This window comes from Vibrio nomapromontoriensis (genome assembly GCF_050337205.1).
Lineage (GTDB): Bacteria > Pseudomonadota > Gammaproteobacteria > Enterobacterales > Vibrionaceae > Vibrio > Vibrio nomapromontoriensis.
In genome coordinates this window covers 57,672-173,014 of sequence record NZ_JAKJSS010000008.1, presented here as the reverse complement: position 1 = coordinate 173,014, position 115,343 = coordinate 57,672, and the positions used below count along the sequence as shown (strand labels likewise).

The 115,343-nt window shown below is 42.9% G+C and carries 95 protein-coding genes and 5 tRNA genes (1 of these 100 only partly in view); 50 read left to right on the top strand and 50 right to left on the bottom strand.

From position 1 onward, the window contains the following. Positions 1-293, bottom strand: the 5' portion of a protein-coding gene (locus L4D05_RS08625; RefSeq protein WP_428751276.1) for an arylesterase. The gene continues 316 nt to the left of window position 1, outside the view; the window shows 293 of its 609 coding nt (coding positions 1-293); the start codon lies at positions 291-293; the stop codon falls past the left edge of the window. Between L4D05_RS08625 and L4D05_RS08620 the strand changes: the two genes are divergently transcribed. The 7 genes from L4D05_RS08620 (at position 292) to L4D05_RS08590 (ending at position 9,106) form a co-directional block, all read left to right on the top strand. Then, on the top strand, positions 292-969 hold the full coding sequence (locus tag L4D05_RS08620) for an ABC transporter ATP-binding protein (RefSeq protein WP_428751275.1): 678 nt from the start codon (positions 292-294) through the stop codon (positions 967-969). The two genes, L4D05_RS08625 and L4D05_RS08620, sit on opposite strands and share 2 nt — an antisense overlap. Before the next feature lies 1 nt (position 970). Continuing rightward, complete coding sequence (locus L4D05_RS08615; protein ID WP_428793659.1) at positions 971-3,400, top strand: ABC transporter permease; 2,430 nt, start codon at positions 971-973, stop codon at positions 3,398-3,400. Positions 3,401-3,674: 274 nt separating this feature from the next. Continuing rightward, positions 3,675-5,084: an FAD-dependent oxidoreductase gene (locus L4D05_RS08610; protein ID WP_428751273.1), complete on the top strand. Its 1,410-nt coding sequence runs from the start codon at positions 3,675-3,677 to the stop codon at positions 5,082-5,084. 146 nt (positions 5,085-5,230) lie between these two features. Continuing rightward, complete coding sequence (gene galE, locus L4D05_RS08605; protein ID WP_428751272.1) at positions 5,231-6,247, top strand: UDP-glucose 4-epimerase GalE; 1,017 nt, start codon at positions 5,231-5,233, stop codon at positions 6,245-6,247. 492 nt (positions 6,248-6,739) lie between these two features. Then, complete coding sequence (gene rimK / locus L4D05_RS08600) at positions 6,740-7,645, top strand: 30S ribosomal protein S6--L-glutamate ligase (RefSeq protein WP_265673958.1); 906 nt, start codon at positions 6,740-6,742, stop codon at positions 7,643-7,645. Beyond that, complete coding sequence (locus tag L4D05_RS08595) at positions 7,646-8,665, top strand: succinylglutamate desuccinylase/aspartoacylase family protein (RefSeq protein WP_428751270.1); 1,020 nt, start codon at positions 7,646-7,648, stop codon at positions 8,663-8,665. Positions 8,666-8,668: 3 nt separating this feature from the next. Next, complete coding sequence (locus tag L4D05_RS08590; RefSeq protein ID WP_265673956.1) at positions 8,669-9,106, top strand: ATP-dependent zinc protease family protein; 438 nt, start codon at positions 8,669-8,671, stop codon at positions 9,104-9,106. Between the two features lie 314 nt (positions 9,107-9,420). On the opposite strand, the gene L4D05_RS08585 is transcribed toward L4D05_RS08590, so the two are convergent. Then, entirely contained in the window at positions 9,421-9,789 is a 369-nt protein-coding gene (locus L4D05_RS08585; protein WP_265673955.1) for a MaoP family protein, read from the bottom strand. 252 nt (positions 9,790-10,041) lie between these two features. Here L4D05_RS08585 and L4D05_RS08580 point away from each other — a divergent pair, with 252 nt between their 5' ends. Then, entirely contained in the window at positions 10,042-10,929 is an 888-nt protein-coding gene (locus L4D05_RS08580; RefSeq protein WP_428751269.1) for a LysR family transcriptional regulator, read from the top strand. 124 nt (positions 10,930-11,053) lie between these two features. Here the strand turns inward: L4D05_RS08580 and L4D05_RS08575 are convergent, their stop codons facing one another. After that, positions 11,054-12,436, bottom strand: coding sequence for an MATE family efflux transporter (locus L4D05_RS08575; protein ID WP_428793658.1), 1,383 nt, complete (start codon positions 12,434-12,436; stop codon positions 11,054-11,056). Between the two features lie 73 nt (positions 12,437-12,509). Between L4D05_RS08575 and L4D05_RS08570 the strand changes: the two genes are divergently transcribed. Next, on the top strand, positions 12,510-13,403 hold the full coding sequence (locus tag L4D05_RS08570) for a helix-turn-helix transcriptional regulator (RefSeq protein WP_428793657.1): 894 nt from the start codon (positions 12,510-12,512) through the stop codon (positions 13,401-13,403). Between the two features lie 66 nt (positions 13,404-13,469). Here L4D05_RS08570 and trxC read toward each other — a convergent pair whose 3' ends face one another. Then, on the bottom strand, positions 13,470-13,898 hold the full coding sequence (gene trxC / locus L4D05_RS08565; protein WP_428793656.1) for a thioredoxin TrxC: 429 nt from the start codon (positions 13,896-13,898) through the stop codon (positions 13,470-13,472). Between the two features lie 281 nt (positions 13,899-14,179). Between trxC and L4D05_RS08560 the strand changes: the two genes are divergently transcribed. After that, positions 14,180-15,472 (top strand): DEAD/DEAH box helicase, encoded by a 1,293-nt coding sequence (locus L4D05_RS08560; RefSeq protein ID WP_428793655.1) that lies wholly within the window; start codon positions 14,180-14,182, stop codon positions 15,470-15,472. A gap of 53 nt (positions 15,473-15,525) precedes the next feature. Here L4D05_RS08560 and L4D05_RS08555 read toward each other — a convergent pair whose 3' ends face one another. From L4D05_RS08555 to L4D05_RS08545, 3 genes are all read right to left on the bottom strand, one after another. After that, complete coding sequence (locus tag L4D05_RS08555) at positions 15,526-15,846, bottom strand: c-type cytochrome (protein WP_428793654.1); 321 nt, start codon at positions 15,844-15,846, stop codon at positions 15,526-15,528. Between the two features lie 217 nt (positions 15,847-16,063). Continuing rightward, a complete protein-coding gene (ltaE, locus tag L4D05_RS08550; protein ID WP_428793653.1) occupies positions 16,064-17,068 on the bottom strand; it encodes a low-specificity L-threonine aldolase in 1,005 nt (334 codons plus the stop codon). Positions 17,069-17,078: 10 nt separating this feature from the next. Next, a complete protein-coding gene (locus L4D05_RS08545) occupies positions 17,079-17,597 on the bottom strand; it encodes an NUDIX hydrolase (RefSeq protein ID WP_428793652.1) in 519 nt (172 codons plus the stop codon). A 271-nt stretch (positions 17,598-17,868) separates the two neighbouring features. On the opposite strand from L4D05_RS08545, the gene L4D05_RS08540 reads away from it, so the two are divergent. From L4D05_RS08540 to L4D05_RS08510, 7 genes are all read left to right on the top strand, one after another. Then, positions 17,869-19,362 carry a VWA domain-containing protein gene (locus L4D05_RS08540; protein WP_428793651.1) on the top strand — a complete coding sequence of 498 codons (1,494 nt, stop codon included), beginning with the start codon at positions 17,869-17,871 and terminating at the stop codon, positions 19,360-19,362. Between the two features lie 192 nt (positions 19,363-19,554). Then, on the top strand, positions 19,555-21,216 hold the full coding sequence (locus tag L4D05_RS08535; RefSeq protein ID WP_428793650.1) for an ATPase RavA domain-containing protein: 1,662 nt from the start codon (positions 19,555-19,557) through the stop codon (positions 21,214-21,216). 33 nt (positions 21,217-21,249) lie between these two features. Continuing rightward, entirely contained in the window at positions 21,250-22,695 is a 1,446-nt protein-coding gene (viaA, locus tag L4D05_RS08530) for an ATPase RavA stimulator ViaA (RefSeq protein ID WP_428793649.1), read from the top strand. A 215-nt stretch (positions 22,696-22,910) separates the two neighbouring features. Continuing rightward, a tRNA-Cys gene (locus L4D05_RS08525) sits at positions 22,911-22,984 on the top strand. Positions 22,985-23,019: 35 nt separating this feature from the next. Continuing rightward, positions 23,020-23,095: transfer RNA gene (locus L4D05_RS08520), tRNA-Gly, on the top strand. Positions 23,096-23,190: 95 nt separating this feature from the next. Continuing rightward, a tRNA-Leu gene (locus L4D05_RS08515) sits at positions 23,191-23,277 on the top strand. An 81-nt stretch (positions 23,278-23,358) separates the two neighbouring features. Further along, a tRNA-Cys gene (locus L4D05_RS08510) sits at positions 23,359-23,432 on the top strand. 358 nt (positions 23,433-23,790) lie between these two features. On the opposite strand, the gene L4D05_RS08505 is transcribed toward L4D05_RS08510, so the two are convergent. Both L4D05_RS08505 and L4D05_RS08500 read right to left on the bottom strand, forming a co-directional pair. Further along, positions 23,791-24,036: a YgjV family protein gene (locus tag L4D05_RS08505; RefSeq protein WP_428793648.1), complete on the bottom strand. Its 246-nt coding sequence runs from the start codon at positions 24,034-24,036 to the stop codon at positions 23,791-23,793. 310 nt (positions 24,037-24,346) lie between these two features. Continuing rightward, positions 24,347-24,664, bottom strand: coding sequence for a DUF496 family protein (locus L4D05_RS08500; protein WP_428751256.1), 318 nt, complete (start codon positions 24,662-24,664; stop codon positions 24,347-24,349). Positions 24,665-24,854: 190 nt separating this feature from the next. Here L4D05_RS08500 and L4D05_RS08495 point away from each other — a divergent pair, with 190 nt between their 5' ends. The 5 genes from L4D05_RS08495 (at position 24,855) to luxQ (ending at position 30,013) form a co-directional block, all read left to right on the top strand. Further along, positions 24,855-25,088, top strand: coding sequence for a hypothetical protein (locus tag L4D05_RS08495; protein WP_428751255.1), 234 nt, complete (start codon positions 24,855-24,857; stop codon positions 25,086-25,088). Positions 25,089-25,123: 35 nt separating this feature from the next. Then, complete coding sequence (locus L4D05_RS08490; RefSeq protein WP_428793647.1) at positions 25,124-25,789, top strand: YceH family protein; 666 nt, start codon at positions 25,124-25,126, stop codon at positions 25,787-25,789. Positions 25,790-25,975: 186 nt separating this feature from the next. Then, positions 25,976-26,257, top strand: coding sequence for a GIY-YIG nuclease family protein (locus tag L4D05_RS08485; RefSeq protein WP_428793646.1), 282 nt, complete (start codon positions 25,976-25,978; stop codon positions 26,255-26,257). A gap of 70 nt (positions 26,258-26,327) precedes the next feature. Further along, entirely contained in the window at positions 26,328-27,428 is a 1,101-nt protein-coding gene (locus L4D05_RS08480; protein WP_428793645.1) for an autoinducer 2-binding periplasmic protein LuxP, read from the top strand. Positions 27,429-27,430: 2 nt separating this feature from the next. Next, a complete protein-coding gene (gene luxQ / locus L4D05_RS08475; protein WP_428793644.1) occupies positions 27,431-30,013 on the top strand; it encodes a quorum-sensing autoinducer 2 sensor kinase/phosphatase LuxQ in 2,583 nt (860 codons plus the stop codon). Between the two features lie 186 nt (positions 30,014-30,199). Here luxQ and L4D05_RS08470 read toward each other — a convergent pair whose 3' ends face one another. The 3 genes from L4D05_RS08470 to yccS all read right to left on the bottom strand — a co-directional run bounded on the left by L4D05_RS08470 (position 30,200) and on the right by yccS (position 34,212). Beyond that, entirely contained in the window at positions 30,200-31,459 is a 1,260-nt protein-coding gene (locus L4D05_RS08470) for a hydroxymethylglutaryl-CoA reductase (protein WP_428751250.1), read from the bottom strand. A 177-nt stretch (positions 31,460-31,636) separates the two neighbouring features. Further along, complete coding sequence (locus L4D05_RS08465; RefSeq protein ID WP_428751249.1) at positions 31,637-31,849, bottom strand: hypothetical protein; 213 nt, start codon at positions 31,847-31,849, stop codon at positions 31,637-31,639. Positions 31,850-32,028: 179 nt separating this feature from the next. Beyond that, a complete protein-coding gene (gene yccS / locus L4D05_RS08460; protein ID WP_428793643.1) occupies positions 32,029-34,212 on the bottom strand; it encodes a YccS family putative transporter in 2,184 nt (727 codons plus the stop codon). Positions 34,213-34,536: 324 nt separating this feature from the next. Between yccS and helD the strand changes: the two genes are divergently transcribed. The 5 genes from helD (at position 34,537) to L4D05_RS08435 (ending at position 41,165) form a co-directional block, all read left to right on the top strand. Then, positions 34,537-36,606, top strand: coding sequence for a DNA helicase IV (helD, locus tag L4D05_RS08455; RefSeq protein WP_428793642.1), 2,070 nt, complete (start codon positions 34,537-34,539; stop codon positions 36,604-36,606). Between the two features lie 35 nt (positions 36,607-36,641). Continuing rightward, positions 36,642-37,241: a beta-phosphoglucomutase family hydrolase gene (locus L4D05_RS08450; RefSeq protein WP_428793641.1), complete on the top strand. Its 600-nt coding sequence runs from the start codon at positions 36,642-36,644 to the stop codon at positions 37,239-37,241. Positions 37,242-37,414: 173 nt separating this feature from the next. Continuing rightward, positions 37,415-38,206 (top strand): EAL domain-containing protein, encoded by a 792-nt coding sequence (locus tag L4D05_RS08445; RefSeq protein ID WP_428793640.1) that lies wholly within the window; start codon positions 37,415-37,417, stop codon positions 38,204-38,206. Positions 38,207-39,105: 899 nt separating this feature from the next. Then, positions 39,106-39,804: a response regulator transcription factor gene (locus L4D05_RS08440; protein WP_428751244.1), complete on the top strand. Its 699-nt coding sequence runs from the start codon at positions 39,106-39,108 to the stop codon at positions 39,802-39,804. Next, positions 39,801-41,165, top strand: coding sequence for a HAMP domain-containing sensor histidine kinase (locus tag L4D05_RS08435; RefSeq protein ID WP_428793639.1), 1,365 nt, complete (start codon positions 39,801-39,803; stop codon positions 41,163-41,165). Before L4D05_RS08440 ends, L4D05_RS08435 begins: the two co-directional genes overlap by 4 nt. 166 nt (positions 41,166-41,331) lie before the next feature. Here L4D05_RS08435 and L4D05_RS08430 read toward each other — a convergent pair. Then, positions 41,332-41,422, bottom strand: a tRNA-Ser gene (locus L4D05_RS08430). 329 nt (positions 41,423-41,751) lie between these two features. Between L4D05_RS08430 and L4D05_RS08425 the strand changes: the two genes are divergently transcribed. Beyond that, the gene (locus L4D05_RS08425; RefSeq protein ID WP_428751242.1) at positions 41,752-42,432 is read left to right on the top strand and encodes a MaoC family dehydratase; all 681 of its coding nucleotides are present in this window, start codon (positions 41,752-41,754) and stop codon (positions 42,430-42,432) included. A 112-nt stretch (positions 42,433-42,544) separates the two neighbouring features. Here the strand turns inward: L4D05_RS08425 and L4D05_RS08420 are convergent, their stop codons facing one another. Beyond that, positions 42,545-44,164: a VRR-NUC domain-containing protein gene (locus tag L4D05_RS08420; protein ID WP_428793638.1), complete on the bottom strand. Its 1,620-nt coding sequence runs from the start codon at positions 44,162-44,164 to the stop codon at positions 42,545-42,547. A gap of 522 nt (positions 44,165-44,686) precedes the next feature. Here L4D05_RS08420 and aroG point away from each other — a divergent pair. Continuing rightward, on the top strand, positions 44,687-45,739 hold the full coding sequence (gene aroG / locus L4D05_RS08415) for a 3-deoxy-7-phosphoheptulonate synthase AroG (protein WP_428751240.1): 1,053 nt from the start codon (positions 44,687-44,689) through the stop codon (positions 45,737-45,739). A 180-nt stretch (positions 45,740-45,919) separates the two neighbouring features. After that, on the top strand, positions 45,920-46,342 hold the full coding sequence (locus L4D05_RS08410) for a hypothetical protein (protein WP_428793637.1): 423 nt from the start codon (positions 45,920-45,922) through the stop codon (positions 46,340-46,342). Between the two features lie 190 nt (positions 46,343-46,532). Here the strand turns inward: L4D05_RS08410 and L4D05_RS08405 are convergent, their stop codons facing one another. Then, positions 46,533-47,663, bottom strand: a complete 1,131-nt coding sequence (locus tag L4D05_RS08405; protein ID WP_428793636.1) for a mechanosensitive ion channel family protein — start codon at positions 47,661-47,663, stop codon at positions 46,533-46,535. A gap of 285 nt (positions 47,664-47,948) precedes the next feature. Next, positions 47,949-49,088 (bottom strand): peptide-methionine (R)-S-oxide reductase MsrB, encoded by a 1,140-nt coding sequence (msrB, locus tag L4D05_RS08400; protein ID WP_428751237.1) that lies wholly within the window; start codon positions 49,086-49,088, stop codon positions 47,949-47,951. Positions 49,089-49,411: 323 nt separating this feature from the next. Here msrB and L4D05_RS08395 point away from each other — a divergent pair, with 323 nt between their 5' ends. The 5 genes from L4D05_RS08395 (at position 49,412) to L4D05_RS08375 (ending at position 57,275) form a co-directional block, all read left to right on the top strand. Continuing rightward, positions 49,412-49,810, top strand: a complete 399-nt coding sequence (locus L4D05_RS08395) for an OsmC family protein (protein ID WP_428751236.1) — start codon at positions 49,412-49,414, stop codon at positions 49,808-49,810. A gap of 103 nt (positions 49,811-49,913) precedes the next feature. Continuing rightward, positions 49,914-50,864 (top strand): YdcF family protein, encoded by a 951-nt coding sequence (locus L4D05_RS08390; RefSeq protein ID WP_428793635.1) that lies wholly within the window; start codon positions 49,914-49,916, stop codon positions 50,862-50,864. 187 nt (positions 50,865-51,051) lie between these two features. Next, on the top strand, positions 51,052-54,222 hold the full coding sequence (locus tag L4D05_RS08385) for a response regulator (RefSeq protein ID WP_428793634.1): 3,171 nt from the start codon (positions 51,052-51,054) through the stop codon (positions 54,220-54,222). A 385-nt stretch (positions 54,223-54,607) separates the two neighbouring features. Continuing rightward, entirely contained in the window at positions 54,608-55,537 is a 930-nt protein-coding gene (locus L4D05_RS08380; RefSeq protein ID WP_428751233.1) for an alpha/beta fold hydrolase, read from the top strand. Between the two features lie 319 nt (positions 55,538-55,856). Then, on the top strand, positions 55,857-57,275 hold the full coding sequence (locus L4D05_RS08375; protein WP_428751232.1) for a basic amino acid/polyamine antiporter: 1,419 nt from the start codon (positions 55,857-55,859) through the stop codon (positions 57,273-57,275). An 80-nt stretch (positions 57,276-57,355) separates the two neighbouring features. On the opposite strand, the gene L4D05_RS08370 is transcribed toward L4D05_RS08375, so the two are convergent. Both L4D05_RS08370 and torT read right to left on the bottom strand, forming a co-directional pair. Continuing rightward, positions 57,356-57,811: a methylglyoxal synthase gene (locus L4D05_RS08370; RefSeq protein WP_265674363.1), complete on the bottom strand. Its 456-nt coding sequence runs from the start codon at positions 57,809-57,811 to the stop codon at positions 57,356-57,358. 194 nt (positions 57,812-58,005) lie between these two features. Then, entirely contained in the window at positions 58,006-58,998 is a 993-nt protein-coding gene (gene torT, locus L4D05_RS08365) for a TMAO reductase system periplasmic protein TorT (RefSeq protein ID WP_428793633.1), read from the bottom strand. A 92-nt stretch (positions 58,999-59,090) separates the two neighbouring features. On the opposite strand from torT, the gene torS reads away from it, so the two are divergent. Then, on the top strand, positions 59,091-62,009 hold the full coding sequence (torS, locus tag L4D05_RS08360) for a TMAO reductase system sensor histidine kinase/response regulator TorS (protein WP_428793632.1): 2,919 nt from the start codon (positions 59,091-59,093) through the stop codon (positions 62,007-62,009). Between the two features lie 58 nt (positions 62,010-62,067). On the opposite strand, the gene L4D05_RS08355 is transcribed toward torS, so the two are convergent. The 3 genes from L4D05_RS08355 to L4D05_RS08345 all read right to left on the bottom strand — a co-directional run bounded on the left by L4D05_RS08355 (position 62,068) and on the right by L4D05_RS08345 (position 66,180). Beyond that, complete coding sequence (locus L4D05_RS08355; protein WP_428793992.1) at positions 62,068-62,256, bottom strand: hypothetical protein; 189 nt, start codon at positions 62,254-62,256, stop codon at positions 62,068-62,070. Between the two features lie 164 nt (positions 62,257-62,420). Beyond that, entirely contained in the window at positions 62,421-64,775 is a 2,355-nt protein-coding gene (locus tag L4D05_RS08350; RefSeq protein ID WP_428793631.1) for a fatty acid cis/trans isomerase, read from the bottom strand. 172 nt (positions 64,776-64,947) lie between these two features. Further along, the gene (locus tag L4D05_RS08345; protein WP_428751228.1) at positions 64,948-66,180 is read right to left on the bottom strand and encodes an L-lactate MFS transporter; all 1,233 of its coding nucleotides are present in this window, start codon (positions 66,178-66,180) and stop codon (positions 64,948-64,950) included. A 503-nt stretch (positions 66,181-66,683) separates the two neighbouring features. Between L4D05_RS08345 and L4D05_RS08340 the strand changes: the two genes are divergently transcribed. The 3 genes from L4D05_RS08340 to L4D05_RS08330 all read left to right on the top strand — a co-directional run bounded on the left by L4D05_RS08340 (position 66,684) and on the right by L4D05_RS08330 (position 70,435). Then, positions 66,684-67,058 (top strand): NADH:ubiquinone oxidoreductase, encoded by a 375-nt coding sequence (locus L4D05_RS08340; protein WP_265674367.1) that lies wholly within the window; start codon positions 66,684-66,686, stop codon positions 67,056-67,058. A 357-nt stretch (positions 67,059-67,415) separates the two neighbouring features. Continuing rightward, positions 67,416-69,446, top strand: a complete 2,031-nt coding sequence (locus tag L4D05_RS08335; RefSeq protein WP_428793630.1) for a TonB-dependent hemoglobin/transferrin/lactoferrin family receptor — start codon at positions 67,416-67,418, stop codon at positions 69,444-69,446. A gap of 101 nt (positions 69,447-69,547) precedes the next feature. After that, entirely contained in the window at positions 69,548-70,435 is an 888-nt protein-coding gene (locus L4D05_RS08330) for a LysR family transcriptional regulator (RefSeq protein ID WP_428793629.1), read from the top strand. A gap of 221 nt (positions 70,436-70,656) precedes the next feature. Here L4D05_RS08330 and L4D05_RS08325 read toward each other — a convergent pair whose 3' ends face one another. After that, complete coding sequence (locus L4D05_RS08325) at positions 70,657-73,413, bottom strand: bifunctional acetate--CoA ligase family protein/GNAT family N-acetyltransferase (protein WP_428793628.1); 2,757 nt, start codon at positions 73,411-73,413, stop codon at positions 70,657-70,659. Between the two features lie 409 nt (positions 73,414-73,822). On the opposite strand from L4D05_RS08325, the gene L4D05_RS08320 reads away from it, so the two are divergent. Beyond that, on the top strand, positions 73,823-74,434 hold the full coding sequence (locus L4D05_RS08320) for an SPOR domain-containing protein (RefSeq protein ID WP_428793627.1): 612 nt from the start codon (positions 73,823-73,825) through the stop codon (positions 74,432-74,434). Between the two features lie 197 nt (positions 74,435-74,631). Next, on the top strand, positions 74,632-75,624 hold the full coding sequence (locus L4D05_RS08315; protein WP_428793626.1) for a D-alanine--D-alanine ligase: 993 nt from the start codon (positions 74,632-74,634) through the stop codon (positions 75,622-75,624). A 46-nt stretch (positions 75,625-75,670) separates the two neighbouring features. Here L4D05_RS08315 and L4D05_RS08310 read toward each other — a convergent pair whose 3' ends face one another. Continuing rightward, positions 75,671-76,615: a tyrosine-type recombinase/integrase gene (locus L4D05_RS08310; RefSeq protein ID WP_428793625.1), complete on the bottom strand. Its 945-nt coding sequence runs from the start codon at positions 76,613-76,615 to the stop codon at positions 75,671-75,673. A gap of 96 nt (positions 76,616-76,711) precedes the next feature. On the opposite strand from L4D05_RS08310, the gene L4D05_RS08305 reads away from it, so the two are divergent. Further along, entirely contained in the window at positions 76,712-77,080 is a 369-nt protein-coding gene (locus L4D05_RS08305) for a DUF3319 domain-containing protein (RefSeq protein WP_428793624.1), read from the top strand. Position 77,081: 1 nt separating this feature from the next. Further along, positions 77,082-77,393: a stress response translation initiation inhibitor YciH gene (gene yciH / locus L4D05_RS08300; RefSeq protein ID WP_428793623.1), complete on the top strand. Its 312-nt coding sequence runs from the start codon at positions 77,082-77,084 to the stop codon at positions 77,391-77,393. Positions 77,394-78,614: 1,221 nt separating this feature from the next. Here the strand turns inward: yciH and L4D05_RS08295 are convergent. The 9 genes from L4D05_RS08295 to L4D05_RS08255 form a co-directional block, all read right to left on the bottom strand. Then, positions 78,615-79,214, bottom strand: a complete 600-nt coding sequence (locus L4D05_RS08295) for a hypothetical protein (RefSeq protein WP_428754316.1) — start codon at positions 79,212-79,214, stop codon at positions 78,615-78,617. Positions 79,215-79,645: 431 nt separating this feature from the next. Beyond that, entirely contained in the window at positions 79,646-79,798 is a 153-nt protein-coding gene (locus L4D05_RS08290) for a YoaH family protein (RefSeq protein WP_250618627.1), read from the bottom strand. 65 nt (positions 79,799-79,863) lie between these two features. Next, entirely contained in the window at positions 79,864-80,997 is a 1,134-nt protein-coding gene (locus L4D05_RS08285) for a conjugal transfer protein TraF (RefSeq protein WP_428754314.1), read from the bottom strand. A gap of 84 nt (positions 80,998-81,081) precedes the next feature. Next, a complete protein-coding gene (locus L4D05_RS08280; protein ID WP_428793622.1) occupies positions 81,082-81,960 on the bottom strand; it encodes a DUF2861 family protein in 879 nt (292 codons plus the stop codon). Next, on the bottom strand, positions 81,960-82,619 hold the full coding sequence (gene vxrB / locus L4D05_RS08275; RefSeq protein ID WP_250618624.1) for a response regulator transcription factor VxrB: 660 nt from the start codon (positions 82,617-82,619) through the stop codon (positions 81,960-81,962). The genes L4D05_RS08280 and vxrB overlap by 1 nt, the downstream gene beginning before the upstream one ends. Next, positions 82,594-84,048: a sensor histidine kinase VxrA gene (gene vxrA / locus L4D05_RS08270; protein WP_428793621.1), complete on the bottom strand. Its 1,455-nt coding sequence runs from the start codon at positions 84,046-84,048 to the stop codon at positions 82,594-82,596. The genes vxrB and vxrA overlap by 26 nt, the downstream gene beginning before the upstream one ends. Positions 84,049-84,212: 164 nt before the next feature. Beyond that, the gene (gene pntB / locus L4D05_RS08265; protein WP_428793620.1) at positions 84,213-85,607 is read right to left on the bottom strand and encodes a Re/Si-specific NAD(P)(+) transhydrogenase subunit beta; all 1,395 of its coding nucleotides are present in this window, start codon (positions 85,605-85,607) and stop codon (positions 84,213-84,215) included. An 8-nt stretch (positions 85,608-85,615) separates the two neighbouring features. Beyond that, positions 85,616-87,154: a Re/Si-specific NAD(P)(+) transhydrogenase subunit alpha gene (gene pntA, locus L4D05_RS08260; protein ID WP_428793619.1), complete on the bottom strand. Its 1,539-nt coding sequence runs from the start codon at positions 87,152-87,154 to the stop codon at positions 85,616-85,618. 321 nt (positions 87,155-87,475) lie between these two features. Next, the gene (locus tag L4D05_RS08255) at positions 87,476-87,751 is read right to left on the bottom strand and encodes an HlyU family transcriptional regulator (RefSeq protein ID WP_428754306.1); all 276 of its coding nucleotides are present in this window, start codon (positions 87,749-87,751) and stop codon (positions 87,476-87,478) included. A gap of 374 nt (positions 87,752-88,125) precedes the next feature. Here L4D05_RS08255 and L4D05_RS08250 point away from each other — a divergent pair, with 374 nt between their 5' ends. Continuing rightward, entirely contained in the window at positions 88,126-89,364 is a 1,239-nt protein-coding gene (locus tag L4D05_RS08250; RefSeq protein WP_428754304.1) for a GGDEF domain-containing protein, read from the top strand. Between the two features lie 35 nt (positions 89,365-89,399). On the opposite strand, the gene L4D05_RS08245 is transcribed toward L4D05_RS08250, so the two are convergent. Together L4D05_RS08245 and L4D05_RS08240 are read right to left on the bottom strand one after the other, a co-directional pair. Next, complete coding sequence (locus L4D05_RS08245) at positions 89,400-90,374, bottom strand: Solitary outer membrane autotransporter beta-barrel domain (protein WP_428754303.1); 975 nt, start codon at positions 90,372-90,374, stop codon at positions 89,400-89,402. An 81-nt stretch (positions 90,375-90,455) separates the two neighbouring features. Then, positions 90,456-91,439 carry a GGDEF domain-containing response regulator gene (locus tag L4D05_RS08240; RefSeq protein WP_428754301.1) on the bottom strand — a complete coding sequence of 328 codons (984 nt, stop codon included), beginning with the start codon at positions 91,437-91,439 and terminating at the stop codon, positions 90,456-90,458. Between the two features lie 213 nt (positions 91,440-91,652). Between L4D05_RS08240 and L4D05_RS08235 the strand changes: the two genes are divergently transcribed. Further along, positions 91,653-92,090 (top strand): DUF3069 domain-containing protein, encoded by a 438-nt coding sequence (locus L4D05_RS08235; RefSeq protein ID WP_250618617.1) that lies wholly within the window; start codon positions 91,653-91,655, stop codon positions 92,088-92,090. A gap of 96 nt (positions 92,091-92,186) precedes the next feature. Here L4D05_RS08235 and modC read toward each other — a convergent pair whose 3' ends face one another. From modC to L4D05_RS08215, 4 genes are all read right to left on the bottom strand, one after another. Next, positions 92,187-93,299 (bottom strand): molybdenum ABC transporter ATP-binding protein ModC, encoded by a 1,113-nt coding sequence (gene modC / locus L4D05_RS08230; protein WP_428793618.1) that lies wholly within the window; start codon positions 93,297-93,299, stop codon positions 92,187-92,189. Further along, positions 93,296-93,988: a molybdate ABC transporter permease subunit gene (modB, locus tag L4D05_RS08225; protein WP_428793617.1), complete on the bottom strand. Its 693-nt coding sequence runs from the start codon at positions 93,986-93,988 to the stop codon at positions 93,296-93,298. The genes modC and modB overlap by 4 nt, the downstream gene beginning before the upstream one ends. A 139-nt stretch (positions 93,989-94,127) precedes the next feature. Continuing rightward, positions 94,128-94,889, bottom strand: coding sequence for a molybdate ABC transporter substrate-binding protein (gene modA, locus L4D05_RS08220; protein ID WP_428793616.1), 762 nt, complete (start codon positions 94,887-94,889; stop codon positions 94,128-94,130). After that, complete coding sequence (locus L4D05_RS08215) at positions 94,886-96,358, bottom strand: cobyric acid synthase (protein WP_428793615.1); 1,473 nt, start codon at positions 96,356-96,358, stop codon at positions 94,886-94,888. The genes modA and L4D05_RS08215 overlap by 4 nt, the downstream gene beginning before the upstream one ends. A gap of 232 nt (positions 96,359-96,590) precedes the next feature. On the opposite strand from L4D05_RS08215, the gene L4D05_RS08210 reads away from it, so the two are divergent. After that, positions 96,591-96,962, top strand: a complete 372-nt coding sequence (locus tag L4D05_RS08210) for a YgiW/YdeI family stress tolerance OB fold protein (RefSeq protein ID WP_428793614.1) — start codon at positions 96,591-96,593, stop codon at positions 96,960-96,962. A gap of 109 nt (positions 96,963-97,071) precedes the next feature. Continuing rightward, positions 97,072-97,608 carry a hypothetical protein gene (locus L4D05_RS08205; RefSeq protein WP_428793613.1) on the top strand — a complete coding sequence of 179 codons (537 nt, stop codon included), beginning with the start codon at positions 97,072-97,074 and terminating at the stop codon, positions 97,606-97,608. Between the two features lie 129 nt (positions 97,609-97,737). Here the strand turns inward: L4D05_RS08205 and L4D05_RS08200 are convergent, their stop codons facing one another. From L4D05_RS08200 to nrdD, 4 genes are all read right to left on the bottom strand, one after another. Continuing rightward, positions 97,738-98,442, bottom strand: a complete 705-nt coding sequence (locus L4D05_RS08200; RefSeq protein ID WP_428793612.1) for an ATP-dependent zinc protease family protein — start codon at positions 98,440-98,442, stop codon at positions 97,738-97,740. Positions 98,443-98,572: 130 nt separating this feature from the next. Next, positions 98,573-99,754, bottom strand: a complete 1,182-nt coding sequence (locus tag L4D05_RS08195; protein ID WP_428754290.1) for an amino acid aminotransferase — start codon at positions 99,752-99,754, stop codon at positions 98,573-98,575. A 130-nt stretch (positions 99,755-99,884) separates the two neighbouring features. Continuing rightward, positions 99,885-100,355 (bottom strand): anaerobic ribonucleoside-triphosphate reductase-activating protein, encoded by a 471-nt coding sequence (gene nrdG, locus L4D05_RS08190; protein ID WP_428754289.1) that lies wholly within the window; start codon positions 100,353-100,355, stop codon positions 99,885-99,887. A 204-nt stretch (positions 100,356-100,559) separates the two neighbouring features. After that, the gene (gene nrdD / locus L4D05_RS08185; RefSeq protein ID WP_428754287.1) at positions 100,560-102,680 is read right to left on the bottom strand and encodes an anaerobic ribonucleoside-triphosphate reductase; all 2,121 of its coding nucleotides are present in this window, start codon (positions 102,678-102,680) and stop codon (positions 100,560-100,562) included. A gap of 318 nt (positions 102,681-102,998) precedes the next feature. Between nrdD and L4D05_RS08180 the strand changes: the two genes are divergently transcribed. Beyond that, complete coding sequence (locus L4D05_RS08180) at positions 102,999-103,865, top strand: endonuclease/exonuclease/phosphatase family protein (protein WP_428793991.1); 867 nt, start codon at positions 102,999-103,001, stop codon at positions 103,863-103,865. 177 nt (positions 103,866-104,042) lie between these two features. On the opposite strand, the gene L4D05_RS08175 is transcribed toward L4D05_RS08180, so the two are convergent. From L4D05_RS08175 to L4D05_RS08165, 3 genes are all read right to left on the bottom strand, one after another. Then, positions 104,043-104,471: a DUF6691 family protein gene (locus tag L4D05_RS08175; RefSeq protein ID WP_428793611.1), complete on the bottom strand. Its 429-nt coding sequence runs from the start codon at positions 104,469-104,471 to the stop codon at positions 104,043-104,045. Positions 104,472-104,477: 6 nt separating this feature from the next. After that, complete coding sequence (locus L4D05_RS08170; RefSeq protein WP_428793610.1) at positions 104,478-104,894, bottom strand: YeeE/YedE family protein; 417 nt, start codon at positions 104,892-104,894, stop codon at positions 104,478-104,480. 85 nt (positions 104,895-104,979) lie between these two features. After that, positions 104,980-105,258, bottom strand: a complete 279-nt coding sequence (locus L4D05_RS08165; protein WP_428754283.1) for an ArsR/SmtB family transcription factor — start codon at positions 105,256-105,258, stop codon at positions 104,980-104,982. 221 nt (positions 105,259-105,479) lie between these two features. Here L4D05_RS08165 and L4D05_RS08160 point away from each other — a divergent pair, with 221 nt between their 5' ends. Next, positions 105,480-107,183, top strand: coding sequence for an FAD-dependent oxidoreductase (locus tag L4D05_RS08160; RefSeq protein WP_428793609.1), 1,704 nt, complete (start codon positions 105,480-105,482; stop codon positions 107,181-107,183). Between the two features lie 90 nt (positions 107,184-107,273). Here the strand turns inward: L4D05_RS08160 and L4D05_RS08155 are convergent, their stop codons facing one another. After that, positions 107,274-108,362, bottom strand: a complete 1,089-nt coding sequence (locus L4D05_RS08155) for a ketoacyl-ACP synthase III (RefSeq protein WP_428793608.1) — start codon at positions 108,360-108,362, stop codon at positions 107,274-107,276. Positions 108,363-108,661: 299 nt separating this feature from the next. Continuing rightward, positions 108,662-109,261 (bottom strand): acyl carrier protein phosphodiesterase, encoded by a 600-nt coding sequence (locus L4D05_RS08150; RefSeq protein ID WP_428793607.1) that lies wholly within the window; start codon positions 109,259-109,261, stop codon positions 108,662-108,664. Positions 109,262-109,593: 332 nt separating this feature from the next. Between L4D05_RS08150 and L4D05_RS08145 the strand changes: the two genes are divergently transcribed. After that, on the top strand, positions 109,594-110,211 hold the full coding sequence (locus tag L4D05_RS08145) for a DUF6198 family protein (RefSeq protein ID WP_428793606.1): 618 nt from the start codon (positions 109,594-109,596) through the stop codon (positions 110,209-110,211). A gap of 201 nt (positions 110,212-110,412) precedes the next feature. Here L4D05_RS08145 and lhgO read toward each other — a convergent pair whose 3' ends face one another. From lhgO to L4D05_RS08130, 3 genes are all read right to left on the bottom strand, one after another. Further along, positions 110,413-111,639 (bottom strand): L-2-hydroxyglutarate oxidase, encoded by a 1,227-nt coding sequence (lhgO, locus tag L4D05_RS08140; protein ID WP_428754277.1) that lies wholly within the window; start codon positions 111,637-111,639, stop codon positions 110,413-110,415. A gap of 8 nt (positions 111,640-111,647) precedes the next feature. Next, the gene (locus L4D05_RS08135; RefSeq protein ID WP_428793605.1) at positions 111,648-113,834 is read right to left on the bottom strand and encodes a TRAP transporter permease; all 2,187 of its coding nucleotides are present in this window, start codon (positions 113,832-113,834) and stop codon (positions 111,648-111,650) included. Positions 113,835-114,027: 193 nt separating this feature from the next. Beyond that, positions 114,028-115,041 carry a TAXI family TRAP transporter solute-binding subunit gene (locus L4D05_RS08130; protein WP_428754274.1) on the bottom strand — a complete coding sequence of 338 codons (1,014 nt, stop codon included), beginning with the start codon at positions 115,039-115,041 and terminating at the stop codon, positions 114,028-114,030. Positions 115,042-115,343 lie beyond the last annotated feature (302 nt).

Below are 115,343 nucleotides of genomic sequence, written 5' to 3'. Positions count from 1 at the left end.
TCGTTAGCGCCAAGCTCGATAAGGACATAATCTGGTTGATGGCTGTCTAGTAAAGAGGGTAATTTGGCTAAGCCATTTCCCGTTGTGTCTCCAGATACACTGCCGTTCACTACGGAGACGGGGCGATCAGCCGTTGACAGTAAGTTTGGTAGCAATGTGGGCCAACTCTCTTCGGCTTTCATATTGTAACCGGCACTAAGGCTGTCACCGAGAATCAGTATTGAGGTGGCTTTAGCATGGAATGATGCTAGGGATAAAATAAATAAAACTATAAAGGAACGTTGCCAAATCATGAGTTCTTCCATCATAAAAGCCGAATCGGTATCAAAAGTAGTGTCTACGAAAACCGAGCAATTAACAATCCTAGCAAACGTAAATCTTGTCATAGATCGTGGCGAGTCGATTGCTATTGTTGGCTCATCTGGAGCCGGAAAATCGACGTTAATGACGCTACTTGCTGGCCTGGATGTGCCAAGTACCGGCGATATTGAGTTATTAGGGAAAAAAATATCAACACTCGATGATGAGGCGCGAGCAGAGTTAAGGAGCCAACATTTAGGGTTTGTTTTCCAAAGCTTCTTATTGATTCCAAGTTTAAGTGCACTAGGGAATGTGACTTTACCGTGTCTATTAAGAGGGGAAGCCGAGGACGTTGAAAAAGCAACGGCTTTGTTGGAGTCGGTTGGCTTAGGTCACAGGCTCGATCATCTTCCTTCTCAACTATCCGGAGGTGAGCAGCAACGAGTCGCTATTGCGAGGGCGTTTATGACCAACCCTAAAATTCTATTTGCTGATGAACCAACAGGTAATCTTGACCAAAATACCGCCCATAAAATAGTGGAGCTGTTGTTTAATTTGAACCAAGAACACGGTACGACACTTGTTCTAGTGACGCATGACCTCTCTTTAGCCAAACGATGCGATCGAGTGTTCCTTATGAACGCGGGTCAATTAACTGAGGATCACTAATATGTCTTCCTCTGTGAATAAGCGTTTATTGCTGTGGAGCGTTGATGAAATAAAGCAAGGTCAACTTTGGCCGATTGCGCTTTCATTGACGATGATTATTGCCTGTATTTTTGGTTTGGCGGCGCTCGCAGAACGCATGGAGCAGGTGATCGTAAAACAGGGTAAAGACGCGTTGTCTGCGGACACTATATATATTTCCGACAATCCTATTTTAGACGCTAATCTTGAATTATTTGCCAACAGCGACGTAGAGGCCTCTTTCTATACTCGTTTTGCTACGATGTCTTTTAGTGACTCAGGCATGCAATTGATTACGGTTAAGGCGGTTGATGACGCCTTTCCGTTACGCGGTACGCTTACTTTAGCATCAGATGAGCATCAACAACATCATGTTGGTCAAGATGAGCTGTGGTTAGATGAAAGAATTGCCGATCAACTTAATGTTAAACAGGGGGATATAGTTGCGGTAGGAGACGCTGAGTTAGCGGTGAGCGGTTTGATCGTTGAAGAACCAGGTATTAGCTTTAACCCGTTTCAACAAATGCCAACCGCTTATATTCATCAAAACTCCGTCGAAGAAACAGGGGCGATTCAATTAGGGAGTCGCGTACAGTTTAGAGCATACCTAACCGGAAGTGACGACGTCCTTGCTGAACTGAAACAAAACGTGACTCTGTCTCCGAGTGATCGCTGGCGGGATAAAGATTCAGCAAGCCGCAGTAATGATATTTTTGAGCGAACCACTCAATATTTGTCTCTGACCGTAGCCATCATTATTATTATGGCAGCGACAACGCTCGTGCTAACCTGCCAGAACTATGTTCAAAGCCGTCGAAAAACCGTTGCGATGTTAAAAAGCCTTGGAGCGAGCAAACGCTGGGTAGTGCGTTGGCTAGCAATACAGGCCGGTTTATTGGTAACGATGGCTATTGTGGTCGGCTTGCTGCTTGGGGTTGGCTTAGAATACTTGTTACGTATTCCATTGACAGAGTTGTTGCCTAGTCCTTTACCAAGTTATGGCGTGCTACCAGCTGTGATTTCTGTTGCGTCAAGCTTACTGATTGGTATTCCTGCTCTAGGTATTCCGTTGTATAAACTGGTATCGGTTTCATCGGTTGAAGTTCTGCAAAGTGCCGATGAAAAACGCTTCGGATGGATTTATTTACTGCTTGCTGTGCCCCTTATTCCGCTGGTGGTTGTTTATCAAAACAACACGCTCATTTGGATTCTACTGGCTGGGATAGCTGGCTTATTCGGTGTTCTAGGTGCGGTAAGTGTCCTATGTACTTGGTTACTGGGACGAATCTCATTGCCGGTTTCCCTGAAATTAGCAATTAGTCGCATTAATCGCAGTAAACGACACACTGCGCTTCAGTATGGGGCGTTGGGGCTGTCACTGATGTTACTTACAACCATTTGGTTGGTTCGAACCGATTTGTTGAGCGATTGGCAAAGAACGTTGCCAGCCGATGCCCCTAATGCATTTGCTCTTAATATTGCCGAACATGAAATAGAGCCTTATCTCCAGATCCTCGATGAGAATTCGGTTAAACGTTCTCAAGCGTTCCCTATTTCACGTGGTCGCTTAACTTTAATCAATGGCGAGGATGCGCAACTTGCTCAACAAAAAGGTGAGGAAGGCACTGATGCGCTTAGCCGAGAGTTAAACTTCACGTACGCAACAGCTATTCCAGACTATAACGACGTTATTACGGGCGCTTGGAGCACGACAAATGGTGTTTCGGTGGAGCAACAAGTTGCTGAGAGCCTAAATATCGAAATTGGTGATGAACTCGGTTTTACAATTAACGGCCAGGAAGTCACGGCCAAGGTGAATTCGATTCGCTTTGTTGAATGGCGTGATATGAAGCCGAACTTCTATTTCATTTTCACTCCCGATGTCATGGAGTCGATCCCAAGTGCTTGGTTAGTGAGCTTTAGAATCGAGCAGCAAGACAATGCGTTGATCACATCATTGTCTAGGCAGTATTCGACCGTTAGCCTCATGGATATTCGTATCATGGGTGAAAAGATACAGTCATTACTGTCACAAATTGTATGGTCAATTACGGTACTCGCTGCGCTTGGTGTGCTGGCTGGGATATTGCTCATCTTTACTTTGTTGCGCTTAAGTCTTGCGCAGCGTCAAGATGAGCTACGTTTATATAGAACACTTGGAGCCAGTCGTCAGCGTATTATTCGAACCATTTGGTCTGAATATGGCGTCATGGCGTTAATCGCAGGTCTTGTTGCCACATTAGGGGCTGAAATTGTCGTTGGCTTAATTATGAAGTTGGGCTTTGAACTGCCGTGGGTCTGGCACTTGTCCACTTGGTTCATAGTACCGATTCTTGCTTTTGTCACATTAGCCGCCGTATTGTTTTCTTTGATTCGACAAATGCTTAGTATCAATAATAATGGGATATCATAAGGTTTAATCACGCTGTTTTTGAGTTATCCACAAAAACGGTGGATAACATTTGGGATAACTCAAAAGTAAGAATCCTGACATAAAAGCATAACCATTGATGTATCGGTGATGGCGCGAAACTTTAGGTGTGGAATGTGTTTTCAACAGTTATTCAGTGAAATTATGTCAAGAAAAACATTATGAAAAATGTGATTTTTTTTAATAGCCTATCACGATAAAATAATGCTTCTATATAACGATAAAAACTAAACGAATTAACGATAAAAACGAATCAATGAACTCAGTTAATGCTCAGGTAACCAGCGGTAAAAGTGTTGCCATTATTGGAGGTGGAGTTGCGGGCGCTACTGTCGCACTCTACTTAGCAAAGCAAGGTGTTGAGGTGACATTATTTGAGAAGAACGTTGGTTTAGTTAGCGGTCCACCGATCTGCCATCTTCATGCTGGTGGGAATTTGTATCGAGAGCTGTCCGTCCAAGATTGTATTGCTTTACTAAAACAATCTATCGCCTTTGTTCGCTTCTTCCCTCATACCGTTAACCGTCGTCCGACTGTGATTGCGATACCGCAGAGCGATAAAGGGGATCCTGACGCCTTACTTCCACGACTGGAGTTGCTTAAAAACACTTACCAACAGCTAGTCGAAATGGATCCGCATAACAAAGTACTCGGTCATCCAGAGCAGTATTATCAGCGTGTTGAACGCGAAGAGCTGGAAGCGCTAATTGGTAAGCAAGGTGGGTCTTCGCCAGAAACAATCTATGATTGGTTAACCCCATTTGCTAATCATACCGATCTCGATAGTCTCAAATATCCTATTTATGTCGTGCAGGAGTATGGTCTTAGCCTGTTTAGGGTGGCTGCCACAATTGAATTAGCGGCCGAGCAACTGCCAAATTTAACGATACGCACAGGTGTTAAGGTTGATCATGTCGCACCATGTGATAATGGGATGACGATAACGAGTGATGATCTTTCACTTGAACATTATGCTTATGTTATCAATGCCTGTGGGTTTCGTACTGGCATTATTGATGACCAAATGCATTACCGTCGACAGCGCATGGTGGAGTTTAAAGCCGCTTACGTCACTCATTGGGAAACCCCAAACAACGAAAAGTGGCCAGAGGTTATTTTTCATGGTGAGCGAGGTACGCCCCGTGGCATGGCACAACTGACGCCTTATCCAGATGGTTACTTTCAACTTCACGGTATGACGGGAGACATCACCTTGTTTAAAGATGGGCTGGCACACTCGAGCTTAACTAGTGCACAGCCTTGTTTGCCTCACTATCTTATAAGTAAAGTAGAGAAAGGATGGTCATTTGATGTGCAAAACCAGCGTTCGCTGAGTGCTATTGCCCACCTGAGTCAATATGTTCCCAGTTTCGCAACAGCACTTCCTGCGGGGAAACCATTATATGGTGCACAGCAAATACCGGGCACCAATCCAAGCTTAAGAACCGCCGATGTCAGTTTTGAAGGCGAAAACTACGCTAGACTAGAGATAGTGAAAGCCTCTTCAGCGTTAGAAGCGGCGAAGAAAATTACCGAAAGGTGGTTTGATGTCAGAAATATAGCGTCTTCGCTGAGTAACGACTTTACTTTAGATGTGGTGGAGCAAAGAGGCAAAGCCTTAGCTCTTTCACGTGGTTACCCTGAATCGTTGGCAAAAGCTTATTAGAGCGTATCGCCATACGTGAATATCACTATATGTGAATATAGGCGATAGGGACGTATTAAGATCAATTGCTTTCTACGGGCGGAAAAATTGCGATGTATAAGCTGGTTACGCTATACTTTCCGACATAAAAAACAAGGAGTTGGCTAATGAATATCCTAGTAACAGGCGGAGCAGGCTATATTGGTAGCCACACGTGTGTTCAACTTATCAATGCAGGTATGACGCCTGTCATTTTTGATAATCTCTATAACAGTAAGTTGGCCGTTCTCGATCGCATCGAAAATGTTTCGGGTACACGCCCGATATTTGTTGAAGCGGATGTGAGAGATAAGGCTGCATTGGTTAGTGCACTCAAGCAATATAGTATTGATGCTGTGATTCATTTTGCCGGTTTAAAAGCGGTCGGTGAGTCAGTTGAGAAACCGTTAGAGTATTACGACAACAACGTGAATGGTACGTTGGTTTTGGTTGATGCGATGCGAGACGCTGGCGTCAAACATATTGTTTTTAGCTCATCGGCTACTGTGTATGGTGATCCTGCGTCTGTACCTATCACAGAAACGTTCCCTTTAAGCGCAACCAACCCTTATGGGCGTAGCAAGTTAATGGTGGAGGAGTGTTTAACTGATTTCCAAAAGGCAAATCCAGATTGGACCATTACGTTACTGCGCTATTTTAATCCTGTTGGTTCGCATCCAAGCGGCGAAATGGGGGAAGATCCTCAGGGTATCCCTAATAACTTAATGCCATTTGTGTCACAAGTTGCTGTTGGCCGCCGTGAGTTCCTATCGGTATTCGGTAACGATTATCCAACAAAGGATGGTACTGGCGTTCGTGACTATATTCATGTGATGGATCTGGCGGACGGGCATATTGCGGCATTACAAACGTTAAAGCAGAACAAAGGGCTGCATATCTACAATTTAGGTACTGGAAATGGTTACAGTGTACTTGATATGGTAGAAGCCTTTAGCCAAGCGTCGGGCAAAGATGTTCCATATAAAGTGGTTGATCGCCGACCTGGTGATATTGCTGAATGCTGGGCAGACCCGAGCAAAGCAAACCGTGATCTAGGCTGGAAAGCCGTACGAACACTTAAAGATATGTCTGAAGACGGATGGAAGTGGCAATCAATGAACCCAAATGGTTACCCTAGCGAATAACGTGAATAGCCAACAATTTAGTGAAATGTGACTTAGAAAGGCGTGTAATGCGCCTTTTTTTGATCCACATCGTGTTGTTTAGTGATTAAAAAGTGTCATGTTGTTATTTTTTTGATAAAATGGTCTCGCAACTTAATAATAAGTGCGAAATTTCTTTTGAATTGTAGGGGAACTCCATGGAGTTAGCGCTCATCATTGCTTTTGTCGTTACCTCAGCGGTAATGGTTAAAAAAGAAATGGCTAAAAAATAACATCATTCATACCTTTTAGTTACATATTTTTAAGTGAATGAATTATTGAACGAAAACCGGCTTAGGCCGGTTTTTTTGTGTCTCAAATTCGACATTTCCAACAAAAAATATTTGTCGTAACGGATAAAAATTATCGTTTTATTTTTAACTGCTAAACTCTTAAGGTGCACGCTCTTTCCGGTCATTCGTATACCGGCGTTTCACAATCCAAACAACAAACTATATCTAAGAGGATACTGCCATGCGCATTGCGATTCTATCTCGCAACGAAAACTTGTACTCAACTCGTCGCCTTAAAGAAGCAGGTGAAGCGAGGGGACATCAAGTGGATATCATTGATACCCTGCATTGCTATATGGATATTACGAGTAGTAGCTCGAAAGTTCGTTATATGGGTGAGGAATTGCCACAGTACGACGCTGTTATCCCACGTATAGGTTCTTCTATTACCTTTTATGGAACGGCAGTGGTTCGTCAATTCGAAATGATGGGAACATTTTGTGTTAATGAATCGGTAGCAATTAGTCGCTCACGCGATAAGTTACGCTCGCTTCAATTGCTTTCTCGTAAAGGTATTGGCTTGCCAAGAACTGGGTTTGCTAGCAAGCCAGACAATATTCAAGATCTTATTAAGAATGTTGGCGGTGCGCCACTAGTGATCAAGCTGTTGGAAGGCACTCAAGGTATCGGTGTGGTATTGGCGGAAACAACTAAGGCTGCAGAAAGCGTCATCGAGGCGTTTATGGGGCTTAAAGCCAACATACTGGTTCAAGAGTTTATTGAAGAAGCAAACGGTGCAGATATTCGTTGTTTTGTTGTCGGCGGTAAAGTGATCGCTGCAATGAAACGCCAAGCCGCAGAAGGTGAGTTCCGCTCAAACCTTCACCGTGGTGGCAGCGCTCAACTTGTTAAACTTTCAAAAGAAGAGCGTGCGACAGCAGTAAATGCAGCTAAAGCGATGGGCCTTAACCTTTGTGGTGTTGATATTCTTCAGTCTAAAAATGGACCGGTAGTCATGGAAGTGAATTCTTCTCCTGGCTTAGAGGGTATTGAAAAAGCAACCGGCAAAGATGTGGGTGACTTAATCTTCGATTTCATTGAAAAAAACGCAAAGCCAAACAAAAATAAAACCATAGGACGTGGCTAAATGGCAAAAGAGCTTGTTATTGCGGGCGTAGAAATACGCCCTGGTGAAAGAAAAGAAATCAATATTCCCGTAGCAAAATTGTATACCGATGCTGAGGTTTCCATACCGATTCAGGTTATACGCTCTAAGAAGGAAGGGCCGACAGTTTTTGTCAGTGCGGCTGTACATGGTGATGAGTTAAACGGCATTGAAATTATTAGCCGACTTATCGCTGAAAATTTAAAATTACAAAACGGTACGCTTATTTTCGTTCCAATGGTGAATGTTTATGGCGTACTGAACCAAAGCCGTTACATGCCGGATAGGCGCGATCTCAATCGTTGTTTTCCGGGTTCAAAGAAAGGCTCGTTGGCAGGAAGGTTAGCGTATACGTTTCTAAATAGTATCGTTGCTCACTGTGACTACGGTATTGATTTGCATACAGGGGCAATTCATCGCTCTAATTTACCGCAGATCCGAGCTAACTTAGACGACCCAGAAACAAAGCTACTTGCGGAGGCATTCGCAGTACCTGTTCTATTGAATGCAAACATACGCGATGGTTCACTGCGAGAAGCTGCAGTCAATAACGGCGCTCGCGTACTGCTTTATGAAGCAGGGGAAGCATTGCGTTTTGATGAACTGTCGATTCAAACAGGCGTGAAAGGCGTAATTCGCGTCCTTAAAGCGTTAGGTATGATCCGTAAACGAATTAAAGCGGCGAATACTGAACCGTTTATTGCAAACCGAAGCGATTGGACGCGTGCCGATGCGAGTGGGTTTGTTAAAGAGTATGTCGCCTTAGGCTCTAAGGTAGAGAAAGGAGACATACTGGCTGATATCAATGGACCGTTAGGTAATAATATTAGCCAAGTTACGTCAAATAGAGCTGGCATCATTATTGGCAAGCAAAACATTCCGCTTGTGCAAGAAGGTGAAGCTATGTATCACATCGCGTATTTTGGAGATTGCGCTGAAGAGGTATTTGAACACATCGAAATCATGCAAGATTCGATTGTTCCTGTAGAACCGAGCATTTAAATTATGCCAAACACATATAACGATCGAATGATCATTGGTAACTTAGAGCTGTGTAGCCTTCCTGAGTTTGGGATCACTGACCTAGAAGTTCGCATAGATACTGGCGCTAAAACGTCGTCTCTGCACGTTGATAATCTTACTCGTGTTAAGCGCGAGGGGCGTCTGTACGTTCAATATGATTTGCACCCAGATATTTATCATCTAGAGCAAATTGTACATTGCGAATCTTTGGTTATCGATTCACGACGCATTAAGTCGTCTAATGGTGATACAGAGCAGCGTTGCGTTATCCAAACCTTGTTTCGCTTAGGCGACAGAGAGTGGCCGATTGAAGTGACGTTAACCAATCGTCAAGATATGTCTTATATGATGTTGTTAGGGCGTGAAGCGATGATAGACAAAGTTTATGTTGATCCGGGTAAAGCATTTCTAATTGATTAGCGCTTGCTATGGATGTGAAAACATTGTTGATTTTAGCTTGAAAGAGTAAGTCATTCGCTTGTTTCTCCTTTTAGCATGTTCAACTACTAGTCTCTTGACCTATTAGTATGTTGACCTATTAGTATGTTGACCTATTAGTATGTTGAACTAGGCTAAAAGGGGATTATCGAGACCGCCTGTAGGCGGTTTTTTCGTTATTGAGCGTTGTCAAAGCCTAAATGATTCACTTTGCCGCTGGTGTTATAACTCGCGACATAAAAAAAGTAGAGCATTTGTGGGCTCTACTTTGACTAGGAGGAAGGGGAAGAAACGCGTTACGCTGGCTCTAATTCGTTATCACTTTCCATATCGTAGTCGTAATCTTTTGATGCTTCACGATATTTTGATTTACTGTTAAGTGTATGGAACGCTTTTCGACCACGAGCAAGTCTTACATACTTAAGCCAAGTGTGTTCAAGTTTACTTTTTGCTTTACTTGGGTTGTCGATGACTTTTAGGAAGTGTTTTTCATCAACGTTTTCTGGCGAAATGGCACCTAGCTCAAGCGCTAACATGGTTTCACCAAAAGTTACCAAGATGTCTTCTTCTAGAAGCGTAAAATCACCGGACTTAGCAAACCCACGAGGGAATTTTGCGGCGTCATAAAAACGTTTTTTACCGTGGCGAAATTGAGTATCAGTCATAGCGTTCTCAATGAAAAATAGAGTGTATAGCAATGTGGTTAATTGGATTTGTTGTTGAACCTAGAGGTTGAGTAGCAACAAATTCCGGTGTTATTTCAACGCTGAAAATAGAGCGAAACCGAGAAGAAAGGAAGTGAATTGTTTTTGTCGAAATCATAAAAACTATTTATGATTTACGCGATGTTAATCGGTAGAATGATGAGTGAATTATTAAAGAAGCTCAGTGAGTTAGAAACTGTTTGAGAGTGGGTTATGGATGTAAAAGTATTTCAAACTTTCCTTGAAGTCGCAAAGGAAAAGCACTTTGGACGCGCGTCTGAGAACTTGTATATTACACAAGCTGCGGTGAGTGCGAGGATCAAGCAATTGGAAGAGCATTTTGATACCCGTTTGTTTACGCGGCACAGAAATAATATCCAGTTGACCTCTGCCGGAGAGCGTTTAGTGGGTTACGCTGAAGTTATGGTGTCGACCCTTAAACAGGCGACGTTTGACCTATCGTTAGAGAGCAATAAAGCGCTGCAATTAACGATCGGTGGTACACCCAACATATGGGATGCCTATTTACAAAATTGTTTGAGTGTTGTGACCGATTCTCTAAGCGGTTATGGCTTTGTTGCTGAGTCTTTGGGGCGAGAGCAATTAAACCGTAAGCTGTTAGAGCGTACCTTAGATCTCGCGTTCTCGTTTGACCCATTTAAACTTGAAGAGTTTAAGAGTCATCAGATTTCGGAGCTTCCCTTAGTGCTGGTTTCAACACAGCCGCATCTTCTAGAGGAAGTCTTTAATGATAAGTACGTCTATGTGGATTGGGGAACGCAATTTAGTTTTGAGCACGCAGAGCGCCATCCTAACATTCCAGCGCCTTATTTAAGGACTTCGACTGGACGTATTGCATTGGACTTTATTTTAGAGAAAGGTGGCTGTGCTTATCTGCCGTTAATGCTAGTAGAGCCGTTTATTGAGTCTGAACAGTTGTATGTTGTGTCGGATTCGGAAGCATGGTCGCGCCCTCTATTTGTCAGTTATCGTAAAAACAGCACAGCGATTGAGGCAATTTTACAAGTGGAAAGCCTAATCAACACCATTGAGCAGTCGCCGTCGTTTTTAATGCAACAAGCAAGTGACTCACCAGAGTAGATTGGTCATATTAACTTATTATCATTGGTGAATAAAAATACCCGCTAGTTTAAGCGGGTATTTTTTTGTTAGTCTTAAACGACGTCTTTCTATGAAAATGGTTGTGGCAATTAGTAGACGCAGGTTATGCCGCTGCCAGGGTGAGGTTGTTCATCCAGTGACGCTTAAGGTAGCGATGGAAGCATAAGCCTAATTTCACCACTTCTTCCATAAGCATACACGCGTAAACGATTGGAAATTCAAAGCCAAAGACAAAAGCACCAATAGCAGTTAGCGGCAATCCGACCGTCCACATAGAGATAAAATCCATACGTAAGCAGAACTTGTTATCCCCGCCGGCTCTTAAAATCCCATTAATGATGATCAAATTCAGCATGCGTAGCCAGATAGCGCAGCACATAATGACCATCACAGGGGAAGCGAGTGGATAGAGTGCCTCATCTGTTAGGTTTAACCATCCGAGAATGGTATCTCGGCTAGTAAGTAATAAGCCTCCCACCACAATGCCGAAAACAAACACAGCTTTAATGAAGAACTTTGACATACTAAATGCATGTTCAAACTCGTCTCTGCCTAAAGATTGGCCAAGCAAAATTGAGCAAGCCACAGAAATACCAAAAAACAGCGAATAGCAAAGAGACTCGAACGGCCCAATCATACTAAATACGGCAAGTTCCGTTGTACCCATATGGCCGAAAATGACTTGATACATAAGTGTGCCCATTGCCCATAGCACGGCATTAATTGTCGTCGGAACCGCCAGTTTCTTATACGAGTCCCATAATCGGGTATGGGAGTCGAGTTGTTTCACCTGTAGTAACCAATGTTGGCGATAGTGAAGGCAACCCCAGATTAATGCCACTTGTAATAAGCGCGAAATTGACGTCGCGAGTGCTGCGCCAGCGACACCCATAGCAGGCACACCAAAGCCGCCTTTAATAAGCCAGAAATTCAAAGCAATGTTGACGATAATCGTCACGCCGCCCAATAATAAAGGCGTGACAGCGTCACCGGATGAGCGCATGGCAGATTCGGCAACAATCACCAAGTGAGTAAGAATTAATACCGGAAAGGCATACCATAAGTAGGTCGAACCTAATTCGATAACTGACATATCACTGGTTTGCAGCATCATGATAAAGCTTGAAAAGACGGTAATCACGAGCGTGACAGGGATGAGAAGTTTGGCACCCACAATCATTGAAAGCTGTGTTATTGTCTTTGCAGAACGTTTGTCGTTACGTCCCCAATATTGAGCAACAAGGACACCGTTCGCAGAGGCCATTCCAGCCATAATCATGATCGCAACGAAGTGCCATTTAGAGGCAATACCAACGGCAGCTGTCGCTTCATGACCAAAATCGCTGACCATAAGCACGTCAGCCATTGCTAAAATCGCAACCAGTGCGCTTTGAATAGCAACAGGAAAACCAAGCTTCACGACAGTGGCAAGCATTTGGTTTTGAGTAGCATTCTTAGATGACAGAGAGTGAGTGTGGGTTGTCATAGCTGCTCCTTAAACAGTGTGATTAGCGTCAAGAATTTTGCGTGTAATATAAGGAAATCCCTCGGGTATAACCATGTTCAAAAATAAACAAAACCTGTGCAAATCAATCATTGGACAATTCTCCATCAAATCGACATGGGGAGATGAAGTGTATCTATCCGACGAGTGCGAAGAGCGATTTTTAGCGGAAAGTGATATACCCGAGTTCAAATCCGAAGATATCTTTATGGCTGGCATGGCTAACTTGGTGGATGGCTATCATGTGGAGCGTAAAGGCGTCGATGTACACACTTTGTTATTTACCATAGAGGGTGGCGGGGTGTTAACGACGGAAACCTCAGTGGAAGCGATTGAACCTTACTCTATTGTCGTATTGCCTGCGCATCAGCCGTATCGTTTTGAACTCAACCCGCAATACAAGCATTGGCGTATGATTTGGTTTTTACCCAAGGAAACGACGCGTTGGCAGCCTGTTGCTGAACTCGGGCAAAAAGTGCTGCCTTTTCATGATTGTGAGCGTATGTGGGCGTTGATGACGTTGCTCTACCACGATATTGGCAAACGATCGAGTTATCGTAAGCTTTTGGTCAGCGAAGTGTGTCGTTTGATCACGGGCTTTGAAACGCCCACATCAGACTCTACCGTTCGCGTTCAAGCGTTGTTTAATTTGATCGAAAGTCAGTTACACTTGCCATGGACAGTACAAGCGATGGCAGAGCGTACGTTTTTAAGTGAAGTCCAGCTCGGACGTATCTGTAAACAACTCTATGGTATGTCGCCTAGAAGTCGGCTGATTAACTTAAGAATGGATAAAGCGTGCGATTTGCTCCGCAATAATGACTGGACCATTGGCATGATTGCAGAGCGACTAGGGTACAAAGACCCTTTTAACTTCACCCATCGTTTTTCTAAGCATGTGGGTTGTTCACCCTCGGAGTTTAGAAAAAGAGTCATCGATACGCTTTAAATAGGAATCGATGACGGTAGATACGGAAATTGGATGAGCAGTTAACGACGATTTTAGTTTAATGGCTTAGATAAATTGTTTTAGCCACTGTTCAAACTGAGATTTGGGTAATGCACCGTTTAACTGTTCCACCTTTTGACCGTTCTTAAAGACCATAATGGTTGGGATGCTGCGAATTTGATAGCGAGCTGCGAGCTGTTGCTGTGCTTCCGTATCAATTTTAACAAATCTGACATTGCCGCTGTGTTCCGACGCGGTTTGCTCAAACACCGGAGCAAAACCGACGCATGGGTTACACCAAGGGGCCCAGAAATCGACAATGACCGGTTGATGGCTGTTTAGTATGGTATCGAAATTATCGGCAGTCCCTTCAATAGGAGCGCCATCTAGTAGAGGACTCTTGCATCGCCCACAATTAGGGGATTCAATGATGCGTTCAGATGGAATGCGGTTAACGCCCTTACAGGAAGGGCAACGGGTATTGACGGTTGACATGAGCTTTCCTAACTTTGTTTTTATGTGTTATGGCGGTTTGACATTGAAGAATCACAATAGAGCAATATGGATTACTGCAAAAATAATCGCCATGTCCTTTTGACAATAAGAATATCGAAGACAAAAAGACTTCACAACTGGTCTTCGCAATGCCCTCTCGAAACGCATATTCAGAATTAAAGCAAATATGAAAAATTATCACTTCAAGATTGATGCTATGTAGGGTTCTGATAGACTTTCTGTTACACTCGCGTCCCTTTATTTTTCTTGTTGGCGAATTTATGTCAGACACTACCCAATCTTCGACCCAAACCGTAGAGTCGAGCTTTGCTCAGTTTTCACTTAGTGAAATAATTAACAATAACTTAGACAGCTTAGGATACCGTTCGCCAACGCCAATTCAAGCACAAGCCATTCCCCATGTATTAGCTGGCAAAGATGTGTTAGCAGGGGCGCAAACCGGAACCGGAAAAACGGCTGCGTTTGGTGTCCCAGTGATTCAACAATTAATGGATAGGTCAGGGACGCCAAGACGCGCGCACAACGCGATACGCTCGCTTATTCTGACGCCAACTCGTGAGCTAGCGCAGCAAGTCTTTGACAATCTGGTCCCATTAGCGCAAGAAACAGGTATCAAAATTGTTGTCGCGTATGGCGGTACTAGCATGGGGGTGCAAACAAAGAACTTAAAAGGTGGTGCCGATATACTCGTTGCGACACCGGGTCGTTTGCTTGATCATCAACATGTCCGCAATATCACGTTAGCTGAGTGCGAATACCTCGTTCTAGACGAAGCAGATCGAATGCTTGATATGGGTTTCATGCCTGATCTAAATCGCATTCTTAGACGCTTACCAAAGGCACGTCAAACCATGATGTTTTCTGCCACCTTCGAACAACGAATCAAAGCGTTGGCGCATCGAATTATGTCTACTCCGGTTGAAGTACAAGTCACACCAGAAAATACGACCGCTGATACCGTGACACAAATGGTGTATCCGGTAGATAAAAGCCGAAAACATGAACTGTTAGCGTATTTAATTGGCTCAAAAAACTGGCAGCAAGTATTGGTGTTTACCAAAACCAAACAAGGCAGTGATGCGTTAGCAAAAGAGCTAAAATTAGATGGAATTAAAGCGGCGTCAATTAATGGTGATAAGAGCCAAGGCGCTCGCCAGAAAGCGTTAGATGACTTTAAGTCTGGGCAAGTAAGAGCGCTTATTGCAACCGATGTCGCAGCGCGTGGTCTTGATATTCAACAGTTAGCGCAAGTGGTTAACTTTGATTTACCATACAAAGCGGAAGACTATATACACCGCATTGGTCGTACGGGCCGTGCTGGGCAAACGGGCTTGGCTGTGTCGCTGATGAGTCATGATGAGCAGTACTTGCTAGAAGCCATCGAAAGGCTACTAGATACTCGCCTACCACAAGAATGGTTAGCTGGATTTGAACCAAAGCCACTGAGTGAAATTGAAAGCGACAAACCAATTAAAGGACGCAGCCGCTCTTCAGACAAACGTCGCATGAAGGCAAAAATGAAAATCCACGCCAATCGCGGTAAAAAGCGTTAGTTATACTTTATCGTTAACTGTACTTTATCGTTAATTATACTTTATCGTTTATTCTAGTTTGCACGAGTAGCATAGAAGGCGGCCACATCTCTTAGGTCGTCTTCGTTTAGGTTTTGTAATTGCACCTTCATCATGTCAGACAATGCTCCGCTTCTCTCACCCAATTTATACGCCTTCATCGCATTAAATAAATACAATGGATCTTGCCCATTTAGGTTGGGGTAGTTAGCTTGTGTCGGCGCGCCATTTGGATTATGGCAAAACACACAGCTCGGGGATTTTTGCTCACCTAAATTGGCATCACCAAACCCACTAGCCGAAACAGTAAAACTCACTAAATACGTCGAAAAAACAACAGCAAAAAGACGAAGCATAAGTATCCGATAGAAGTATGAACAAGACGTATAGTGTAAACCTTTCCCTTAGGGTAGGCTCAAGGGGTTTTTGAAGCTTGATTGGACTGAATCAATAAACGTTGAGTGACTTTGAAACGTGCTCTAGGTTGGATATAAAACGGTAGCTTTGATAGAGATACCGTTTTATTACTAAGCAACAAATGATTTGTCGTAAAGAGAAATATTCCTGAGTGGATTACAACAACGTCTTCAATGCTTGGATAAACACATCAATGTCTTCGGACGAAACATCCTTATGTGTGACAAAGCGAATAGGGTTGCTGGGGGTAATGGTAATGCCATCTTTTGCTAGTTGTTGAGCGATGGCGTCGATATCAACCGACTCATCAAGCTTGGCAAAGACAATATTCGTTTCTACGAAATCTGCGTTGACGCTAAAGCCATCAAGTGCGTTCAGTTCTATTGCCAATTTTTTTGCGTTAGCGTGATCAATTTTTAATTGCCCAACTTGCTCCGTAAGCGCAAGCTTTCCCGCCACTGCAAGTATACCGGCTTGGCGCATGCCACCACCTACCATTTTGCGCAGTCGTCTGGCTCTTTCAATGAAAGCACGGTCGCCGAGTAACAGTGAACCAATTGGGGCGGCTAGTCCTTTTGAGAGACAAATAGTCATTGAATCAAAGTGTTTGGCAATCTCTTTGACATCGATATCAAGCGCCGCTGCCGCGTTGTAAACACGAGCGCCGTCAAGGTGCAGTTTTAAGCCGTGTTCATCAACGAATTGCCTTGCTTGCGCCAAGTAAGACATGGGTAGAACTTTACCGTTAATGGTATTTTCTAAGCTTAACAGGGTGGTGCGCGCAAAGTGACTATCGTCTGGTTTTATCGCAGCTCTTAGTTTTTGGAAGTCCAACGTCCCATCAGGGTTGTTTTCAATCGGCTGTGGCTGAATTGATCCAAGCACAGCTGCACCGCCAGCTTCGTATTTGTAGTTGTGAGCTTGCTGACCACACAGGTATTCATCACCACGTTGGCAGTGTGCCATTAATCCAAGTAAGTTTGCTTGTGTGCCAGAGGTGGTAAACAAAGCCGCTTCGAACCCATGACGCTCTGCGGCCCATGATTCTAGGGCATTGACTGTTGGGTCATCGCCATAGACATCATCACCTACAGGGGCATTTGCCATCGCTTCACGCATTGCTTGCGTTGGTTGTGTAACGGTATCTGAACGAAAATCCATTGAAACTCTCCTAAATATATTCACACAGCGTTGCTTTACTTAGACACGCTATCGTTTTGGCGTCAGTGATGCAACCATCAATTATCTTCTGTTGCAGTTGTTTAAGTGACATTGTCACGACTTCGATAACCTCATCATCATCGCACGTATGGGAACGGTTTGGGGTAAGCCGTTTGGCTATGAATAGGTGTTGTATTTCATCGCAAAATCCCGCGAGTGGCGTGACTTGCCCAAGGGATGTCATCACACCAGCTTGAAAGCCCGTTTCTTCAATAAGCTCTCGGTGCGCGCAACTCATTGCATCTTCGCCTTCTTCAATCGTCCCTGCGGGGATTTCGAGTAACCATTTGTTTAAAGAAGGTCGATATTGATTGATCAACACGATGTCACCGTTTTCGGTGAGGGGGAGAATAACGGCCGCACCGGGATGTTTTATCGTGGTGTGAGTTACGGTATTCGAGTTAGGCAGTGTGATGTCTTCTTCGACCAACGAAATAGACTTCCATTGGTGAATAATGCGGTTTGCCATAAGTTCATCCATTGAAGCTCTGTGTTTTACAACGTTACCGGTTGTCTGCTTTGTTAGTGGCAGTGAACAGACTTGTCATGTTGTATTTAGAGCAGTAGTAAGCGTAAATGTAATATGAGCACAACACGGCAAAAAAGTCGATGGGTGAGAAGGTTAACGTTGTGTCATTATCGGATCGAAAATGGAAACTAGGGTTACCTGTCTGTCTCGTTGTTAAAAAACTCTGTATATCAGGAAGTCTGTGATTTTATGATGTTTTAATAGGTGTTGCATGCTTGGAGCAGATAGTCTCAATTTAGCGATGATGGTCGCTGAATCTGGAATCATTGATTCTGCGGTGCGGGATATTGTTCAACAAACCGACCTGCTTGCAATGGGGAGTGATGAAGGGGTTAAACAGAGCTTTACTGCTTCAATGGCCAAGTGGACAAAGAGCGTCAAGCGTAAACTTATTAAAGATAATGGAACGGATGAATTACAAGTTGAGCTGACGCTCTATCAACATGTTGTGTATTTGTCCGAGCGAGAGTTTCAAGAAGAACTAACCCACGTGGTTTCTCAAATTCCTCAGCAGTCGCCATTTTATGAAAACGCGCAGCGACTATCATCAAATCCTCATTCATTACCTGAGTCTCTATTCGCTCGTCAGTTTTGTAAATACTGGTACGAAAGCCTTGTATCTGCGGTTGAAGATAAACAGCGTGAAACGCTTGATGAGCAAAAATCGAAGTATCTTAAACAGTTGTATCAGAAAATTGAGACAATAAAGGATATGGATAACCTCCATAAAGAAGGCAGTGGCCACACACTGGGTCGTTTATGGGATTTAGCCGGGTCAGAGCTAACCAAACAAGATTGGAAACACATTGAGCGAGCCGCCGAGTACCTTGAAAAAAACGCTGAGTTGAAAAAAATTGCTGATCAGCTTGGGAGGATGGCGCAAGATGTTGATGCTCCGGAGCTTAACAAGGCTGAATGCGTTGATAACGTGGTGGTTGAGGAGAAATGTGACTTCGCAACCGATGACATTGTCGGCATTCATGAAAGTAATGACATTAACAAAATGCTACCTAATGAAGCCATGTATTTGGCGGACCCTGCATTGGAAACAGTATTCTATCAACATCTTGTCGAAAAACGTCTTCTGACATATAAAGCGCAAGGTAAGCAGCGAACCGTAAGACAATGGCAAACACCTACGCAGGCTAATGGCCATGCCGATAAAGAAAAAGGACCTATGGTTATCGCGGTTGACGCTTCTGGCTCAATGCATGGAGCACCAGAAAAGTCAGCCAAAGCGATGGCATATTCATTAATGAAAATGGCCTCGGAACAAAAGCGCGAATGCCACGTAATTCTATTTTCATCAACTTTTATTACCTATGACTTAACCGCAGCAAATGGCTTGAAAGAGGCGTCTGATTTTCTTTCTTATAGTTTTAAAGGTGGGACCGATTTAAGCAAAGTATTGCGCTATGCCGTTGACGTGATGCAGGGGGATCAATACAAAAATGCAGATCTGCTCGTTATTTCGGATTTTATTACCCCAAAACAAGACAGTGAAACAATAACAAAGGTCTTGTCTCTTAAAGGTAGATACAATCGCTTTCACTCTTTATGCTTATCGAAATATGGCAACCCCGATGTGCTGGATTTATTCGATAATCAGTGGCGCTATCACCCAAGCCTAGTGGGGCAGTTTATTAAGAATACTTCACTGAAGCTACATCGAGAAACTCCAAGGTTCGCAAGTACCATGGGGTAATCTCTCATACTTTAGGCTAAGAGATAAACTGCTATAGCGGTGCAGAAGCAGCCAAAGTAACGTAAAATCAAATGGATAGGTCCATGTCTAATGTTATGTGCAACGTTAGACATGATGAAAAATCTTGTAACATAATGTCAACAAATGTATAAATTTACTTATGCATTCAAATTTATGCTCAGAGGTATAGGCATGATCAAACCCACTATCGTTTCCCATGCTGACAGAGCTTTAAGGTCAGAGAGAATTACCAAGCTAGCGGCTGCGCTATCTGACGGCGTTTACGAGCGAGAAGAAACCATAAAATTATGTCTGCTTGCCGCCTTAGCTGGGGAGAGTGTTTTCTTACTTGGGCCTCCGGGTATTGCAAAAAGTCTGATTGCTAAACGCCTTATTCAAGCGTTTGATAACAGTAGTTATTTTGAGTATCTGATGACGCGCTTTTCGACACCAGAAGAAGTGTTTGGTCCATTAAGTATTCAAGAGCTTAAGGATAACGGTCGCTACTTGCGCCTGACTAAAGGCTATTTACCAACGGCTCAAGTCGTATTTTTAGATGAAATTTGGAAAGCGGGGCCTGCGATTCTTAATACGCTGCTTACGGTCGTGAATGAAAAAACATTCAAAAATGGCAGTGATATTGAACGCGTACCTATGCGCCTGTTGGTTTCGGCGTCGAATGAGTTACCTGATGAAGACAGTGGTTTGGATGCCTTATATGACCGCATGTTGGTACGCATCTTTGTCAACCGTATACAAAACAAGCAAAACTTCAAATCAATGTTAACTGTGGGAACGCCGCAAGAGGCTAAGATTCCGGATGGGCTGGCCATTACGGATGAAGAATACCACCAGTGGCAGCAAGATCTTGAAACGGTAGAACTCAGTGATGATGTTTTTGAGAAGCTATATCAGCTAAAGCAGTTGCTAGAAACTGCATCAGATGAAAATAAATCGCGCTTATCTGAGTCGGATCTGTATGTTTCGGATAGACGATGGAAGAAGGCCGTTAAACTATTAAAGGCAAGCGCATTTTTTAATGGTAGAGACAGTGTTAACCCGTTAGATCTATTGCTACTACAAGACTGTTTGTGGAATAGCCCTGAGTCACGAGAAATCGTAAACAACGTGGTGCATGACTTTGCCTTAAATTACGCGTTTGATCAGCAAGAAGTGTTTCAACAAATTGAAGACGGTAAAGAGAAGCTAGCCGAACTGCAAGAAGAGATTGAAGCTGAATATGCGATGCCACTTTCAATGGAAAGCACAACTGGGCTACTAAGAAAGGACGTTTACCAATATGACACCAGTATTGCCAAATCCTACAAAGTGGGGCCGGCAACAGATTTGATCAAATTGGTATTGCTGCGCAGTAACTTGTCGGTATCTGAAAGTGAAAAAGGCGACAGTCGCTGGGTGTACATCCCTCGTGATGAACTAAACCGGACGATTAAGGAAGGTGGCGGGGATGTGTATGGTTATGTGAACCAGAATACTCATTTATGTCGCTTAAAAATCGATTTGGATGCCGCTAATAATTTGGTGATAAAGGATATTGCCAATCGCTCTGTGTTAACAACGTTGGTGACTAAGTCGGGTATTGATGAGGACTTACATCTAGAGTGGGAAACTCAAGCTCAGCAAGTTTTAGCGCAACTTCATCATGCGGAGCATCATTTGCGCTCCGTCCGTTCTAAGTTCCATGGTGCGTTGCCGCATAACTTCATTGATCCTATGATCCCAACGGAAATGGAAGTAAGTCTTCAAACGGTGACAAAAACGCTAGAGAGTACCAGTTCAGAAAGTGAAAAAGTCATACAGAGAGTGAAAGGGTTACGATCATTTTTTGAGTAAATCGGTCAGCACATACTAGAACAGGGAGTGGGCATGTTAGGAGCAGATGGATTAAATTTAGCGTTAATGATTGCAGACTCTGGCATCGTTGATAGCGCCGTTAACGATTTAATGGCTCGCTCCCAAGTTGCCGCGTTGACAGAAAATCGCGGTGTAAGACGTTCTGTAAAAGGGCACTTGTTGAAATGGCGAGGCTCAGTAAAAAAGCGAATGACCAGAGTTTGTGAAACGGAACGCTTTCAACATGAACTCGCTTTGTACCAAGAAGTGATTCATTGGGACGAGGCTACGTTTTTCACTCAAATTAATGACGTTGTCAAAAAACTCGAGTGGCACTCAGCGTTTTATCTTCAAGCGCGACGTTTGCTCGATAAAAATAGTCAACACCATAATCCGATGTTTCCGCGCTATTTTTGTGACCTTTGGTACAAGAGCCTCGCAGATGCCATTAAACAAGCTGAACTGTCTGAGCTAGAAGCGAGTAAAGAGAAGTTTCTGACTGATCTCTATCAGCGTATGGAAACCATGAAGAATATGGATACCGTTGCGGAGCAGGGGGACGAGACCGCTGTTGGTCGCTTGTGGGATATGGCCGCTGCCAAGCTAACCAAAACTGACCTTAAGGTCATGTATAACCATGCTGAGTTTTTAAAAAAGAATAAGGGTTTGCAAGACATTGCTGAACAGCTTGGTCGGATGGCAAATGACCAAGATGACCCTGATCTAAATAAGTCGCCTACTGAAGCGCCAGAAATGGTTGAAGAGCTAAGTGATGAAGCGACGGACGACATTGTGGGCATTCATGAGTCCGATGACCTGAATAAATTGCTGCCCAATGAAACTATGTTTCTTGCTTACCCAGAACTTGAAGTGGTGTTTTATAAGCATTTGGCTGATAAGCGGCTGATGAACTATAAGACTCAGGGTAAAACAAGGACGTTAAAAAAGGTTCGCACTACGCAACCAGACAACAGCCAAATTGAGGTAGATAAAGGCCCGTTTATTGTTTGTGTAGACGCATCAGGCTCAATGAGCGGCTTCCCAGAGCAGTGTGCAAAGGCAATGGCTTATGCATTGATGCAAATTGCTTTAGCCGAGTCCAGAGAGTGTTACGTTATTTTATTTTCAACCCAACACATCACGTACGAGCTAACTAAACAAGATGGGCTGCGTGAAGCTGCAGATTTCTTAAGTTATTCCTTTCATGGCGGAACGGACTTAGAGCCAGTGTTAACGCAATCAATAGAATTGATGTTATCAGATACCTACAAAAATGCTGACTTGGTTGTTATTTCTGATTTTATCGCGCCAGAGCAGTCACAAGAGCTGGTGGGTAAGATTAACGAGCTTAAAAACAACAAAAACCGTTTCCATGCGATTAACTTATCCAAGTACGGCAATCCGTCTCTGATGAATATGTTTGATCATTGTTGGTCTTATCACCCTAACCTTGTGGGGCGGATAATGAAAAAGTGGTGAGGATAGGTATTTATCTAAATTGAGTAGTTTATAGAGGGGAACTTGGCTGGAACTCTCGATTGAATATTGCCCACATTGGCGCATAGCTAAGCGTATTGCGCGTTTACCAAGCATACAAACCATCTTTCTACTATTTTTGTTTGACTAATCTTGCCCAATCCGTAAAGTATGCATCTCACACGGAGACAGTGTCTCGATAACGTGTTGATATTAAAGGCGCCTTGGCAGAGTGGCTATGCAGCGGATTGCAAATCCGTGGACCTCGGTTCGACTCCGGGAGGCGCCTCCATTCTCTTAATGAGAAATGGCTATGTAAGAAAAATTGCGATACTAGCTCAGTTGGTAGAGCGCAACCTTGCCAAGGTTGAGGTCATCGGTTCGAACCCGATGTATCGCTCCAAATTAAAATCTTATGGCGTAAGCGATGAGATACAGATGGTGTTTAACCACTCTTATTAAAGAGTACATTGGTTGGCGCATCGCAAAATATTGCGTGCCCTGGTGGTGGAATTGGTAGACACAAGGGATTTAAAATCCCTCGACGTTCGCGTTGTGCCGGTTCAAGTCCGGCCCGGGGCACCATCTATTATAGGTAGTATTTCTCCAAGTACTATTTACTAAGTATTGCTACCATAGGCAGTACTTAGTTCAGCAATACAATATGGCGCCTTGGCAGAGTGGCTATGCAGCGGATTGCAAATCCGTGGACCTCGGTTCGACTCCGGGAGGCGCCTCCATTTTATCTCTATTTTTACATCCCCTAATGAAATACTACGAACGTTTAGCGAAGTTAGTCTTGGCTGGCGAGTGAGCTCCTTACTAACTTGATATAAGTGCTATGTACTGGGTATTCGTTTCGTTAGTTAAAACACTTGCGTCGTAAAATAGCCCTCGTTAGACTACCTAAAACACCATTGGAGCAACCATGTTTATTGTCTATAAATTGATTAAACTCGCGCTGATTACAGCAGTTTTCTTGTCTATCTTTGACTTGATTTCTTACGGAGAAGTGAATTGGTATAGCCGATTGTTGGGGATTTGATTCTGGGTGAGGGAGCGTCTATGAGCGGTGATGGCTTATAGACGCATTGACTATTAAGCTGCCGATTTAACAGTTTTTTTCTCTTGTACCATTTTCGCTAAAAAATAGACATTTACACAGGCGATAAAGCCATTAGTGATCACCACTGGCATTGAATCAATTGCTAGCCCATATGCGGTGAATAACGCACAACCAATGAAATTCAGCACTCTTAGTTTAACAATGTCTTTCATCGTTAATGAGATCGCCACCATAATTGATGCTGCGTAGCCAAGAATTTCCACCATATTTGCGTCCATATTTTGCTCCTCTAAATCTTGCCAGATTAACTGGTACCAATTCTTCTCATCTTGAGATTACCGAGGAAGCTCCTTGCCTCGAATGGTGTAAGTTGTGTATGGGACAAATACTAACAAGGCTAGAACTGTGATTAAACCCATACTTTCGCTATTGGAGAGGGTTAGCGATTACGCAAACGTTTCTTCGAGGTGTTGTTGCTGAGATAACTCAATATGTTGAATTGGAGATGATAGGGGAAATTGAGGCTGAATATGAAACCGCCCGCTATGATAGCGGGCGGTTATTGTTGTTAGGTCAGAAAAAAGTTAATTATTTCTTGCCTTGAACAAGCTGCTTGTCTTCTTCTGTCAATTCACGGATACGACGGCTGATGTCGCGACGTGCTTTTGAGATCTCTGCGCTTTTGATGATGTGATCATCAACACGATCTTCGTAATCTGCTTTCATGTTTTTGATGATTGTTAAAATTTCATCATGTGACATGTCTGGCTTAATGTAGTCCAGTAGGTTTTCAAGAAGGTCGACGCGCTTACGGTTATCACGAACTTTTTTCTCGTTATCTAGCAGTTCACGTTTTAGTTTGTTCTTACGACGTGCTTGAGACACGATTTCGAATACACTACTCATAAAATCCTTTCCTAAATTATTCGTCAAAATCTAGTTTGATTAAAACACAACAATCGACTGTAGAACAGTCCTTAGATCAATGCTGGACGATTGTTGATTATAATCTAAACACTTAGCTAATAACCAATTGAGTTAAAGGGGCAGTTAGCGCTATGATTTCGGTAATTGAGCGATTACAGTGTGATAAGTCATGTTGCCGAGTCCTAAGCGATACCCTAAAGAGAGTTGTGAGATCGATGTTAGTGAAGAGCATTGCTCATCCCTAACTACTTGCAAAAGTGGTGTAGCACCTAAACTCAAGCAAGCCTATATCGACGAGCGAGTAAAGTTAGAGCTTACCGAAGTCGAATTAAATCGTTCACGTGTTGTGATAATGGATCAGCATGGACATGTTATTAAAGTGCCATTTTTGGTAGAGCATTGAGCAAGAATATCAGCCAGAAAGATAAAAGGATTCATATGAGCATTGAACTTTCCCCGTTAGAAGCAAGAGTTATCGGTTGTCTTATCGAAAAAGAAGTAACCACACCTGATCATTACCCGCTGACCCTAAACAGCCTAACTTCGGCATGTAATCAAAAAAGTAATCGTGAGCCAGTATTGGCACTGAGCGAGGCTGAAGTTCAAGATACACTCGAAGGGTTGACTAATCGCAGGTTAGTCAGTGATGAGAGTGCATTTAATAGTCGCGTATCTAAATACCAACATCGTTTTTGTAACACGGAGTTTGGTGACTTACAGCTAACGCCTCAGGAAAAGGGGATAGTTTGCTGCATGCTACTAAGAGGCGCGCAGACCCCTGGCGAGCTAAGAACCCGTACCAATCGCTTATGCAATTTTAATGATGTTAAAGAAGTAGAAGCGACGCTAGATGCTATGGCATCTCGTGAGCATGGTGCACTTGTGATTAAACTTCCGCGTGAAGCGGGTAAGCGAGAGTCACGATATGCACACTTGCTTAGTGGCGAAGTCGATGTGGCAGCATTGGCTGAGGCTTCAGCGGCTGCCGTAATTGTGAATACGAGTAATAGTGACGGTCGCCTTGAAGCTCTGGAGCTTAAAGTTGAGTCACTGGAGTCAGAGTTAGCAGAACTAAAGGCATTGGTTGTATCTTTGACTGAGTAGGGTAACTTAGACTGAGTAGTGTAACAAAGGCGGTTAATGTTAGCCGCCATTTTACTACTGTAACCTTAGTGAACTCTGTAATGCTAAGGGCTCATTAGTTGAACAGTATTCGTCTTCCATTAGATTTAGATGACTTTATCTTTTCGTTATTGCGACTGCTCGTGTTTACTAAAATGGAAATGTTTAATGACGAAAATAGCTGAACCTTGGACGGTCTACTTATTACGAACTAACGAGCAAAAGCTTTATTGTGGCATTACCAATAATATGACACGGCGATTAAAGCAGCACGAGTCGGGTAAAGGTGCAAAAGCATTAAGAGGGCGTGGACCGTTATCGTTGGTTTGGACTCAGTCAGCAGCGGACAAAAGTGATGCCCTTAAAATTGAATTCGCGATCAAAAAGTTATCCAAAGCGCAAAAAGAGCAGTTGGTGGCAAATTCGAAGCGATTTATCTTAGGCGAGTAAGTCACGTTTACTAGCTGTAGGTCGGAGTTTTGTATACAATTGTAATAAAACGCCAACATGATAATTACTAATGAAAAAGACGTTTTCTCTGTTAAGTCAAACATTGCTCATTGCTTGCTCTGCACCCGCGTGGTCGAGTGAATCTCTCCCTGGTTATTGGGAGTATCATGAATTCCTCAACGAATTTCCTCAACAAAATCTACTAACTGAATCACTATCTCAAGCTGTTAGAGCGCCAGCTGTCCCGCTTTCCATTACTCAAAAAGAGCCTGTGACCATATCAGTTGTATATCCTGGACAACAGGTATCGGACTATTGGGTCCGTAATATTAAAGCTTTTGAGTCTCGAATGGATGAGCTAGGCATTGATTATGAAATCAACCAAGTTTTTACTCGTCCTAACATTGATATACGCCAACAAAGCGTATCTTTGATGGAAGCGGTAAAAAATAAATCTGGCTATTTGATTTTTACTCTAGATACGACACGTCACCGTAAATTTATTGAACACGTATTACATTCGACCGATACGAAGCTAATTTTGCAAAATATCACAACGCCAGTGAAGGAGTGGTCGAGTACTCAGCCATTTATGTATGTGGGGTTTGACCACGTAAAAGGAAGCCATGTGTTAGCCAGCTACTTTAAGCAGACGGTATCTGAAAAGAGTGCGTATTCCGTTTTGTATTTCTCGGAAGGTTATGTGAGTGATGCAAGGGGGGGAACGTTTATTCAGGATATGTCGGCTGAAGATAGCTATCGGTTAGCCTCTTCATATTACACCAAAGCTAATAAAGAAAGCGGTTATCAAGCCGCGATTGATACCTTAACTGAGCATCCTGAGATTAAGTTTATTTATGCTTGTGCAACCGATGTTGCGCTAGGGGCAGCTGAAGCTATTAAAGAGCTTAAGCGAGATGATGTTGTCATTAATGGGTGGGGTGGAGGCTCTGCTGAACTAGACGCCATAAAGAAAGGAGACCTAGACGTCACTGTAATGCGGATGAACGACGATACAGGTGTTGCGATGGCAGAGGCGATTAAATGGGATTTGGAAAGTAAACCTGTTCCAACGGTCTTTTCAGGCGACTTTGAGCTAGTTACTAGTGACGACTCAGCGACAAAAATTGAGCGACTCAAAGCGCAAGCCTTCCGCTATTCCGATAACTAACGATGCCACTAACGGATTTTAATAGTCGTAAGACACTCGCCACCCTGATTACTCGTATTGTAGTTTGGGTGATTGGTCTGTTTACTATAGGTATGCTATTGCAAAGTTGGCACCTGAGTCGTGACTTAGTTAGGGAAGAAGTACAACGCACGTCACGTCAGACAAGCAGTTTGGTTAGAAATTACTTCGATTATCGTTTAGCTTCATTAAAAGTACTTCAGGATAGCAACGCCAAAAGTGATACGGTTGAGCAGTTTTTTGACAATTATGACAGTCGTTCACTTGACTACTTTTTTCTAAGAGAAGACAACTTAGAGCCTGTGCATTCGCCGGATTTTCGTTTTATTACGCACCTAACTGATATTATCTGGGACGACGGTAATGCTCTCTTTTATGGTTTGGAGGATCACAGCCTACAAGACATACTTCTTCAAGTGGGTGCCCACAGTAATTGGAATACGGTTCGAGTGGACTCTCAACTAGGTGAGCTATTTATTCTTGTTCGTCGTACCCCCGTTATTAATAGCGAGTCTGGAGAAGTGCTTGGTTATGTATTTGTCGGCATTGTTTTAAATGACAACGCTGGTCTACTATCTAGCATAATGAGTGGCAGTAATAGTGATGACGTGCTTTTAAAGTTTGATGATCGCTTTGTTGCGTCAACCATTTCTGAAGAAGATAACTATACTCACCTATCTATTCTAGAAATGATCCAAAATGGTAAGAAGGATTTTGGAAAGTTATTAATATCTGAGACAAACCTTTCAGTAGGTCTTAATAAGCACGTGCTTAAGGTGTATTCAATTCAGCGTAACCCTAGTGTGCTGGTGCTACGTAACAGCTACTTGGTTTGGATTGCTCTTTCATTGGCTGTGATTGTTTCGGTGTCATTTGTCACTCGCAAGTGGTTGAATAAAAAAGTGAGCATAGAGCTAGCTAAGCTCATGTCATATACCAAAGTGGCGGGAAATGAGGGTGATTTTAAGAAGTTCACGGGTTCTTCTATCTACGAGTTTAACCACATAGGACTTACATTAAGCGACACGTTTGATCGATTGTCCGAGCAGAAAAAACTCTTTCAGGATCTATTCAATTTCTCATTGTCACCGATAATTGTATGGTCTGATACTTCTACTATCATGCGCATTAATCCGGCGGGTAAAAAAGCACTTGGTTTGTCGATGGATTCGGATAGTAGTGGTAGTGAAACCTATTTAGCATTTGTTCAATTGATGCAAACGCATGTGCAAAAAGCAAACCTAGGCGCCACTCTTACGGGAATAAACGTACCGATTGGTGACAAAGTGTATCGTTGGAATTTATCCGCGATACAGCCGAATGGTATTAAAACGTTGGTACTTGCCCAAGGGCAGGACATTACGGTTTTGATTGAAGCTGAACGACAAAGTAAAAAAGCCCGTAAAGAAGCAGAATCTGCAGCAAAGGCTCGCACCGATTTCTTGGCTAAAATGAGTCATGAAATACGAACGCCACTCAATGGAATATTGGGTATTTCACAGCTGCTTAAGCAGGGGAGCGTTGAAAGTAATTATCAAGAACAAATTGGCGTGCTATGTCAAAGTGGTGAACATTTACTGGCCGTTCTCAATGACGTTCTTGATTTTGCAAAAATAGAAAATGGAAGTTTTCATGTAGAAAAACATACCTTTAAGTTCAGTGAGATTACTACAGCGTTGAATGGTATCTATAGTCCTTTGTGCACTGAAAAAGGCGTGGATTTTGTTATCAATAATCAACTCCCTAAAGACGTAATACTTAACACGGACCAAGTAAGATTAAACCAGATTCTCTTTAATTTAGTTAGTAATGCCATCAAGTTTACCCACAAGGGCCTTGTTAAGGTTTCTTTCTTTTTAGACCCTACGTTACAGCGCTCAAGTGATGTATTACGTATTATCGTTGAAGATACGGGGATAGGCATATCTGAAGATCAGATGTCTCAAATCTTTGATCCTTTCGTTCAATCTGAAGCGACATCCATTCGCGAGTATGGAGGCAGTGGCTTAGGGTTAGCGATTGTGAAACATTTAGTACATTTATTTGATGGTGATGTTTTACTAGAAAGCCGCCTTGGCAAAGGGACGCGTTTTACTATTGAGCTGCCTGTTGAATTTATCGTGGAAAAGACAGCTGAGCAGCGAGCCATAGAACCTGAGTTGGATTTTAACTTATTCAATAGAGCGCTCGCGGTTCTTTTAGTTGAAGATAACCACACTAACGCCTTTATTGCTAAAGCATTTTGTGAAAAATATGGCATGCATGTTTATTGGGCAAGGGACGGGCATGAGGCATTTGAGCTTTTGAATAGTATGCCGTTTGATTTGATTTTAATGGATAACCAATTACCCTCGATCTCCGGCATACAAATCACTCAAGAAGTGAAACTTAACGATGAGATCAACACACCAATTTACGCTTGTACTGCGGATAATTTGGAAGCCACAAGGGACGCATTTATGGCTGCTGGTGCTGACTACGTCATAGTCAAACCGATCAAAGAGAAATCACTCAATCAAGCGTTAAAGTATTTTAAGCATCACCACTATGTTGATGATAGAGCGTAAATATTGTCGATGAAATAGCGTAACTATCGAATATTCGGAAGGTTTTGTTTATAGGCGTTCTAAATATAGAGATACCTGTAACCTATAAATTAGTTATGTCTTACATACCTTGCCTATCATGGCTAGACCGTTGATAGGTAAGGTACTGTTAGACAAGGCATTGATAGGCTGACGTAAACGAATAGGTTAGCGAGCTAACTTGTGGTGCGCTTGAGAAAAATGACCGGCACAAAAGGCGCCAACAATCGACAGCTCCCCAGCAAGACAAAGTACGGCAGTGACTTCTGCGAGCGCTTGAGATTTTCCAGTACCGTGTAAACCAAGTAGGTCTAGACAGGCTTTTTGACTTGGTAGATTTGTTCCGCCCCCGACTGTGCCGACCATGATGTTGGGTAAGGTCACACTGGCATAGAGGTCACCATCTTTGGTTAACTCCATCCTAGTCATCCCAATGGCAGATTCGGCGACGCACGCCGCATCTTGCCCACAAGCGATGTAAAGTGCTGCTAAGGCGTTAGCATAGTGAGCGTTGATTCCTATCGTGCCGCTTAATGCACCGCCTACGGTGGTCATTTGCGCAAATTCAGTCATTTTCTTCGGTGTAGTATGAAGGAATTTTTTAATAAGCTCTGCCGGTATGGTTACTTCGGCAGTCACTTTTTTACCACGAACACTTCTTAAGGATTGAGAGTTTGCTTTTTTGTCACCAGAAAGGTTTGCGTCAAGAAAGGCGAATTCAGGTTCGATAGGAGAGTGCTTAAGAATAAATTCAAATACACAGTTTGTGGCAATGGTGACCATATTTTGGCCAGAGGCATCTCCGGTTAGATATTCAAACACCAGATACACGTGGTTGCCTTCGATATTAACATTAATATCGATGAGCTTTCCGTGTGAGGTTGTTGATTCTGCCAGAAGTTTGAAGTCGTCGAATTGCGTGACGACCCAAGCGACAAACTGACCTGCTTCAATAAGCGAACGAAATGCAAAACCCGGCGTGCGAGTTACACCTTCGTTAAGCAACATTGCACTGGCCCCACCGCTTGCCGTGATTAGGTTGGCGCCACGGTTGTATGATGCCACCAATGCTGCTTCTGTCGTAGCGAGTGGGACCTGATAGTCCCCTTGGGCAAACAAACCATTAACCCGCATTGGACCTGCAGTACCTATTGGCATTTTTAGGGTGCCAATAAAAAATTCGATATTTTTACCGTACTCATCCATTTGAATTTGAGTATGAGAATCGAGAATCTGCGCTTTCGCTGACTCGTTATTTAGCTGCTTCCAACGGTAATCAACCTGACGCTGAGTCAAGTTTGGGCTGCGGTTGATACGTCGATTTGAAGCGTGCATCTTGGGTGCGAGCTTGCTTTGTAATTCAGTCAGAGCGTCATCTTGAGTAATATTGTCAAGATAGTCTCGTTTATGTAGGTTAATTTTGGGCATTTCAGTCGTGGTAGAACAGTTTGGGAGAATTCTACTTAGGTCAGCGTCAGATACAAGTCAATTCCGGCCACCAAGCTAAGATAGTATTGTCTTGTGCTTGATTTCCGGTTCTTTTCTCAAAAGATTGGTAATACTTGTAAACAATTTTGTCAAAATAGGCGCAGAATTAGACTGAATTTAGCGGAACAGCTGTGCAAGAGCATTCATTTCATCTTCGTTAAGTAGTGAATGCGTCGCCGGTTCCAATTGACTGGATATTTCGCTTTTAAGCGATTTTAGCTGTTGAGGAGACAGTAGCTTTAGCTGTTCTTTAAGTCGTTCAAATTGTTGATGAGTCATTGGGTCACCTGTGACAAATGTATTGAGCAAATCTGGATGAGATCCGTTCATCGGCAATTCTTATTAATTATTTAAACAGTAATTTATAGATTATGCGGTCAATATTTGTCCGAGAATTGTAAGCGTATTTTTAGCACGAGGTGAGAATTGCAACCAACGAACCCTTATGGAGAAAGGGTTCGTTGGTGATTGTTAACGTAATATTATAGTGATATCAGCAAATTAGGCTGTTATTGACCGGGTACGGCTGTCACTTTTTTAGAATCTTCTAGTGTAGAAAAGGTGTTAGCCAAAATGTGGAGTTCTGGCAGCATGCGATAGATCAAATGCAGTTGTTGTAGCACCATTCTAGCCGAACGATCATCCTCATCTCGCCACTCGGTGAGGCGTCGATGGATATCGAACTGATCAACGGTAGAAAAGACACAGTCCTCTGAGTAGGTAGCTAATTGGTGCTCCAATTGTTCAAGGTGATTGTTAATCGTTCGGTGAGCCTCTAATACCAACTGGTGAATAGACTCATCTTCCAAACGTTGGCGGTGTGCGCCTAGCGCTGAAACATAACTAAGTAACGCGTGATTTAATGTAAGGAACCTGAAGCTTTCATCTGTTGCAAGTTGATAGCGTCCAGGTTCTGCGAGCATATTGGATATGGCGTTAGTTAAGTGGGCATCAGCATTGTGCGCTTGTCGACGAGCAATTCTATAACTGAGGTCATTTTTTTTCCCAACACGATACTGCCCAATGATTTGCATCAAATATTGACGGTTACAATGGATTGCGTCGGACATCACTTTATGCAGTTTGCGTGATTCCCAGTCAGGCAAAATGAAATAGACGGCGGCAACGGCTAACCCGCAGCCAACTAGTGTATCCATTAGCCTTGGTAGAACTACGGCGTAGCCTTCACCCAACTGATGGAAACACAGCAGAACTAGCACCGTAATAAAGCCAGTCGCATAGCCGTAGTTATTGATCCGGAAAGCAAAAAACATAACGCCAGACAGTACAATCAGTAGCAGCTGGCTTTCCTGAGAGGGGAAAAGAGTTAATAGCGGAACCCCAATAAACAGCCCTACGAGTGTGCCTGCGACACGTGCAGAAAGTTTTTTCCGTGTCGCGCTGTAGTTAGGCTGACAAACAAATAGAGTGGTTAGTAAGATCCAATAACCACGTTCAATATCGAAAAATTGAATGATGCCGTAACCTAACGTCAGTGCAATGGAAAGCCGAACTGCATGTCGAAACAGAATAGACTCGGTGCTTATATTTGTTTTAATTTTTGCCCACATTGCGGACAGTGTATGAGGGTTAGTATCATCTAAGACCGTTTCATCTGCCACCCCACTGTCTGGGTTACTAACATTACTCAGCAGCTTTTCAACCGTGGCCAAATTATTAAGCAGGTAGTTTAACTGAGGCAGTGAGGAGTATTGTGCTTTTTCCTGATGCTCGTTTAAATAATCGATAGAATCTTGTAACTCAACCAGTGCTTTTACCGAGCGGTCATCGTGATCATATTGCTTACCCAATTTAATGGCTAAGGCAATGTCGCGACAGGCTTGAGCTTGAGTCTCGAGCACATGTTTGAAACGAAATAAGACATCGGTGCGCCCAAATTGTGCAGATAGTTCTTGGTATCTTGAGTGGCTAGAGCTCACGCGCTCATGGATATCTTGGGCAATGAGATAGACTCTTAGAAAGCGGTCGCTAGGTCCGTCTACATGTCCTTTACGAGAGCGATTAAGTAGTGTGGCCTTGCAAGCATTGAGAGCGTTTACCGTTTTTGCGTTGAACTTCGCTTCATCGAGGCGATACGGCTGAGGTATTAAATCGAAGGTTGGATGGAACAAGCCACGCTTGGCATCGAGGTATAGCGAAAGATCTTTGAAAACATTTGCGAGACTTTGTTGGACAGGTTGAAGCGGCCAAAAAATATTCCATATCATCGATATCAAGTAATACCACGCTGCGCCTGTTAGTAACAGAAGAGGTTGGAACCATAAGTTGGTACTTTCGTGAGCACCAAGCATGGCGTAGATAGCGATGAGAAGTGACCCAAAGGCAATACTTGCATATCTAGCCCCTAACGCGCCTAGCATGATGAATAAAAACGTCGAACAAAACAGGCCAATGGCGAATGCCCATGGCGTCTTGAACAAAAACTCAATTGAAAACGCAGCAATGGCGAAGCAAATAAAGGTTAAGGTGATGGCTTTAAGGCGACCGACAAAACTATCATCGCTTTCTGCAAGAGCGGCAGCAATGACGCCAAGAATTAAAGGGGTAACCCAAGAATTCTTGTCTAAGTACCAGGCTGGTATAACCACGCCTAAGAGGGTGATTAGCATTAAAATGCTGTAGTTAAAGGTTTTATTAGCCCACTGAAGACGAAGTTGACGGAATATACTCACGAGAACGGCTACATTAAATCAAAACGCCATTCTATCAGAAAGTCACTTCTCTGTTATACCCTAAGTCAATGAAGTGACGAGTGATTGAACTTACTCTCCTTGGGGCGAGCGTTAAGTTGTTCCATCTTTTTGCTGACGGGGCACTGAGGCGAAGTAGGTGGAACGTAATGTGGTTAAGGTTTCGCAATGCCGATTTCCAAACTGTCGATCTCGACGATGGTTAGTTGAATTGCTTTTCACATTTATGACAGAAACTTAGATGGCATTCACCGATTGATGGAGTAGACTAATGGCAGATTTATTTGTTAACGAATTATGAGTCACATGCATTTAACCGCGTCGCCAACGGCTGAAATTTTTACTCAACATGAATTTCGCTCTATTGAACTTGATGAGCATAGCCTTACACTGCATTCGGCACGAGCCGAGGTGAGGATTCCATTTAGTGAATGGTCAGGGAAGCTAAGCGTCAAGCGCGGCGTATTCTGGTCATCAATAACCGTTTTTGCTCATGAAAGTGACGCTCGCCAATTATGCTGGGTCGTCCAGGGGCTACCTTGGCTCAAAGCTCAAGACTTTGCTAAATATGCCGTTTCCTGTTATCAACACTGGCATGAAAATCAGTGTCAATTATTGAATGAGCAGCTACCAAAGTGGGAAGATGAGTTAAGACGGCTTAATGCGTTACCAAGGTTTTTACCTTATTCAAGTGTAGAACAATGGAAACAAGCCGTGAATACTCAGTTTCTTGATATGAATATGTCATTGAGTGAAGCTATTCGGAGAATGCCGAAAAGAGTTAACGCACTGTTACCGTGGCTTGATAATACCAGTGAGACATTACAGCATAGAAACCAGACTTGGCTAGAGAATGAGTGCGAAAATTGGCAAGTGTTGTTCGCGCAGTCAGAATCCTCGCCTCTTAATCATTCACAGCAGTTAGCGGTTCTGCACAATAATGACCACAATTTAGTCCTAGCTGGAGCCGGGTCTGGTAAAACGAGCGTAATTATGGCTCGCGTCAGCTACTTACTGCAAAGTCACCTTGCGCAACCAGAACAGATATTACTGGTGGCTTTTGGTCGTGATGCGGCGAATGAAATGAAGCAGCGACTCGTCGCCAAATTAGGACAAACGGCAGATAGTATCTCGGTTCTCACGTTTCATCAGCTAGGACTCAAGCTCCTTAAGCAATCCGAAAAAGTATCGGCTTCACTCACGCCATTGGCGACCGAAAAAGCGCAGAAGAATGCGTGGTGCGTTGATTGGTTGAAGAAACATTGGATGACACCGACTAATTACAAGCGGTGGCAAAAACACCTTTCACGCTGGCCCATCGCTTATCTAAAAGGTGATGAAGAGCTCGGCAGTCAATCAGAAAACCCTAAACTTATTGCTTGGTTGGAGCAGCAGCTTGATCAGCTGGTGTCATCGGGCTTAACTAAAAAAGCGATTCAGGAACAAATTGTCGACAACGAAGAATACTCACGCCTTAATAGTGAGCTGATGCTTTGTTGGCCATGTTATCAAGCATGGCAAAAGATGCTGAAGGAGAATGGTCAGATAGATTTCACATCAATGATTACGCAGGCAACGAAACTGGTAGAGAGCAAACAGTTCTCATCGGCTTGGAAATATATCATGGTGGACGAATATCAGGATATTTCGCCAGATCGTTTAGCATTAATTCAAGGCTTGTGTGAACAGTCGTTGGGTGAAGATGACCAAGCAACGTTATTTGCGGTGGGCGATGACTGGCAATCTATCTATCAATTTACCGGTGCTGATGTTGATCTAACAACAGGATTCTCTCGACGGTTTCCTAATGCTTCGGTTCATCAACTCGATACTACGTATCGTTTTAACAATATGCTCGGTAGCGTTGCAAATCGTTTTATACAAGAGAACCCTAATCAATTAGAAAAGTCGTTGAATAGCCATAGGGTGGTCAAACAAAAATCGGTCGTTATAGAAAGTGCGAGCCGTATAGAAAAAATATTGGATGACTTGAATAGCAAAGTTAAATCTAATGCATCAGTTCTGTTGTTAGGGCGAAATCACTACCACTGCCCAGAGTTGTTCGCGGATTGGCAAAAACAATTTGCAAAGCTGTCTCTCGAGTTTATGACGTGCCATAGCAGTAAAGGTAAAGAAGCGGATTACGTTATACTGGTTAATGTGGATGAAGGGCAGTTTCCTGCTAAGCGCAAGTACATTCATCTAAATAATGCTTTGACAGCAACAACAGATACCTTTCCCCATGCCGAAGAGCGAAGGCTATTTTATGTGGCTTTGACACGCGCAAAGAAGAAAGTATGGGTGACCTATCAGTCATCACCGTCTTCGTTCGTAAAAGAAATTGCTGAATACGACCAAGTTATAATGAAGAAATAAGATATTGTGAAGAAATAACAACTAGAGGATACCAAGTGTTAAATCTCGAACATTACCAAGCGATCATCTTTGATATGGATGGCACGTTACTTGATACCATGCCTACCCATTTGGAAGCATGGAAACAAACCGTTGAACACTTTGGATTACCGTTTGATAAGCAATGGGTTCATTCGATGGGCGGGATGCCTAGCGTGAAAATAGCGGCGGTATTGCTTAAAGAGGCAGAGAGCACTATCGAACCAAAAGAAGTGGCTAGCTTCAAATTAAAAACGTTCGCAGAGATGCCAATAAGAGCAGAGCCGATTGCACATACCCTGAACGTAATGAATACCTATTTAGGTGATAAGCCGATGGCAATAGGAACGGGAAGCATGCGAGAGTCGGCGCATCGACTACTCAAGCACGCTGAGTTATTTGAACACTTTGAGTGTGTTGTCTCATCCGATGATGTTGAACGCCACAAACCCAATCCCGATACGTTTTTACGTGCCGCTCAATTAATGCAAGCCGAAGCGAGGCATTGTATTGTATTTGAAGATACAATGCTGGGCTTACAAGCTGCTCATGCTGGTGGAATGGATTGTTATTTAGTCACACCAGACGGCTTTGAATTTTATCCTTTTAAAGGGTGATAATTAGAATTTAACCATTGACCAATACCACGCTAATGGTTGTTTTAATACATGATATAGACATAATAGGATTTACTTACACAACGTTACTTAAGTAAATAGGTGAGTATTGATAATATACCTGCATATCTATATATAATTTAGCAATTTCATTACGCCAAGGAAGGAACAGTATGAATACCGCAGGTATATATTCTAATAAAAATGATATAATACAAGATTTAATAACTAAATCTGATAGCGGTGCCGTATCTGCTGTTTATAATGGGCTGCATTTTAATAGTGTCTTTCAACCCATCTATGACCGTAGTCAGCGACTTTACGCCTTTGAAGGCTTAGTCCGGATTCATGACGAACACGCAAACATTATTGACCCTTCTTTGTTTTTTTCTAAAGTTGAATGTGATGTAACAAACAATATCGTGCACACACTGCTATGCGGAAAAATTCATCTGGCAAATTTTTTGCAATCTAAATTCAGCCATTTGAAGCTATTTATCAATGCATCACCTTCAGTCTTTAAATCGTTAGCAAACACACCAGAAGCAGTAGAACACTTTGTACAAAGAAATTATGAGCTTGGCAGTAAACCATCGCAGGTTGTGTTTGAAATTACAGAGTTTGTAGAATCAGATTTGAATGCCATAGTGAAAGGGAAAGAGTGCCTGACGCAATATGGAATTCAAACAGCATTGGATGATTTTGGGACATCTCATTCAACGCCTAAACGAGCAATGAAGATTAAAGCGCCATATCTAAAGCTTGATAAGAGTATTGTTAATGATAAAAGTCGAGTGATTGCTGCGGTAAAGTTGGCAAAAAAAATCAACGCTATTACTATTGCTGAAGGCATTGAGGACTTCTCAATAGCTAAGATGTGTATGAATTCCGGGGTTGATCTTTTTCAGGGGTATTATTTCTGCAGGCCGCTATCAATATTAGAATTAGAAAACCAGCTGCGTTGACACTTGCGACTTGGTTACGCGTTACTTTTGCCTGTTAATAATGGAAATTAAACTAGCGGTAATTGGTTAACATTACTATCTATCACGTGTGCGATGGTTCTAGAACGGCCTTTTTGAATTCGAAATTTTAACAAAAGTGACTTTGTCATACTCTCGATTGTTTGTTGTAGGCTTGTTTTTGCACTCAAAGAACCTTTCGTTTTTTCTTCTTGGACAGGGCGTTTTAGACTTGTCTGGCTGCTATTTTGTATCAAGCTTTGGTTATTAAGTTGAGAAAATGCATCACTTTCACTACTTATTAATGAGTTAGACACCTTGATCACGGAAGTTTTCTTAATGGCTGAGGTCAATTTAGAATGATCAAGACTAGAGACCTCCATTATGATATTAGAGATATTGCTACAACCTGACATAGCTAGTATTAGAAAAGAAGTGAATATACAAAATTTACTCAGCATACGACCTCTTGGCGGTAAGTAATTAAAAACAATAATCATATAGGTGTACTTTTGCATAGCCTAGTATCATATACAGCGCAAAAGAACTGTCGCTGGCTACATAATAAAAAAGTAAAGCGAGATGTCTAGATGTACAGTAGTTAATACAGTGCTCTTTTTGGTGGCATGTAAGCATATTCACAAGTGATAATTGTTAACAAACTATATTTTTTTGTAATATTTAGTCGTATTTTATCAGTTTAGAATGATTTAGAGCGATTTTCTCACTAACGAATTGCTTTATACAGTGTGCTGTTTTGTTTAATTTCTATTTGTAAGCGTAAGTAAGCAATGAGGTGTAATAAACTTCTTACTCCCTATTGCTAATAACTTTTCCGCTATTGTTGAGTGTCAAAGATAAATCAATATACTCCTTCGCGACGCGTACTATGAGGGAAGGAAATGAGCTGCAAGATTTTACTGGTAGAGGATGATACTGAGATAGCACAGCTGACAAAAATGTATCTAGAGGCTGAGGGTTATCACGTCACCGCGATCGACAACGGTTCAGACGCTTTACCCACAATCCAAAAAATGCAACCTGATTTAGTTATTCTGGATTTAATGCTACCGGAAAAATCTGGTATTGATATTTGCCGTGAAGCGCGTGAGTTTTATTCGGGCATGATCATAATTTTGACAGCAGCAGAGGATGAAATGAGTGAAGTTTCATTGCTTAAGCTTGGTGCCGATGATTATCTAATGAAACCAGTGAGAGGGCACATTCTAGTCGCCAGAATTGAGGCACTGAAGCGTCGCTGCCAACCAGAAGTCAAGGTAGATAAGCACACTTCGCTTCATGACGCATTTGGTATCGTCATCAACAGTGATCGCCAAACTGCATATTACCAACAAAAACCGCTTAATCTGACTAACTCTGAATTTGAAATACTTCAAGTGTTGGTTGAACACTCAGGTACCACTGTATCGAGAGATCATTGTTGCCGTCTTGCTCGTGGAATTGAATACTGCTCATCGAATCGCTCTATAGATATGAGGGTGTCGGGACTGCGTAAAAAGTTGATTCAAGCCGAGGTGTATTCAGTCACGATAAAGACGATAAGGAATCAAGGCTATCGACTAGTAGGGAGTCATACATGACGGTGTATACTCGCCCAAAGTCCATGTTCTCTTGCTTGTACCTAGAAAGTTTGGTTGGCCTTGTGATCACCTTTTTAGTTTTTCTGCATTTAACCGAGGACTACGTAAGAGGCTCAGATGCGGAAACGTTTGTTGATAGCGGGGTAAGACACGTAAAAAATTACCTAGATAGTCAATTTGAGCGAGATGGATTATATGGTCGTTTAAATAATGCCAAAGCGTTGACGTTTTATGATTACAAATTGCGAGTGGTGAGCGCGTACAATGTCAATCAAGACCGTTGTGAAGGTTGTCAATTCTTCACCATAACCCATGGTATAAGCGTTTTTATCGATAGTGATGATTTGTTTTACGCGGCGTTTCCTATCCCACACTCAGAACGCTATTTGTTGTTTAGAGAATTAGAAGACCCATTTTCGTCAACGACACCTTGGTACCACGATCGAGATAATCACTTTTTTGTTTTGTTGTTTATTACCATGGCGTTAGCGCTTGCTGCATTACTCTATTTACCCATTAGAAGAGTGAACAAACGGATCAACAAGCTGTTGAGAGCCCAAGCAGCGTTTGGGCAAGGAAATTTGTCAACACGCTCTGAAGCCTTTCATATTTCGCCTGTTAAAGAGTTTGCGGAAAGTTTTAATGAAATGGCGTCGGACATTGAGTCACGAGTCAAAGAGTCGATGATATTCGCTCAGGCTATCCCACATGAAATTAGGACACCATTAAGCCGAATACAAATGGCAAGCGACTTACTAAGGCGAGAAGATACGAAAGACAGAGAAAGGCTGTTCAATGATATTGATGACTATATACAAGATATCTCTTCGTTAACCACCGACATTTTACAACTATCACGTTTAGGAAATGGACGCTGCAGTACCGTTAACGCACGCCCTGAACGTTTTTGCTTGAGTGAGTTCTGTAGGGACAGAATTAAGATGGTTGTGGGAGACGGGGGCGTTCGCCTAGTTGAAGACAAGTCTGAGTTTAGCGAAGAGTATGTTGGGGTTCAGTGTTTCGCTAAGTTGGTCATCGATAATTTATTGAAAAATGCAGATCGTTACAGCTGTGGCGAAGTTGTGGTCTCTGTTCGTAGTTTTGACCCCTGCTGGACCATCGATATAGAAGACAATGGGCCTGGAATTCCCATAGAAAAGCGAGATGAAATTTTCTTAGCGTTTTCTCGTCTCGAAAAACATAGAAACCAAAATCAAGGCGGCTTTGGGTTAGGCTTGGCTATTGCTAATCAGGCGGCGAAAAACTTAGGTTGGTCAATATCCGTTGATGAAAGCCACTTAGGTGGCGCTAGATTTACGGTCGTTATTCCGAAACACCGCTTGGACATTGCGAAGATGTAAAGTGTCGCCGATGTGACGCAGCTAGTGATGATGGTCGGTAGATGGAGCACTTAGTAGGAATGGTTTTTATGTGGTGTTGATAATTCTACGTCAGAATTACCGTTTCTGTTTTATATGAAAGTAAAACGCAAAAGAGCCGCTAATTATTAGCGGCTCTTTTAGAATGTGGCGGAGAGATAGGGATTTGAACCCTAGAAGGGCTATTAACCCTTGCCGGTTTTCAAGACCGGTGCTTTCGACCACTCAGCCATCTCTCCGTTGTTGGCGCTAATACTATTAGTAACAGCTAACCCTGTAAAGAATAAATTTTCGTTGAGTGAACTGTTTGCTTAAATCCTGCCCATTTTGGTTTTAGAGTAACCAAAAGTAAGATTTTAAAGAGTGTTGATGAAAGTCGCTATCGTTATCAAAGTGATTTGATAACGTTTACAAATTAATAAAATATTGTTTTTTATGCGTAACTATATGATTATTTTAAATAAAACGCTGTTCAGAATACGTGTGTTAGCTCAAAAACATTTGCACGAAGTTGTGAACTGATTCAAAATATTACGGTTAGTTGAAACGACTGTAAGCTGAGGTCAATATGAAAGTGGTAAAATTGTTTAAACAAAGCGCTGATTCTATTAAGCATCAGTCTGAGCTTATGCAATGGATGTCGCCGGCAATTCGCGAGTATTGGTCTGAGTTTGTAGATAAAACCCACAACCGTAATTTTCTCGCTTGGGTTAGAGACTATCACAAGCCAGCAGTAAATGAACCCCATGTTACGGATTTGACGCCTGAGATTGTGTTAAAGCCAGAAGCACAACGCTTGTATCTAGAACTGCAAGATAAAGTGGGCACAGTCATTCATGAAGGGGATTGGTTGGCGGTTGGTCAAGACCGTATTAACCAGTTTGGTGCTGTTACTGAAGATAATCAGTGGATTCATACTGACCCTGAGCGCGCTACAACGGAATCGCCATTTAAAACGACTATCGCGCATGGTTTCCTGACTCTGTCTTTACTTCCTGCATTGACCGACAGTGTCGATCCTAATAAGCCAATGTTTCCAACAGCGAAGATGATGGTGAATATTGGTTTGAACCAAGTCCGATTCCCTTACCCAGTTAAGGCTGGAAGTAACCTTCGTGCGAAGAGCACCTTAGTTAAGGTTACGCCAATTAAAAAAGGGTTGGAGATAGAGCGAGAGATCCGAGTCGAGATAGAAGGTATCCGCCGACCAGCATGTATCGCAACATCAGTGATTCACTTGCACTTCTAATGTCCTAAAACGAATAGTTATCTACAACAAAGCCCAGTGATATCGCTGGGCTTTGTTGTATCTATCGCCGTTAACTGGGATTAAGGTTAACGGCAAAGGTGAAAAGAGTTAATTAAAGCGCTGATTCTACGTAACACACTTCATAGTTAAGCATTAGCTCGCGAAAAACCCTCATCCAACGTTTCTGATTATCTTGAAGTCTGTCTCCAGGCCCTTTCACTTCACACCAGAACCATTTATTCGCTTTGAAAGCAATAAGGTCTGGCATACCAGTTCGATAAGCTTTTAAATCTATTAGCATAGTGTCGAATAGAGCTGCAAGGGTATGGTTAGGTATGGTAGTGACCGCCAGCTCTATCCACTCGCGATCAACGAGATCCCAAGCGATGAAAGGATTTTGTAATCCGTATTTGTCCTCAATTAGTGAGATGAACTTCCAGATTCCAGATTGTCGAATCTCTGCTAATCGCGTGTCGATCATGCCTTGGCGCTTTGTTTTGAAGCTATCTCGATAAAGATCGAGGGGTTGACGTTGATAGGGATTGATAAAGGCGCCGTCGACCGGAGCAAAGATAATATCCCAAAAGGCCAGTCCAAATAGGGTATTAAGAAAGTGGTTTTCGAGATAAAAGGCCTGCCAACCCTCGTTAACCAATGAATCGCGAACCGCTAGTTCGACACGTTGAGTAGTAAGATCTAACGTTAGCTTTCGCTCTGGAATGCTGAATAGCACCGGCTTTGGTGGTGAGGTTCTAAGTTTTTTTGCGACGGTAGAGGCTAGACGAAACGCGACTTCTTGCTCAGGGACATTTTTCGGCTTTTCTATCATCGCCATGATAACGGATTGAGCCTGATGAAAATGTTCTTGTTTCATGTACATTCTGACGCAGCGTTCTCGTGCTGGTGGTAAGTCGGTTTGTTTTAATAAATGGATGGCTTGCTCAAAGTTGTTGAGACGCTCAAAATCTCGCCCGATAGCGTTAATTAGTTTTCCCGCGAGCCGACTAGAGTAGCTGCCTTTTGTAGTGGGGATGTGTAAGGAAAGTTGTGTCAGAGATGTCTCGCATGTTTTATCGATATTCTTATACTGCTCTGACAAAATGTGAAGCGCCATTGCCGTATCAACATCTTCTCTGCTATTAAACAGGCGAGTACTCGCTGAAATTTCATAGTGCTCAAAACGATGAATTCCGAGATCATTAAGTACAAATTGCGCGAACTCTTGATGCTGGTTGCCAAAAAATAGCAGACAGAACAACGCTAGCTTATCGTTATCCAGTAGTTGTACTGCTGTAAAAGGAAGATTGAGGGGCAGGCTGGCGTTAGTTGCTGCAAGCGTTTGCAGGAGTTCAGGTTTACGTAAATTTTTTGGTAGCTCAGGGAATAAATGTAAAATCTCCGCTTTAGTCAGCAATGCGGTTGCTAACGTTGTTATGTCAACGGCAACGGTATCGTTAATAAAACGCTGATTTACTAACTCAGCGATACAACTGTCAATCGAATCCAGTTCAGGGTAGTGAAGCTTGTCACTACGAAACCATTCTCCTTTCCGGGTCATTAGCCGTATGAGCAAACATTGAGCATCGTTAGTTAATTTACGAAAACGCGCCAGCCAAAGAGATTCCTCATGATTAAGAAGATCAGCATACAAATGTTCTACATGGCACAAAAGTTTGTGAAAATTAGCCAAATAGTATTTAGGAGCGAGAGTAATTTGAGATGATGCCGCCACGGGTGCCTTAACTGATATAGCTAGATGTGAGTTGACTTGCACACCATTATCTACGTGATTGAAAGATAGAATGCCAAGTTTAAAGCCATCGTAGCGCTAAACGTTGTGACTCTCAAGTTGGGCATGGTATTTAGGGCTGTCTAATTCATGTTATCAACGGCTTAACCTTTGGGTCGTTAGGTATGGCTTAGATGCGTTTTTAACGACTCTTTCATTGCGGTTAGTGTGACGCAAGGGCGATTAAATCAATGGTTAATATAAGCTTATGGTGACGTTGTAACAACACGTTCATCCATTGTTAGTCCGTAACTGGTTGATTGTTGGTCAGTTGGTGTGTACTTAAAACTTTACATGGCGTCATTAATTAAAAACAGGTGGTAAATTTGCCTTTTTTTAAAATTAATGATTGCACTATTTGCTGCAAGCAGATAAGTTACCAACAAAGAGCACGACATAAGTCACATAATGGAGTGTACATCGTGCTTGATAGTCGTAGATACAAAGAATAGGAAGAAGTAAGCAATGTTCCAAACTGATGATGTAAGAATTAATAAAGTAAAAGAACTCCTACCGCCAGTCGCGGTATTAGAGAAATTTCCAGCGACAGAAGTTGCTTCTTCGACAACCTTTAATGCACGCCAAGCGATTCATAATATTTTGTCCGGTGATGATGATCGACTCCTTGTTATCGTTGGCCCTTGTTCTATCCACGATACAGAAGCGGCAGTGGAGTACGGCAAGCGACTTAAAACGCTACGTGATGAGCTTGGCGATAAACTAGAAATCGTTATGCGTGTCTATTTTGAAAAACCACGTACGACGGTTGGTTGGAAGGGTTTGATTAACGACCCATATCTTAACGATACCTTTAAAATTAACGATGGCCTGCGAATGGCTCGTAAACTTTTGCTAGACTTGACGGATATGGGCATGCCAACGGCGAGTGAATTCCTTGATATGATCACACCTCAATATGTGGGTGATTTGATCAGCTGGGGAGCAATTGGTGCTCGTACCACAGAGTCGCAAGTTCACCGTGAATTGGCTTCTGGTATTTCTTGTCCAGTAGGTTTCAAAAATGGTACCGATGGCAACATTAAGATTGCTTCAGACGCAATTCGCTCTGCCAGTGCGTCTCACCATTTCTTGTCAGTGACTAAATATGGACACTCTGCGATCATCGAAACTGCGGGTAACAAAGATTGTCACTTGATTTTACGTGGCGGTAAAGAGCCAAACTACAGTGCTGAACACGTAGGAGCGATTAAAGAAGAGTTAACAGCTTCTGGTTTACCTCAGAAGGTGATGATCGATTTTAGTCACGCGAATAGTTCTAAACAGTTTTCTCGTCAGAAAGTTGTTTCTGAAGATGTTTCTGCGCAACTTGCTAATGGTGAAGACGCGATTTTTGGTGTGATGATTGAATCTCACCTAGAAGAAGGACGTCAAGATCTTGTTGATGGTGTTGCGGCTAAGTATGGTCAATCTATTACCGATGCGTGCATTGGTTGGGACGACACTGAAGCCGTACTTCGTCAGTTAGCAGACGCAGTCGTTGCGCGCCGTAACGCGTAGAAGTTTCTGTTATTTCGCTGATATCAGTATCAGTCATTAGTGTGTTACGTAATTAGTAGTTTAGACGCTAACTAGAACCATAATGCTAAAGCCTCCGATAGTATTGGAGGCTTTTTTATTTGATTTTAACCGTACGCCGTGCTTTAATTTTTCGAGATTGAAACATGATTAGGATAAATAATGAAAAAGCACACTCTTATTCCTGCGGCAGCATTGGCTTTTGTTTGCACATTTACAACAAGTTCAGCCATCGCCGCGCAAAGCAATGGAGTAGTCTCGTCAGAAGCGCTTTGTAAAGCAGGGTTGGCTTTGGCATTAGACAAGCAACCTCGTGGAATTAATGCAAGATCAGGGAAGCACTCTCAAGTATTACTGTCATTAAAGAATGGCAAGAATGATTGGGACTACCGCTGTAGTGTCAACCGAGGATCAAAAACACTGAAATTAGAAGCTCGAGACTTAAAACGTAATGATGCCTATCTGAAGCAAGCTATTCGATATGACGTGAACAATGGTGGTCGGTCCGTAGAAGTGAAGATGAAAAGGCGAAAAGGAGGGGTAAAGTCAGAACAATACCAAGCGGTACAACTGAAAAATAGTTAATGTTGGGACCAAATGACAGCGAGTGACATATACCGATACGTGACATTTACCGATAGCGAGCGGGGCATGATCTAAGCTCACTTGTTATCGGTAGATTGTGACCGTTCAAGAAAGGGACGTTGTAACTTCTTCTCTTGAACGGCAAACTAAGACAGACCACATGGCTTCAAAACTTGCCAGTGCAGCCCAATTATTTGCGTATGGCAGAGTTTGGAAAGGTTGGACTATCACTGATAGGTTCTGGATTATCGGCCAGCGACCTTGGATCAAATTTCAACGTTTGTGTTGGGTAGGCGATGTCAGCATCGTGCTTATGGATGATAGCCATAATCTGTAATAGTACATCTTGTTTTACTTCATGGTATCGAGCCCAGTTAACTGTTTTAGTAAAAGCATAAACAAAGAAATTGAGCGACGAGGCACCAAAAGAGTCGAAGTTAACCATTAACGTTTGCTTACTATCAATATCTCGATGGCTTTCTAGCATCGTTTTGATTTCTCCGACAATAAGGCTCACTTTATCGCCATCGTCATAGCGTAGTCCGATGGTCTCAAATATCCGGCGATTAAGCATACGAGAAGGGTTTTCAACAACAATGTTGCTAAATACAGAGTTCGGTACGTAGAGTGGTCTTTTGTCAAACGTACGGATAATGGTCATCCGCCAGCCAATTCTTTCGACCGTGCCTTCAATATTACGATCGGGAGAGCGAATCCAATCACCGACCTTAAACGGACGGTCGAAATAGATCATCATGCCACCAAAGAAGTTTGAGAGTAGGTCTTTAGCCGCAAGACCAACAATCAAACCACCCACACCACCAAATGTCAGTAGGCCAGAAAGGCTAAGGCCTAAAGACTGCATCACCGTCAAGATGCCAATGGTGATAAAGAACAGTCTAGCGACTTTAGCGATTGCTTGGACGGTGGTTTCGTCACGTTTCTTTTGGGCAAGAACGTGCGTTTCCACGTTTTGAATAAGACGGAGTGAAATCCAAATGAAGATGGCGATCACCAGCAGTAAATCGACTTGTCCAATCCACTGGCTATCAATATTAGAGTGTGCAGAAACAATTAAGCCAATAGAGATGGTCGCTGGCCATAGCCAAATTAAGGCACTAATCGGCGAGCGAACCGCTCGGATCAGGAGATCATCCCATTCTAAATGAGTGTGTTGTGCTAACGCTTCAATACGTCGATAGATCACTCGCCATGCAATCCAAGCGATAAAACTCGACACAGTGATTAATAGGACATTACTTAACCAATCATAACCAAACGATTGGATGTAGCTCTGAAGAATATCCATGGAACTGTTCATCTTGATAAGACACCTTTTGTGAATTTCGACCTTCGTTAGTTAGTGTAGAGCCTGTCGAAGGATTGTAATAGTCAGATAATACTGGATATTTGAGTGGTTTTGTATTCAGCCGCTGTATTTTATCAAGTTTGCAGTACTCAAGACGTTTCTGGATAGACCCTAGCATTTGTTGATGAGGTAATGGGAACTAGAACGAGGAGAATGCTAGAGTGTGTTGCTAAGTGTCGTGGTCAATAGAAAATGAGAACTGGCTGCATCTGTGCAGCCAGGTTTGAAGGGGTAATCTTATTGATTGAATAGAGGTAAGAACTCATCGTAGCCTAGTTGGGCGAGTTTTGACTTAGGAATAAATTTCATCGCGGCAGAATTCATGCAATAGCGCAACCCTGTCGGCTTAGGGCCATCTTTGAATACATGGCCAAGGTGTGAGTCACCAATACGGCTTCTTACTTCTGTACGTGGATAAATCAATTTGAAATCCGTTGTCGTGACGACATACTGATCACTAATTGGCTTGGTAAAGCTTGGCCATCCAGTTCCTGATTTATATTTGTCAGTCGACGAGAACAGAGGTTCTCCTGTCACGATATCAACGTAAATACCTTCTTGTTTGTTATCCCAATAAGGGTTATCAAATGGTCGCTCAGTACCGTCTTCTTGTGTCACGTAGAACTGCAGTGGTGTTAAGGTGTTTTTAATGGTTTCTTCTGACGGCTTCTCATAACGCTTGGCATTTGTACCGCCTTTTTGGTTATCGATGAGCATTCTTAATGTCATCGGCATTTCTTGGCGATTGTCGCCAAAGATTTCATCTAAATATTGATCTCTACCTGAGTTATAACGGTAGTATTTATATTTTAGGCTGCTCTTTTTGTAGTAATCCTGATGGTACTCTTCTGCGGGCCAAAATTGAGTATAAGCAATCAGCTCTGTCGCGAGTGGCTTTTTGAAAATACCTAAAGCTTCGATTTCTGACATAAAGCTTATAGCAATCTGCTTTTGTTCATCGTTGTGGTAAAAAATAGCGGGCCGATATTGAGGACCTCTGTCAACAAAGGATCCTTTGCTGTCTGTCGGGTCAATGTGTCGAAAAAATTGGTCTAGGACGTTTTCGTAACTGACGATGTCGCTATCGTATGTCACCTGAATAACTTCGATATGCCCGGACTTACCACTCGATACTTGTCTGTAGGTCGGGTTTTCAAGATCTCCTCCTGCGTAACCGGATACTACACTGATCACACCAGGCAGTTGTTCTAAGTCAGACTCCGTACACCAGAAACAACCGCCAGCTAGAGTTGCTACAGCAGTATTTTTAGCAGTCATTGTCTTTGTAGAATCAGCATTGCCGGGTTGGCTTGTCAGGAGGAACAGCAACGGAGTGGCTAATACCGCTGCGACTAATAATTTTGAAAGTGTTTTCATAAAGACCTCAATCGCTTAAACATCATATCGTTCAGTTAAGAAGACAGAGCTACGCAGTAAAAAATTTCAGCCGTTGTTAAATTAGTTTGCGGTTCTTAAGTGCTTATAGTGTTGCGTACGTAAAACCTAGACAAAAAGTACAATACTTTAAAGTCACGCCGCTTTGTTGTGGTTGTGTTTTTTCGAAATAAAGTGGGTTCGAGTAGTAATCCTAGAAGTAGGGATGGTAAAGTGGAACGATTGATGTTGGGGAGTAACGACTTAACAGGACTTCCCAATGATGGACGTAATAATATAGTAATATGAATCGCTTAGAGGCAGATATGCAAGCAAAAGTAAAATGGGTGGAAGGATTTAAGTTTTTAGCAGAGTCCCAATCTGGTCACGCCATGGTAATGGACGGCAGTGGTGGCAAAAGTGCACCTAGCCCTATGGAGATGGTTTTAATGGCAGCTGGTGGGTGCAGCTCTGTTGATGTTGTTGATGGTTTGAAAAGTGCTAGTCAGAACGTGACTGGTTGTGTTGCAAAGCTATCTAGTGTTCGACGTGACATAGCGCCAAAGATTTTTACTCAAATCAATATTCATTTTGAAGTCAGTGGCGAGCAACTTGATCCAGCTATTGTTGCTAAGGTTGCGAAAGACTCATTGGAGAAGTACTGCTCAGTATGCTTGATGCTAGGCGAGGGTGTTGAAATGACCCATAGTTGGGAAATCGTTTAGCGATCAGTAATACCGTTAATGATAGGGTGCCTCTAGTAAGTGGTGGTAAATCTTTAAGTGGCGGCAAGTGTGAATAGATGTTCTTATTGTGGACTTTAAAAATATGACCGCCACTACGCCTAGCGGTAAAGGTGTTCGAATAAATAGACTTGAAAAAGTACCTGTCAGCATGAGTGATAATTCATCTACTAGCGATACGGGGCGCACTATCTACGAGCAATTGGTCATTGTACTGGGTAAACGTTTGTACGATGATCAGTTAACCTTAGAGGGGATCTCGAGAGTAGACGCTTTGATAAAGTACGTCTTAGAAAACGACTGCTCTAAGACGATTATTGCCTTTTGTGGCGGTACAACTGGCAATCAAGTGGTTTCAGAATCGCAAGCTATGTACCAATATTTTTGTCAGCGATTACCGAAGTATGAAATGGTGAGGCTAGGCAAGGTCCTACTTGAAGACAAATCAACCAATACGATAGAAAATATTCAACACTTATCTCAAGTAGTGATTAATAGTGGGCTTATTCTACCCGGTTCTAGTATCCCGGTTAGATTGATCTCCAATGATTACCATCTTAGTCGGCTCATCGATATTCAAACTTACCTTGATGAGCAAGGATTACTGAAGTTATTAGTGACGCGGTGCCAAGTCCATGGACTGACGGTGCTGATTTCTTATGATATCAACCACCATGTTGCCGTCCCTTATCCTTACCAAACACCTCAAGGCCTTGCCTTTTTGGCGGTAGATGAGTTAACAACTTATCGAGTATATCTAGAAGGAGTGATGAACCACGCTTTTGAACGCCCACTCACAGATGTAAGAGAAATGCCGCTCAAAATAGCAAGGAAGGCGTTAAGTCATTTGAAACAGTACGGTAGACGTCATAATGACAAGCTTGTGTTGACGTCAATTGAAACCCTGAACTCCGCTATTAAGTCGACGCCTCCAGAGTGTTCGAGTCACATATTGCGAGATAATCTAGCGCAACTAGATACAGCTTTGACGATGCTAAATCGTTATCTCGACCCAGAAAATGACGTTAAGCGATAGTGCGGCTTTAACCTCGATATTTGTAATGAATAATTAGATTAAATACTCTCTTTTTTAGCTCAAAAATGGAGAGGAAATACATCTAACTTCATATAAATGCGAAAATAATTGCCAATTGAGTAGAAGCTCACCGATCCTGTTCTAAACTCACTATTAATTAAACTTTCGTTTAGCAAGTGGAATAGTGATGGTAAACTTTTGGAATAGTCTCTCGGTAAAGCGAAAAATATTCACTCTGGTAATACTGCCAGTATTACTCATCCTTTATCTCGCATCTAGGCAAGTGACGACACTAAACACTCAATTAGCCAACTTGGAAAAAGTAGAGTGTTTGGTCGTTTTTTCACAAGTCTTATCCGATCTTCAAACTAAAGCTCACTTAGCGCGATTAACCAGTGACCCTGTCGAGACGACGTCACAATATGATCGACTAATTACGCTTTCTGAATCACTATTTTCTGGCGAAGATCTACACCACCTTCAAGGGCTTATCGCTGATTATCAGGAAAGTATCACGTCTATGGTTGACGCTGCAGATGCTGAAGAGAAAAGTGAAATTGTTGAGTGGCAAGTAGATACTTATAAGCAAATCCTACTATTGCTTGAGAAGTCACCGCATAGTGGAGCGATAGCGGCGGTTGATGGACACATGACCGCTTTATCTCAGCTTGAATGGTTAATGTTCTGGGCAGAAGAGGAAAACTGGCAAATACAACAATTGATTGGTGCTCAAACTGATCAAGATCGTATTGAGACGATTAAAGATGAAATTCGCAGCCTTACTCAAAGCCAGCAACTATTTGTTGAACGATTTGTGGCAATTAATGCCGATACACAGCAGGTTGCGCTTCTTCTAGAGACCTTTTCCAATATTACTTTCCAACAAAGTAGTCAGTTTCGCGGTACGCTACTTAGTGCAGAAACACCAAATACCTTGCCTGTAGCGGACGTGAATATTGGGCTAAGTGCGCTAGCATTGCGTCTAAACTTACTACAATCCGTTGCCGATTCCATCGAAATGCAGCTTCGCAATGAAATTGGCTCGCTTGTTAAGACATTCGAGCAAACTCGTACCGTTTTCTTTGCTGGTATAGGAGTCCTTACTGCGTTAGTTATTTTTACCGGGGTGAACCTTGCTCATCGAGTTATTAAGAACCTAAATTTGGTATTGAAGTACTTAGAGGGAGATGAGAAAGAACAGCAGAGCTCATTAAGTGAACGGGTGCGTGGTAATGATGAATTGAGCCGTTTTGCTCAAGAAGTTGAACGCCTTACTCTAGAGAGGCACGAAAGCCAGAAAAGGCTTTTTGAGGCCAAAGAAGACGCAGAGCAGGCCAAAGAAGATGCGATTCAAGCCAGCAAAGCAAAAAGTAGCTTTTTAGCCAATATGTCACACGAAATTCGTACGCCCCTAAACGGAGTAATTGGCATATCTGAGGTGTTATCAGATACCGACTTAACCGCGACGCAAAAAGATTATGTCGATACGATAGAAACTTCGTCTCATTTACTACTTAGCCTGATTAACGACATTTTGGACTTCTCCAAAATTGAATCAGGAATGTTACAGATCAACCCACACTCAACATCGATACGCGAGACCATTTATGACATCGCATCTATTGTTGCTCCTAAGGTAAAAGAGAAAGGAATTCGACTGAACGTTGATATTGATTCAACCGTTCCGTTTAGAGTATTAGCAGACGATCATAGAATACGTCAGATCCTAATGAACTTTATGTCTAATGCGGTGAAATTTACTAGTGAAGGTATTGTTAGCATTGGCGTGCATCATCAAGGTGAGCAAGACAACATCGCGAGCTTAGTCTTTGAGGTCAAAGATTCAGGGATAGGCATTGAGGAGTCACGACAGGCGAATATTTTTGAAGCTTTTGCTCAAGAGGATGATTCGACCACAAGACAATTTGGAGGGACTGGGCTCGGTTTGGCCATTAGTACTCAGCTTATTGAGCTAATGGGTGGGCACATTGAGTTAGACTCGGAAAAAGGGAAAGGCAGTCGGTTTTATTTCACGCTGAACTTGCCCATTGATGAACGTGCCTACCAGCATAGCCATGAACTCAAGTTTGATGAGTTGGTGATGGTTTGTGAAGATAACGAGTACGAGGAGCGAATCAGACGAGACCTTACGTTTTACAATTTAGATACCGCCAGAGTTGTACCAAATATTGCAAGTGTTCAGCCGCTCACACCGGATAAACGAACGATTGTTATCTATGTAGAAGGTGGCTCTGTTTCTTCCATACAGGATGAGGGAAGCTTTGCGGAGTTGAACTCACACCAGTCGGCGATTTGTTTGATTAGGCAGTTTGAGGGCATCAACCGAGATTTCGGGCGAAATATCAGTGCACTCATCACTTATCCATTGCTCGGAAGCCGCTTACTAAAATCGATAGACGCGTGTTGCAGAGCTATCGAACAAGGGGGGCCTACACTTAAGCAGACTATTATACCGACGGTAAACGTCTCTATATTGCTCGTGGAGGATAACCTTGTTAATCAAAAAGTAGCGTCGCTACACCTTAAAAAACTCGGTTATGACTTTGATATAGCGAATAACGGCTTAGAAGCGGTTGAGCACTACAAGTCAGGTAAAAATTATAGCGTGGTATTGATGGACTGTATGATGCCAGTGATGGATGGTTTTGCAGCAGCGAAGGTCATTAGGGATTATGAATCGGCAATAAACGCACCGCGCACACCTATTATCGCACTAACGGCAAGTGTCGTGGATGACGATATTCAAAAGTGTTTTGATGCAGGGATGGATGATTACGTACCAAAACCATTCAAGGCGGAGATCCTTAAACAAAAACTGACCAGTGGTGTGGAAGTCAAAGCCGAAAACATTGCTAATCAAGCGTCTCAACAGCAGTCGACGAAGGTAAATAATAACGGTAGTGATGCATCGCAAAGTAGCCATACAAATAGTACGTTTGATTCCCCTCTGCTAAGTAAGGAGTCGGCAATACGAGTGCTGTTAGTAGAAGACAATATGGTCAACCAAAAGGTTGCATCGTTACACCTTAAAAAGGCCGGGTATGACTACGTCATTGCTAATGACGGTCAGCAAGCACTAGATACTTTCCAAAGTGACCCTAATTTTGACGTAATTTTAATGGATTGCATGATGCCGATTAAAGATGGCTTTACTGCAACCAAGGAAATTCGAAGCTACGAAAAGCAGCAAGGGATGACCCCAACACCTATTATCGCGTTGACGGCTAGTGTTGTAGATGATGATATTCAAAAATGTTTCGATGCAGGTATGGATGCGTACGTTCCAAAACCTGTACGCCGTGAAAAGCTTTTCCATGAGATGCAAAACTTGATTTAGAAAGTCTTTGTCCAATATACCGATACTTAATTGCCTCTCTTATGGGGCTTTTACTTATTAAGTTTCGTAAAAGGCAAGTTTGGCACAATCAACACCTTATAAACGCGGTTTTCTATGAGTTGGAAGGTTGTTGTATGCGTAGAAAGCGTAGGAGCGATCCCAAGGCTAATGACTTGTAAATACAAGGCTTCTAAACTATCGCCCAGCAATGATTGCGCAACGCACGCTTCCGTTGACATAAACCGTATAGCAGACAGAAAAACCATCGTTGCGATGAAGAAAACCGTGTAAGCCACGGGTTCATATCGTGTGCAGCATAATAGTAGTGTGATCGAGCGAAGACTCGCGCTAACAAAGGTATATACAAATTTAGGGTTAAATTAGAATGTTTTTTTGGATAGTACTGATAGTGTTTTGTTGTGTTTGGATTCCACCGACACTGAGAAACAAAGAGCGTTATAAGCTAAATAAAGTGAACCGTGCAGAGGCTCCTGGGCAGTTTGTTGAACTGACTCACGGTGCCGTTCATTATGAGTTAACGGGAAACCCTGATGGACCATTAGTCGTGTTGGTTCATGGGTTTTCTGCTCCATCGTATATGTGGGACAAAAATGTGCCAGCCTTGGTTGCGTCTGGTTATCGAGTCCTACGGTTTGACCTCTATGGCAGAGGATATTCAGCAAGACCGTCGATAAAATATGATACGCCGTTATTTGTAGAACAAATTCAATCACTGACTTCGAAAGTGGTGGGTGATCAAAAGTTTCATATCGTTGGGCTTTCAATGGGGGGAGCGATAACCTCCGCATTCATTAGCCAATTCCCAAGTAAAATACTCAGTGTTATATATTTAGCCCCTTTTAATAAACCCATTGATATCGGTCCTATAGCGAGACCTATAATTGGGCAGTGGCTGGGCTATACGTTCTTTATTCCATCACTTGCTAAAAACCAGCTCAATGATTTGGTTCAACCAGAATTACAACCTGATTGGGTAAGTCGGTTTGAACGTCAAATGCAATTTAAGGGATTTCGAAGAGCGATTATTAGCTCTAGTCGCTATGTTATAAACCAAGATCCGACCCTGAACTATAAGGAAGTAGGAACGTTAGGTATTGAGAAACTACTGTTGTGGGGAACTAAAGACATCGTGATTAGTATTGAGGATGCTCCGCGAGTACAGCAGTTATTAGGGGCGAATACTAATTTAGTGATTTTAGAAGGGGCAGGGCATGTTCTTCAATATGAAAATTGTACTGAAATAAATGAGGCGATGATTGAGCATCTTAACCGCGTTTCTGTTAAAGCGGTCTAAGCGAAGAAATGTTTAAGCCATCCTAATGCTGGTGGTAATTGTACAGTGTGGTAATAGCGCGTTGTGATGATAGTGCGTTGTGATAGTAGAGTTAACGGCTTGTGATGGATACTGACTACATTGTAAAGCAAACATTTTAACTCATTCATTTTGGTCGTAATATTCTGATTTTTCATTGGTCTTCGATATTTAAAATTGATTAATCGCAATGCTGTTCGAGTTTTGTATTGAGTATGGGCTCTCAATGCATATAATAAACCAAAAGACATAGGGCAGAAGCTTCTCGTTGGAGCTTCTGCTTTTTTATTGAGAATAAAAAATGAAAAAAAATTCAGTCGGTTTGATTGGTCTGATTGCATTAGTGTTCGGCTCGATGATTGGAAGTGGCATCTTTAGCATCCCTCAAAACATGGCCGAACGCGCATCTCTCGGCGCGGTTATCGTCGCATGGGGCATAACAGGCGCAGGAATGCTATTGCTTGTACATACGTTCAAGTTATTGTCAGAACATAAACCAGACTTGAATTCTGGCATCTTCTCTTACGCTAAAGCAGGCTTTGGTGAGTACGTTGGCTTCCATTCTGCATGGGGCTACTGGATCATGAGCTGTATGGGGAACGTCGCACTTTCAGTAATGATCAACGACTCGCTCGGTTTGTTCTTCCCGGTATTACTGGAACATGGCGTAGAAACCGTCATACTCTGTTCAGGCTTATTGTGGACAATGAATTTTATCGCCTTACGTGGCGTCCAAGCATCATCATTCATTAATATTATTTCCACGGTGGGCAAACTACTTGGCCTCACCTTAATTATTTGTATTCTACTCGCCACTTTTGAACCGCAACGCATGGTTGTAGATATCTGGGGGGAGCAGAACAATCTGGGTACGGTTTTCTCTCAAGTACAAAGTACTATGATGGTTACTCTGTGGTGTTTTGTCGGGATTGAAGGCGCGGTCGTGCTGTCTGGTAAGGCTAGGAAAAAATCCGACGTTGGTAAAGCCACACTCATCGGATTTTTAGTGGCGATTACCATGTATACGTTAATTTCGGTTTTGGCCTACGGCATTCTTCCTCAAGAAGAACTCGCACAATTATCTAACCCTTCGGCAGCTTCATTACTTGCTCACGCCGTTGGGCCGTGGGGACGCTTACTGGTAAACATTTGCGTATTAGTGTCAGTGTTTGGTGCGTTAGTCGCATGGACAATGTTAGTCGCGGAAGTGCCATTTGAAGCTGGACGAGTCGGCGAGTTTCCAAGTTTTCTTGCCAAAACAAATGAAAATGGTGCGCCATCCAGTTCATTAAACATGTCGACCAGTTTTATGCAGGTATTGGTACTAATGGTGGTACTGTTTGAAAACGTGTATTTGGCGGCGATTAATATCGCGTCGGTGATGGTGCTACCTTGTTACTTATTGAGTAGCTTATACTTATTCAAAATCGCGATGTCTAGCAGTGAGTCGACGGCACTTAAATCAAAACGCTATGCTTTGATCGCTGCATTATCCGCAGGCTATTGTATTTGGTTGATTACTGCGGCTGGCGTAGAGTTTTTGTTAATGGCGACCATTTTGTACGCGATTGGTATACCGTTTTTTCGTTACACTCATTCAGAGCGAATCAAACTAGGTGAGTGCGTTTACACAAGCAAAGACAAAGTATTAGAAGCACTATTGGTCGTGATGGCGGTCTTGTCAATCTATCTTATGGCGACCGGCTATCTCCATGCCTAATATGGCAAAGTAAACTGAATAACAGGGAGATGGAAAATAAGGCGCCCTATGGCGCCTTATTAATAATGAGTGGCTAATTCCTATGTGCGCTCTGCAAGGTAGGCATCGTAATCAGGGATTTCGATATCGACTTCTTTGCCAAGTAGATCTGACTCAAACAAGAAGTTTGCCGTTGCGCGATTTGTAGCGACAGGGATGTTCCAAACGCTAGCAATTCTAAGTAAGGCTTTCACATCTGGGTCATGCGGAACCGCATTGAGTGGATCCCAAAAGAAAATAAGCATATCGAGCTTACCTTCCGATATAAGCGCGCCAATTTGTTGGTCGCCGCCCATTGGACCACTGATCATGCTTTTAATTGCTAGCCCAGTGTCTTTACTTAACATGTTACCCGTCGTGCCGGTAGCATAGAGGAAGTGACCTTGTAACTTTTCTTTGTTCTCAAGTACCCAACGAAGTAGCTCTGGCTTGTAATGGTCATGAGCCACAAGTGCGATGTGCTTATGTGCAGGCATGGTACGTATTTTTTTTTGCATTAATTTATCCTGAGTTATTGAAATTCTATCAATGGAAAAGTCGTCGTCATCGCGTTAAATCGTGACACTAAGCTTAAAAGTTTAGGTTACGTGTGGACAAAGCACTCAGTCAGAATTTCAAGTCTATATAATCTTACTAGATGGTAATCGCCCTTACGTTATCAATCAATTATGTTTAATAACAAGTGTGACAATTACTGGGAATGAACATTAAAAATGGGTCGAAATCCGGAGGGTGACAGCGAATCTTCGATAGTGTCGACATTCAGGTTATCTGGTGTAAGCGTGTCAATGCTTGGAGCGAGATCGTGCCCGTAAGGCTCGTCTCGTAAATAAGAGACGGCTTGCTGTACAGATAATCGCCCTTGTTCAACCATTTTGTCTGTGGGCGAGAACTTAACTTTGTCGCGTAGTAGCCCGCGATAGACCCCGTGACTAAGATAGATAGAGAGTAAATCTATGCGTTGAGTGAGATTGGCCGCTCTAACTTCACTGATCGCCGCTTCGATAGCAACAGCACTGCCTACAATATAACGCAGGTTCTTGCGTGTATCGATCACTTGTTGAATAAGGTTACGCTGTAACTCTTTATCGTTGTCAGCCCAAAGCGTGTCAGTGACCTTTATATCAGAGTGTTTAATGGCCTCAAGAAAACCTAAAATTACCGGCTTGGTTCCGCCACTAGACTGCGGCCCAGGTAACAGTGCTAATTCAACAATTCCGCTGTCTTTGGGGTGTTTGTCTGCAAGAAACTTCCCCGTTTTGTAACCCATCCAATACCAATCGACGCCGACAACCCCCTTAATATGAGTTTTTTGATTAGCGTCAACAATGAGGTGGTTGACCGTGGCAAAAACAGGTGTATCACCAATATAAACCCCCAGGTCGTGTTGAAACGCTGTTGGCGAGACGGTACCAAGGATAATAGCGTTAGCGCCCCAACGGTTGCATGCCTCCATTTGCTGACGTTGTTTCTCTATATTCGGATAACCACCAGATTCAAAAACTTTTAGTTCAACATCTAACGACTGCGCTTCCGTGACCATGCCATAATTAACAGATAGCCAGTATGAATCTTTCAAATGGGGGTAAATTGCACATATTTTTTCATCGGCATGAGCAATTGTCATGCTGAACATGAGTGCAATTACGCTAACAATTGGAAAATATTTCATTTTTTTTGACATGGACTCATCGTTTGGTGGCAACTGAAGATCGAACCATGCAAAATATAGCGTACTATCAGAGTGTAAAGAAGTGGATTCTCACGGAGTCATGCATGTTACTCGCCAAAGCTAGTATCGGACGTAAACTATTTTTCTCATTCGCGGTCATGGCACTTTTAGTGTTGTTCTCGACGGCAATTGGTGTGTCTGGGTTTTCATTGGTCGCAAAAACGGAAAGAAAAGTCGTTGAGGCTGCAATGCCATCAATGCTCGAGGCCCGTGAAGTCTCTGAATTGAGTACCAGTATTATCGCGTCGGTACAAACTTTGTCCAATGCCAAAACGAAGTTGCAACATCAGCAGGCAGGTAAAAAACTGTTTGGTCAACTAGAGTCGCTACTTAGTCATATAAAAACATTAGGGTCTGATTCTTTTGATGCAGAACTACTTGGTCAATTGGAGCAAGATGTACAGGCTATCCTTGATTCACTTATCGAGCTCGGAATGTCGGTTGAACGTCGCATTGAGTTGGATGAATCGATAGTAGCGAAAGTCGGGAACTTGCGCGTGTTAGCACAAGAGTTAGAGGAGCTAACCCGCACTCAGGTACTTAATACGAGTACCATTGCCGTGGCTAATGTCACTCATATCTACGGACTACTCGAAAAAAATGAGCAAAATGATGCGTTGAACGCATTAGACAGTTTAGTGGAGATTGATCTTGATTTGTCGGAGCGATTACACGAACTGCATTTACTCGCGTTCAAAACACTCAACCAAATCGAAGAGTCACGCACGGTAACCGTGTTAGAGCGGATCGAAGAGTTGCAATCGTCTTACCAACACAACATCACTATTATGAAAAGGCGAGTGCAAGGGGTTGAAGATCCCGCAAGATCAAAGCAAATGACACAACTTCTTGAACAGCTTGAGCAGGGAGGAGATGTTTTCGCGTTAATGAAGCAAACCAATTTTGAAGGCAGGCATTCGCTGGCTTTGAACCAAGAGACACTTGATCAACTGACTTCCTTAAACAAAACGGTTGCCCAGTTGGTGGATCAGTCTAACGCCGCGACGTCACAGGCGGTTGCTCAACTCTCTTCAACATTGAATTATGCACAATGGACGCTGACACTTCTTTCTATTTTGAGTTTTATGATTGTTGTTGTGATTGTTTGGAGAGTGGTTTATTTATCGGTTGTTAAACGGCTTGCTGAGTACTCCTCTGCGTTACTTTCTATTGCAAAAGGGCAGCTTAAAGTTGATTTAGCAGTAAAAGGTAATGACGAGCTCGCTCACATGGGGCAGGCCATTATTACTGCAAGGGATACGGCGCAATCGTTAAAGACAGTCGCAGAGTCTGAAGCGAGTGCTCGCAAGGCGCTTCAAGAGCATAAAGCACACTTAGAACAGACGATTGCCGACAGAACTATTGAGTTGCAAAATACTAATGCAAGTCTAAACCGAGAAGTTAAAAATCACGCCCAAGCTAGAAATGATGCAGAGCAAGCAAGCCGAGCAAAAACTGCGTTTCTTGCCACAATGAGCCATGAAATTCGCACCCCTATGAACGGGGTGTTAGGAACGGCTGCATTAATGGAAGAAACGCCATTGGATGAGAAGCAGCAGCATTATCTAGGAGTGATAAACCGCAGTGGACAAAATCTGTTAGCGATTTTGAACGATGTATTGGATTATTCGAAAATTGAGGCGGGACATTTAGATATTCGTAATAACCCGTTCGATCTTACTCGCATGGTGCGTGATTGTTATCAGTTGATGCATGGTAAGGCGTTGGAAAAGCAGTTGGAATTTAAGTTTAGTATCGATGTTGACGTTCAAAGCGTTTATTGCGGCGACGTAACACGCTTGAGCCAAGTGCTCAACAATCTAGTTGGGAATGCCATCAAGTTTACTGACGAAGGAGAAGTGTCTATCCATGTATCCCGTGATCCCGATGATGAGACCTGTTTAGTCTTTGAGGTCTCTGATACAGGGATGGGTATTAGCCCCAACGATCAGCTTGCGCTGTTTGATGCCTTTACCCAGGCCAGTCACGGCAAAAGTGCATCGGGCGGTACTGGTTTAGGCTTGGCAATTAGCCAAAAACTGGTGAATGCGATGCATGGCCAAATCTATGTCGACTCTTACCTAGGTGAAGGCAGTCGTTTTTGGTTTATTGTACCGCTAGAAACCAGTGAATTTGACAAGCAAGATGTCTATGAGCCAATTGGTCGGGCTGATGCTGTAAGCGCAAAAGTACTACTGGTCGAAGATAATCCAGTTAATCTCATGGTTGCGGAAGGTTTCTTGGTGAATATGGGACATCACGTTCGCTGTGCCGAGAATGGTGCCGATGCTGAGGTACTTTTCACTGAAAATGATTTCGACATCGCGTTGCTGGACATTAATCTACCCGACACGGATGGCGTTACCTTGATGAAAAACCTGAAATCACAGAGTACGAACGGTGATGAACAAATCCCAATGATTGCCGTTTCTGCGCATGTCTTTACTGAAGAAGTTGAAGGGTATCTCAGAGCAGGTTTTGATGGGTATCTTCCTAAACCGATTGATAGAGAAGCGTTAAAGTCTCTTATTCAGTCTAAGATACGTGGACGAGAACTGAGAGCGGCACCCATACCATTAATTGAGGTCGATATGGAGGCGAATATGGGGCTGAAGAATACAACAATGGTTGATGAGCAAGTATTAGAGCAAGATGTCAAAGTCTTAGGCGTGACGCGAATGACCAAAATCGTCGATGCATTTACCTCATCCAGCCAGGTTACATTGGAAGAGCTTGAGCGTGCTGCTCAGCAAGGAGAGGCTAAACGTGTTAAAGATTTAGCGCATAAACTAAAAGGATCAGCAGGAGCGCTTGGTTTAACAACCTTGTTTGAACATTGTTTAACCATTGAAAAGTCGCAAGACCCAATTGGTGATTATATTCGCTTAGTTGACCATATTGTTAGCGTTAAAGCTCAGTCAGTAGCGGTTCTAAATAACATATTGGTTAGATTAACTCGCTAACCCAAAGGTTCGTAACCACCAAAAAGTAAGGGCTCATTAAGAGCCCTTACTTTAATCATTATTTGGATTTATCTTGAAATTTAACGCCTGAAGGGTCGAAAGATTGTGTGTCTTCTGGCTCTTGGTTAGAAAGCTCTCGAAGATGATCCAGTTGATGCTCAAGCATGTTAACTGCATCATAATCACCATCGGAACACGCCACGTAAATCTGTTGTTCGATCGCCTCAATGCTATCTTTAATGCTCATCATACACCTCCAAAGTGTTCAATAGAGCACCTATGCGGTCAATCAATAATGTCGTCAACGGACTAAGCGTAATCTGACAAAGTGTCCATTAACTATGCCGTCAACTAATTATGTCATTAACCTATTATTTCAATTCAAGTCGATTTACTTGTGGTTAAATCGGCTTACCTGTTCTCAAATCGATTATAGTCCAAGAGTCCAAATTCGACAGGTTGTGTACGTTGGTAAAACTCATGCACTTGGTCGCTAAAGCGCCAAAACTCGGGAGAGCTTCGTCTAACCGCATAATTGTCGAGTAGTTTTATGTAGTCATCTTCATCGTCAATTGATCTGAGTTGAGTAACAAATTTTTCCACTTGGTTCTCTTTGATTGAAAAATAGGCGGCTGGGTAGCTACCGATAACCCCGCGAACAAGAGTAAAGCTATCGTTGGCGTAATCACGGTTATTCTCTTCTGAAAACAGGCTGGAAATATTCACGTGCGCATTGTTGTGAAGAAGGGTGAATAATTGATTATCGCCTTTATTTGTCTCAATCATAAGCATAGTGATCTGCGGTACAGACTTGAGACCTTCACCCTTAATATCATCGACAGTTCTCAATAACGCTTCGTTTTTACTGGATAAACCTGTATTCACAATTTGGTATCGGTCGTTAAGTATCGGAGCCAATTCTGCTTTAATCTTGCTAAACAACTCTGCCTTGTAATCCTGAGTGAGGTATAGCACTTGGGTCGGCTGACTGAACGGGGCGACATTACGTTGTAAAAAGGTACTAAATTGTGGACTTTGATCTTGGTACCAACTGCTGAATTCTTTGTGTCGCATAGTATTTGGTAATAGCGCTAAAAAGTTACTTTCTCCTTCCATACGCAAAAAGTCCATGAACATACGTGTGATAAGTTGGTGGCCAAAGTTCCCGTAGACATCAAACCCTGCAACTAACAAGTAGTGAATACGCTCCAAAAGGGCATAATCAAGAACCCACGCTGTTTTAGGTGGATGACCAACTAAGCCTTGCACCACTGACGCACTATCAAAATGGCGGAACACGGTGAGTGCTGCATTAGGATTGTTGCCGTTACCTTTCCAAAGTAAGTCCGTGGTTAAGTATTTACCGCCTGTAAACCACTGATTCATGAAGGTTGACTTACCTTCTAGATAGCGCGCTTGTTGGTTGGAATATTTAACCCAGTTCGTAATAGGTACGGTATTGCTTTCTTTTTCACTTGGCAGTTTTAAGTTGTCGGCCTGTTCTTTGTAAAAATCGACAACTTCTGGAATGTCCGAAGTATCGGGATCGATGAAGAAGACCCAAAAACGGTCATTGATGACATTAAGTGCGAGCTGACCACGACAAACCGGACCTTTTATATAAGCCATTATGGTGTTTTGCGCATTATCCAACATGAAATTAAAGCGAGCTTTAACAGGCAATGCTTCAAATGCCGTCATTGGGTTCGCTGCGACGGAGATATCGTAACTTGGCAAGGTTTTGACGGTGTAGTTAGGCTCAATAAACCACTCATACCACAAATCAAGCTTGGCATCGTTTAATTTGAACGGCATATGTGTCTTATCAACAATGGTTCCTTGGTTCGGTATCAACCGATAATAGACTCGCACCTGATCAGGGTTATCATAAGGTCTACGCGTCACAATGCGTTTTACCGCTGTGCCAGGTGGAGTACTAGAGCGAACGATTTTAAAAAAGCGTGGCTTACCTTCTATTTCAGAAAAATAAAGGTTCGCCAAAAATAGGTGCTCATATATATAGCGGGCAGTGAGTTGGTTTTTAAGTGATGAGGTATTAAGAAGCTCTTCATACTTATCAACCATAGTTTGTTCGTCTTTGGACAATGGAAGTGGGGCATTCATCATAGCGCCGTTACCGAGCCATGCCACTAATGTTGAATATTCATCATTGTCGATATTTGGCATCCCAAAAGGCATTCCCCATAAAGGGTTTTCTTGCTCATAGGCATCGTATTCTTCAATGGTTGGACAGACTTGTTGGCGATTAACCGAAAAATCAAAGCCTTCGAGTTGGGCGGTCTCCGGTAATGGATGACGCGCTTTCTGCGTGATCATACGTGAGACGAGACCAGCATCTAAATTGGCAGATAGTGTTTGATCACGTTCATTGAGAACGGGAAAGAACCCCAAATCACGCCATTCTTGAGTGCTCTGTGCATCTTCAAACAGGCGGGTAGGTTGTGTGGCTGTTAGTCGTTCCCCTTGATAAACAAGTGCTTTACTAGCACCTCTATCGATTCCTTCAACCGAAGACATTTTTAGTTGGCAAGGTGCATCGTAGCACGCATGACAAACCACACATCGGTTATCAATAATGGGCTTAACTTCATTAATAAAGAAGTCAGCGTGGGTCGATTCAACCGAAACGGTTCTTTCTCTTACCTCAGGCTTACCAAACAATTCATCATAATTGAGTCCAGCGTAGGTCGCACAACCAGCAAAAACGACGATACATAAATAGACGATAAGTTGTTTCATTTTCATAATATGCTCTCAATGCAGCGTGTCAAAACGCGTATATCTCCTTGTTAATATAGTACTAATTTTTGTTTATATTCGATTAAAGATCTAGTGATTTGTTATTTGGGACAAAAAAAAGCCTGACATCATGTCAGGCTTTATGTGAGACTAGTTGCAATCTTTATCGCTTGATGTGTTAAGCGGTTTTAAGTTCTGCTGCTTTTTCTTCAGTAATAGGTTTGGTGAAGAAAGACAGAAGAATACATACACCCATCATTGCTGCTGAGATGGTGTAAGCCAGGTTATAACCGCCGCCGTGGGTCATCGAGTAACCAACCACAGCTACACCGATTGCACCGCCAATACCCCAAGAGGTATAAAGTACGCCATAGTTGGTGCCGTAGTTTTTCAGACCGTAGAATTCAGCGGTCAGAGACGGGAATACTGCCAGTAATGTACCGTAACCGAGTGCAGCAAGTGCAGTACCGATGATCAATGTGAATTCACTATCAAAGGTTGCGAACAAAATCATGTTGATACCTTGCAAAATAAACGCAAGCATCAGTGTGCGAATACCGCCAATTTTATCAGACAAAATACCAGCACCAATACGACCACCAGAGTTAAAGATCGCTAGGATAGACGCGAGGTATACTGCATTTGGTAGGTTGGCTTGAACACTAGCAATGTTAGTAATGTTGCCGATAATCATTAGGCCAGTCGCAGAAGCCAAAGCGTACATTACCCAAAGAGCGTAAAACTGTGGCGTCTTAAGCATTGCTTTCCATGAAATATCGACAGCTTGTTTTACTTTTACAGGGGCTTGTCCAGCTTTAACTTTAGGTTCTGCTGGTTGGTATCCTGCTGGTGGGTTATTAATCGTCGCTGCGAGTGGCACGGCAATAAGTAAAATACCAATACCTAAGATCATGAAGCTAGAGCTAATACCCATTTGGGTAATCAGCGCAGATGTCAGCGGTGCAAGATACACCGCCGCTAAACCGAAACCAGCAGCGATTAAACCGTTGACCATGCCTTTCTTAGAAGGGTGGAACCATTTCATCGCAGAAGGCGACAAACATGCATAACCAAATCCAATACCAGCACCAGTAATTACACCAAAAGTGATGTTAAGAACAAGCACAGACTCTGCGAAGCTTGAAGCAATCATGCCAAGACCTGTTAGCGTAGCACCTAAAATAAGGATGTTACGAGGGCCCATGCGATCTTGTAGTACACCTGCCACTAATAGACAAAGCGAAAAAGTGATTGTCGCGATTGCGTAAGGAGAAGATGCGTCAGCAGCACTCCAACCCCATTCACTTACTAAGGCTTTGTTAAATACACTCCAAGCATACAGGATGCCAAGACAAAGGTTGATACAGAATCCTGCAATAAGGATTCGCATGGCTTTATCAATCTTGCTCATTTTTGTTCTCTGGTATTTCGAACAATGTTCGGGGGTTAGACAAATTTTCAAATTTAGTTTGCGTTTATCAACAGACGACGCAAAGGAGCGCGGATTATAACCAATAAAAATGTGATTGGAATCGATTTCTTTGAATTAATTGAAATAAAAATCACACTGTAAATAATATGTAAAAATAATGTTTAAACTTGATCTAACTTATTAATGTGCATGGGCAGATCACAAATTCTTAAAGTAACCAGATTTATTTTTATGTAATTTTTTTGTTAAAATAACTGGCGAGCAATTAAGTAAATTACGTAACATACTGTAACGAAAGGGAAGTGAGCATTTCCAATGTTACTGAGTTGTAATTGCCCTAAGAATGGCAATTTTAATAAGATTGCTGGTTAAATATTGAGCTTGTAATTGCCTTAAAGACATATGACAATATAGACAAAATGAGTTTTCAAAAATGAAAATGGACATTTCATTCCTATTTTTACTACTTTTCGAGGTGATTTATGTTCATTGCAAAAATCGGTATGTTACTTGGATTTTCGGTTGGGGCGGGTTATGTGGCCGCTGATCATATCCATTCCTATATGCTTGGATTTTCTATCGCTGCGTTAGCGGTAGGGGCTTGTTACCTTATTGCATTTGCTAGCACTAAGTATCCGCAATTTGCGATGGGTTTGTTACTATTAGGGACAATGGCAAAATTGACTGTAACGGTAGTTGGCGTCGGTGTCAGTGTGTCTTATGACTTAATCTCATCTCCACTTGTCTTCTCATTGTCCTATTTGTTTTACCTGATTGCGGTAACATATCTTTGGTTTAGCTTTAAAGATAGCAGAATGCCAATCCCAGATATTATGAAGCCAAAGCTTGCGTCATAACAGCGTATGCATTGTGCATGACCCTCTGTAGTAAGCAGTAGATAGAATGAAAAAAAGAAGGACTCAGGTCCTTCTTTTTTGATCGTAGCCACACCAAAGCCTCTCATTAGCATGGCTTCATCGTTTTGCCCACAACAGCTCGACGTTTTACGCAATACTCGATGAAAATGAGTTTTTGTCTTGCTTGTTGGGAACCTCTCACCACCACGCGTTTAATATCTCTTAAGTTACAAAACAGATTTTATGATAGGGAAGTCACGAGTAGTAATCTATTACAAATATAAATGATAGTAATTATCATTTATATTTGTAATAATGCGCGAGAACTGATTATTAGAACAGAAATAAGAAGGAACTATGAAACTAAAACTGTCGATGATAGCGAGCTCAGTGGTACTTGCGCTCACTACAAATGCTCAAGCGGAAGATGTTACCGCCTTAAATGAGGTCGTCGTGTCTGCATCACGAGCTGACAAAACCAATCAAGATAGAACTCGCTCCGTTGTAAAGGTCGATATGGAAGAATTGGACGAAATCCAGCCCAATTCTGTTGCAGAGGCGATTAAATACGAACCTAACGTCTCTATAGAGGGCGCTAATATTCCGGGCAATCAATCGGTTAACATTCGAGGTTTGAGTGGTAATAAGGTATTGAAGATTATCGATGGTAATCGCCAAAACATGCAATACGGTCACCGCCCAAGCTATTTTTTAGATCCTTCTTTGCTCGGAAATATTGAAGTTATCAAGGGACCGATGAGTTCTTTGTATGGTTCGGGTGCTATTGGTGGCGTCGTTGTTCAAAATACCCTGACCGCCGATGACATTTTGGAAGAGAACGGATTAGGTGGTCGAGTTAAAGTTGGTTATCAAGATAATGGCGATGTTTGGACCAATACCGCAGCCTTAGCGAATAAAAATGATGATATAGATTGGATTATTGCGGGTAGCTATAAAGACAGTGGTCACATGAAACAAGGTGACGGCACAACACTTTACGGCACGGAAGCGACGAATAAAACAGGGTTAGCGAAGTTTAATTGGCAGATTAATAACGCGCATAAACTTGGCTTCAACTTGCGTTATGCTGATCTCGATGGACGACCTCCAGTTGTCGGGGATTCGAGTGGGCAAGTTAATGATCCTAGCTTACTGATTAGCCGTCGCACTACTGACCAGTCTTATGGTGTTAACTATAATTTTAATCCCAATAGTGCCTGGTTTAATGTAGAGGCTTCTCTTTATCGCAACGATACTAAAATTACCGAAGCAGACCCATCCGTTGTTGGTGAAGACATTTCACAACTACAAACAACGGGCTTTAATGTTACCAACCAATCAGACGCGGGGAAACTTAAGGTACTTACTGGGGTAGACGGTTATTTGGATGAGTTGGATGCAAGTCGAGCAGCGTCTGTTTCTGGGCGTCCAGAATTACCTAAAGATGCCCAAACATCCGTGGTTGGTGCATTTGGCTATGTGAACTATGACCTGTTTGAAACGTTAACCGCTGATGTAGGGGTTCGATACGATTCTTTCTCTTCAAAAGCACAAGGCTTTGACGATAACAATCAATCCGCTTGGTCACCATCAGTCGGTCTACTTTGGCAAGCTCAGCAATGGATGGCATGGTCTTTACGTTACGATGAAGCATTTCGAGCACCAGACACATCAGAACTTTACATGAGTGGTACCCATTATTCGTATGGCCCAGGTGGTCCGAGTAACGTATTTGTGCCAAACCCCGAGTTAAAACCGGAGAAGTCACATAACGTAGAGTTAAAAGGGCAGTTTGACTTTAATAATGTTATCGCGGACGACGAATTATCCATAACGACTAGTGCATTTCACAACCAAGTTAAAGATTTTATTAATCTAGATGTCAACTCGTCTCCGAGCAGTAGTTGCGGTATCGGTGGTTCAATGGTCGGCTGTGCGGGCACGAGTCGTTCGAGTAATATCAATAATGCAGAGTTGACAGGTTACGAACTCGCAGCCGATTATCGCTGGCAGCAATTGTCACTCGGCCTTTCCTACGGTCAAACCCGTGGTAAGGATACCGATACTGATGAATGGATCACCAACATTCCGGCGGATAAATGGGTCGCAAGCGCTCAGTATGGGTTTTGGAATATTGATACAAAGATAGGGACTCGAGCCACATTTGTTAGTGGCCAAGGGCGTGTACCAGATGGGTACACTGAAGGCCCTCACGAGTCATATCAACTTGTTGATTTTTACGCGTCTTGGGAGCCAACAAGTGAGCTAGAAGGACTCAAAGTGGACCTTTCTCTTATTAACGCCTTCGACGAAAACTACAGAACAGCTTGGACCAAAGTGTATCAGCCCGGTCGCTCTGTACGCCTGAACGCCCAATACACCTTTTAATCCAATATAACGAATGAAGCGCCTTCTAATAGGAAGTCGCTTTTTTTTTGATACACGTTTAGTATTAATGAGTTATCTGCAATGTTTCGGGGAAAGAATTAGTGCAAAACTCAATTACGCTAGAAGCACTACATATATTAGATGCGATTGATCGACGAGGCTCGTTCGCAGCCGCGGCGGTTGAGCTAGATAGGGCGACTTCGTCATTAAGTTATCAAATTCAAAAGCTTGAACAAGATCTCGATATTATGATTTTTGATCGTTCTGGCCATAAAGCGGCGCTAACGGATGCCGGACGTTTGATTTTAGAGCGTGGCAGAGTCATTTTACACGCCACCGAAACGATGGTGCATGAAGCTCGATTACTCGCGAACGGGTGGGAGCTCGACTTAACCATTGCTTACGACAGTATTATTCCAGTTGCCAATTTCTTCGAGCTTGTCGACAAGCTGGGTTCGGTGAGTAAAACGAGAATTAAGTTAGAAGAAGAGGTGTTAGCCGGATGTTGGGAGTCACTCAACGAAGACCGAAGTGATCTCCTTATTTGTCCTCAGCCGGAAGTCACACCTCAAGGGGTAAAAACACAGGTTCTAGGACCAATGAGTATGACATGGGTAGCCGCATCCCATCATTATGTTCATAAAAGAAGCGGTGTCTTTGATAGTCAGGCAAGAGAGAAGTATCGCGTTATCGCGATTGCAGACACAGCTAGAGAGCAACCTGCGTTAAGCGTTAATATCTTGGAGAAACAGCCACGATTAACCGTTTCCAATTTAGAGGCTAAGGTTGATGCGCTCATAAACGGGCTCGGTATTGGTACTTTACCTACTCAAATTGCCGACCCTCTCATCAAAGCAGGTAAGCTCTGCCAAATTAATGGTACGACGCAAGCTGAAATTGATATTGTGCTAGCCTGGAAAAGAAACAATATGGGTGAAGCGAAATCATGGTGTATCAAGCATTTAACGAAGAATTGGGATTTAAAGTAACCACTAGTTAGTGATGTGAAGTTAAGTGCTTGAATAGGTCTATACGACATATTGCATTAATGACGGTGCAAATGTATTGGTTACACCGTCACGCTAGTTTGGGCTCAACTACTGAAACTGAACGCTTTAGGACCGTCATTTAATTTACTATGAGCGCTTTGGCTAGCGTAGCCAGTGCTCCCATGATTATTAACGTTAACGGTTTAGAGGATATACGTGTCTTAGCGTAGTTTCAGTACCATATCGGCAACGCCGTCTTCAAATTGAACATCCAATTCAAATCCTAATTTTTGTGCCAATGTTAACATGCCTCGGTTGGTTGGCATGGTCATCCCGGATATCTTCAGTGTCTGTTTCGCAACGCAATAATCGATAATTTTTTGCATTAAGACGCGTCCTAACCCTACGCCTTTTAAATCCGATCGAATCAATATCGCAAATTCAGCATCTGAATTATCTGGGTTAACCAGTACTCGAGAAACACCGATGATTCGTTGTTGCGCGCGACTCGCATCAACGGCGACGAAAGCCATCTCACGATCGTAGTCAATCTGAGTCAAATTCGCGAGTGCTTCGTGATTGAACTCACCAACGTCAGAGAAGAATCGCTTATATAAATCCTCTTTTGTAACATTATTGATGAAGTCAGCGTGCAAAGGCTCATCTTCTGGTTTGATTGGTCGCAGTAGTATTTGTGATTGATCTTTAAGAGTAATTGTTTCTTCCATTTCCGTTGGATAAGGTCGGATAGCTAAGCGAGCTTGTGGGTCACCACTAAATGGCCTAACAGCGATGGACGCGTCGAGAATAGTAATATCGTCACCATTTAAGAGAAGTGGGTGGATATCCAGTTCATAGATCTCAGGGCAGGCGACAATTATCTGTGACACTTTAACGATGAATTCGGCGAGTTTTGCTAAATTAATAGGGTTGGGTGATTTATGAAAACGTAGGGTTCCATTATTAATGGCGCCGACAATTAGATAACGAGCGAGTGCCGTATTAAGCGGGGGAAGCGCAGTTACGGCTTCTTTACTTATGTTCCAATCCGAGCCACCTTGACCAATAAACAGCGCCGGTCCGAATGTTGGATCTGTCACGGCTTTAATTCTTATTTCTTGTCCGCCAGCGACCTTAGCCATTTTTTGGACGGTTAGTCCTTCTATTTTTGCATTAGGATAAGACAACGTCGTTCGGTCTAAAATGGATTGCGCTGCACTAGATACTTCATTTAGGTCTCGCAAGTTCAACATAACGCCGTGAATATCAGACTTGTGCGGGATATCGGGTGAGCGAAGCTTCAACGCTACAGGGTAACCAATTTGTTCAGCAAGGTGAATGGCTTCTGAAGGGTCATGAGCAAGCCAGGTTTTTAAGACGGGGAGTTTAAATAAATCAAATAACTGCTCACATAAATGAGACTCTAGCAAGGTAATATGCTCAGGAGACTGCTGTTGAGAGGTGTGACCAGAAAGCCAGTCATGCGCTCGACTTAGTTGTTCAGAAGAATATGAATCCGTAGTAGTCGGCGTTTCCATTAGTTGCCACTGGTTACGTCGATAATCCACTAAGTGCATAAATGCGGTTACCGCACTTTCTGGTGTTCGATAAGTCGGAATACCATTTTCAGTAAAGAGCAAGCGAGCTTGTTTTGCCGTTGCCTCTCCGGACCAATTCGTTAAAATGTTGAAACGCTTAGACTTAGGGTGCGTACGAAGCGTTTCAATCACTTGTTGGGCTGTACCTTCTGACTCGGACACTGCAGAGGGACTGTGCATGATGAGAATCGCATCTATATCGTCACTATCTAAAACGCAATTGATCGCTTGGATATAGCGCTGCGCTGTAGCGTCACCAACGAGATCTATTGGATTGGATTGAGACCAAGTAGCCGGTAATACTTGAGATAAGTTATGTAGTGTTGTCTGTGACAATTCCGCGAGCTTACCACCTCGGTCGGAAAGGGTATCAAGCGCCATCAAAGCAGGTCCCATACCATTAGTAATGATGGCAAGACGTTCACCACGTAGTGGAACGGAATGCGTTAATGTTTCAACCGCAGCAAATAATTCATGAGTATTATTTACACGTAGCATACCCGCACGTTGTATTGCTGAGTCGTAGACAATATCGAGGGATAGCGTAGAGTCAGTAAGTGAACCCATGCTGTTTGTCCGTGATCTACCTGCTTTTAGCACTAAAATACGACGGTTGCGAGATGTCGCTCGTGCTGCCGACATGAATCGCCGTGCATCACGAATAGAATCAACATAAAGCAAAATAGATTCTGTTTTGCTATCGCGTGCTAGGTAGTCGAGCAAGTCATCAAAATCAATGTCGGCACCGTTACCCAAAGAGATGAATGCTGAAAATCCGATGTTTTTATCGTTTGCCCAGTCCAAAATAGTGGTACAAACGGCAGATGACTGAGAAATAAACGCCAATTTACCAGGCTTACAGTTAACCGGTGAAAACGACGCGTTAAAGTTTTGCCATGGAAGCAAGATACCGAGACTATTCGAACCCAAAACTCGCATACCAGAATTCTTTGCAATATCAATACATTGCTGCTCCAAGCTTTTCAGAGGTGTTAATTGGCTGGCTTCGTCTATTAAACTCTTCTCTACCGAGTGTGGTTTGTCATTTTTAATGGCAGGATACTCGACGTCGAGCGTCATATCAGATGCCATTACGATGACGATTTTCACGCCGATCACTGAAAGTTCAGTAAATAGCTCGACATTCCGAGAGCCTCTAGTACAAAGAATGGCAAGATCTGGAGCGAAGGGCAGCTCGCTAACAGAACGATAACATAGAATACCGTTTACTGATTTATACCTTGGATGAACCGGCAGAATTGTACCTTGAAACCCGCCGAGTAACAGATTCTTAATGACCACGCCACCGGCTCGTTGTGCCTTTGCTGATGCCCCGATAACGGCGATAGATTCGGGTCTAAAGAGTACATCTAATGACATGGTTTATCCTTTTATACTAATGACAACTAGGCGTTCAATGAACAGGCAGTAACCAAGATACACTATCGCGATGTCTATTAGATTTCACGATTGTGAAGGCGGTTTACTACCAAGAGCACCTAAGTAAAGGCTGTGTTAACTACTAGCTTCGATATCGACTAGACTGCTTTAGCCACGATACTGTTTTAGTGACTACATTGGTTTACTAACTACACCAGTTTACTAACTACATAGTAGCGCAGTCCCTGTTCAGTCGGAATTTCATTGTCTAAATTTAGAGATAACATATTGCTGTGTCTCGAATATTGTGTAACATGTCACAGCATTGGACTGCTGACATTCGGAATGATTGAATGAAACAATTTCTGTCGGCATGATTTAGAGAATTTGATATTTGGGCAGTAAAACTATGAAAAAAATTGTTATCGTAAGTATCACCGCATTGTTGGCGGCTTGTTCTTCAGGTGACTACGTGTCTGAAGTTAAATCTGAAAGCTACCGTGAAGATTACACACCTGTCGTAGAATCGACGACAGTCAAACCTGTTGCGGTTGCGGCAGCGGCAAGTACGACAGAAGCAGTAAAGAAAACGGACGTAGCGAAAAGCCCGGCACCACAAAAAGCTGAGCCTCAGTCCGTTGTAACGAAAACTCAAGCTCAGCCCGCTAAAGCAAGCGCCGCAGATAAGAGTGTCGTTAAAATCGTCCCTCCGTCGAAAAAACAAATCGATCAAGACTATCGTTACGGCTTTACGATTCAAGTAGCAGCTGTTGGCTCGAAAGATAAAGTAACTTTATTCTCGGAAAAGTTGCCTAAAAACGGTCAACCGGTTTGGGAAAACTACAAAATGGTCAATGGCACTAAATGGTATTCAGTATTGTATGGAGACTATGCCACTCGCAAAAAAGCACAAGCGGCAATCGCGACATTGCCAAAAGAATTTCAATCACTTAAGCCATTTGTAAAAAGTATCGACAAGATTAAAAAATCAGATTACCCAACATTAAGTAAACTCAATTAGGGCAATAGCTAACGTCTAGTTAGACTCGCCGAATATCATGCACCCAGCTATTGAGTTAAAGGCTCATACTCTGGGTGCATTTTTGTATGTTAAATATCCATACAGTAAGGTTTTCGGGATATTTAACACTTTTTGGACTGAATCTTAGGGCACGATCGTTTATGATTTAACTCCAACGACCTAAGGACAGATGTACAATGTCAAACATGAATATTCTTCTACTATGTGGCGGCGCCTCAAGCGAGCATGAAGTCTCACTTGTGTCTGCTGATTATCTTGAATCTCAGCTACATACCAATCCTCGTTTTGATGTTATACGTGTTGAAATCACTGCAGACGGCTGGCGATGTCAAGATGGCCAGCTAGTGTCTTTGGATGTAAACAAAAAAGCCCTAGTTGGAGAAAGTTATCACCACAGCATCGATTATGTCGTCCCGTGTATTCACGGTTTCCCTGGTGAGACGGGAGATATCCAATCGCTGCTGGAAATAGCAAACATTCCTTATTTTGGTTGCGGACCTGAAGCGAGCTGTAATAGCTTTAATAAAATCACCTCTAAGCTATGGTATGACACGCTTGGTATTCCAAATACTCCGTATCTCTTTTTGACTGAAAATAATGAATGCGCACATATGCAGGCTCATGATGCATTCGATAAGTGGGGAAAAGTATTTGTTAAGGCTGCGAAGCAAGGCTCGTCAGTAGGCTGTTACAACGTCACAAGTACGGAAGCGCTTTCTGATTCTATTGATGCGGCCTTTGGTTACTCTGATCAAGTTGTCATTGAGAAGGCAGTAAAACCACGAGAGCTTGAAGTTGCTGCGTATGAGTATAAAGGGCAGTTACATATTACCTTACCTGGAGAAGTCACCGCGCCGGAAGGAACCTTTTATTCTTATGATGAGAAATATAGCTCTGAAAGTCATTCAACCACGGACGTTGAAGCAAAAGGCTTAACTAAAGACCAGCAAGCGCAAATTCAGCAGTATTCAGAGAAAGTCTTCACTCAGATGAAGTTACGACACCTTTCTCGTATCGATTTTTTCTTAACAGAAGACGATGACATCTATTTGAATGAAGTGAACACGTTCCCCGGCATGACCCCAATATCTATGTTCCCTAAAATGGTGGAACACTCAGGCGTGAAGTTCGCTGACTTTGTTATTGATTGTATAGAGCGTACAGCCTAAACCGTTGAAGCAATAATAGTCATAACATTCTAATATCAGTAGGGTGTTATGACGGCTTAAATTTACTCTTCTCTTTCTCCGAACTATCTGGATTACCCGTGTACTGAAGTGGCATCGCGGGACTGGCCCAACGCCCAAACTCTTGTATATCCCGTACTTTATAACCTTCACTCCACAGCTTTTTCACGGCTCCAACACGACCAGACTGTGAAGAGAAACGCCGGTAGTCTGGTAAATTCAGCAACTCACTAGCGCGTCTCAATATTCGGTAGATGGATGAATCGTCTAGGACGCCATCCTTCATATTGCCATGGCGATCGATTGAGACAAAAAGAGGAGTGTAGGGATTATAGTCTAGCCATGCGATCAATATTAATGCGGCAGTATGGCTCAATACATAGCGGGTGCCGTCTATGTTTAGATAACTAGTTTCATCTAACGTTTCGACATGTTCTTGAGTTAATTGTCGTAAATCCTTTCGCTTTAACGCACACTCATACATGACGTAATAGATGGCAAGGTCGCGCCGATCTCTAGGTTCAGGCGATGCTGAAAGTAGGGTATGTAAATCACTTAAATGATTTTCGGTAAATGCGTTAGTCTCCTTTACTTTATCTGCGCCTGCTATTCGGATTTCATTGAGACATAACCCTATTTCTCGACCTTTCGTAGGGTCTTTTAATCCTAGGACTGTATGCACTACGGCCACCGTGACCACGTAACGCTTTAATGTGGAGTATTTCCTTGTGTGTCGCTCTTTATCAAGAAAGCGTCTAACGGCGGTAACTGATGCTGGAATACTTGAGACTCCGTTTAATCGACAAAAATCATTAAATAGACGCCAATCTTTGGATAGTGCTAGTAATGAACTTTTTGAGTAATAACAGTTTGTTAATTCATTAAATTGCTCTGCAGTTATAGAATCGACCAGAAGCGATTTAAATTTATCAACTTGGTGTCTTTCTGTGATCACAGGTATGTCTTTTTTCATTTTAATGCACTATAACTTAATTGATTGGTAAATAATAACTGATAACATAGACGCGTTAACAGAAGTTTAGCAACAATAAATAAGAGATGCATCTTTATGGCTTTAGCAAGTTATCGAGGGTTCACCCTTAAGTCGATCGGTAGTGAAAACCAAATCTGGAAAGTCACAATCAAAAACCGTGAGCTAAAGGGAAGTCTATCGGCTATTAAAAAAAGTATCGACTGGTGGTGTGATACTGCCTCAATTATCGACCCGTCACAGCTAGCAACGGCAGCACAACGGACCGATAGTGCTGGTGCACAAGAGCTGTTTAATGGCTATATGATAAAAAATGATACTGGCGAAAATAACGCATGGTACTGTATGTTTAATGGTAAACTTATCAAAGGTGGTAAGTTAGCTATCCAAAAGCATATCGAAGCTTACCTGATCGCAAAAAAGAAAGCAGAGCAACTAAAGAAATAACATGACACTTGTATATTCAACAGAAACTGGCCGTATCAAAGAAGACAAACCTGCACCTCAGCGCGAAAAAGGTGATGGTATTGTCCGCATACAAAAGCAGACCAAAGGACGTAAAGGTAAAGGCGTTTCCGTCATTTCAGGTTTGGACTTAGATGACGCGCCACTAAAGCTACTCGCGGCTGAACTTAAAAAAGTATGTGGTTGTGGTGGCTCTGTTAAAGACGGCACAATTGAGATCCAAGGCGATGCTCGAGATAAAATCAAAGCAGCACTTGAAAAGAAAGGCTATACGGTTAAGTTATCCGGCGGTTAAAACCATGACCGCGTAGAAGCCAGTGCTCGTGCTGGCTTTCACACAAACGGAATAACATAATGATCGGTTTCTTAATCCAAATTAAGAAAGTGATTATTAGGTATTTTATGGTAAATAGCGTTATCGTTAAATACGGCTCAATAATAACGACTGATAGTAGTAGGGACAGCGCAAATAGAGGTTGTTCTTATTAATGCCACACTGTATTTAACATAATATACATAATGCGCACTAGCGCACCCAAATTTAACATTTAGGCACACACGTTCAAAACTGTCTCATTCATTACAGTAAGTTATTGATATGTATGCCGAACTCTCTATAAACCTTTCCTTTCTCAGCGCTAACTCCTCATACAGCCCGAATGGCTCGCTTCCATTATTGCTGCGCATTGCACTTCTAACAGCCTAAAATTAGGCGAAAAAATAATTTCGCCGCGCTTCAAGTTCCTGCGGCACATCATGTTTTATGAGTCATTCAAAATGTTTAACTGCTGTGAGCTTTCATCTATTCACTAAGGCGCTGAGTTTTTTACGTTAATGTTGCCACCGTTCGTCGCTGGTTTGATGCCGACATTCATCAACCCACTAACTGTAAAACTGCTGAACGTAATATTGCTTGGCTATTTGTTTACCCCATGAAATTCTGTATCTTCTGTCCATTCGTATCGTTGGCTTTGGTGAATCAACTTGTCTCTCTTAGCGCTCAAAATACTACTCAGAAAATTTCAGGGTTGAAATACTATAGCTTACTCGCTAGTTCCAACTAATGTTCGATTTTGAAAACCACCGAAATACACAATCTATCTCTATCTACAAAAACACTCCGACACCTGAAACAATGCAATCATAGCTTCTTGATTAAGACCATTTAAATAGCTTGTCGTTAACCAAAATGTACTTTTAGGAGGTTTGTATTTTTTTCGTCTACAGCTAAGTCAAAGATCACTGGATATGAATCATCTTCTCAAGTCTTATCTATCGCGCGATAAAGTCACCCTGTCACATCAAGTGAAACTGGTCATACTATAGTCCTGATACACTCTAAGTCCTGTACGAACTAAAATCATCACTGTGTTACCGTGTCACGCAAACCGAATTCTACCTGACACGATTCGTAAACATCATCACGAATGCGACACGTATATGATATAAGGTTTACATAGATTATTAGCTACCACCGAATACTGTGTATTTAAACAGTAACTAGCAATGGGTGTCACTACTTTTTAAAGTGACTGTATATGTCATCAATCGAGCCAGATACATCAAGTGGATTTGTTAGCCCTTGCACTAACATCATTGCTGAGCTAATTTCGGCTAATGTACTGTTTCTCGAACTGGCAACGCGCTCTGGAGTCGACATATAAGTATGTGGCCAACCAGCATAGCCCCCTTCTCGCCAGTTATCATTCGCACCACCTTCACTATCACTTGGTAGTCGAAAGTCATCTTCTTCGGCGTTATCGATGACTACCATAACTAAGTCCTGATCTCTTGGGTAGTAACCTGGGTTCATGCCCAAAATGCGCTCTATTTTTAGGTGTGTCAGACTTTTTCCAAAACTATCGAATGTACTACGGTCTGTAACCCAGAAAACACCGTCTTTTCTACCGAGTGTCTTGTTGGATTTCACGTGCTCTTCAAAGATAGCCCTAGGAAATACACAGACTGGAATATCAAGTTTATAGTTCGTCACCGGTACGAGAGCCGTAGAGGTTTTGTCTATAACGGCCAAAGCAGAACACAACTGAGTTGGTGTGACTAGGTTTTTAGACTGCTGCAATAACTGTCGAGCTAATAAGGAAGGTGATGGAAACATAATATGACCTCTGTAAATGCCTAGTAGTAAAAGTGACAACTCATATTTCGATAGCGTGCCTCAATATTAGTATGGCACAACGTTCATATAGCGTTATGTCTGTTTGAATTACTACCAACATCATTAAGTTATAGTGCACTAAGATTCGCATTCCAATCTTGTTCACAGTAAACACTTACTTTCGTTATATTACCCAAGAACCGAAGCAGCATAATGTGCTGGCTGGATTTTGGTTGGCTTTAACCTATGTAATTAAATTACAAAGCCAGAATTTACAACAACTCACTGCAGCATATTACTCTGCGATAAGTTGTTGTTCTTGCGTTTTATTTGAATCGGTTCTTTGTAATATAAACGCGGAGTTGTATGTATTAAGGCACAAAAAAAGGCTCCCTATTGGGAGCCTTTAATGTAATTCTGTTTGATGTTGACTATTTTGGTAACTCTGCTTTTTCTTTTCGTATCTGTTCAGCGACCATCTTTATCGCTTGAGCTGTACTAACGCCTTGCTGCATGAGTTCTTGTATTTTCTCAACGGCAGCTTGCTGCTCTTGATGAGATAAGGTGGGTAAATCGTCAAACATAAAGTCCTCCTGACGAAGTGGGTCTTAAAGGAGGACTATAAACGATAATCTCATTCAGGCAAGCGTTAATAAGTTGTCATGAAGTTTATTGTTGCGCCCATTGCTTGCGGTGAAGTGTAACTTGCTGCGATATCGATTTCGAAGATGTTCAAAGGACTCAATCCAATACCTGCAGTGATCGTGCCTTCTGAATCTCGGGACATATTTTTCATATACCCTCCCCTTAGTTGAATTTGTCGAACTAAATCAACTTCAATGCCAGCTCGTAGCATTTGCACGTTATCGTCGAATTGAGTGAATTTCTTTTCCTCATTCAAGTCATAGTCGACTGAGAACTGAAAGTAGTCCGCGACAAATCCTGCGCCAACAGTATAAAGAGGCGTTAACTGATATTCGTATCCATAGTTGACATTCCGCCCGCCAATATTGACCACTCCAGAATCGGTTTTAATATTTCTCGACAACATGTTTTTAGCAGAGAACCCCGCTCGAAACGGGCCATTGAACCAGAGTGCGCCCGCATCTAAGTTAAGCGCTGTCTCACCTTGCGAGTTTTCACGAATGTTATTAAGGTTAAAGTCTTTTAATGAACTCACAGACGTATAAGTATAAATGCGCTGTAGTTTTGGCGTCACACCAAAAGAGAAGTGTTGCCCAAAGAGTGTCTGATATCGTGCTAACGAGATCCCTACTTCCGTCACTGCAACTGATGCGGTTTTGACTGCAGATTTATTCGCATTCTCTATATCAGTGCCGTCAGTCACAATGTCTGGCGTGGCTACATTTTCAGCGTACGCCTTGCCAAATATATTCGCCGCTAAGTAGCGATTTGGTATTCCGAATGCTATTGCCCCCCCAAAATCGACTTTAGCTTGTGTACCATGTAAGGCATTGAGTGTAGCGGCTGACGGGGAGTTAATCGCAGTGTCAACTTTGTCTAACATTTGATCTTCATCGTTATAACTCACACCTAGACTTGGTACTAACATGCCTGCATCGTCATTGCGTCGATAGATAGCAACCAAAGCGGGATTATAGAATGGTGCAGTAAGATAAGATGCCGAGACAACACCGACTCCACCCATCGCATCACCGCGAGCATCAATCGCTAGTGTTGAAGCGTTGGCCGAAGCCGAAGACAATATTGACGTGGTTGACACGATCGAGAGTGCGGTAAGCGTTTTGATTCTAGTGTTCATTACAAAAATGCCGTTAATCCTTTATTTAGCTATTAACGGCATCAATTGAATTTACTTTAGTAATTAGACGTTGTTTTTCCGATGTTAATCGTCAACTGAGACATCAAACGTCTTACTTATGATCTGAGAGCGCTCAAAAAGAATTGGACCTTGCCATCGGGTTTGTTTCATTGACACCGCCAACACATATCGGTCTGGTGGTACATTCTTGGCTTTCAACTCTGACGGGTAATCAGATTCGTATTCCTGGCCCCAGATTTGTGTATATTTACCATCAACATAATCGTAGAGCCCGACTTCTAGTTTAGGTAAAGGACAATAAGGATTGAGCAAAGCGTTTTTTTCAATTTGCCACTTATCTTTAGCCGACCATCGCACCGTTTGCTTTAGTGCTTGGTCTGTAAAAATGAGCCACTGGCTCCACACTTCACCGTCAATTCGCTTCACTTCGAGTCGATATAACCCCACATCAATCGGTGACGTTAAATTATAACGAATCCCATAGACCGCTGCGTGAGTGACGGGGTCACTTGTGGCATTAGTAAAAAACTCTCGATCATTAGAAATTTTACGGTCGACCCACTTCTTCAGGGTAATGGAAGATATCGCTATCTCCGACTCCAGTTCAATAGTTGCTTGAAAAGTGTCACGTCCTGGGCTTTGAATCGATTGCTGCTTTACGATGACAGAACTTAGCCATTTCGGTAGTGGTTGCGATGAGTAACCTTTACCGCAATCCGCTTCTAATGACTGAAGGAACAGCCGATTGATGTGAGTTTTTATCGTTTTTGATGGCTGTTGCTGCCAAATTTCCACTAACGACTGAAACATCGACTCTTGATCTTTAGTCAAAAGGTGTCGATGAGCCTGAGATATTGGCGTATTGTTCTCAAACCACTCGGCACCAACCTGAGTTGATGCCGTAAGTAATGAACAAATCAAAAGCAATGAGTGTTTTGACATTAGCCTTTCATTTTATAACCAACACCACGCAGAGTTTCGATTTCTAACCCTGGAAGCTTTTGGCGCAATTGTAATACGTGAGTGTCTACCGTTCTTGTTGTTGGGAAATGATTATAACCCCAGACATGATCAAGTAGTTCATCGCGAGTGAATACTCGGCCAAGATTGCTCGCTAAGAAAAGTAACAAATCAAACTCGGTACGAGTGAGCGTAATCATCTCACCTTTGTAATCCACTTCACGTGTAGATTTGTCGATCACTAAGCTGTCGGTAACCACCTTGTTCGTTTCTTCAATATCTGACTCTGGTGCGCGTAGCTGTGCACGTACGCGAGCAAATAACTCTGCTTCAGCAAATGGCTTGGTAAGATAGTCGTTTGCGCCAGCGTCTAACCCCGTTACTTTATCTTTTACGGTAACAAGTGCCGTCAGAAGAATAACTGGAACATCTTTTATTTGTTTCCAGCCAGGTAAATGTTGTACTGAATCACCATCGGGTAATTGACGGTCTAGAATAACGAGATCCGCTTCCTCCCAATACTGTTCAACTTGAGAGATAAGTTCTGCATGTAGGCAGTTATACCCGGCTAACTCTAAGCTTACTAAAAGGCCGTCAGCTAGATTCTTGTCATCTTCAACAAGTAGCAGTGTCTGTTTCACAGGGTATCTCCAAAATAAATGTTGTAGGCGGTCCAGCAAGCGACATTTTGCCACCCATTCGACCCACCATAGATTCTACAATCGTAAGTCCTAACCCAAGGCCAGCCTTACTAACAAATGGTTTCCTCAGCTCACGCCAATCGCGTGCTGACAATGAACCATTGTCGATCACTTCAATTCTAAGTGAATTTGAAGAAGTGATGACATTTAACGTAACCGGAGCAACACCGTACTTTATCGCATTGCGCAACAGGTTATCGATACATGTACCTAGCCAATATATATTGATTTTAGCGGCGATGTCCTGATTAATAGTCAGATTAACGTCAACTTCAAACTCTTCTTCTGCTTTAAAGCTTAACCAATCTTGAACAGATGGAAGCCATTCTGTTGCAAGCGGTTTGTTATCTGACTGTAAATAATCTTTACTCGCTTCCGCTAATTGCCGTAGTCGTCGCGTATCTTCACACAACCTTCTAAATTCATCATAAACAGATTCTGGCAGCCTCTCAAACTCACGACGAAACCCTTCTACTGTTAAAGACAAACTTGCAATCGGAGTTCTCAGCTCATGAGTTAGGATCTGCAATACAAGCATACGACTTCTCATCTCTTCGCGCTTGCTATTCCACCGATAAATCGCCCATCCAATCACTAATAGGATATTTGCGATAATCAAAACGATCATGCTTATGCGTAACACGTCAGAATGATCTTCAACTTCCCAACACAAGTTACCACGCTGAACAAAGCATGTAGAGGTTTGCGATGCAAGTTTATAGTTCAAACCTGCTTCTTTAATATTATTTTTCCAAACACTTGGCTCAAAGAGATAGTACACATCTCCTCGCCTTAGCCACAACTCTCCATTTTCCACAAACATCGAAGAGCCACGTATTAGTGAAATAACCGTTTGCTCATCCATGACCTGTAATCTGCCAAGCAACGAACCAGGCGGTGAAAGCTCGCGTTCATTTATGTGCATGAACTTTTTTAATTCTTCAGCTTTCTCTGGATACTTAGCAATGTATCTTGCAGCGTATGTTCCCCCTCCAGGATGAATCAAACCACTTCGAGCAAACCACTTCGTTGATATTTTTCTTCCACTACACATCGCTCGAGTAAAAACTAGTGGCTCTGTAATCAACGGGCTTAGCGGCAGTTTACCACTGCACTGCTCTGCCAATCGATACAGTTGCTGAATTGACTTTAGAGGATACTTTGTTGTTTGTGGCAACATAGATACCGGCGTCAACAACTGTGTAGGAAAGTCCGCTTGGATAACACGAATGTCATAGGAAGCCTTTGCTTGCTCATAATCAAAAAAGCTTACAAAGTTATCAATCCGTTCCGGCAAAGATTCAGCGCTCGCAGAACTAGCGAACGGCAATATAATCGCAAGCAACAATGTGTGAGTTAATTTCTTCAAAGGGCTGATCTTGTCTCTACGTAGTGAGATTGCAACAGAGTTTTACATATTATCGGCAAGATTCACGCCAAGTGCACGCAAATATTCTGTTAATAATGTGTTTGTCGTGTAAATAGTCAAAAAAAAAGCCAGCTTTCGCTGGCTTTCTCGATTATCACTCTTTATCAAAGCGCTTTTGAAATCGCATCAACACTTTCTTTAGCATCACCAAATAACATTGATGTGTTTTCTTTAAAGAAAAGTGGGTTTTGCACACCCGCATAACCGGTATTCATCGAGCGTTTAAACACGATAACATTCTTCGCGTTCCAAACTTCGAGGACTGGCATTCCCGCAATTGGGCTATTTGGATCTTCTAGCGCCGCTGGGTTTACCGTGTCGTTTGCACCGATAACTAAAACCGTGTCGGTCTCTGGGAAGTCGTCGTTTAGTTCATCCATTTCAAGAACGATGTCATACGGAACTTTCGCTTCAGCAAGTAGAACATTCATGTGACCTGGGAGACGACCCGCTACAGGGTGAATACCAAAACGAACATCGATCCCTTGAGCGCGTAACTTTTCAGTAATTTCATGAACTGGATACTGAGCTTGAGCAACCGCCATACCATACCCTGGAGTAATAATGACTGATTTGCTGTCTTTAAGCATCTCAGCAACATCTTCTGCTGTTGTTTCACGGTGTTCGCCTTGCTCTTGATCCTCAGAGATCACAACCGTTTGGCCAAAGCCGCCGGCTATAACGCTGATAAACGAACGGTTCATCGCCTTACACATAATGTAAGACAGAATCGCACCAGAGGAGCCCACTAACGCACCGGTAACAATCAGTAGATCATTTGCAAGCATGAAACCTGCCGCCGCTGCTGCCCAACCTGAATATGAGTTCAGCATTGAAACGACAACTGGCATATCAGCACCGCCGATTGAAGCAACTAGGTGGTAACCAAATGCAAACGCAATCAAAGTCATGACAAGAAGTGCAAACATGCTGCCGTCTGCTTTCACGAAGTAGATCATAAGAAGCGTTGAAACGACAATTGCAGCCAAATTCCATTTATGCTTATGAGGAATATTCAGCGGTGAAGACGAAATCACACCACGTAACTTACCAAAAGCAACAATAGAACCAGTAAATGTTACCGCACCAATGAACACGCCTAAAAAGACTTCAACTAAGTGAATAACATGTTCCGCGTGCATTTCAGCCAAATCGGTTGAAATAGCAACAGGTGGCTCCAAATAGCTGTTGTAACCTACTAAAACAGCCGCAAGGCCAACAAAGCTATGAAGAATCGCCACTAATTCTGGCATTTCGGTCATTTCTACTTTCTTAGCGTAGAAAATACCAATAGCACCACCAATTGCCATTGCGATAATAACCCAAGCAAAACCTTGAGCGTCAGGGCTAAAGATCGTCGCAATCAATGCGATAGTCATACCCGTTATGCCATAGTAATTGCCTGAACGAGCAGATTCTTGCTTCGATAGACCTGCTAAACTCATGATAAAGAATAACGCCGCGACAATATAAGCGGCTTGTACTAATCCTGCAGACATGTCGCCTCCTATTTGTCTTTACGGAACATTTCAAGCATACGCTTGGTAACAGTAAAGCCACCAAATATATTAATGCTTGCAATAAGAACAGCGATAAACGCAAGCACAGTTACGGCTCCGTTACCTTGTCCTATCTGTAGTAGTGCACCAACCACAATAATGCCTGAAATCGCGTTAGTTACCGACATTAGCGGTGTGTGTAATGCATGAGATACATTCCAAACCACGTAATACCCAACTACGCACGCAAGAATAAATACCGTAAAGTGCGACAAAAAGGCAGCTGGAGCAACAGATGCAACCCAAGCGAAAGCACCTAGCCCGACAGCCAAACCGGCAAATTTTTTAATTGGAGATGTTGGCTCTTCCACTTTCTCTGCTGGCTTAACCGGCGCAGCTTTAGGCGCTGCAGGCTGGGCCGAAACCTGAATGGGTGGCGCAGGCCAGGTCACTTCACCTTCTTTTACGACTGTGACACCACGCAATACAACATCTTCGAAGTCGATGTTGATGTTGCCATCTTTTTCTTTACTCAATAATTTGATTAAGTTGACGATGTTTGTCGCATAAAGCTGGGAAGACTGTGTAGGAAGGCGACCAACCATGTCAGTATAACCAATGACTTTAACGCCATTTGGTGTTGTGACTACTTGATCCGCTACGCTATATTCACAGTTACCACCATTGGCAGCCGCTAGATCGACAATGACGCTACCCGCTTTCATTGAGTCAACCATTTCTTTGGTTATCAGCGTTGGAGCAGGACGACCAGGAATTAGCGCGGTAGTAATGATAATGTCGACATCTTTGGCTTGCTCAGCATAAAGCTCAGCCGCTTTCTTGTTGAACTCATCCGACATTTCTTTGGCATAGCCATCACCAGAACCCGAGTTTTCCTTAAAATCGACTTCAAGAAACTCTGCGCCCATAGATTCGACTTGCTCTTTGACTTCAGGTCGAACATCGAAAGAGCGAACGATCGCGCCTAAGCTACCAGCGGCACCAATCGCAGCAAGTCCAGCAACACCCGCACCCGCGACAAGAACTTTTGCTGGTGGAACTTTACCCGCAGCAGTAATTTGTCCCGTAAAGAATCGTCCAAACTCATGAGCCGCTTCAACAACTGCACGGTAACCAGCAATATTCGCCATTGAGCTTAACGCATCAAGAGCTTGTGCACGGGAAATTCGAGGAACCGCGTCCATTGCCATGACATTAATGTTCTTGCTCGATAGCTTGTCCATCAATTCAGGATTTTGCGCAGGCCATACAAAGCTGACTAGGCTAGCTCCATCGTTGAGTAGAGCAATTTCTTCATCCGTTGGCGCATTAACTTTAAAGATAAGCTCTGAGTTCCAAACCTCTTCGGTTGTCACTATTTTTGCGCCAGCGGCGACATAAGCTGTATCGTCAAAGCTCGCGAGCGAGCCGGCTTGTGATTCTATTGAGACATCAAATCCCAATTTTAATAACTGCTCAACCGATTTCGGTGTTGCAGCGACTCGCGTTTCACCTGCGAGGATTTCTTTTGGCACACCAATTTGCATAGCTGTTCCTTAACTATTGGCACAATGATTATTCTTTTTTAACCAACCAACTTCATAACATCAAGTCTTTTGTAAGAAAAAGACTATATTTCATTACATATAACTGAATGTAAGGAAGATTAAACAATCTTTTTCAGTAAAAAAACTACATTTATTACGCTATTTAGAGGTCATACCTGTATAATTTTAAGCTTTTACAGGAAGAATTCAGGTAGACGCGTCATGTTATGACAATTTTCCCTGTAAGCGGATGACCAACATCAATTAATCCCAAAAACTCAAACTGGTCTTTCCAGAAGAAAAAGCTATGACAAAATAGTGTTAAAACATACTGTCGCCCATCTGATCTATAAACATCTGCGCCTTTTTTAGCATTAACTCGTTAGCATCAGCTTCATTGCCCAACACATCAGAACGGATAAAACGGTGTGTTTTTAGTTCGTCCGCGATTTGCTTAGTGATCTTACCGGCTACTCTATACTGGCCACCTTCTGAAAGCGCCTCTTGATAAACCAAAAAGCCTTTATATTCTACAGGCTCTACTTCTTTTGCTTCTTCTTGGCGTTTACCACCAAATAATTTTGAGAAAAATCCCATTTTAGTTCCTTTTGAAATAAGAAGTTATTGTCGGCATGTACTTTAAGCCTAAGGGGAAGACTTGCTGACTGTTTGCAGGCCTTGATGCATCTATACAAGGGAGTAAATCGACATCAAAACCAACCGATGTTTTGTTAACCTTATGGTGTCGACTATTATCTAATAGGTCAACCGTATAGAAACGGAAACGTGTAACCATCGGCATCATTAACGGTGTCGTCAGCCGATATCGTAATATGCATGTATTATCAGGAATGCGAGCCGAACACCATAGTTTTCAAACTATCATTAACAAAATACTTGGCAAAACATCAAATTACCGTATGCTAGCTATCATAACTATGTAAATTATTAAGCCCTGAGCCGTACCATTAATGTCGACATCTTTTGCTAGCTCAAACTTGTTCAGACTGTTTATTCCTGTCGTATTGATTAGTTGCGTACTTTTTGGAATGAACCACATTATTGAAGCGACGCAAGCCAACTCTGGATTTACAACTAACCTCCCCTATATTCTCTTTGGCACTGCACTCGCGCTCAGTCACAGTTTTAAACAATCGCGTATTGCCATGGTTTCGATGGCTATGCTTATTGCTTATGTAGTCATTCAAACCCGCTTACAAACACCAATTTCTACCGGCACTACCTTACTTGAATTATCTCTCGTCAGTTTGTTATTGCCAGTATCGTGTTGCCTGGCTTTTTTATTTCCGGATACCGGTATTTTTAACCGCGGCATGTATATCTTTAGCGCCATTATGTTTAGCTTTCTCGTTTGGACATACCTTATCTTGACGCATTTTTATACCGGAGGATTTAGTGGGTTTGAAGAAGATCTCCTTTTCTCATTTCCAACGATATCGCGATTACCTATCGTATTAATCCTGTATTGCATCGCGATGACAGGCGCCACGGGCATTTTTGTCCTTAACTACAATCGCCCTATTGATGCTGTTGTTTATACTTGTATCTTGTTAACAAGTACCACGTTCATTTTTTTCCACCTTCCGTATGTCTCTAGTACGCTCTTCTCTCTTGCCGGAATCTTGGTCATCATTTACGTCATTTCGGCGAGTCATCAAATGGCGTTCAATGATCGATTAACTAATATCCCAGGGCGACGAGCGCTCGAAATGGATATGAAGCACTTGGGACGAAAGTTCACCATTGCGATGCTTGATGTCGACCATTTCAAAAAGTTTAACGATACGTATGGCCATGAAACAGGCGATGACGTCCTGAAACTCGTCGCCTCTCGAATGACAAGCACAGGTGGTAATGCGAAAGTCTACCGCTATGGTGGTGAAGAGTTCACTATTCTTTTCAAAGGAAAGACGGTCAAAGAAAGTAAGTCTTTCTTAGAAGAACTTAGAAGCGAGATTGAGCACTATAAAATGGTCATTCGAGACAATGAACAGCGCCCTAAAAACAATAAAGCAGGCGCTCAGCGTCGCGGTAAAGACAATGACAGTTCTACGGTGAGCATAACCGTCAGTATTGGTGTATCAGACAGCAAAAATACCAATAAACCAGAACAGGTATTGAAGAAAGCGGATAAAGCGTTGTACAAAGCGAAAGAGCTGGGTAGAAACCGCGTACATGCTATGGTGTAGCATCTGCGGGAACCTCTTAACATCACCAAGCAGACTTAATCTTGATTAAAGAACAACACCAAGCTTCCCCCTTTTAGAGCGCTGCCGTAATTAACACTTAGCCCCACGCCGATATTATCGACAAACTGAATCTTAAAGGGTGGCGTCATTAACCAACCAACAGTACCTTCGTAATAGTGCTGTGCTCCAATTGGGCCAACGGTATCACCGCCAACATCAACACGCCTAATGCTTGAATACAGCGTTTGAACAGAACGTCCCCAGTCGGTCACGTCATAGAAGAATTTCGCTTCATTAGACCAATACCAACCCTCTGGAGTACCAACATCACCGTTGTTCGCTTTTCCCCAACCCACTCCTGAAAAATAGTTAAAGGTTGAGTTATACTTAACATGTCCCCAATCTCTAGGCGCTGAATATACAAAACCAGCTTTTGGCTGAACTGTGGCAGCCCAAGCACTGGTATTCACCAGTTGACCATCAATAAGAGGCTTAATTATCTCTTGAGAAATACTAGAGTTGAAATCGTAGTCACTGATGTAGTATTGCAGATGGAAGCCGATCCCTGTTTCGAAACTCCAATGTTTCGCAAATTCAATATTTTGTTCGTAGCCAGTAAAAACACCAAGAATGGTTTCTTTATGCAGATCGGTTGGTTCATCTGGAATATCAACAACATCACCTTCAGCACGCAACGCAGAGAACCTTAAGACAGCCCGCTGTGTCATAACATCACTCTTCCCTAGTTCAAAGGTAAACGGTAACGTGGAAACACCTATACTTTTTCTTAAATCTAACGCATCCTCAGACCCTATATTATCGTTGTTAATATTTAGCCAATCGTTTGGGTCAAAGTCTTTTACGCCTAACGTTAATGCATCACTGTCAGTAAGAATTATCGCCCCAGCGAAACTATCTTCAAATATACTGGCAAAACGAGGGTCTGCATAAGAAAAAGAAGGATGTATGAGCAAAGCTACTACTGGAAATAATGATTGAAAACCGCGCACCCAAACCCTCTTAGAGTGTATAAAATATTTCGCCTATCTTTGAACTCAGCAACAAAAGATCGAGCAATAAAGCAAAAAATTCTATGTGATTGAGGAGGCTAAGTCTCGCTCAATAGGCAATACATACCTATTTCTACCACTACGTTTTGCTTCATACAAGAGTTTGTCAGCGCTTTCATACAAACTAGTTATAGGTTCTGTACCGTGAGGAATAAAACTAATGACACCGAGTGACAGCGTCACGCAGTTTGATGTGGAGGAGTAAGCATGCTTAATGTTCAAACCGCTAACCCCCTCTTTAACGCGCAACGCGTGATCTTCCGCTTCCGCTATGTCACAGTTAGTAATGAATATAACAAACTCTTCTCCACCATAGCGGCCGACATATTCACCACTTCGAATAAACATTACGTCCAGAAATTGGGCAAGGTCAATCAAACACTGATCGCCTTGAGTGTGACCATAGTTATCGTTATAAGCTTTAAAGTGATCAACATCCATTAAAATCACCGACAATGGGGCCTGGTGACGGCCATGCCACTGCACTAACTCAAGTAACTTTTCATCCATATAACGACGATTAAATAGCTTGGTTAATCCGTCTTCATTTGCTTGATGCTGAAGGGCTTTATTGGCTTCTTCTAATTGAGCACTTGCCTGCTTAAGTTCTCGACGCATATGGGCAATTCGTTGCATCGCGATAAGCTTAGATTGCAACACAATTTTATCTACAGGTTTCACTAGATAGTCATCACCTCCTGCCTGAATGGCTTTGGCGATCATTTCAGGTTCATCATGGCTACTTAAAAATATAATAGGGATCCAGTCTTCTAGGTAACCTTCGCGTATTTTTGCCGCGACTTCGAACCCATCCATTTCTGGCATAGAGATATCCAGTAACACGAGTTCAGGATCAAAATTAGGGTAAAGTGCAAGTGCTTCTTTGCCACTTGCTGCTGTCTCAACCTCATGTCCCAATTGCTTTAACCTAATCTGCAATTGCATCCGCTCCAATTGAGCATCGTCAACCAGCAGTATTCTCATTGAAGAGTCCATCGAAATCATAGTCTTCCCTGTAAAAACTAAACTTTCTACTTATTACTAAGATATAACACATAATAGAACAATATTCATTTAAGCCCATATTTTCCATATGATTTGACTCGCGAGTTGGGAAAATCGCATTTAAACGAGGATTTTTTTTGCGACACAGTTTATTATTGACTTTTATCCTGCCTTTTTTAGGATAGGCGAACATTTTTCAGAAGAGATAGCCGTATGTCTGATACTCAAAATACCGAAACAACAACCGTAGATCTAACCACCATCTCACCTGAATTGCGCAAAGTCATCGAATTTGATGAAGTACCAGAAGCGCTGCACAACATGATTGTATCAATCCATGAAGTGACAGAAGAAGCAGTACGCGAAGCATGGGACTCACTACCAGGAAGCGCTCAAAACATTCTTGATAACTTCGAACAGTTCCATGGCCTTATCTCTGTAAGCCAAGGGTTTGCAGGTGTAAACACAATGGAAGAGTTCGCATCAATGGATCTTCCAAAAGACATGAGCGACGAAGAAAAAGAAGACTACCGTGCAAACCTAATTGATAAGGTTCTGCATAACTGTATTAAAGATATGGTTAAGCAAATCAAAAAAGCACGTCGTGACCCAATTTTAAAACGTGAATTCAAAGAAGTTTTCGAGAAGTAAGCCTCATTTGACGCGAGAGAATTAAACTCTTTGTCAAAGCACAAGAGCGTAAAAAGGCACTAGTAAATAGTGCCTTTTTTTGTGTCCAGAGCGAATTTAAAAATGACGATCTAACGCTACGTCTCGCTGCGCAACACTGACACCCTTAATCTGAGCATATACCCGCTGTCCAACCATTAGTTCTAGCTCTTCCACCGCCCATTGTGTTACCACCGCGACCAGTTCGGAGTCCTCTCCTAAACCTAGTACGACTTCTACACTTTGTGTTGAACTACCATGGGCGCCCATACTAATAGCTTTAATATTACAGGCGAGTATATTCCGTATCGACGTCTTTGTAGGGCGCTCGAGCGCAATGGAAACATCACTCGCCCTCACACGTAATCGAACTAACTCACCGATTTCTCCCTCTGTATGTTGCACCCACAAATAGCTTTGTGAATTAAGAGCTATCTTGGTCAACGCATAACTTTGGCTTTGTTCGATAATTTGGCCTTTAAACAAAGCACTTTTATCAGAAAACGATTGCCATGCCTGCATTGAAGGCGAGCGCCATACCTTTTCAATCGAGCCCGACTCAACAATTTCCCCTTGCTCAATCACAATGAGATGCTGAGCCAATCGCAGTATTTCGTTTAGACTGTGGGTGACATAAATAATGGGAATATCAATGCTACTCGACAACCGCTCAAGATAAGGCATCACCTCACGTTTTCGCGGCAAATCCAACGATGCGAGTGGTTCGTCCATAAGCAACAGATCCGGTTTACTCAATAAAGCCCTACCGATCGCCACACGTTGCTTTTCCCCTCCTGATAGCTCTGAAGGGTATCGCTCTAGTAATTCACCAATAGACAATAACGATAAGACCTCATCGAAATGTGCCAGGTCAAATAACGTGACCCCGTAACACAAATTGCGTCGCACTTTCATGTGAGGAAAGAGACGAGCATCTTGAAATACGTAACCTATCTTTCGCTTTTCAATTGGAACGTTCACCCGTTGCTGTGAACAAAAAAGGACGGTGTTCTGAACGGTAATATTGCCGTTATCAGGGGGAGTTAACCCACATAGCAGGTTAATAAACGTCGTCTTTCCCGCTCCAGAGCGACCAAACACCGCTGTAATGCCTTTTGCGGGTAGCTCAGCTTTGAAATGAAATTGATGTGGGGAAAGCTGCTTATGAACATCAATCTGAATCTTCTTCAACGCTCTACTCCCAATCGTCTTTGAGTCCAACGGTTTAACCCTTCAGCAAACCATAATGAGGCGAGAGAAATAACAATAGAAATAATACACAGCCTCATCGCTGCGGATTCTGCGCCAGGCGTTTCCAAGAAGTTATACATGGCCAATGGAATGGTTTGAGTTTCACCTGGGATGTTCGACACAAAACTGATCGTCGCTCCAAACTCCCCCAAACTACGTGCAAAAGCCAACATCGTACCGCTGATAACTCCAGGAATGATGAGCGGGAGAGTGATCGTACAAAACACTCTCAATGGTGACGCACCAAGTGTGCGGGCTGCCTGCTCCAATCTATGATCGATACTATCCATTGATAAACGAATAGAGCGTACCATTAATGGCAGCGCGACAACGATGCAGGCTAATACTGCGCCCTTCCAACTAAAACTAAAACTGACACCAAACCATTGGTATAAAAGCTGGCCTACAAAACCTTGACGCCCCATAGAGATAAGGAGTAAATAACCAACGACAACGGGCGGCAGAACAAGTGGCAAGTGAATAATACTATCGAGTAGACTTTTGCCAACGAACGTTTTCTTACTCAATATCCATGCCAAGAATATACCAATAGGAATCAACCAAATGATGGCGACACTGGCAACTTTAAGACTCAGCCTTAGTGCTTGGAGTTCATATTCACTCAACATCGTTTATTCACTATTACCATCTATAGATTTGCCCATTTCAATTACCCTATTTGGTCTAAATATTGTGCTTAGTTTAGTAATATAAGTTCCACTGTTCGCTTTAGAACCTGTATAAACTCGGGCGCTTTGACGATCATCGTTACTTATCCTCAGTATCCGCCGCCTCAAAACCATAAGTCTGCAGTAGCTGTTGCCCTTCATTCGACAATACGTACTCTACAAATTGTTGTGAAGGTTCAGATTGGCTCAGTTGTACTAAAGGATAGACAATGGCCTCGTGAGTATTGCTATCAAATGTGGCTAACACTTCAATTTCCGGGCTAAGCAAAGCATCCGTTTTATACACAATACCAAGTGGCGTTTCGCCACGCTCTACCATTGCTAGCACTTGCCTTACATTACTCAACGGCGCCAGTTGGTGTTTAACTTGCTCCCAAGCACCAACTGACACTAGAGACTGTTTGGCATAAATCCCCGCCGGTACTGAAGCAGGAATGCCTATTGCTAAGCGGCCCCCATTCAAAGCTTGTTGCCACGACTGTCCATCTGATACTTCAAAATTGACATTTGGCTTTGATTTAGTTCTTGAGACGACGACAAGTTGATTGCTCGCAATCACTGATGTTGCCTCAGCCGAGGTGATACCTTGCTCAATTAGATAGCCAACCCATCGCTCATTAGCGGAAATAAACACATCGGCAGGCGCTCCTTGAGACACTTGCCTAGCTAAAGAGGACGAACCACCAAAAACCGTCGTGACATCGACACCACTTTGTTGGGTATAGCCCTGGGCTAAGGCGTTAACCGCATTGGTCATCGAAGAGGCGGCATAAACTGTGAGCTTTTCAGCGAACACAGTCGGTGACAACGTCACCACAATTAGTATCAGTAGTCGTTTCATTGTAAGTCCAACTGAATATCTGGCCACAAAGCTTCAAGATTCATATGCGATTCTATCGCATCGGCAATTAAATCAATCGCTTGTTCTTTTTCGTCAGCGATTGAGAATGATTGCAGTTGTGAACCATTAACCCATTCAGCTATGAGTTCTACCATATCAGCAGAATCAAAGAGACCATGCCAATAAGTCCCGATTACTGTTGAATCTTCGTTTATTGCCCCATCAGTGACACCGTCACTACTGGTGATAGGTTGTTTCTCATCAACTTGTGAGACACCTGCATGAATTTCATAGCCTTGGATAGGTAAACATTTATCTAACAGCTGAATCTCGCCAGCAACGTTTTTCAATTGCTTGTGCTCTGCTAATACCGTGTCTAATTGCAGCAGCCCTAACCCTTGAGTTGTACCAGCAGCGCCTTCAATCCCCAATGGGTCTGAAATAGTTTTACCGAGCATTTGATAACCGCCACAAACTCCCATCACTTTTCCACCATAACGCAAATGACGGTAGATTTCCTTATCCCACCCCTGCTCTCGTAGATACGCAAGGTCATCTCGCACAGATTTGGAACCCGGCAGAATGATTAAGTCAGCACTGCCTAGCGACTCACCTTTACCGACATACCTAAAGTCAATGTCAGGATGGAGTCGTAATGCATCGAAATCGGTATGATTACTTATACGAGTTAATACCGGAACCACCACACTCAGCTTGGTTTGATCATTTCTAATTTGCTCGCCGACAATGGCATCTTCAGCTTCGATGTTTAACCCATGTAGATAGGGAATAACACCCAAAACCGGTTTACCCGTTTTTTCTTCTAACCAATCCAATCCTGGCTCTAAAAGAGAGATATCACCTCGAAAACGGTTGATCACAAAACCGATGACCCGGCGCTGCTCAGATTCAGATAGCAGTGCTAATGTGCCGTATAAATGGGCAAATACGCCACCTCTATCTATATCTGCTACGATAATCACTGGGACGTCTGCTTTCTCCGCAAAGCCCATATTCGCAATATCGTTTTCTCTTAAGTTAATCTCCGCTGGGCTGCCAGCCCCCTCGATGATAATGGTGTCAAACTGTTGAGAAAGTTTGTTAAACGAGTCCATAACATAGGGCATGGCAATTTTTTTATAGCCGTGAAAATCAACCGCATCCATATTGGTAAACGCTTTACCTTGTATGATGATCTGTGCGCCCGTATCAGAGTTAGGTTTAATCAACACTGGGTTCATATCGACCGTTGGTAAAACCTTAGCCGCTTGCGCCTGTACGACTTGTGCACGTCCAATTTCACCACCATCTTGAGTAACACCACTGTTCAGTGCCATATTTTGCGATTTAAAGGGGGCAACTTTCACCGCTCTTCTTGCTAATACCCGGCATAAACCTGCCACCAACACACTTTTTCCGGCATCTGATGTGGTGCCTTGCACCATCAGAGCTTGTGAAGTCCGACGCATACGTTCCTAATTATTTTTTAAAAGCCTTTGGTTAGTTTACCTTTTTTACTTAAATTTCCCAAATACTGTCATGGGCAAACCGGCAGTATTACTAAACAAAAACGTTAACACATGAATAAAATCGGGCGTGAATTGAAAATGAATGGGAGGCTCAGACGCAGTTAAGCTTTGGTGCGCTTTAATAAACCACGAACTCGCACAACAACCACTTATACTGAACAGGATATTCACCATGAAAAAAACAACGTATGCCATCATTGCCGCCCTCACTTTCGCCCCAGCGCTTGTATTCGCTAAAGACGGTGGGCACAAAGCAAACCCTGCGGTTGTCTATAACGGCCCCGTTGAAACCGCATCTGTCAACGAACTGCTAGCAGATAACAGCATGTTCAGCGAACAAAACGTCATCGTTGATGGTTACCTCGTCCGCCAAATTAAAGGCGACAAGTTTATATTTAGTGACGGTAATGCCGAAATACAAGTTGAATTAGATGACGTAGTTCTAACCACACCGATTGATAATAAAACCAAAGTCCGCATTTTTGGTGAGTATGAGGGCGGCTCTACACCGGAAATTGAGGTGGACCATATTCAAATAATGTAACGAATGTCTCGACATAAGATAAATTGGTCTGTATTTTGCAGACCTTTTTTATATATACTTGACGAATTGATCATTTTGACCTTATGTCGACATTCATTACGGAGTTCTCATGCTAGGTAAAGCAAGTCGTACTGCCCTTTTAGCGTTAGCAGTCACCGCCCCATCGTTAGTTCAAGCTAACAATTTTAATTACAACGCGTTTCAAGTTCGCTTAGGTGCAAACCCAGGTACAGTAGGAGCAGAGTTTAGTACTTTCTTTACCGAAAACACTCACATTATAGTACGTGGAGACTCTCGCTTTGAAGGCGACTGGGATGTCGCTGGTGGTATTGGTTTTAATGGGCCTGCTGGCCAATTTGCCGACATATATGGCCAACTTCTCGTTCACAATGTAAAAACGCGCGATGATGAAAAATTTGATAGTGAATTTATGTCTGAGTTTAATATTGGCTCGCGTGTATGGCTTCTAGAGAATGTCGAAGGCGTTGGTCAAATTGGTATGTTAAATCGCCGTGATGACACGGTATTTATTTGGAGTGCGGGTGCTCGTTTCCACTCAACGGATCAGCTTGCTCTAGGTGCTGACATTAAAGATGGTGGTATTTACGGACCACAAGTACAAATGTCAGTCAGGTTTGAATTCTAGCGCTTAAACATACCCTATACATGACGTTATAATATTCGAAATATTAGTGTAAATAATATTCAAACAGCAAAAAGGCTTTCGTAATGAAAGCCTTTTTATTATTTCTAGTCACTCTACTTAGGTCTTAGCCTACTTAGATTTTGGTTTTGGTTGCACGTATTTTCTACCTACATCAACCAAAGCGACATCCCTAAAGAAACTTCTGCCTAATAGTACAGGATATTTAAGGTGCGTACGGTCCGTTAGTGTAAACTCGGTTTTGCTTGTCATGTCACCAATCGTAATCGCTGAAAGAACGACAGGTCGTTTATCACTCTCTTCTGAGCCAGACTGCTTCACTTTCACCCAACGCTCTACTGGCAAGCTCATTTCTTTAGATTCAACACCTTTGTGCTTAACCTTGAATTTCACCCAATCTTTTCCATCGCGCTCAAACGGCACTATGTCAACAGCGCTTAATGATGACGTTGTCGCCCCCGTATCTACCCTTGCCTTTGTCGTTACTTTCATATCAACGAGACGAACATATTCCTGCTCACCCAGAATCAATTTTCCTTCACCGTTTTTTACTGGCGCAGGTTTAACCGCTGGCTTAGCTGGCTTTTCTGCAGGTTTTGTTTCTTTTTCAACAACCGCGGGCTTTTCTGCTTCAGGCTCTGGCTTAACTGGATCAGCTTTCGTCATTTCAGAGTCGGCTGGAGATTGCGTTGCAGATGAGTCCGTTTTAGGCTCTTCTACTTGTGGTGGAGTCACTGATTCAGTTTGACTTGTTGTAGAACATGCCACTAAGCCGCCACTCAACATCAGTGGTAAAATCACTTTCCACACTTTCATTCATTCACCTTTATATTAATCTTTTTATAGGGTTATCGCCGCACGTCTCGCATTAGCGCACATTGCTACCTTACGGCTGCATGACGATTTACTTAAACAGCGCGCTATCGTTCACGCGCTAAAATTACTGTTAGCTCACAGACATAAGAGCATTAGCGACATAAGGTAACTGCGTTTCTGACAAACCAGCAATATTAATTCGACCGTCATCTACACCATAAATACCAAAATCAGTTCGTAGGCGCTGCATTTGCTCTGCTGTAAATCCTAGCACAGTAAACATGCCTTTGTGAGCCATGATAAAGTCAAATTGGTCAGATGAATGATTGTTTTTTAATTCTTTACATAATCCATCACGCAACGAAACCAATCTTTGCTGCATTTCTGACAGTTCTGTTTGCCACTGACTCGTTAAATGCTCATCTGCCAAAATCGTTTTGACGAGTGCTGCACCATGATCTGGTGGCATCGTATAGGTAGAGCGTGCCAGGGTTAACAGTTTTCCACGGGCATTCGCCGCTTCTTTGGCATTTTTGCCAATAACAACCGCCGCTCCAGTTCGTTCACGATATAACCCAAAATTCTTAGAGCAAGACGTGGTTAACAACATTTCTTCGACATTTTCTGCCATGTGACGCAGACCAAACGCGTCGGCCTCCAAACCGTCACCAAAGCCTTGATATGCAACATCAACAAAAGGAACAAATCCATTACGTACGCTTAGATCGGTTATCTGTTTCCAATCCTCTAGCGAAATGTCCGCTCCGGTAGGGTTATGGCAGCAACCATGCAGAAGCACCACATCACCAACACCTGCAGAACTGATATCTGTTAGCATCGCATCCGTGTCTACCTGCTTAGTTTCGGTGTTGAAGTAGCGATAGAACTTAACATTGAGTCCGGCCGCTTCCATCACTGGTTTATGGTTCACGTAGCTTGGATTCGATAACCATACTGTCGTACCCGGCGCCGCAACATTAAGCAAATCCCCTAACATTCTCAACCCGCCACTTGCACCCGGCGTTTGAATGATAGACATTCGGTCATAAATAGGCGTCTCGCCAAACACGACTTTAGCAATACTTTGATTGAACTCTTCACAACCTGCTAAGCCGACATAAGCTTTGGTTTGCTGCTCAGTGGTCACAATTCGTTGCGCCTCGGAAACAGCCTTCATAATTGGCGTTTGGCCTTCGCTATTACGGTAGACACCGATACCAAGATCAACTTTATCCTCACGAGGATCGTTTCGATAAGCGACAGAGAGAGAGAGAATAGGATCGAGCGTAGGCTCGGATAAATGAGAAAACATGAAAGTCACAACCCTTTGAAATTCAAGCAATGGCTTTCACGTTATCACTAGATTCAAATGAATGAAATACTTTTATGCGCTCGACCATGCTAGCTGAAGAGAATTAGACCACAATCAGCAAAACGATGGCTTAAATTTCAGTAAAGCGATGAATAATTTGGTTGGAGCTACCGCGCCACTCAAGTTCTGGGTCAAATAGTGGCTGCTCAAACTTGCCATCCACCAGCACATCAACAAGATCTATAACCTCACGCTGCTTGGCAGACAAGTTAGCTAAGGTGTAACCTGACCATAACCAAATATCTTTACCAACGCACTCGGATTTGACTCGCTTAACCAATTTAAGTACCGCTTCAACATTAGCTGGATGCAGCGGATCCCCTCCAGATAAAGACAGCCCACGCTTCTTAATTCTCGTATCGTTCAAATCAGCAATAATTTGATCTTCAAGTGCTTGTGTAAAAGCATGTCCAGAGCGCAACGACCACGTAGATTGATTGTAACACCCTCTGCATTGGTGCTCACAACCAGACACAAAGAGCGTACACCTTGTACCGGGTCCATTTACAACGTCAATCGGGTGATACTGGTGGTAGTTCATAATGATTAAGTCTCTACATGTTTACTTGGCGATTCAATGACGACCGAATAAATGAGCCGTCTGCACATAACACTATGCGAAGACGGCTCTTATTCTGCTTTTTGCTAGGCTCAAGTTAACCTTTAACAAGAAGTCATTACCCTCTCGTTAGGTTAGACGCAGTATCACGACAGGCACTGCGCTCAACGCTACTAGCTGGTTTTACTACAAGTGTTTTACGCGTCGTTTCACTTCTTCTTGTTTGCCGAAGTTGAAAGGGCGAGCATCCGGGCTACCTAAATAACCGCAAACACGGCGTGTGACGGATACCTTAGATGAATCGTGGTTACCACACTTAGGACAAGTAAAGCCTTTACTCGCACAATCAAACTCACCGGTATAGCCACATTCGTAACACTCATCAATTGGCGTGTTTGTACCGTAGTAAGGCACTCGACTATAGCTGTAATCCCAAACGTTTTCTAACGCTTCGATGTTGCGCTGCATGTTCGGGAACTCGCCGTAACAAATAAAGCCACCTGACGATATTTCAGGATACGGCATTTCAAAGTCAATCTTATCGTATGGGTTAACCGTCTTTTGTACATCCAAGTGGAAACTGTTGGTGTAGTAACCTTTGTCAGTTACCCCATCAATCACACCAAATTCTTTGGTATCAATCTGACAGAATCGGCTACATAGGTTTTCACTCGGCGTACCGTAAAGACTAAATGCGTAGCCTGTTTCTTCTGCCCACGATTTCACGGTTTCTTTCATGTGTTTAATGATATCAAGCGCTTTATCACGGATGTCGTTGTCATCAAACATATGCACTTCAGTACCAAACAACGCTGTCATCGTTTCATGAATACCGATATAGCCTAGTGAAATAGATGCCCTACCATTTTTAAAAATCGGCGCAATGGAATCATCCGCTTTCAAGCGAACACCACATGCCCCTTCCATATAAAGGATAGGTGCCACACGAGCTTTTACTTTTTCAAGACGACTAATACGTGTTTCTAACGCGCGACGTGCTAATGTCATGCGGTCATTAAGTAGCTCATAGAACTTATCGAGACTACCATTTGCTTTGATTGCAATTCGTGGCAAGTTGAGGCTAACAACACCTAAGTTGTTGCGGCCTTCATGCTGTAATTCACCGTTTTCTTCATAAGTATTTAAGAAACTACGGCAGCCCATCGGAGTTTTAAATGACCCCGTGACTTCTACAACTTTATCGTAGTTAAGAATGTCTGGGTACATACGTTTTGACGCGCATTCCAATGCTAGCTGTTTAACATCATAGTGTGGATCTTGCGCTTGATGATTCAAACCATCTTTAATAGCAAACACCAATTTAGGGAAAACCGCCGTTTTGCGATTCTTACCCAGGCCGGCAATACGATTCTTCAAAATAGACTGTTGGATCAATTTTGATTCCCAGCTTGTGCCAAGACCAAAACCAAACGTAACAAAAGGAGTTTGACCATTTGCGGTATGTAACGTGTTCACTTCATATTCTAGAGATTGAAAAGCGTCGTAACACTCTTTTTCAGTTTGCTTGATCGCAAACTCTTCAGGTGCATGAATATCCCATTCTTTAGCAATTTCAAGGTGCTTGTCATAACTGGTCTTTACATACGGAGCAAGCACTTCATCGATACGGTTAATAGTGGTTCCGCCATAAATATGGCTTGCCACTTGCGCAATGATTTGAGCCGTAACCGCAGTCGCAGTAGAAATCGATTTAGGGGTATCGATCTCAGCGTTACCCATTTTAAACCCATGAGTCAGCATGCCTTTCAGATCAATCAGCATACAGTTAAACATCGGGAAAAACGGTGCATAATCGAGATCGTGATAATGAATATCACCTTCATCATGCGCTTGTACAATGTCACGTGGCAAAATACGTGTTTTCGCGTAGTGCTTCGCGACAATACCCGCTAACAAGTCACGTTGAGTTGGAATAACCTTGCCGTCTTTATTCGCATTTTCGTTTAATAAGTCGGCATTGCTTTCTTCAATCAGACCTTCAATCTCTTTGGTCAGCGCACTTTTTTTCTCGCGCGCCAAATCACGGTCATGACGATATTCGATATACGAACGAGCCAGTCCTTTATATGGACCTTGCATCAATTCGTTCTCGACAAGAGTCTGGATCTCTTGGATGTCTACATTTTCGCAATCCTGCAGTTTAAGCTCTACTGCTATCGCGACATTAGCCGCATAGAGTTCAAGCGCTTTATCTGCATGTTCTGCTGCTCTTACTACGGCAGCTTCTATACGATCCTTTGTAAACGGAGCACGAGAGCCGTCTCTTTTGATTACGATTGTTTTCACCCTTTCTCCTATCCCCTCAATATTCACAGACTTATCCACAAATACACTATATGGGGGTGTTACGATTGATTCTGACACAATATATTGTGGTGTATTTAACGAGAAGTGCAAACTAAAAGTATTGATTTAGATCAAGTAAAATGAGGTAGTGAACAAGAAGGATTCAATCTGATGAGCTTGATCCCAGTTAATAAATTGCAGCGAATTTTCATCAAATTTTGCCAACTTTATGTTGATCTTTTGGCATCGCTTACGGCACATTGGCTGGACGATTATTTAGAAATGGCAAGGACGATGTTTAGAACGATCTGTTATGAAATGACGAAATTTACTTGCGTCGTGGCTATAAGTATTTTTCCTACAATTACGCACGCATTAACGGTTACGAGTTGGAATATAGAGTGGCTATCTCTTACCCCTTCCAACCGGTTCGAACAGAGCAAACGAACCGATGCCGATTTTCAAGCACTCTCACGCCATTTAAAGCAAGTGTCACCCGACATTCTGGCATTCCAAGAGGTAGACTCCATCGCCGCTATTCAAAAAGTAGTGGGAAACGAGTACACCATTTACTTTTCTGACCGAGCGCTTTCCCATAACCATAAACACCAGTTTAATGAGATAAACCAATATACTGGCTTTGCTATTCGCGACACGTTACAAGTCAAAGACCTCCCTGACTTTCCTCTTACTCAAGGAAATCGACTGCGATTTGCTTCTGCAGTGACGTTAACCTATAAAGGTGAAAAAATTCAGCTGCTTTCTGTACATCTTAAGGCGGGGTGCAGCGGGAAATACTCCTCAACATCGTCATGCAAACAACTCCAACGTCAGGGTAAAGCCATCAATAATTGGCTTAAACAAGTTGAGCAGCAAGGACAACACTATATTTTGCTCGGCGATTTCAACCATAATCTAGCGTATCGCGGAGATTGGTTGTGGGCCCAGATGATCAGTGGTCTCACTTACAGCCCAAGATTAACGAGCCAATCCACTAAAGCAAGCTGTAAGGTACAATCCAACAAAAACCCCAATCGCACCCATCAGTTCCGTTCACTGATCGACCATATCATAGTGAGTCCATCGCTGCGTACCTCCCCGGCTATTCAGAATACAATGCCGACCAAAGACGTGTTGTCTTTTAACATGAGCGACCATTGCCCTATTAGCGTGACGCTGTATTAGCCGCCACACCGGTATCTATGGCGAGCCTTTCGTACCCACAGTTGCAATAACTTATGGGCGGGCAGAACCTACTAACATCAATGGGTTGTTTAACAAATAAAAAGGCTTGGTGATTAAACCAAGCCTTTATCAGCCCCACATCAGAGCGAGCCACACCGTCTTACTTTCGCCAAATGCCTAATTATTATTGCGTTTAGACAACAAAACATCGCCAATAAACATTCCGACGAGCATCATAACCACAAAGCCAACAATACCCATGCTGCCATTGGCGATTGACGAGATAGCAGGTCCAGGACAAATGCCCGCGATACCCCAGCCGAGGCCGAACAAAGCAGACCCAGTTAACAATTGAGCATCGATCTTCTTATCATCTGAAACGCAGAATTGATCAGTACACACTGGCTTCTCCTCCTTACGAATAATCAGCCAATAGCTTGGTGCAAACACCATCAATGCGCCGCCCATCACAAAAGCGAGGTCAGGAGACCAGTGACCAAATATATCCAGAAAAGCCATCACATTTTGAGGATCGCTCATACCAGAGACAATCATGCCGATACCGAACAAAAAACCACTAATAAGTGAGATAATACGTTGCATCATTGCCTCCTATAGTACGTGTAACATAACGCTAGTCGTTGCCATTGCAACGACCATAAAGGTCATTGTCGCGACAATAGAACGCTTTGATAAACGGCCCATTCCGCAAATGCCATGCCCACTGGTGCAGCCATTACCCAACCTAGTTCCCAAACCGACGAGCAAGCCAGCGACTAAAACTAATGGCGTAGACACAACCATCTCAGCAGGCGCAACATTCAACAGTTTTGCTGATAGAACACCTCCAACCACCATGCCTAACACAAACAAGATACGCCAACTGGTATCGCCCGATTTAACTTGATAAATTCGGGCAACAATGCCACTTATTCCAGCAATCTTGCCGTTGAATAACAATAACAGTGCGGCGGATAGCCCAAGTAACATACCACCGAGCATCGATGCCCAAGGGAAGGTAAACTCCATAATGACCTCTTTAAACATAAAAATGATTTAAGTTGCAAAATTCATCAAAAATTCTGCAAGTTAAATCAACTTCAATGTCCTGTAACTAGTGGCAATATAACGTATGCAACTGTTTAATAAGTCCCACAACACGCTCATCTTTGAGTGCGTAGTAAACATGTTGTGATTCCTTTCTTGAAGAGACTAAGTCCGCCTTCTTTAACACCGCTAAATGTTGTGAAAACGCAGATTGGCTTAGATCTGAATTCGCTTGTAATTGACCAGCCCCCTGCTCTCCATCAACTAACTGGCACAACACAAACAAACGGTCTGGATGCGATAGCGTCTTCAGTACCTCTGCAACATCCGTTACGCGTTCTTTCATATGCAATAAATCCACGTTGTTACCCCCACGTGTCATGATTTAGTTAATTATCTACGCACCCATTATTTTAGTCAACACTTAATTAGCATCTGTGAATTTAGACTAAAATAAATTAGACATTGCTAATTTATAGCATTATAGTAATCGCAACTGAAATGAATTGACGGCAAGATCGTCTATTTAGCACGATTAGCTTTAAATAAAATGAACAGAGGTATTGTATGACTAAGATATTAATCGTAGGTGGTGTTGCAGGAGGCGCGTCTGCCGCGGCACGAGCAAGACGTTTAAGTGAAGATGCTGAGATCGTGATGTTCGAACGTGGACCTTTTGTTTCTTTCGCGAACTGTGGCTTACCATACCATGTCGGTGGGGATATTCAGGATCGTAGCAAACTACTATTACAAACTCCTGAAAGCTTTTTAGCTCGCTTTAATGTTGATGTTCGTGTCATGAATGAAGTCACTTCAATCAACCGAAGCGATAAAACCGTGTCGGTTAAAAACTTAGTCGATGGAAGTCAATATACTGAATCGTATGACTTTCTATTACTGAGCCCCGGTGCTGCCCCTTTTGTTCCACCTATCAAGGGTATTGATAACCCCCTTACGCATACTCTGCGTAATATCCCCGATATGGACCGAATTCTACATTCTATTCAGATGAATAAACCCAAACATGCCACGGTCGTTGGCGGCGGTTTTATCGGCTTAGAAATGATGGAAGCATTCCACCAGCTTGGTATCAAAACCACGTTAATTGAAATGGCAGACCAAGTTATGACACCGGTTGATAAGGAAATGGCAGGCTTTGCTCATTCCGAGATCAAATCACATGGTGTCGACCTACGCTTAGGTGTCGCACTTGAATCCGTTAACTACTTACCCAATCAGCAAGTGGCTGACGCAAATGCAGGTGAATTGAATGAAGATCAGCATCTTCAGGGTGAACTAGAACTTACTCTTAATAGTGGCGAGACACTGACTACCGACATTCTCATTATGGCTATCGGTGTTCGTCCAGAAGCAAGCCTTGCGAAAGAAGCAGGGTTACAACTTGGTGACTTTGGTGGTATTTACACTTCTGACACAATGCAAACCAGTGATCCTGCTATTTATGCCGTTGGTGATGCCATAGAAGACAAAGATTTCGTCACTGGTAAGCCAGGCTTTGTTCCACTCGCAGGGCCTGCAAATCGTCAAGGACGTATGGCGGCAGACAACATGCTTGGACGTAATGAAAGCTATCAGGGTACACAAGGTACCGCTATCGTTAAGATTTTCGACTTAGCCGTTGCATCTGTAGGCAAAAATGAAAAAGTACTAAAACGTGAAGGTATTCGCTATGAGAAAGTGTACGTTCATACGGCCAGTCATGCGAGTTATTACCCTGGTTCTGAAATTGTGTCGCTAAAACTGCTTTTTAGCCCGGAAACAGGCAAAATTCTTGGAGCTCAAGCCGCTGGTAAAGATGGTGTGGATAAGCGAATCGATGTTCTTGCGGTCGCGCAGCGCGCAGGCATGACAGTAGAGCAACTTCAACACCTTGAACTGACTTACGCTCCCCCGTATGGCAGTGCAAAAGATGTCATTAACCAAGCCGCGTTTGTTGCCAACAATATACTTAAAGGTGATGCAACACCGATTCATTTTGATGAGATAGATAACCTGACAAGCGAACAAGTGTTGTTGGATGTTCGTAACCCTAGTGAGCTCGAGAATGTCGGCTTTATCGACGGTGCAATCAATATCCCCGTGGACCAACTTCGTCAACGTATGGATGAGCTACCGAAAGACAAAGAGATCATTATTTACTGCCAAGTTGGGTTACGCGGTAACGTCGCCTATCGTCAGCTGGTTAATAGTGGCTTTAAAGCTCGTAACCTTATTGGTGGTTACCGTACTTATAAATTTGCTTCACTATAAGTATCAATTATTCTTATGGCTAGACAACACACCAAACGATAAGAAAAAAGGAAGCCGAGGCTTCCTTTTTTGTACTGAGTTCTCAGTTAATTATTTAGCAGGCTTGTTCTGGCAATGCTCGATAGCGGTAGCCATCAATTCCAAAGCAGATTGTTCACACGCTGGCAGCTGTGCTTCACTGCTATTAATTGGCGTAACACGCTCACCCCATTTAATGTGTCCTGCACCCCAAGTTAGTCCAGCGCCAAATGCTGCTAATAGCAGATCATCGTTGGGTTTGATTTTCCCTTGCTCTACCGCTTCACACAACGCAATAGGCACTGTCGCCGCAGACGTGTTGCCATACTTCTGAATGTTCACAAATGCTTTTTCGCGTTCAATGCCCGACAGATCGCACAAGGTTTGAATAATGCGAATGTTCGCTTGATGAGGGATCACCACATCAATGTCTTCTTTGGTCAAGTTTGAGCGAGACAATACGGTATTCGCAGCAGCGCCCATACCTTTTACTGCACGCTTAAAGATTTCTTTACCAACAAAATCAAACTCAAAATAACCGTTATCCGCCGCGAAACGATCCATCGACGTACCAAACTTCGGCACAGCTAAAATGTCACGCCCTTTCGCGTCACAGCCTATTTGCGCGTCTTGCAGACCCACTTTGCTTTCTGTACGGCTTAATACCGCAGCACCTGCGCCATCGCCAAACAATACAGCGGTATCTCTTTCACTCCAATCAAGGAAGAAAGACAAACGCTCAGCGCCGATAACAATCGCGTGACGGTAGTTACCCGACTGAATCAACTTAGTCGCGGTTTCTAAGCCGTAAACAAAACCCGTACATGCCGCATTTAGATCAAACGCCGCCGCAGCCGGAACACCCAAGTTCTGTTGTACACGAGAAGCAGTATTTGGAATCAATGAGTCTGGTGAACAAGTGGCTACAATAATCAGATCAACGTCTTCTGCCGTAATACCAGCGCATGCCATCGCATGTTGCGCTGCAACCGTAGCCATATCAGAGGTGTTAACGTGGCTAATACGACGAGTTTCTATCCCAGTCCTAGAACGAATCCACTCATCAGAAGTTTCCATTACCGTACTTAGGTCGTGGTTAGTCAATGTTGCTGGTGGAAGGCACTTACCCCAACCAGTGATTTCGGCATAATAAGCTGTCATTCTGTACCTATCTATATTGAATCATTAAGCAATTTTTCCATCATATCACAACATTTTGATTGTTAATGCAAATGCAAACAATGCTTGTGGACCGTGTCGCTCACCAACCATTCACCCAACAAATGCAACCCATTCAAACCTATATTTAAAACAGATTGAGCAAGCTTGCGCATGACAAAATCGGATGATAATTAAGCAAAAATCTATCCACACCTGATTATAAGACCTGGATATTAACAGGTCTTACCAATAAACAATCGCGAACCATATCGCAGCCCTAATGACTTTCACTTAACACGTTAGGGGTTAGTTTGTGAGAAATATCGCGCATGCAGCAGCACTTGAGGATAGAGTTCCGTAAATAAATTCGAGAGGCGTTGGTAATTCAACTCTAAGTCAACACCACATTCGGCAAGAGGTTCCATCCTTAGGCTACGTTGCGACATCCTTTCCAAGGCGTATTGGATATTTTCCAGTTCTTGATACGATTCTAACCACCTATCACGCCACATAAATTCGCTCATGCGTAGAAAACGTTCCGGCAATGGCGCGGCATCCACCTCTTGTGGTGTAGTAACGTCGCGATATGCATTATCAACAAAATCGCATAACGGCATGACATGATAATGCTGCCAATGTTTCGCTAAACAATGATCCCAAAACATATCTAACGCTATAGGGGCAAAGCGGCGCTTTTCTGGTGCAAATAGCGCTTTGCATTGCTTAATAATGTCATGATTATCGGTGTACGAGTCCACGCTGCGATGTAACCGGATTCCACTAGCTAACTCAACGCCATAGATTTTTGCTGGATCGCCTTTAACGAAATCGCCCAACAAGTTTCCTAGTAAACTACTATGACAGTGATCGGCAATGTGGAGGTGCGCTAAAAAATTCATCCGGTTCCTTTTATTCAACTTTAAAACAGTGTGGCTACTACTGCGCGTTTATTCAATGTAAACCGTAATAGATTAAGAGCTTTGCTGTCCGCATCACTTACCTGTAAAGGTTTCGCAACACTTTCCATAATGCTAATTAACGGCAGAACCTCGACGACATCTACTACGCAAGGCTACTATCCCAACCTTCGTGAAAACATAATATCCGCGCTAGTGGCAAGGAAACCACCCATCGGAGCATGTTGAACACGCTATATACTGGCTACTTATTGCAGTCAAACCGACGAACACAAAGCTAACATAAGCTCAAATTAACAAAGGAATGCATTAACATGGATAAGGATCATAGCTTAAGAGAAAACCTACTAGCGTTATTGCTCGGTAGTGCATTGGTTTCACTTGGTGTCATTTTTTTCAACCAAGTAGGATTACTCACCGGTGGGACTGCGGGTCTGGCTATTTTCATTACTAAAGTATCAGCATTTACGTTTGGACAGGTATTTTTCGCGCTAAACCTACCTTTTTACCTACTCTCCGCAACTCGAATGGGCTGGCCATTTACCATTAACACTTTTATCGCTGTTAGTATCGTTTCATTTGCAGTTGACCATCTACATCATGTTATTCAAATCAGTCATATTGAACCCCTGTACGCCGCGATTATTGGTGGTGGTTTAATTGGTATCGGCATGCTCGTCATCTTCAGACACAAAATGAGCTTAGGTGGATTCAATATTCTTGCACTATTTCTACAAGATCGCTTTGGCATTCGTGCAGGTAAAGTTCAAATGGCGCTCGATTGCTCCATCGTGATTCTGTCTTTCTTCATCGTTGACTTGTCATTAATTGCACTGTCTATCTTGGGAGCAATTACCACAAACCTTATTCTTGCCATGAACCACAAGCCTGGCCGCTATCAAGCTGCGGTTTCGGCTAAGCCTCAGACTTAACACAAATAGCACTCGAACTGATAAAATTCATACCAATAGCGGCCGTGAAGGAATGGTTACTGTATGAGGATAGGTACCGACAAGAATATAGATACGGCGAGGATATAGGTACTGTAAAGGGCTTGTGGTCACCAAACCTCAAGCCGCTCACATGTCACTTCATTCTTTATGGCTTATGTCGGACAGAATGACAATCTTGTCTTAAAGCTCGCTATTTTTACGTTTGTTTGTGACCTTGTCACAGATATACTCCCCGATTGGAATAGCGGATGTTGCTGCCGGGGATGGTGCATTACAGACATGCAAGCTTCTCGCACTTTCTGCAAACAAAAAGTCATGAACAAGCGTGCCGTCAGATAAGACCGCTTGCGCACGAATACCCGCTGGATAAGGTTTAAGATCATCGACCGTAATGCTCGGACAATATTTATTCACCGCTTTCAAGTACCCTGCTTTCCACCAGGAATTCTTGAATTCAGTGAGTCCTGTTCTGATGTGCTTTCTTGTCACTTTCCAGAAACCGGAAAATGTCAGCATTTGCCAAGTGTCTTGCACACTAAGGTTCACAGAGCCGTAGCCTTCTCGCTTCCAACCTTGTACTGCATTGGGTCCTACCGTGACCGAGCCATCAATCATTCGTGTTAAATGTACTCCTAAAAAGGGTAAATCTGGATCTGGAATAGGGTAAATAAGATGATTCACCACCCTATTATGACGGCTATCTAAGCGATAGTATTCACCACGATAAGGGATAATTTGGAAATCCGTTTTGATTCCAAGCAACTGCGTCATTCTATCTGCCATCAAGCCACTGCAGGTGATCAAAAACTGGCTAGTCATCGTCAGAGCCTTATCCTTTTTAATGCAACCAATGATTATTTGGTTATCGCATTCCACAAGCTCAGTCACCTTGGTTTCGAGTTGAATGATGCCGCCGTTCGCCTCAAATTCCACAGCCAACTGCTGCGTCACCAACCGATAGTCAACAATGCTAGTCGTTGCAACATAGATAGCGCCTAACCCAGTAATATTGGGCTCTGCTAATTTGAGTTGCGCTTGGTCTAACAAGGTTACCTCTATGCCATTCACCTGACATCGTTCATATAACGCCATCATACGTTGTTGCTCTACGGCGTTCGTCGCGACCAATAACTTACCGCAATTTTCTACTGGTATCTCGTGAGCACGACAAAATGCCAACGTTCGTTCTACACCGCGCTTACAAAAGTCAGCTTTCATACTGCCCGGTTGATAGTATACGCCTGCATGAATAACACCACTGTTATGACCCGTTTGATGCTGAGCAACACCCGTCTCTTTTTCTAACAATAAGATCTTACTTTCAGGGTATCGCAGCTGCAATTGCCAAGCGGTCGACACACCAACAATGCCACCTCCAACTATCACATAGTCATATTCCGTGTCCATGTTACCCCTTAAGATGCTGATACCGATTTCGTTTGTTGTGCTTTACTGTTATTAGCTTTCGTGTCTTCAGATTTATTACTTTGACCTTTCATTTTCTCCTTTTTAAATACGCGATTGCTGTGTATAAAAACCAATGCAAATACACCGCATGCAATCACACGAACGAGTATAGGAAGATCATGCCAAACTAAGCAAACACCTACCGCCACAAGTACGACTCTCAACAGTACCGTTAACGGGCCTTCTAGGTATCCTTCAATCGCACCAATTAACGCGTAAGTACCAATGATGGCAAAGAACCCAACACTCACTACCGACATCACATCCCAGCTAACCAAACCTGTGTACGCGATAAGTAAGGGAACAAGGTATAAGCCTTTGGCAATTTTCCAAGCAGTTAAACCCGTTCGCATAGGTGGCGTTTTCGCGATTGTTGCAGCAGCAAAAGCCGTTAAGCACACTGGCGGTGTAACATTACTATCTTGAGAAAGCCAAAATATGATCAAATGCGCTGCGAGCAACGCTAGCCCAACCGCTTCCATTCCAATACTTTGCTCTAATAAGGTCTCCACAAAGTCTGCGGGAACTAACGCTACTAGCTCTTTCGCCGTTTCTATGGGCATTGGGGCATTGAGTAAATGTAAACGCTCTGGTGCCGCCAACATAAATATGGCCTTCGCTTGTTCGGGCAGTTGTCCCGACACCATCAATTCAAACAATTGATTTTCTGCAATGAGTTTGTACAATGCCGGCGCAGACAAGGTGCCAAGCACAATATACGCAGCCGTCACTGGAAGCCCCATACCAAGTACTAAAGACGCTAGCGCAATCAACACCAGCATGATCAACAAATTACCACTTGCCCAACCGTCTATCATCAAAGAAAACGTATTGCCGATGCCAGTGGTACTGATCACATTAATTACCAGCCCAATACCCACAAGCAATATCGCCGTAGTCGCCATATTCTTAGCCCCTTGTGACAGCGCTTCAATGATCGCTTTCGGACCCATTTTATGGTCTTTAGAAAACCACGATGCTACGACCACTGAAAGAATGGAGATGCCCGCGGCATAGGTTGGTGTAAAGCCTTGCACCAGCAATGTCACCAGAACGGCGAGTGGAATCAAATTGTGCCAGCCTGATATCAAGACTTTCCATAAAGGCACTTCACTCGTGGTAATTTTTTGAACGCCGCTACGTTTGGCTTCTATCCGCACAAAGAACGCAACGGATAAAAAGTAGATCAACGCAGGAACAAAAGAGACGGCGATAATATCCACGTAAGGTATTTGAGTATAAGACGCCATAATAAACGCACCCGCCCCCATGACTGGTGGCATCAATTGTCCGCCAGTCGATGCAGCGGCCTCTACTCCAGCCGCAAATCGAGAAGGAAACCCCGCTTTTTGCATTAACGGGATACTAATTACCCCTGTCGAAACCGTATTAGCGACACTTGATCCTGAAACCGAGCCCATTAGCCCCGAACCAATCACCGCAATAAACCCCGGCCCGCCAATGATCTTTCCGGCTGCCGCTCGAGCGACGTTAATAATGTAGTCACCCACACCAGAACGAACTAAAAACGCTCCAAATAAAATAAACATGAATACGAACGTCCAGCTAATACGCGAGATTGCGCCAAACATTCCTTCAGACGAATAGAAACTCCGATATAACAAGGTTTCCATACTCAAGCCGGGGAAATGAAAAATACCGCTTGCCCATTGCCCCCACAGCACAACGTAACTTAGACAAACGACAATGAGAATTGGAATAAACCATCCCATCGTTCGACGTATCAGTTCAATTACGATAACAATCGCTAGAATGGCGAATACCCAATCGCTGGTGACAAATTTAACGCCACGCTCGTAGAGTGCATCTTCGGCATAAGGGATATACAACAAACAGGCAATGGCAGCCAGCGCGATAAAGACATCAACCACAAGCGCTGCTTTACTGGACTTCAGTGATACATGAGCAGGATACCAAAGGCTGCATATCACAGCGAACCCAGCGAAGTGCGTGGCAGAAATCCAAAGCTCCGGTAACGTTGATAACGTATTAAACCAAATATGCAGTAAAGACAGCACGACACCAAACACCGTGATCGTGGTGGTTACCCATGGAAAATCACTGCGAGTCGGCAGCTCAAATTTTTGCAATTCCTTTTGAACGGTATCGCTCATGACATACTCCAGCCTATCGGCTTCTGTTCCTAACTATTCACGAATCTAAGGTCACGTATTTAAGGAATGCCTTCAACGAACGCGAAGGCATTGTCGCGCCATTAGCTAGTAAGAAGCAGCACCACTGACAGAATGTCTGTAGCCAGTGGTAACTCCATCCAACTAACAGCGCATTTTGTACGCTGCTAACTTGCTATTTAGCAATCAGGTGAGATGGGATCTCTAAACCCACCTCTTTATAGTAACGAGCAGCACCTGGGTGAAGTGGGACAGGCAAACCAGCTATCGCTTTTTCAAGCGCCATGGCTTTTGTGGCTTTATGAATGCCTTGCAAAAACGCCAAGTTTTCATAAATGGCTTTCGTCAGTTCGTAGACATCATCATCAGAAATATCATCTCTTACTGCCAAAAAGTTAGGCTGAGCAATCGTCGTAATTGGCTTGTCTAAACCGGGATAGGTATTGGCTGGAATGTCATATTTAGTCCAAAGGTTGAAACCACCATTCGCCTCTTTAATTTGTTCATCGGTAAAGGACAAAATAGAAATGTCACTACCAAGCGCAGCAAATGCTTGAGTGACCGCACCGACTGGCACCCCTGCTGGTGTGTTCATGCCATCGATCGTGCCATTTTGTAGAGCACTCGCGCTACCGCCGTAGCCCATAAACGCAAGATTAAATGAGTCAGGATCCACCTTTAACCCTTTCATAATTTGGCGACCCGAGTTTTCAGTCCCAGAATTCTTTTTACCAATAGAGAACTTCTTATCAACCAGATTATTCAAGTCAGACACGGTACCGGTTTCCGCTAGCTCAGTACGAACGATAAAATGCTCGACGTTTTGCCACAGCATAGACACTGAGCGTAACTGCTCTTGACGACCACTCTTTGCATATGGGCCTTCACCAGACCACGCCCACGCGCCGTATAGACCTTGCAATATGGCAAACTGAGCTTCATTTTCATTCAAAAGTTTGACGTTTTCGCCTGATCCCGCAGAACTAATCGCCGATAGCGAAAAATGGTATTTGGGTGCTAGCTTGACCTTGCTCAACGTGGCCAGCGCCACACCTACAGGGTAATACGTTCCCCCCGTAGACGCCGTTGACAAAATATAGCTTCGCTCTTGTGCGATAGCGGCATTCGTGACCAATCCAAAAGAAGTCAGGGCGATGACTAACGCTTTAGCTACTCTATTTTTGTTCATTGTTACACTCCATGTTATTTGGCGTTACACACTTGTTATCAATCAATCTTCTATAGCAAACGTGATGCCAAAGTTTAACTGATTGATAAATAACAATATTAATAAATAACAATGATACAATGAGCAAATTATTGCTCAAATGTGCCACGACACATGAGCAAGATTTTGCTTACCCAAACACCGAGAAAGTCGCGCGACAACGTCGACATGTTAAAAAATTGTGACTTGACGGATGTTTTAGACGTAATCCCACTAAGCAAGTTTTTGCCGATAACATTGCGTCATAGACTCGCCTCTCTAGA

What these genes read in the sequence shown, in the direction of transcription:
- L4D05_RS08620 (WP_428751275.1), top strand. Translation starts at nt 292, where the DNA reads ATGAGTTCTTCCATCATAAAAGCCGAATCGGTATCAAAAGTAGTGTCT.
- L4D05_RS08615 (WP_428793659.1), top strand. Translation starts at nt 971, where the DNA reads ATGTCTTCCTCTGTGAATAAGCGTTTATTGCTGTGGAGCGTTGATGAA.
- L4D05_RS08610 (WP_428751273.1), top strand. Translation starts at nt 3,675, where the DNA reads ATGAACTCAGTTAATGCTCAGGTAACCAGCGGTAAAAGTGTTGCCATT.
- galE (WP_428751272.1), top strand. Translation starts at nt 5,231, where the DNA reads ATGAATATCCTAGTAACAGGCGGAGCAGGCTATATTGGTAGCCACACG.
- rimK (WP_265673958.1), top strand. Translation starts at nt 6,740, where the DNA reads ATGCGCATTGCGATTCTATCTCGCAACGAAAACTTGTACTCAACTCGT.
- L4D05_RS08595 (WP_428751270.1), top strand. Translation starts at nt 7,646, where the DNA reads ATGGCAAAAGAGCTTGTTATTGCGGGCGTAGAAATACGCCCTGGTGAA.
- L4D05_RS08590 (WP_265673956.1), top strand. Translation starts at nt 8,669, where the DNA reads ATGCCAAACACATATAACGATCGAATGATCATTGGTAACTTAGAGCTG.
- L4D05_RS08585 (WP_265673955.1), bottom strand. Translation starts at nt 9,789, where the DNA reads ATGACTGATACTCAATTTCGCCACGGTAAAAAACGTTTTTATGACGCC.
- L4D05_RS08580 (WP_428751269.1), top strand. Translation starts at nt 10,042, where the DNA reads ATGGATGTAAAAGTATTTCAAACTTTCCTTGAAGTCGCAAAGGAAAAG.
- L4D05_RS08575 (WP_428793658.1), bottom strand. Translation starts at nt 12,436, where the DNA reads ATGACAACCCACACTCACTCTCTGTCATCTAAGAATGCTACTCAAAAC.
- L4D05_RS08570 (WP_428793657.1), top strand. Translation starts at nt 12,510, where the DNA reads ATGTTCAAAAATAAACAAAACCTGTGCAAATCAATCATTGGACAATTC.
- trxC (WP_428793656.1), bottom strand. Translation starts at nt 13,898, where the DNA reads ATGTCAACCGTCAATACCCGTTGCCCTTCCTGTAAGGGCGTTAACCGC.
- L4D05_RS08560 (WP_428793655.1), top strand. Translation starts at nt 14,180, where the DNA reads ATGTCAGACACTACCCAATCTTCGACCCAAACCGTAGAGTCGAGCTTT.
- L4D05_RS08555 (WP_428793654.1), bottom strand. Translation starts at nt 15,846, where the DNA reads ATGCTTCGTCTTTTTGCTGTTGTTTTTTCGACGTATTTAGTGAGTTTT.
- ltaE (WP_428793653.1), bottom strand. Translation starts at nt 17,068, where the DNA reads ATGGATTTTCGTTCAGATACCGTTACACAACCAACGCAAGCAATGCGT.
- L4D05_RS08545 (WP_428793652.1), bottom strand. Translation starts at nt 17,597, where the DNA reads ATGGCAAACCGCATTATTCACCAATGGAAGTCTATTTCGTTGGTCGAA.
- L4D05_RS08540 (WP_428793651.1), top strand. Translation starts at nt 17,869, where the DNA reads ATGCTTGGAGCAGATAGTCTCAATTTAGCGATGATGGTCGCTGAATCT.
- L4D05_RS08535 (WP_428793650.1), top strand. Translation starts at nt 19,555, where the DNA reads ATGATCAAACCCACTATCGTTTCCCATGCTGACAGAGCTTTAAGGTCA.
- viaA (WP_428793649.1), top strand. Translation starts at nt 21,250, where the DNA reads ATGTTAGGAGCAGATGGATTAAATTTAGCGTTAATGATTGCAGACTCT.
- L4D05_RS08505 (WP_428793648.1), bottom strand. Translation starts at nt 24,036, where the DNA reads ATGGACGCAAATATGGTGGAAATTCTTGGCTACGCAGCATCAATTATG.
- L4D05_RS08500 (WP_428751256.1), bottom strand. Translation starts at nt 24,664, where the DNA reads ATGAGTAGTGTATTCGAAATCGTGTCTCAAGCACGTCGTAAGAACAAA.
- L4D05_RS08495 (WP_428751255.1), top strand. Translation starts at nt 24,855, where the DNA reads ATGTTGCCGAGTCCTAAGCGATACCCTAAAGAGAGTTGTGAGATCGAT.
- L4D05_RS08490 (WP_428793647.1), top strand. Translation starts at nt 25,124, where the DNA reads ATGAGCATTGAACTTTCCCCGTTAGAAGCAAGAGTTATCGGTTGTCTT.
- L4D05_RS08485 (WP_428793646.1), top strand. Translation starts at nt 25,976, where the DNA reads ATGACGAAAATAGCTGAACCTTGGACGGTCTACTTATTACGAACTAAC.
- L4D05_RS08480 (WP_428793645.1), top strand. Translation starts at nt 26,328, where the DNA reads ATGAAAAAGACGTTTTCTCTGTTAAGTCAAACATTGCTCATTGCTTGC.
- luxQ (WP_428793644.1), top strand. Translation starts at nt 27,431, where the DNA reads ATGCCACTAACGGATTTTAATAGTCGTAAGACACTCGCCACCCTGATT.
- L4D05_RS08470 (WP_428751250.1), bottom strand. Translation starts at nt 31,459, where the DNA reads ATGCCCAAAATTAACCTACATAAACGAGACTATCTTGACAATATTACT.
- L4D05_RS08465 (WP_428751249.1), bottom strand. Translation starts at nt 31,849, where the DNA reads ATGAACGGATCTCATCCAGATTTGCTCAATACATTTGTCACAGGTGAC.
- helD (WP_428793642.1), top strand. Translation starts at nt 34,537, where the DNA reads ATGCATTTAACCGCGTCGCCAACGGCTGAAATTTTTACTCAACATGAA.
- L4D05_RS08445 (WP_428793640.1), top strand. Translation starts at nt 37,415, where the DNA reads ATGAATACCGCAGGTATATATTCTAATAAAAATGATATAATACAAGAT.
- L4D05_RS08440 (WP_428751244.1), top strand. Translation starts at nt 39,106, where the DNA reads ATGAGCTGCAAGATTTTACTGGTAGAGGATGATACTGAGATAGCACAG.
- L4D05_RS08435 (WP_428793639.1), top strand. Translation starts at nt 39,801, where the DNA reads ATGACGGTGTATACTCGCCCAAAGTCCATGTTCTCTTGCTTGTACCTA.
- L4D05_RS08425 (WP_428751242.1), top strand. Translation starts at nt 41,752, where the DNA reads ATGAAAGTGGTAAAATTGTTTAAACAAAGCGCTGATTCTATTAAGCAT.
- aroG (WP_428751240.1), top strand. Translation starts at nt 44,687, where the DNA reads ATGTTCCAAACTGATGATGTAAGAATTAATAAAGTAAAAGAACTCCTA.
- L4D05_RS08410 (WP_428793637.1), top strand. Translation starts at nt 45,920, where the DNA reads ATGAAAAAGCACACTCTTATTCCTGCGGCAGCATTGGCTTTTGTTTGC.
- L4D05_RS08405 (WP_428793636.1), bottom strand. Translation starts at nt 47,663, where the DNA reads ATGAACAGTTCCATGGATATTCTTCAGAGCTACATCCAATCGTTTGGT.
- msrB (WP_428751237.1), bottom strand. Translation starts at nt 49,088, where the DNA reads ATGAAAACACTTTCAAAATTATTAGTCGCAGCGGTATTAGCCACTCCG.
- L4D05_RS08395 (WP_428751236.1), top strand. Translation starts at nt 49,412, where the DNA reads ATGCAAGCAAAAGTAAAATGGGTGGAAGGATTTAAGTTTTTAGCAGAG.
- L4D05_RS08390 (WP_428793635.1), top strand. Translation starts at nt 49,914, where the DNA reads ATGACCGCCACTACGCCTAGCGGTAAAGGTGTTCGAATAAATAGACTT.
- L4D05_RS08385 (WP_428793634.1), top strand. Translation starts at nt 51,052, where the DNA reads ATGGTAAACTTTTGGAATAGTCTCTCGGTAAAGCGAAAAATATTCACT.
- L4D05_RS08380 (WP_428751233.1), top strand. Translation starts at nt 54,608, where the DNA reads ATGTTTTTTTGGATAGTACTGATAGTGTTTTGTTGTGTTTGGATTCCA.
- L4D05_RS08375 (WP_428751232.1), top strand. Translation starts at nt 55,857, where the DNA reads ATGAAAAAAAATTCAGTCGGTTTGATTGGTCTGATTGCATTAGTGTTC.
- L4D05_RS08370 (WP_265674363.1), bottom strand. Translation starts at nt 57,811, where the DNA reads ATGCAAAAAAAAATACGTACCATGCCTGCACATAAGCACATCGCACTT.
- torT (WP_428793633.1), bottom strand. Translation starts at nt 58,998, where the DNA reads ATGTCAAAAAAAATGAAATATTTTCCAATTGTTAGCGTAATTGCACTC.
- torS (WP_428793632.1), top strand. Translation starts at nt 59,091, where the DNA reads ATGTTACTCGCCAAAGCTAGTATCGGACGTAAACTATTTTTCTCATTC.
- L4D05_RS08355 (WP_428793992.1), bottom strand. Translation starts at nt 62,256, where the DNA reads ATGAGCATTAAAGATAGCATTGAGGCGATCGAACAACAGATTTACGTG.
- L4D05_RS08350 (WP_428793631.1), bottom strand. Translation starts at nt 64,775, where the DNA reads ATGAAAATGAAACAACTTATCGTCTATTTATGTATCGTCGTTTTTGCT.
- L4D05_RS08345 (WP_428751228.1), bottom strand. Translation starts at nt 66,180, where the DNA reads ATGAGCAAGATTGATAAAGCCATGCGAATCCTTATTGCAGGATTCTGT.
- L4D05_RS08340 (WP_265674367.1), top strand. Translation starts at nt 66,684, where the DNA reads ATGTTCATTGCAAAAATCGGTATGTTACTTGGATTTTCGGTTGGGGCG.
- L4D05_RS08335 (WP_428793630.1), top strand. Translation starts at nt 67,416, where the DNA reads ATGAAACTAAAACTGTCGATGATAGCGAGCTCAGTGGTACTTGCGCTC.
- L4D05_RS08325 (WP_428793628.1), bottom strand. Translation starts at nt 73,413, where the DNA reads ATGTCATTAGATGTACTCTTTAGACCCGAATCTATCGCCGTTATCGGG.
- L4D05_RS08320 (WP_428793627.1), top strand. Translation starts at nt 73,823, where the DNA reads ATGAAAAAAATTGTTATCGTAAGTATCACCGCATTGTTGGCGGCTTGT.
- L4D05_RS08315 (WP_428793626.1), top strand. Translation starts at nt 74,632, where the DNA reads ATGTCAAACATGAATATTCTTCTACTATGTGGCGGCGCCTCAAGCGAG.
- L4D05_RS08310 (WP_428793625.1), bottom strand. Translation starts at nt 76,615, where the DNA reads ATGAAAAAAGACATACCTGTGATCACAGAAAGACACCAAGTTGATAAA.
- L4D05_RS08305 (WP_428793624.1), top strand. Translation starts at nt 76,712, where the DNA reads ATGGCTTTAGCAAGTTATCGAGGGTTCACCCTTAAGTCGATCGGTAGT.
- yciH (WP_428793623.1), top strand. Translation starts at nt 77,082, where the DNA reads ATGACACTTGTATATTCAACAGAAACTGGCCGTATCAAAGAAGACAAA.
- L4D05_RS08295 (WP_428754316.1), bottom strand. Translation starts at nt 79,214, where the DNA reads ATGTTTCCATCACCTTCCTTATTAGCTCGACAGTTATTGCAGCAGTCT.
- L4D05_RS08290 (WP_250618627.1), bottom strand. Translation starts at nt 79,798, where the DNA reads ATGTTTGACGATTTACCCACCTTATCTCATCAAGAGCAGCAAGCTGCC.
- L4D05_RS08285 (WP_428754314.1), bottom strand. Translation starts at nt 80,997, where the DNA reads ATGAACACTAGAATCAAAACGCTTACCGCACTCTCGATCGTGTCAACC.
- L4D05_RS08280 (WP_428793622.1), bottom strand. Translation starts at nt 81,960, where the DNA reads ATGTCAAAACACTCATTGCTTTTGATTTGTTCATTACTTACGGCATCA.
- pntB (WP_428793620.1), bottom strand. Translation starts at nt 85,607, where the DNA reads ATGTCTGCAGGATTAGTACAAGCCGCTTATATTGTCGCGGCGTTATTC.
- pntA (WP_428793619.1), bottom strand. Translation starts at nt 87,154, where the DNA reads ATGCAAATTGGTGTGCCAAAAGAAATCCTCGCAGGTGAAACGCGAGTC.
- L4D05_RS08255 (WP_428754306.1), bottom strand. Translation starts at nt 87,751, where the DNA reads ATGGGATTTTTCTCAAAATTATTTGGTGGTAAACGCCAAGAAGAAGCA.
- L4D05_RS08250 (WP_428754304.1), top strand. Translation starts at nt 88,126, where the DNA reads ATGTCGACATCTTTTGCTAGCTCAAACTTGTTCAGACTGTTTATTCCT.
- L4D05_RS08240 (WP_428754301.1), bottom strand. Translation starts at nt 91,439, where the DNA reads ATGATTTCGATGGACTCTTCAATGAGAATACTGCTGGTTGACGATGCT.
- L4D05_RS08235 (WP_250618617.1), top strand. Translation starts at nt 91,653, where the DNA reads ATGTCTGATACTCAAAATACCGAAACAACAACCGTAGATCTAACCACC.
- modB (WP_428793617.1), bottom strand. Translation starts at nt 93,988, where the DNA reads ATGTTGAGTGAATATGAACTCCAAGCACTAAGGCTGAGTCTTAAAGTT.
- modA (WP_428793616.1), bottom strand. Translation starts at nt 94,889, where the DNA reads ATGAAACGACTACTGATACTAATTGTGGTGACGTTGTCACCGACTGTG.
- L4D05_RS08215 (WP_428793615.1), bottom strand. Translation starts at nt 96,358, where the DNA reads ATGCGTCGGACTTCACAAGCTCTGATGGTGCAAGGCACCACATCAGAT.
- L4D05_RS08210 (WP_428793614.1), top strand. Translation starts at nt 96,591, where the DNA reads ATGAAAAAAACAACGTATGCCATCATTGCCGCCCTCACTTTCGCCCCA.
- L4D05_RS08205 (WP_428793613.1), top strand. Translation starts at nt 97,072, where the DNA reads ATGCTAGGTAAAGCAAGTCGTACTGCCCTTTTAGCGTTAGCAGTCACC.
- L4D05_RS08200 (WP_428793612.1), bottom strand. Translation starts at nt 98,442, where the DNA reads ATGAAAGTGTGGAAAGTGATTTTACCACTGATGTTGAGTGGCGGCTTA.
- L4D05_RS08195 (WP_428754290.1), bottom strand. Translation starts at nt 99,754, where the DNA reads ATGTTTTCTCATTTATCCGAGCCTACGCTCGATCCTATTCTCTCTCTC.
- nrdG (WP_428754289.1), bottom strand. Translation starts at nt 100,355, where the DNA reads ATGAACTACCACCAGTATCACCCGATTGACGTTGTAAATGGACCCGGT.
- L4D05_RS08180 (WP_428793991.1), top strand. Translation starts at nt 102,999, where the DNA reads ATGACGAAATTTACTTGCGTCGTGGCTATAAGTATTTTTCCTACAATT.
- L4D05_RS08175 (WP_428793611.1), bottom strand. Translation starts at nt 104,471, where the DNA reads ATGATGCAACGTATTATCTCACTTATTAGTGGTTTTTTGTTCGGTATC.
- L4D05_RS08170 (WP_428793610.1), bottom strand. Translation starts at nt 104,894, where the DNA reads ATGGAGTTTACCTTCCCTTGGGCATCGATGCTCGGTGGTATGTTACTT.
- L4D05_RS08165 (WP_428754283.1), bottom strand. Translation starts at nt 105,258, where the DNA reads ATGAAAGAACGCGTAACGGATGTTGCAGAGGTACTGAAGACGCTATCG.
- L4D05_RS08160 (WP_428793609.1), top strand. Translation starts at nt 105,480, where the DNA reads ATGACTAAGATATTAATCGTAGGTGGTGTTGCAGGAGGCGCGTCTGCC.
- L4D05_RS08155 (WP_428793608.1), bottom strand. Translation starts at nt 108,362, where the DNA reads ATGACAGCTTATTATGCCGAAATCACTGGTTGGGGTAAGTGCCTTCCA.
- L4D05_RS08150 (WP_428793607.1), bottom strand. Translation starts at nt 109,261, where the DNA reads ATGAATTTTTTAGCGCACCTCCACATTGCCGATCACTGTCATAGTAGT.
- L4D05_RS08145 (WP_428793606.1), top strand. Translation starts at nt 109,594, where the DNA reads ATGGATAAGGATCATAGCTTAAGAGAAAACCTACTAGCGTTATTGCTC.
- lhgO (WP_428754277.1), bottom strand. Translation starts at nt 111,639, where the DNA reads ATGGACACGGAATATGACTATGTGATAGTTGGAGGTGGCATTGTTGGT.
- L4D05_RS08135 (WP_428793605.1), bottom strand. Translation starts at nt 113,834, where the DNA reads ATGAGCGATACCGTTCAAAAGGAATTGCAAAAATTTGAGCTGCCGACT.
- L4D05_RS08130 (WP_428754274.1), bottom strand. Translation starts at nt 115,041, where the DNA reads ATGAACAAAAATAGAGTAGCTAAAGCGTTAGTCATCGCCCTGACTTCT.